This is a genomic window from Emcibacter nanhaiensis (assembly GCF_006385175.1).
In the GTDB taxonomy this organism is placed as follows: Bacteria; Pseudomonadota; Alphaproteobacteria; order Sphingomonadales; family Emcibacteraceae; genus Emcibacter; species Emcibacter nanhaiensis.
This window is the reverse complement of sequence record NZ_VFIY01000014.1, coordinates 115,343-229,885: the sequence shown is the minus strand read 5'-3', so window position 1 is coordinate 229,885 and position 114,543 is coordinate 115,343. Positions and strand designations below refer to the sequence as shown.

The 114,543-nt window shown below is 55.5% G+C and carries 108 protein-coding genes and 1 tRNA gene (2 of these 109 only partly in view); 52 read left to right on the top strand and 57 right to left on the bottom strand.

Annotation, left to right across the window (positions count from 1 at the left end; all coding sequences use genetic code 11):
• Nucleotides 1-362 carry the 5' end (the start) of an oxygen-dependent coproporphyrinogen oxidase gene (gene hemF, locus FIV46_RS11670; RefSeq protein WP_139941106.1) on the bottom strand. 511 nt of this gene lie to the left of the window's left edge, so the window shows 362 of its 873 coding nt (coding positions 1-362); it begins with the start codon at nt 360-362; its stop codon lies off the left edge, out of view.
• 4 nt (nt 363-366) lie between these two features.
• A complete protein-coding gene (locus tag FIV46_RS11665) occupies nt 367-837 on the bottom strand; it encodes a tRNA (cytidine(34)-2'-O)-methyltransferase (protein ID WP_139941105.1) in 471 nt (156 codons plus the stop codon).
• A 324-nt stretch (nt 838-1,161) separates the two neighbouring features.
• Between FIV46_RS11665 and petA the strand changes: the two genes are divergently transcribed.
• The 5 genes from petA to FIV46_RS11640 all read left to right on the top strand — a co-directional run bounded on the left by petA (nt 1,162) and on the right by FIV46_RS11640 (nt 5,338).
• The gene (gene petA, locus FIV46_RS11660; protein WP_139941104.1) at nt 1,162-1,695 is read left to right on the top strand and encodes a ubiquinol-cytochrome c reductase iron-sulfur subunit; all 534 of its coding nucleotides are present in this window, start codon (nt 1,162-1,164) and stop codon (nt 1,693-1,695) included.
• A gap of 10 nt (nt 1,696-1,705) precedes the next feature.
• Nucleotides 1,706-2,977, top strand: a complete 1,272-nt coding sequence (locus FIV46_RS11655; RefSeq protein WP_139941103.1) for a cytochrome b — start codon at nt 1,706-1,708, stop codon at nt 2,975-2,977.
• Between the two features lie 5 nt (nt 2,978-2,982).
• Complete coding sequence (locus FIV46_RS11650; protein WP_139941102.1) at nt 2,983-3,816, top strand: cytochrome c1; 834 nt, start codon at nt 2,983-2,985, stop codon at nt 3,814-3,816.
• A 104-nt stretch (nt 3,817-3,920) separates the two neighbouring features.
• The gene (locus tag FIV46_RS11645; protein WP_139941101.1) at nt 3,921-4,811 is read left to right on the top strand and encodes an S-methyl-5'-thioadenosine phosphorylase; all 891 of its coding nucleotides are present in this window, start codon (nt 3,921-3,923) and stop codon (nt 4,809-4,811) included.
• On the top strand, nt 4,808-5,338 hold the full coding sequence (locus FIV46_RS11640) for an adenine phosphoribosyltransferase (protein ID WP_139941100.1): 531 nt from the start codon (nt 4,808-4,810) through the stop codon (nt 5,336-5,338). Before FIV46_RS11645 ends, FIV46_RS11640 begins: the two co-directional genes overlap by 4 nt.
• Nucleotides 5,339-5,404: 66 nt before the next feature.
• Here FIV46_RS11640 and FIV46_RS11635 read toward each other — a convergent pair whose 3' ends face one another.
• Nucleotides 5,405-6,556, bottom strand: a complete 1,152-nt coding sequence (locus FIV46_RS11635) for a choice-of-anchor F family protein (RefSeq protein WP_139941099.1) — start codon at nt 6,554-6,556, stop codon at nt 5,405-5,407.
• 359 nt (nt 6,557-6,915) lie between these two features.
• Here FIV46_RS11635 and FIV46_RS11630 point away from each other — a divergent pair, with 359 nt between their 5' ends.
• Nucleotides 6,916-7,668, top strand: a complete 753-nt coding sequence (locus tag FIV46_RS11630; protein ID WP_139941098.1) for a class I SAM-dependent methyltransferase — start codon at nt 6,916-6,918, stop codon at nt 7,666-7,668.
• On the opposite strand, the gene FIV46_RS11625 is transcribed toward FIV46_RS11630, so the two are convergent.
• Nucleotides 7,669-8,160 carry a MaoC family dehydratase gene (locus FIV46_RS11625; RefSeq protein WP_219846099.1) on the bottom strand — a complete coding sequence of 164 codons (492 nt, stop codon included), beginning with the start codon at nt 8,158-8,160 and terminating at the stop codon, nt 7,669-7,671.
• A 194-nt stretch (nt 8,161-8,354) separates the two neighbouring features.
• Between FIV46_RS11625 and FIV46_RS11620 the strand changes: the two genes are divergently transcribed.
• Complete coding sequence (locus tag FIV46_RS11620) at nt 8,355-9,572, top strand: multidrug effflux MFS transporter (RefSeq protein ID WP_139941097.1); 1,218 nt, start codon at nt 8,355-8,357, stop codon at nt 9,570-9,572.
• A gap of 23 nt (nt 9,573-9,595) precedes the next feature.
• Here the strand turns inward: FIV46_RS11620 and ychF are convergent, their stop codons facing one another.
• The 7 genes from ychF to lgt all read right to left on the bottom strand — a co-directional run bounded on the left by ychF (nt 9,596) and on the right by lgt (nt 16,010).
• Complete coding sequence (gene ychF / locus FIV46_RS11615) at nt 9,596-10,699, bottom strand: redox-regulated ATPase YchF (protein WP_139941096.1); 1,104 nt, start codon at nt 10,697-10,699, stop codon at nt 9,596-9,598.
• Between the two features lie 12 nt (nt 10,700-10,711).
• Nucleotides 10,712-11,329, bottom strand: coding sequence for an aminoacyl-tRNA hydrolase (pth, locus tag FIV46_RS11610; RefSeq protein ID WP_139941095.1), 618 nt, complete (start codon nt 11,327-11,329; stop codon nt 10,712-10,714).
• A 27-nt stretch (nt 11,330-11,356) separates the two neighbouring features.
• Nucleotides 11,357-12,004, bottom strand: coding sequence for a 50S ribosomal protein L25/general stress protein Ctc (locus FIV46_RS11605; protein ID WP_139941094.1), 648 nt, complete (start codon nt 12,002-12,004; stop codon nt 11,357-11,359).
• A 185-nt stretch (nt 12,005-12,189) separates the two neighbouring features.
• Nucleotides 12,190-13,122, bottom strand: coding sequence for a ribose-phosphate pyrophosphokinase (locus FIV46_RS11600; RefSeq protein ID WP_139941093.1), 933 nt, complete (start codon nt 13,120-13,122; stop codon nt 12,190-12,192).
• A gap of 177 nt (nt 13,123-13,299) precedes the next feature.
• Entirely contained in the window at nt 13,300-14,076 is a 777-nt protein-coding gene (gene pgeF / locus FIV46_RS11595; protein WP_139941092.1) for a peptidoglycan editing factor PgeF, read from the bottom strand.
• A gap of 1 nt (nt 14,077) precedes the next feature.
• Nucleotides 14,078-15,172: a class I SAM-dependent methyltransferase gene (locus FIV46_RS11590; protein WP_139941091.1), complete on the bottom strand. Its 1,095-nt coding sequence runs from the start codon at nt 15,170-15,172 to the stop codon at nt 14,078-14,080.
• A 16-nt stretch (nt 15,173-15,188) separates the two neighbouring features.
• A complete protein-coding gene (gene lgt, locus FIV46_RS11585; protein WP_219846098.1) occupies nt 15,189-16,010 on the bottom strand; it encodes a prolipoprotein diacylglyceryl transferase in 822 nt (273 codons plus the stop codon).
• 134 nt (nt 16,011-16,144) lie between these two features.
• Here lgt and FIV46_RS11580 point away from each other — a divergent pair, with 134 nt between their 5' ends.
• From FIV46_RS11580 to proC, 3 genes are read left to right on the top strand one after another with little or no spacing between them, the layout of a single operon-like run.
• A complete protein-coding gene (locus FIV46_RS11580) occupies nt 16,145-16,432 on the top strand; it encodes an accessory factor UbiK family protein (RefSeq protein ID WP_139941090.1) in 288 nt (95 codons plus the stop codon).
• Nucleotides 16,429-16,935 (top strand): type III secretion system chaperone family protein, encoded by a 507-nt coding sequence (locus tag FIV46_RS11575; protein ID WP_139941089.1) that lies wholly within the window; start codon nt 16,429-16,431, stop codon nt 16,933-16,935. The genes FIV46_RS11580 and FIV46_RS11575 overlap by 4 nt, the downstream gene beginning before the upstream one ends.
• Nucleotides 16,936-16,955: 20 nt before the next feature.
• Nucleotides 16,956-17,798, top strand: a complete 843-nt coding sequence (gene proC, locus FIV46_RS11570) for a pyrroline-5-carboxylate reductase (RefSeq protein ID WP_139941088.1) — start codon at nt 16,956-16,958, stop codon at nt 17,796-17,798.
• Here proC and FIV46_RS11565 read toward each other — a convergent pair.
• Both FIV46_RS11565 and FIV46_RS11560 read right to left on the bottom strand, forming a co-directional pair.
• Nucleotides 17,795-19,060, bottom strand: a complete 1,266-nt coding sequence (locus FIV46_RS11565; RefSeq protein WP_139941087.1) for an O-antigen ligase family protein — start codon at nt 19,058-19,060, stop codon at nt 17,795-17,797. The two genes, proC and FIV46_RS11565, sit on opposite strands and share 4 nt — an antisense overlap.
• Before the next feature lie 47 nt (nt 19,061-19,107).
• Nucleotides 19,108-19,626 (bottom strand): MarR family winged helix-turn-helix transcriptional regulator, encoded by a 519-nt coding sequence (locus tag FIV46_RS11560; RefSeq protein ID WP_181163215.1) that lies wholly within the window; start codon nt 19,624-19,626, stop codon nt 19,108-19,110.
• A gap of 139 nt (nt 19,627-19,765) precedes the next feature.
• Here FIV46_RS11560 and FIV46_RS11555 point away from each other — a divergent pair, with 139 nt between their 5' ends.
• Together FIV46_RS11555 and FIV46_RS11550 are read left to right on the top strand one after the other, a co-directional pair.
• Complete coding sequence (locus FIV46_RS11555) at nt 19,766-20,644, top strand: branched-chain amino acid aminotransferase (RefSeq protein ID WP_139941086.1); 879 nt, start codon at nt 19,766-19,768, stop codon at nt 20,642-20,644.
• A gap of 133 nt (nt 20,645-20,777) precedes the next feature.
• On the top strand, nt 20,778-21,125 hold the full coding sequence (locus FIV46_RS11550; protein ID WP_139941085.1) for a hypothetical protein: 348 nt from the start codon (nt 20,778-20,780) through the stop codon (nt 21,123-21,125).
• Nucleotides 21,126-21,202: 77 nt separating this feature from the next.
• On the opposite strand, the gene FIV46_RS11545 is transcribed toward FIV46_RS11550, so the two are convergent.
• The 11 genes from FIV46_RS11545 to FIV46_RS11495 form a co-directional block, all read right to left on the bottom strand.
• Nucleotides 21,203-21,682: a DUF6491 family protein gene (locus tag FIV46_RS11545; RefSeq protein WP_139941084.1), complete on the bottom strand. Its 480-nt coding sequence runs from the start codon at nt 21,680-21,682 to the stop codon at nt 21,203-21,205.
• A gap of 107 nt (nt 21,683-21,789) precedes the next feature.
• Complete coding sequence (locus tag FIV46_RS11540) at nt 21,790-23,466, bottom strand: dipeptidyl-peptidase 3 family protein (RefSeq protein WP_139941083.1); 1,677 nt, start codon at nt 23,464-23,466, stop codon at nt 21,790-21,792.
• Between the two features lie 297 nt (nt 23,467-23,763).
• The gene (locus FIV46_RS11535) at nt 23,764-24,213 is read right to left on the bottom strand and encodes a molybdenum cofactor biosynthesis protein MoaE (RefSeq protein WP_139941082.1); all 450 of its coding nucleotides are present in this window, start codon (nt 24,211-24,213) and stop codon (nt 23,764-23,766) included.
• A gap of 3 nt (nt 24,214-24,216) precedes the next feature.
• Entirely contained in the window at nt 24,217-24,468 is a 252-nt protein-coding gene (gene moaD, locus FIV46_RS11530) for a molybdopterin converting factor subunit 1 (RefSeq protein WP_139941081.1), read from the bottom strand.
• Nucleotides 24,469-24,471: 3 nt separating this feature from the next.
• Nucleotides 24,472-25,020, bottom strand: coding sequence for a CDP-diacylglycerol--glycerol-3-phosphate 3-phosphatidyltransferase (gene pgsA, locus FIV46_RS11525; RefSeq protein ID WP_139941080.1), 549 nt, complete (start codon nt 25,018-25,020; stop codon nt 24,472-24,474).
• An 84-nt stretch (nt 25,021-25,104) separates the two neighbouring features.
• Nucleotides 25,105-26,949 (bottom strand): excinuclease ABC subunit UvrC, encoded by a 1,845-nt coding sequence (gene uvrC / locus FIV46_RS11520; RefSeq protein ID WP_139941079.1) that lies wholly within the window; start codon nt 26,947-26,949, stop codon nt 25,105-25,107.
• 450 nt (nt 26,950-27,399) lie between these two features.
• Nucleotides 27,400-27,807 carry a dihydroneopterin aldolase gene (gene folB / locus FIV46_RS11515; protein WP_139941078.1) on the bottom strand — a complete coding sequence of 136 codons (408 nt, stop codon included), beginning with the start codon at nt 27,805-27,807 and terminating at the stop codon, nt 27,400-27,402.
• Between the two features lie 97 nt (nt 27,808-27,904).
• Nucleotides 27,905-28,861, bottom strand: coding sequence for a calcium/sodium antiporter (locus FIV46_RS11510; protein WP_139941077.1), 957 nt, complete (start codon nt 28,859-28,861; stop codon nt 27,905-27,907).
• Between the two features lie 89 nt (nt 28,862-28,950).
• Complete coding sequence (locus FIV46_RS11505) at nt 28,951-30,117, bottom strand: glycosyltransferase (protein WP_139941076.1); 1,167 nt, start codon at nt 30,115-30,117, stop codon at nt 28,951-28,953.
• A 42-nt stretch (nt 30,118-30,159) separates the two neighbouring features.
• Nucleotides 30,160-32,043, bottom strand: coding sequence for an XrtA/PEP-CTERM system amidotransferase (locus FIV46_RS11500; protein WP_139941075.1), 1,884 nt, complete (start codon nt 32,041-32,043; stop codon nt 30,160-30,162).
• Nucleotides 32,044-32,146: 103 nt separating this feature from the next.
• The gene (locus tag FIV46_RS11495) at nt 32,147-33,061 is read right to left on the bottom strand and encodes a diacylglycerol/lipid kinase family protein (RefSeq protein WP_139941074.1); all 915 of its coding nucleotides are present in this window, start codon (nt 33,059-33,061) and stop codon (nt 32,147-32,149) included.
• 153 nt (nt 33,062-33,214) lie between these two features.
• Here FIV46_RS11495 and FIV46_RS11490 point away from each other — a divergent pair, with 153 nt between their 5' ends.
• Nucleotides 33,215-34,186, top strand: coding sequence for a bifunctional helix-turn-helix transcriptional regulator/GNAT family N-acetyltransferase (locus FIV46_RS11490; RefSeq protein WP_139941073.1), 972 nt, complete (start codon nt 33,215-33,217; stop codon nt 34,184-34,186).
• On the top strand, nt 34,183-34,878 hold the full coding sequence (locus tag FIV46_RS11485) for an aspartate/glutamate racemase family protein (RefSeq protein WP_139941072.1): 696 nt from the start codon (nt 34,183-34,185) through the stop codon (nt 34,876-34,878). Before FIV46_RS11490 ends, FIV46_RS11485 begins: the two co-directional genes overlap by 4 nt.
• A gap of 16 nt (nt 34,879-34,894) precedes the next feature.
• On the opposite strand, the gene FIV46_RS11480 is transcribed toward FIV46_RS11485, so the two are convergent.
• Nucleotides 34,895-35,287 carry a nuclear transport factor 2 family protein gene (locus FIV46_RS11480; protein WP_139941071.1) on the bottom strand — a complete coding sequence of 131 codons (393 nt, stop codon included), beginning with the start codon at nt 35,285-35,287 and terminating at the stop codon, nt 34,895-34,897.
• A gap of 363 nt (nt 35,288-35,650) precedes the next feature.
• On the opposite strand from FIV46_RS11480, the gene FIV46_RS11475 reads away from it, so the two are divergent.
• The 7 genes from FIV46_RS11475 (at nt 35,651) to FIV46_RS11445 (ending at nt 41,551) form a co-directional block, all read left to right on the top strand.
• Complete coding sequence (locus FIV46_RS11475) at nt 35,651-35,884, top strand: hypothetical protein (RefSeq protein ID WP_139941070.1); 234 nt, start codon at nt 35,651-35,653, stop codon at nt 35,882-35,884.
• Nucleotides 35,885-36,066: 182 nt separating this feature from the next.
• Nucleotides 36,067-36,438: a YbaN family protein gene (locus FIV46_RS11470; RefSeq protein ID WP_139941069.1), complete on the top strand. Its 372-nt coding sequence runs from the start codon at nt 36,067-36,069 to the stop codon at nt 36,436-36,438.
• Nucleotides 36,439-36,579: 141 nt separating this feature from the next.
• Nucleotides 36,580-37,131 carry a response regulator gene (locus FIV46_RS11465; protein ID WP_139941068.1) on the top strand — a complete coding sequence of 184 codons (552 nt, stop codon included), beginning with the start codon at nt 36,580-36,582 and terminating at the stop codon, nt 37,129-37,131.
• Nucleotides 37,121-37,513, top strand: a complete 393-nt coding sequence (locus FIV46_RS11460; protein ID WP_139941067.1) for a hypothetical protein — start codon at nt 37,121-37,123, stop codon at nt 37,511-37,513. Before FIV46_RS11465 ends, FIV46_RS11460 begins: the two co-directional genes overlap by 11 nt.
• 427 nt (nt 37,514-37,940) lie before the next feature.
• Complete coding sequence (locus tag FIV46_RS11455) at nt 37,941-39,263, top strand: ImmA/IrrE family metallo-endopeptidase (protein ID WP_181163214.1); 1,323 nt, start codon at nt 37,941-37,943, stop codon at nt 39,261-39,263.
• A 12-nt stretch (nt 39,264-39,275) separates the two neighbouring features.
• The gene (locus tag FIV46_RS11450; RefSeq protein WP_139941065.1) at nt 39,276-40,895 is read left to right on the top strand and encodes an adenylosuccinate synthetase; all 1,620 of its coding nucleotides are present in this window, start codon (nt 39,276-39,278) and stop codon (nt 40,893-40,895) included.
• Complete coding sequence (locus FIV46_RS11445; protein WP_139941064.1) at nt 40,895-41,551, top strand: DUF7002 family protein; 657 nt, start codon at nt 40,895-40,897, stop codon at nt 41,549-41,551. Before FIV46_RS11450 ends, FIV46_RS11445 begins: the two co-directional genes overlap by 1 nt.
• A gap of 69 nt (nt 41,552-41,620) precedes the next feature.
• Here FIV46_RS11445 and uvrB read toward each other — a convergent pair whose 3' ends face one another.
• From uvrB to FIV46_RS11430, 3 genes are read right to left on the bottom strand one after another with little or no spacing between them, the layout of a single operon-like run.
• Nucleotides 41,621-43,828 carry an excinuclease ABC subunit UvrB gene (uvrB, locus tag FIV46_RS11440; protein ID WP_139941063.1) on the bottom strand — a complete coding sequence of 736 codons (2,208 nt, stop codon included), beginning with the start codon at nt 43,826-43,828 and terminating at the stop codon, nt 41,621-41,623.
• A gap of 49 nt (nt 43,829-43,877) precedes the next feature.
• On the bottom strand, nt 43,878-45,095 hold the full coding sequence (locus FIV46_RS11435) for a hypothetical protein (RefSeq protein ID WP_139941062.1): 1,218 nt from the start codon (nt 45,093-45,095) through the stop codon (nt 43,878-43,880).
• 15 nt (nt 45,096-45,110) lie between these two features.
• Nucleotides 45,111-46,691, bottom strand: coding sequence for an MBOAT family O-acyltransferase (locus FIV46_RS11430; RefSeq protein ID WP_139941061.1), 1,581 nt, complete (start codon nt 46,689-46,691; stop codon nt 45,111-45,113).
• Between the two features lie 248 nt (nt 46,692-46,939).
• Between FIV46_RS11430 and FIV46_RS11425 the strand changes: the two genes are divergently transcribed.
• A complete protein-coding gene (locus FIV46_RS11425; protein ID WP_139941060.1) occupies nt 46,940-48,142 on the top strand; it encodes a pyridoxal phosphate-dependent aminotransferase in 1,203 nt (400 codons plus the stop codon).
• A gap of 115 nt (nt 48,143-48,257) precedes the next feature.
• Here FIV46_RS11425 and FIV46_RS11420 read toward each other — a convergent pair whose 3' ends face one another.
• On the bottom strand, nt 48,258-48,530 hold the full coding sequence (locus FIV46_RS11420; RefSeq protein ID WP_139941059.1) for a hypothetical protein: 273 nt from the start codon (nt 48,528-48,530) through the stop codon (nt 48,258-48,260).
• Between the two features lie 257 nt (nt 48,531-48,787).
• On the opposite strand from FIV46_RS11420, the gene FIV46_RS18105 reads away from it, so the two are divergent.
• Entirely contained in the window at nt 48,788-48,949 is a 162-nt protein-coding gene (locus FIV46_RS18105; protein WP_181163213.1) for a hypothetical protein, read from the top strand.
• Between the two features lie 13 nt (nt 48,950-48,962).
• Here the strand turns inward: FIV46_RS18105 and FIV46_RS11415 are convergent, their stop codons facing one another.
• Complete coding sequence (locus tag FIV46_RS11415) at nt 48,963-49,844, bottom strand: LysR family transcriptional regulator (protein WP_139941058.1); 882 nt, start codon at nt 49,842-49,844, stop codon at nt 48,963-48,965.
• Nucleotides 49,845-50,108: 264 nt separating this feature from the next.
• On the opposite strand from FIV46_RS11415, the gene FIV46_RS11410 reads away from it, so the two are divergent.
• Both FIV46_RS11410 and FIV46_RS11405 read left to right on the top strand, forming a co-directional pair.
• The gene (locus FIV46_RS11410; RefSeq protein ID WP_139941057.1) at nt 50,109-50,576 is read left to right on the top strand and encodes a Dps family protein; all 468 of its coding nucleotides are present in this window, start codon (nt 50,109-50,111) and stop codon (nt 50,574-50,576) included.
• A gap of 103 nt (nt 50,577-50,679) precedes the next feature.
• The gene (locus tag FIV46_RS11405) at nt 50,680-51,324 is read left to right on the top strand and encodes an HAD family hydrolase (RefSeq protein WP_181163212.1); all 645 of its coding nucleotides are present in this window, start codon (nt 50,680-50,682) and stop codon (nt 51,322-51,324) included.
• A 748-nt stretch (nt 51,325-52,072) separates the two neighbouring features.
• On the opposite strand, the gene FIV46_RS11400 is transcribed toward FIV46_RS11405, so the two are convergent.
• Both FIV46_RS11400 and FIV46_RS11395 read right to left on the bottom strand, forming a co-directional pair.
• Nucleotides 52,073-52,957, bottom strand: a complete 885-nt coding sequence (locus FIV46_RS11400; protein ID WP_139941055.1) for a LysR family transcriptional regulator — start codon at nt 52,955-52,957, stop codon at nt 52,073-52,075.
• Between the two features lie 126 nt (nt 52,958-53,083).
• Complete coding sequence (locus tag FIV46_RS11395) at nt 53,084-53,686, bottom strand: peroxiredoxin (protein ID WP_139941054.1); 603 nt, start codon at nt 53,684-53,686, stop codon at nt 53,084-53,086.
• 269 nt (nt 53,687-53,955) lie between these two features.
• Between FIV46_RS11395 and FIV46_RS11390 the strand changes: the two genes are divergently transcribed.
• Both FIV46_RS11390 and FIV46_RS11385 read left to right on the top strand, forming a co-directional pair.
• A complete protein-coding gene (locus FIV46_RS11390; RefSeq protein WP_139941053.1) occupies nt 53,956-55,755 on the top strand; it encodes a vWA domain-containing protein in 1,800 nt (599 codons plus the stop codon).
• Between the two features lie 104 nt (nt 55,756-55,859).
• On the top strand, nt 55,860-56,807 hold the full coding sequence (locus FIV46_RS11385; protein ID WP_139941052.1) for an alpha/beta fold hydrolase: 948 nt from the start codon (nt 55,860-55,862) through the stop codon (nt 56,805-56,807).
• Here the strand turns inward: FIV46_RS11385 and hisN are convergent.
• Nucleotides 56,787-57,599, bottom strand: a complete 813-nt coding sequence (gene hisN / locus FIV46_RS11380) for a histidinol-phosphatase (RefSeq protein WP_139941051.1) — start codon at nt 57,597-57,599, stop codon at nt 56,787-56,789. The two genes, FIV46_RS11385 and hisN, sit on opposite strands and share 21 nt — an antisense overlap.
• Nucleotides 57,600-57,699: 100 nt before the next feature.
• On the opposite strand from hisN, the gene FIV46_RS11375 reads away from it, so the two are divergent.
• The gene (locus tag FIV46_RS11375; protein WP_139941050.1) at nt 57,700-58,815 is read left to right on the top strand and encodes an NAD(P)/FAD-dependent oxidoreductase; all 1,116 of its coding nucleotides are present in this window, start codon (nt 57,700-57,702) and stop codon (nt 58,813-58,815) included.
• Here FIV46_RS11375 and FIV46_RS11370 read toward each other — a convergent pair whose 3' ends face one another.
• From FIV46_RS11370 to typA, 3 genes are all read right to left on the bottom strand, one after another.
• On the bottom strand, nt 58,816-59,076 hold the full coding sequence (locus tag FIV46_RS11370; RefSeq protein WP_139941049.1) for a histidine kinase: 261 nt from the start codon (nt 59,074-59,076) through the stop codon (nt 58,816-58,818).
• 71 nt (nt 59,077-59,147) lie between these two features.
• On the bottom strand, nt 59,148-59,336 hold the full coding sequence (locus FIV46_RS11365) for a DUF1289 domain-containing protein (RefSeq protein WP_181163211.1): 189 nt from the start codon (nt 59,334-59,336) through the stop codon (nt 59,148-59,150).
• Nucleotides 59,337-59,388: 52 nt separating this feature from the next.
• Entirely contained in the window at nt 59,389-61,224 is a 1,836-nt protein-coding gene (gene typA / locus FIV46_RS11360) for a translational GTPase TypA (protein ID WP_139941047.1), read from the bottom strand.
• Between the two features lie 147 nt (nt 61,225-61,371).
• Between typA and FIV46_RS11355 the strand changes: the two genes are divergently transcribed.
• From FIV46_RS11355 to FIV46_RS11340, 4 genes are all read left to right on the top strand, one after another.
• On the top strand, nt 61,372-62,358 hold the full coding sequence (locus FIV46_RS11355) for an NADPH:quinone oxidoreductase family protein (RefSeq protein ID WP_139941046.1): 987 nt from the start codon (nt 61,372-61,374) through the stop codon (nt 62,356-62,358).
• Entirely contained in the window at nt 62,351-63,130 is a 780-nt protein-coding gene (locus tag FIV46_RS11350; RefSeq protein ID WP_139941045.1) for a hypothetical protein, read from the top strand. The genes FIV46_RS11355 and FIV46_RS11350 overlap by 8 nt, the downstream gene beginning before the upstream one ends.
• A 94-nt stretch (nt 63,131-63,224) precedes the next feature.
• On the top strand, nt 63,225-63,995 hold the full coding sequence (locus FIV46_RS11345; RefSeq protein WP_139941044.1) for a response regulator: 771 nt from the start codon (nt 63,225-63,227) through the stop codon (nt 63,993-63,995).
• Nucleotides 63,996-64,199: 204 nt separating this feature from the next.
• Nucleotides 64,200-64,553, top strand: coding sequence for a hypothetical protein (locus FIV46_RS11340; protein ID WP_139941043.1), 354 nt, complete (start codon nt 64,200-64,202; stop codon nt 64,551-64,553).
• Between the two features lie 3 nt (nt 64,554-64,556).
• Here the strand turns inward: FIV46_RS11340 and FIV46_RS11335 are convergent, their stop codons facing one another.
• Nucleotides 64,557-65,375, bottom strand: a complete 819-nt coding sequence (locus tag FIV46_RS11335; protein WP_139941042.1) for a hypothetical protein — start codon at nt 65,373-65,375, stop codon at nt 64,557-64,559.
• A gap of 140 nt (nt 65,376-65,515) precedes the next feature.
• Here FIV46_RS11335 and FIV46_RS11330 point away from each other — a divergent pair, with 140 nt between their 5' ends.
• On the top strand, nt 65,516-65,755 hold the full coding sequence (locus tag FIV46_RS11330) for a hypothetical protein (RefSeq protein WP_139941041.1): 240 nt from the start codon (nt 65,516-65,518) through the stop codon (nt 65,753-65,755).
• Between the two features lie 58 nt (nt 65,756-65,813).
• On the opposite strand, the gene FIV46_RS11325 is transcribed toward FIV46_RS11330, so the two are convergent.
• Nucleotides 65,814-66,692, bottom strand: coding sequence for an N-formylglutamate amidohydrolase (locus FIV46_RS11325; RefSeq protein WP_139941040.1), 879 nt, complete (start codon nt 66,690-66,692; stop codon nt 65,814-65,816).
• Between the two features lie 191 nt (nt 66,693-66,883).
• On the opposite strand from FIV46_RS11325, the gene cpdR reads away from it, so the two are divergent.
• From cpdR to pepN, 3 genes are all read left to right on the top strand, one after another.
• Nucleotides 66,884-67,243 carry a cell cycle two-component system response regulator CpdR gene (cpdR, locus tag FIV46_RS11320; protein ID WP_139941039.1) on the top strand — a complete coding sequence of 120 codons (360 nt, stop codon included), beginning with the start codon at nt 66,884-66,886 and terminating at the stop codon, nt 67,241-67,243.
• 88 nt (nt 67,244-67,331) lie between these two features.
• Nucleotides 67,332-68,750 carry a sigma-54-dependent transcriptional regulator gene (locus FIV46_RS11315; protein WP_139941038.1) on the top strand — a complete coding sequence of 473 codons (1,419 nt, stop codon included), beginning with the start codon at nt 67,332-67,334 and terminating at the stop codon, nt 68,748-68,750.
• A gap of 122 nt (nt 68,751-68,872) precedes the next feature.
• A complete protein-coding gene (pepN, locus tag FIV46_RS11310; RefSeq protein ID WP_139941037.1) occupies nt 68,873-71,533 on the top strand; it encodes an aminopeptidase N in 2,661 nt (886 codons plus the stop codon).
• 14 nt (nt 71,534-71,547) lie between these two features.
• Here pepN and FIV46_RS11305 read toward each other — a convergent pair whose 3' ends face one another.
• The 8 genes from FIV46_RS11305 to FIV46_RS11270 form a co-directional block, all read right to left on the bottom strand.
• The gene (locus FIV46_RS11305) at nt 71,548-73,260 is read right to left on the bottom strand and encodes an amidohydrolase (RefSeq protein WP_219846097.1); all 1,713 of its coding nucleotides are present in this window, start codon (nt 73,258-73,260) and stop codon (nt 71,548-71,550) included.
• Between the two features lie 80 nt (nt 73,261-73,340).
• Nucleotides 73,341-73,826, bottom strand: coding sequence for a DUF2059 domain-containing protein (locus FIV46_RS11300; protein WP_139941035.1), 486 nt, complete (start codon nt 73,824-73,826; stop codon nt 73,341-73,343).
• A 90-nt stretch (nt 73,827-73,916) separates the two neighbouring features.
• Nucleotides 73,917-74,402, bottom strand: a complete 486-nt coding sequence (locus tag FIV46_RS11295) for a DUF2059 domain-containing protein (RefSeq protein WP_139941034.1) — start codon at nt 74,400-74,402, stop codon at nt 73,917-73,919.
• A gap of 67 nt (nt 74,403-74,469) precedes the next feature.
• Nucleotides 74,470-75,822 (bottom strand): NfrA family protein, encoded by a 1,353-nt coding sequence (locus tag FIV46_RS11290; protein WP_139941033.1) that lies wholly within the window; start codon nt 75,820-75,822, stop codon nt 74,470-74,472.
• Entirely contained in the window at nt 75,806-77,404 is a 1,599-nt protein-coding gene (locus FIV46_RS11285) for a glycosyl transferase family protein (RefSeq protein WP_181163210.1), read from the bottom strand. The genes FIV46_RS11290 and FIV46_RS11285 overlap by 17 nt, the downstream gene beginning before the upstream one ends.
• Before the next feature lie 53 nt (nt 77,405-77,457).
• Nucleotides 77,458-79,344, bottom strand: coding sequence for a glycoside hydrolase family protein (locus FIV46_RS11280; RefSeq protein WP_139941031.1), 1,887 nt, complete (start codon nt 79,342-79,344; stop codon nt 77,458-77,460).
• A 45-nt stretch (nt 79,345-79,389) separates the two neighbouring features.
• On the bottom strand, nt 79,390-82,215 hold the full coding sequence (locus FIV46_RS18100) for a hypothetical protein (RefSeq protein WP_219846096.1): 2,826 nt from the start codon (nt 82,213-82,215) through the stop codon (nt 79,390-79,392).
• 273 nt (nt 82,216-82,488) lie between these two features.
• Nucleotides 82,489-83,919: a mannose-1-phosphate guanylyltransferase/mannose-6-phosphate isomerase gene (locus FIV46_RS11270; RefSeq protein ID WP_139941030.1), complete on the bottom strand. Its 1,431-nt coding sequence runs from the start codon at nt 83,917-83,919 to the stop codon at nt 82,489-82,491.
• Between the two features lie 149 nt (nt 83,920-84,068).
• Here FIV46_RS11270 and cobA point away from each other — a divergent pair, with 149 nt between their 5' ends.
• Nucleotides 84,069-84,911 (top strand): uroporphyrinogen-III C-methyltransferase, encoded by an 843-nt coding sequence (cobA, locus tag FIV46_RS11265; protein ID WP_139941179.1) that lies wholly within the window; start codon nt 84,069-84,071, stop codon nt 84,909-84,911.
• An 18-nt stretch (nt 84,912-84,929) separates the two neighbouring features.
• Here cobA and FIV46_RS11260 read toward each other — a convergent pair whose 3' ends face one another.
• Nucleotides 84,930-85,568, bottom strand: coding sequence for a hypothetical protein (locus FIV46_RS11260; RefSeq protein WP_139941029.1), 639 nt, complete (start codon nt 85,566-85,568; stop codon nt 84,930-84,932).
• 231 nt (nt 85,569-85,799) lie between these two features.
• Here FIV46_RS11260 and FIV46_RS11255 point away from each other — a divergent pair, with 231 nt between their 5' ends.
• From FIV46_RS11255 to FIV46_RS11215, 9 genes are all read left to right on the top strand, one after another.
• Nucleotides 85,800-86,582, top strand: coding sequence for a PEP-CTERM/exosortase system-associated acyltransferase (locus FIV46_RS11255; RefSeq protein WP_181163208.1), 783 nt, complete (start codon nt 85,800-85,802; stop codon nt 86,580-86,582).
• Between the two features lie 141 nt (nt 86,583-86,723).
• Complete coding sequence (gene prsT, locus FIV46_RS11250; protein ID WP_181163207.1) at nt 86,724-89,555, top strand: XrtA/PEP-CTERM system TPR-repeat protein PrsT; 2,832 nt, start codon at nt 86,724-86,726, stop codon at nt 89,553-89,555.
• A gap of 26 nt (nt 89,556-89,581) precedes the next feature.
• Nucleotides 89,582-91,585: a ThiF family adenylyltransferase gene (locus FIV46_RS11245; RefSeq protein WP_139941026.1), complete on the top strand. Its 2,004-nt coding sequence runs from the start codon at nt 89,582-89,584 to the stop codon at nt 91,583-91,585.
• Nucleotides 91,586-91,821: 236 nt separating this feature from the next.
• The gene (locus FIV46_RS11240; protein ID WP_139941025.1) at nt 91,822-93,210 is read left to right on the top strand and encodes a TIGR03013 family XrtA/PEP-CTERM system glycosyltransferase; all 1,389 of its coding nucleotides are present in this window, start codon (nt 91,822-91,824) and stop codon (nt 93,208-93,210) included.
• 49 nt (nt 93,211-93,259) lie between these two features.
• The gene (prsK, locus tag FIV46_RS11235) at nt 93,260-95,338 is read left to right on the top strand and encodes an XrtA/PEP-CTERM system histidine kinase PrsK (RefSeq protein ID WP_181163206.1); all 2,079 of its coding nucleotides are present in this window, start codon (nt 93,260-93,262) and stop codon (nt 95,336-95,338) included.
• A gap of 11 nt (nt 95,339-95,349) precedes the next feature.
• The gene (gene prsR / locus FIV46_RS11230; RefSeq protein WP_139941023.1) at nt 95,350-96,708 is read left to right on the top strand and encodes a PEP-CTERM-box response regulator transcription factor; all 1,359 of its coding nucleotides are present in this window, start codon (nt 95,350-95,352) and stop codon (nt 96,706-96,708) included.
• A gap of 61 nt (nt 96,709-96,769) precedes the next feature.
• The gene (prsT, locus tag FIV46_RS11225; RefSeq protein ID WP_139941022.1) at nt 96,770-99,550 is read left to right on the top strand and encodes an XrtA/PEP-CTERM system TPR-repeat protein PrsT; all 2,781 of its coding nucleotides are present in this window, start codon (nt 96,770-96,772) and stop codon (nt 99,548-99,550) included.
• 73 nt (nt 99,551-99,623) lie between these two features.
• Complete coding sequence (locus FIV46_RS11220; RefSeq protein WP_139941021.1) at nt 99,624-100,832, top strand: TIGR03087 family PEP-CTERM/XrtA system glycosyltransferase; 1,209 nt, start codon at nt 99,624-99,626, stop codon at nt 100,830-100,832.
• Nucleotides 100,833-100,845: 13 nt separating this feature from the next.
• On the top strand, nt 100,846-102,060 hold the full coding sequence (locus FIV46_RS11215) for a TIGR04063 family PEP-CTERM/XrtA system glycosyltransferase (RefSeq protein WP_139941020.1): 1,215 nt from the start codon (nt 100,846-100,848) through the stop codon (nt 102,058-102,060).
• 6 nt (nt 102,061-102,066) lie between these two features.
• Here FIV46_RS11215 and FIV46_RS11210 read toward each other — a convergent pair whose 3' ends face one another.
• Complete coding sequence (locus tag FIV46_RS11210; protein ID WP_139941019.1) at nt 102,067-103,203, bottom strand: glycosyltransferase; 1,137 nt, start codon at nt 103,201-103,203, stop codon at nt 102,067-102,069.
• A gap of 176 nt (nt 103,204-103,379) precedes the next feature.
• Between FIV46_RS11210 and FIV46_RS11205 the strand changes: the two genes are divergently transcribed.
• Complete coding sequence (locus FIV46_RS11205; protein ID WP_139941018.1) at nt 103,380-104,957, top strand: hypothetical protein; 1,578 nt, start codon at nt 103,380-103,382, stop codon at nt 104,955-104,957.
• Nucleotides 104,958-104,963: 6 nt separating this feature from the next.
• On the opposite strand, the gene FIV46_RS11200 is transcribed toward FIV46_RS11205, so the two are convergent.
• From FIV46_RS11200 to gluQRS, 3 genes are all read right to left on the bottom strand, one after another.
• A complete protein-coding gene (locus FIV46_RS11200) occupies nt 104,964-105,518 on the bottom strand; it encodes a C-type lectin domain-containing protein (RefSeq protein WP_219846094.1) in 555 nt (184 codons plus the stop codon).
• A gap of 186 nt (nt 105,519-105,704) precedes the next feature.
• Complete coding sequence (locus tag FIV46_RS11195) at nt 105,705-106,247, bottom strand: hypothetical protein (protein ID WP_139941016.1); 543 nt, start codon at nt 106,245-106,247, stop codon at nt 105,705-105,707.
• A 209-nt stretch (nt 106,248-106,456) separates the two neighbouring features.
• Nucleotides 106,457-107,335 carry a tRNA glutamyl-Q(34) synthetase GluQRS gene (gluQRS, locus tag FIV46_RS11190; RefSeq protein WP_139941015.1) on the bottom strand — a complete coding sequence of 293 codons (879 nt, stop codon included), beginning with the start codon at nt 107,333-107,335 and terminating at the stop codon, nt 106,457-106,459.
• 58 nt (nt 107,336-107,393) lie between these two features.
• On the opposite strand from gluQRS, the gene FIV46_RS11185 reads away from it, so the two are divergent.
• Entirely contained in the window at nt 107,394-108,053 is a 660-nt protein-coding gene (locus FIV46_RS11185; RefSeq protein ID WP_139941014.1) for an alpha/beta hydrolase, read from the top strand.
• Between the two features lie 150 nt (nt 108,054-108,203).
• Entirely contained in the window at nt 108,204-108,791 is a 588-nt protein-coding gene (locus tag FIV46_RS11180) for an HNH endonuclease (protein ID WP_139941013.1), read from the top strand.
• A 7-nt stretch (nt 108,792-108,798) separates the two neighbouring features.
• Here FIV46_RS11180 and FIV46_RS11175 read toward each other — a convergent pair whose 3' ends face one another.
• Entirely contained in the window at nt 108,799-109,371 is a 573-nt protein-coding gene (locus tag FIV46_RS11175) for a demethoxyubiquinone hydroxylase family protein (RefSeq protein WP_139941012.1), read from the bottom strand.
• A complete protein-coding gene (locus tag FIV46_RS11170; RefSeq protein WP_139941011.1) occupies nt 109,364-109,882 on the bottom strand; it encodes a disulfide bond formation protein B in 519 nt (172 codons plus the stop codon). The genes FIV46_RS11175 and FIV46_RS11170 overlap by 8 nt, the downstream gene beginning before the upstream one ends.
• An 86-nt stretch (nt 109,883-109,968) precedes the next feature.
• Between FIV46_RS11170 and FIV46_RS11165 the strand changes: the two genes are divergently transcribed.
• The gene (locus tag FIV46_RS11165; RefSeq protein WP_181163205.1) at nt 109,969-110,700 is read left to right on the top strand and encodes a 2OG-Fe(II) oxygenase; all 732 of its coding nucleotides are present in this window, start codon (nt 109,969-109,971) and stop codon (nt 110,698-110,700) included.
• On the opposite strand, the gene FIV46_RS11160 is transcribed toward FIV46_RS11165, so the two are convergent.
• A complete protein-coding gene (locus FIV46_RS11160) occupies nt 110,697-111,275 on the bottom strand; it encodes a YqaA family protein (RefSeq protein ID WP_139941009.1) in 579 nt (192 codons plus the stop codon). The two genes, FIV46_RS11165 and FIV46_RS11160, sit on opposite strands and share 4 nt — an antisense overlap.
• A 151-nt stretch (nt 111,276-111,426) precedes the next feature.
• Here FIV46_RS11160 and FIV46_RS11155 point away from each other — a divergent pair.
• Nucleotides 111,427-111,513: transfer RNA gene (locus FIV46_RS11155), tRNA-Leu, on the top strand.
• Between the two features lie 62 nt (nt 111,514-111,575).
• The gene (locus FIV46_RS11150; protein ID WP_139941008.1) at nt 111,576-112,643 is read left to right on the top strand and encodes a tyrosine-type recombinase/integrase; all 1,068 of its coding nucleotides are present in this window, start codon (nt 111,576-111,578) and stop codon (nt 112,641-112,643) included.
• On the opposite strand, the gene FIV46_RS11145 is transcribed toward FIV46_RS11150, so the two are convergent.
• The 3 genes from FIV46_RS11145 to FIV46_RS11135 all read right to left on the bottom strand — a co-directional run.
• Nucleotides 112,635-112,904, bottom strand: coding sequence for a helix-turn-helix transcriptional regulator (locus FIV46_RS11145; protein ID WP_219846092.1), 270 nt, complete (start codon nt 112,902-112,904; stop codon nt 112,635-112,637). The two genes, FIV46_RS11150 and FIV46_RS11145, sit on opposite strands and share 9 nt — an antisense overlap.
• 263 nt (nt 112,905-113,167) lie before the next feature.
• On the bottom strand, nt 113,168-114,091 hold the full coding sequence (locus FIV46_RS11140) for a helix-turn-helix transcriptional regulator (RefSeq protein ID WP_139941007.1): 924 nt from the start codon (nt 114,089-114,091) through the stop codon (nt 113,168-113,170).
• A 350-nt stretch (nt 114,092-114,441) separates the two neighbouring features.
• A protein-coding gene (locus tag FIV46_RS11135; protein ID WP_139941006.1) for a helix-turn-helix domain-containing protein crosses the window boundary here: on the bottom strand, nt 114,442-114,543 show its final stretch. It continues 126 nt past the right edge of the window; 102 of the gene's 228 nt are visible here — the last part of the coding sequence; its start codon lies off the right edge, out of view — the gene reads right to left on this strand; it ends in the stop codon at nt 114,442-114,444.

Sequence of the window (114,543 nt, the reverse complement as noted above, 5' to 3'; positions counted from 1 at the left end):
GGATTCTGCATATGCGCGACCAGGGAGATGCCGCTGGCCCAGAAGCGCGGATCCTCCTCGGCGCCGGGCATGGATTTGGCGAACTCCGGGGCGAATTCCCCGTGCACGGTGGAAACATTGACCCCGACCTTCTCGAATACCCGTCCCTTCATTACCGACATCACGCCGGTGCCTTTTTCCGGATCTCCTTCCCGGTGCCAGGTGGTGCGCTCGAACCGTCCCGGTTCCCGGTCGCTGTAGGTGCCGGTCAGCTCGTCTTCCAGCTTTTCAAAGGCGGCGCAAATGCGGTCGCGCAGGCTTTCAAACCAGTCCTTGGCTTTTTGTTGCCTCTCATGGGTCAGGGCTTCGTCAAGAAGGGCCATTTTTTTATCCTGTGGGAATTTTCGGAAATTGATTTGTCTGGCGCAGGGCCTCCCCCAGCACCATAGCGGCAGAGACCGCCACATTCAACGATCTTGTGTCCGGGGTCATGGGGATCAGCAGGCGCTGATCAGCCAGGGTATGGATATCTTCGGGCACGCCGGCGCTTTCGCGGCCGAGAAGCAGGATATCGTCTGTCTCAAAGCTGCAATCGGTATAAGGAGTGGCGCCCGCAGTTGTCAGCAGCAAAAGACGGCTGCTGTCTGGCTTCGCCTCAAGGAAATCCTCCCAGCTCCGGTGGCGGACGACCAGGCTCTGGTCCAGGTAATCCATACCGGCCCGGCGGAATGATTTTTCGCCGAAGGGAAAGCCGCAGGGCTCTATAATATGGACGGTGACACCGAGGCAGGCCGCCATGCGGATAATGGTGCCCGTATTCGGCGGTATGTCGGGCTGATAAAGGGCGAGCTGAATCATTGTAATATTACGAGGTTGAAGTTTCGCTGCCAGATATATTCCATTAATGTCCGGTCCGCAACCGCCTGAGAGCCTTCCGAAAAGCAACCCCGAGTGGGTAATTCCCAGAGCAATCGGTTTTTTAGCAGGAAATAACTTGTCCTAATCTTGTGAAAAGTCGTTGCATCTTGTGTTTAATCTGAGTAAACCTGTGCTCGCAGAGTTTGTTTTGGATGGGTTCGGCATTTGGTTGTTAGTAGGGTGGATTAAGTTCCCATATCCCGTCTGAGAAATATTGATTTTACTGAGTTTTAATCTGCGTATTCGCATTCGAGGGGTTTTTTAATGGCCACTATAGACCACAATGAACAGGAAGGTGAAGTTACCCGTCGTAACTTCCTTTATGTCGCAAGTGGAGCGGTCAGTGTTACAGGTGCCGCCCTGGCAGCCTGGCCGCTGATCGATCAGATGAATCCGGCAGCCGATGTGCTGGCACTTGCATCCACAGAAGTAGATCTGTCCGCAATTCCCGTAGGACAGACCGTCAAGGTTCTCTGGCGCGGTAAGCCGGTATTTATCCGGCATCGCAGTGCAGAGGAAATCGCCAAGGCGGAAGCCGACGATAATGCAGACCTGAAGGATCCTGCGACAGACGAATCCCGGGTTCAGAAACCGGAATGGCTGATCATGGTCGGTGTGTGTACCCATCTTGGATGTGTGCCGCTGGATGTCCATGGAACCGGTCCGGACGGATGGTTCTGCCCCTGTCACGGCTCTCACTATGACCTTTCCGGTCGTATCCGCAAGGGTCCGGCTCCGCTGAACTTGCCGATTCCGGAATATGTATTCCTCAACGACACAACCGTGAAAATCGGATAGGGAGGGGTAAATGGCCTATAAAGAAGATTACAACCCCACGAATCCGGGGGTGAAGTGGTTCAATGATCGTCTGCCGATCCTGAACACTGTTTATCGCTATGTTGGCGCCGGCTGCTACGAGCCGCGCAACCTGAACTACTGGTGGAACTTCGGTTCCCTGGCCGGCTTCATGCTGGTGGTCCAGATCCTGACCGGGATCGTACTGGTCATGCATTATACGCCGCATGTGGATTACGCTTTCCGCAGTGTCGAGCACATCATGCGTGATGTAAACTACGGCTGGCTGCTGCGCTATATCCATGCCAACGGCGCCTCGATGTTCTTCGTCGTGGTCTATGTGCATATCCTGCGCGGCATGTATTACGGCTCCTACAAGTCGCCGCGTGAGGTACTGTGGTTCCTCGGCATCATCATTTATCTGCTGATGATGGCGACCGGTTTCATGGGTTACGTGCTGCCCTGGGGTCAGATGAGCTTCTGGGGGGCGACGGTTATTACCAACCTGTTCAGCGCCTTTGACTTTATCCCGGTAATCGGCGATGACATCGTGAACTTCCTGTGGGGTGGTTTCTCCGTCGATAACCCGACGCTCAACCGCTTCTTCAGTCTTCACTATCTGCTGCCGTTCGTGATTGCCGGTGTTGTTATCCTGCATATCTGGGCGCTGCATATCCCGGGGTCCAACAACCCGCTGGGCATCGAAGTAAAAGGCCCGGCTGACCGTATTCCGTTCTATCCCTACTATGTGGTGAAAGACGGACTGGGGCTGGCTGTGTTCATCATGTTCTTCGCCCTGTTTGTCTTTTATATGCCGAATATCCTCGGTCACCCTGATAACTATATCGAGGCTGACCCGATGGTGACCCCGGCTCACATCGTGCCCGAATGGTACTACCTGCCGTTCTATGCGATCCTGCGCGCCATTCCGGACAAGCTGCTGGGTGTTGTGGCCATGTTTGCCTCCATCCTGATCCTGTTTGCCCTGCCGTGGCTCGATGGCTCCAAAGTACGGTCCGCCACCTTCCGCCCCGTGACCAAGTTCCTGTTCTGGCTGTTTGTAGTCAACGGTATCTTCCTCGGCTACCTGGGAGGCAAGTCACCCGACGATATCATTCTGCATGTCGGTGATGGTGGAATCTCTGCTTTGATTTTTGCCCAGGTTTCCACTGTTTACTACTTCGGTTACTTCCTGGTGCTGCTGCCGTTTGTCAGCCGCACGGAAACGACCAAACCCCTGCCGACCAGTATTGCGCAGGCTGTACTCGACAAAAAGAAAGGCTAAGGGATATGTTGAAATCACTTAAAAATATCAGCCTTGCTGTTGTTGCAGTCTCTGTCGTGACACTTGGCGCGGGTATGGCGCATGCTTCCGGTGGTGGCGAAGAAGTGCATATTGAAAAGCACGAATGGCCTCATGCCGGACCGTTCGGGACATATGACAAGGCTGCCTTGCAGCGTGGTTTCCAGGTTTACAAGGAAGTTTGTTCCGCCTGTCACTCCCTGAAAATGGTGGCTTTCCGTGAACTGGAAGCCTTTGGTTACAACGAAGACGAACTGAAGGCTATTGCCAAGGACTATGAAGTTGTAGACGGTCCCAACGACGATGGTGAAATGTTCACTCGTCCGGGTCGTCCGTCCGACTATTTCCCGTCTCCGTTTGCCAATGAGCAAGAAGCCCGTGCGGCCAACGGCGGTGCTTATCCGCCGGACTTCTCTGTGCTGGCCAAAAGCCGTGAGCACCTGTCCCTGTTCACACCGTGGAACAGCATTTACGGTGAAGACTATATCATGGGCATCCTGACCGGTTATGAAGAAGCACCGGAAGGTTTCCATGTGATGGATGGCCTGCACTATAACCGCGTCTTTGCCGGACACCAGATTGCCATGGCAGCGCCGCTCGGTGACGACCAGGTGGAATATGCTGACGGTACGCCGGCAACGGTTGAGCAGATGGCCCACGACGTTGCGACCTTCATGTACTGGGCGTCCGAGCCCAAGCTGGAGGCCCGTAAGTCCCTCGGCCTGCGGGTGATGGGCTTCATGATCGTGCTCACCATCCTGCTCTATTTTGCCAACAAGTCTGTCTGGGCGAAACTGGACGAGGAAGACGACCAGAAATAAGACGGCAGAAATTAGCCGCTCAAATAAAGATTTCAAAGAAAAGGGCTGCCCCCGGGCAGCCCTTTTTGTATGCTGCTGCTAGTGGATTATCCTGAGGCGATAAAATGACAAAGACAAAACTCGGTATTATCGGCGGCAGCGGTCTGTATGATCTGGAGGGGCTGGAGAATATGCAGCGGCTCCGGCTTGAGAGCCCGTTCGGGGAGCCTTCTGACGAACTTGTTTTCGGCACCCTGGACGGCCAGGAGCTTGTTTTTCTGCCGCGGCATGGCAAGGGACACAGATACAGTCCCACGGACATTAATTACCGGGCCAATATCGACGCCCTGAAGCGGGCGGGGGTGACCGACATATTGTCCATCAGCGCCGTGGGCTCCTTTCGCGAAGATTTGAAACCCGGTGATTTTGTCATCGTCGACCAGTATGTCGATCGCACCTTCGCCCGGGACAAGAGCTTTTTTGGCCCCGGCCTGGTCGCCCATGTCTCCTTTGCCCATCCCACCTGCGACAGCCTGTCTGACGTGGTCGAGCGGGCGCTGAAACAGGAGGGGATCCCCTGCCACCGCGGCGGGACCTACCTGGCCATGGAAGGGCCGCAATTTTCCACCATTGCGGAATCCAGAATGTATCGCGCCTGGGGCTGTGATGTGATCGGCATGAGCAACATGCCGGAGGCCAAGCTGGCCCGGGAAGCGGAAATCTGTTATTGCCCGGTGGTGATGGTCACCGACTATGACAGCTGGCATCCGGATCACGGCACGGTGGATGTGCAGGAAATTCTGAAAACACTGTCGGCGAACGTAGACAAGGGTAAGCGCCTGGTCAGGACGGTGGCGCCGTTGCTGGCGCAGGCCGGTGATCGTCACCCCTGTGTGAAGGGCTGTGACCATGCCCTGGATACGGCGATGATGACGGCGCCGGCGGCGCGGGATCCGCAGATGCTGGCCCGCCTGTCGGCCATTACGGCCCGGGTCCTGGGGGGAGAAGAGAAATGAGCTGGATCAGGGACCATATTCGCACCATCCCCGACTATCCTATTCCCGGCATCCAGTTCCGGGATGTCACGACCCTGTTCCAGAACGGCAGGGCCCTGCAGCGGTTGATCCTTGAGATGGCGGATCATTGTTCAGACATGAAGATTACCCGGATCGCCGGCATCGAGGCGCGGGGCTTCATTCTCGGCGGGGCGCTGGCCCATCACCTGGGGGTGGGGTTTGTCCCGGTCCGCAAGGCCGGAAAATTGCCTTGGAAGACAATCAGCCGGGAATATAACCTGGAATATGGCACCGATACCCTGGAAATCCACACCGACGCGGTGGAGCCCGGTGACCGGGTACTGATCGTTGATGACCTGATTGCCACCGGCGGCACGGCGGTGGCCGCCCTGGAGCTTCTGCGCGACGTGAAGGCGGAAGTGATCGGCAGCCTGTTTGTTATCGATCTGCCGGACTTGGGCGGAGCCGATAAATTGCGGGCCCACGGATGTCCGGTCCATTGTCTTGTGTCTTACGAAGGGGAATAGGTCTTCTGCATAAAAAAAACGCCCCGGCTGGGCCGGGGCGGTCTAAAGCTGTTCTACCTAATCAGGTTAGGCTGATTTGCGACGGCGCCAGCCGAACAGGCCGAGACCCAGACCCATCAGGCCGAGGGCGGCAGGGGCCGGAACTTCTCTCGCTACCAGGCGCAAAGTGAAGCTGGCTTCGCCGATCTGCGCAAGCGGTGAAACGTCATAGGTCAGCCAGCTTGAGATATCACCGACAGAGATATAGAAGTCGGTGTTGACGTTGGCCAGATCCTCGATCACACCGAGTTCATAGCCGGCATCGATCAGGTCCTGTTCTGTTACGATGGTCGGGGCAGTCGGAACGGCTTCACTACCATCTTCGGCGCGACGCATTTCCCACTCGCCGTCGGCGTTCAGCCAGGCCATCAGGATTGCGTCGGTTTCCGGATCGCCGTCATGATCCCAGAAATAGCCTTCCGGTACCATTGACAGGGCAAGCCAGTCACCGAACATTTCTTCATAAACACCGAACAGGCCAGTGGAGCTCAGTTCGTCTTCCGTCAGGCTGGTCAGGAAACCGGCCCGGGCATCATTGTCGAAGAAACCGTCCAGATCGTGATGCTGGTTGGTGTCGGCATCGCCGAACAGGCCGAACGGGAAATTGGCCTGGGACCCTTCGGCCAGGTCAAAGCCGAGGCCGTCGCCCGCTGTGGACTGCACGAACTCGTCACCAATGTTAAAGCCGAGCTGGATGTCGAAACCTTCCAGGCGGCCGCCGGTGGCGTTGATGATCTTCTGGAAGACGCGGTAGCTGTTTACTTCAGCGTCTTCGCTGACGTTGAAGACCAGGTCAATAGCGCCGGTATCGGTAATCTGCAGCTTGTAACGTTTGCCGCTCTGGAACGGATCCTGGCATGCGGCACCGCCGGAGGCGATGATACAATCCGGAATGGCGTTGCCCTCACCGGGATAGGGCTCATTGTTGATAACGGTGATACCCGGACCGGAGGCTTCCGGCGGGGTGAAGGCAATTCTGCCGTTGGTGGTGGCACCGGCGGTACCGCCAGTGACATCCTGATCATAAATTGTGCTGTAATATGTAACATCATCAATATAGGGACCGGCAGGTACATCAACATTATCCGTGTTCCAGTCCGTAATTGTGCCGGCAAACGCGCTGGCACCCGACAGGGTGGTTAACGCGGTAGCGGCGATGACCAAAAATTTGGCTTTCATAGATTAATCTCCTCTTACACGACCGAAATTGATCGGGAGTATCAGCAGCAAGAAATATGCCAATTGGGATTTTGTTGAGAATCAAGGGGTTGGACAGTTATCAAAAAACATAACTGTAAAGAAATCCTTACACATGAAACTCTTATTTTTACACTGCAATAGTATGACAATTATTATCATCTTGATTAACAAATATAGTTAATATAATTCAAACACTTGTTAACCATATATGATTTTCAATATATGCAAAAAGGGGTAGTGAACGCCGGTGCAAATTTGTGTTTCGGAGGGCCGTGTACTAGACTGTAATGGCTCAGCGGCAACACGCTTATCCATGGATAATTTAGCGAAAGAAGCATATGTCCAACGGCATATTTAAAGATCATTTTTCGACCCAGTCCACGTCCTATGGCCGGTTCCGTCCGGAATATCCGGAGGAGCTATTCGGTTATCTTGCCGGCCTTGGCGGGCGGGAGCTGGTCTGGGACTGTGCCTGTGGCAGCGGCCAGGCGAGCCGGGGACTGGCGCGCTATTTCAGTAAAGTTGTCGCCACTGACGGCAGTGCAGAGCAAATTGCCAATGCGCATGGTCCGGACAACGTCACATTTGCGGTCGCCCTGGCCGACAAGTGTCCCCTGGAAGATCGAATCGCTGATCTTGTAACCGTGGCCCAGGCGTTGCACTGGTTTGACCTTGAGGCCTTTTACCGGGAGGTCAGGCGGGTGGTCAGACCGGGCGGCTATATCGCTGTCTGGAGTTATGCCGTAACTTCCGTGACCCCGGAAATTGATGACGCGATTGAAGAGCTCTACAACGGCATTATTGGCCCCTACTGGCCGCCTGAGAGGATCCATGTGGAGGAAGGCTACAAGAGGCTGGCTTTTCCTTTCAGGACGGTGGCGGCGCCGGACATCGCCATGACTGTGCTGTGGGACTTCGAACAGCTGATGGGTTATTTCGGGTCCTGGTCGGCGGTCGCCAGATACAAGCAGGACAAGGGGCATGATCCACTGCCGCTGGTGCGGGATCGCCTGTTGTCGGCCTGGGGAGACCCGGCCAAGGTTCGCGAGGTCTCCTGGCCGCTGATGCTGCGGGTGGGGCAGGTGGGCTGATCAACCGTGCAGCCGCGCGAGCCCTTCTGTCTGTGCCTTTTCCGCCGCTTCCCGCTTCAGGAACATGGCGATGGTAATGAGGCTGAGGACGATCTCGTCCTTCTGGTTTATGACTTCGACTTTGGTTTTGACCGTGCCGAGATAGGGCCGGCTTTTTGAGGGAATAACGTCCAGCACTTCCGTTTTACAATGCAGGCGGTCACCGGCATAAACCGGTTTTTTCCAGCGCAGTTCGTCCACGCCCGGAGCGCCGGCGCCGGCGGAATTGTTGAGGAAATGATCACAGAACATCCGCATCATGACGGAACAGGTCATCCAGCCACTGGCAATCAGGTCACCGAAATGGAATTTTTTGGCATATTCTTCATCGGTATGGAAAAGCTGGGGATCATATTTCCTGGCGAATTCGATGATTTCTTCCTTGGTGATCAGATAGTCACCAAACTCGTCTGTCTGGCCGACTTTGAAATCCTCTAACGTAAACAAGTCCATTGTCGCTTATCCTTCCCTCGGGCTGTGGCTTGGGGAAACTAGCAGGTGTGTTGTCAGGAATCAATATGGACAGGGCATATAATTAACTTGTATATTGTAAGTAAGGCAAACGAATATTGTGCAAATAATTAACTTGTAAATCTTTTTCGGTCCCATAAAGTATCGGCATAATCAATCCAAAGTCAGGGCATTTGATGACAGAGCAGAAAAGTGGCAAAAAACTGGCGCTTCTGGTGGGCATGCTGGTCGCCTTGTCGCCGATGGCGACGGACGCCTATCTTCCTGCCGTGCCCACCATGGCGGAGTTTTTCGGCGTCAAGGTCAGCTATATGCAAACTTCCATCGCCGTGTATTTCCTCGGGTTGGGGTTTGGCCTTATGTTTGGCGGACCGCTGTCAGACCATTTCGGTCGCCGGCGTCTCAGTCGCATTGGCCTCTTCGTCTTCCTCACCTGCTGCCTGGGCATTATTTTTGCCCCGTCCGCCGATATTATTATCGGCCTGAGGCTGTTCCAGGCGGTTGGTGGCGGGTTTGTCACAGTGGTTGGTCCGGCGATTGTCAGGGATCGTTTTGATGGCAAGGAAGCCGCCCGCATCTTTGCCCTGATCGGCCTGATCATGGGTATTGCGCCGCTGGTGGCGCCGGGGCTGGGGTCTTTTATCCTCCTGTTTCTGGGCTGGCACTGGATTTTCTTTGTGATCGCCCTTTATGCCCTGGTCCTGTTGCTGGTGATTATGCCACGCATGCCCGAACGGCAGCACAAGCCGGAAGGCAGTTTTTCCGTTGCCCAAGTGATGCGGGACTATCTGGAAATTTTCCGGAATAAAAGGGCGGTCGGATATATTATCAGCCAGTCCTTCTGTATGACGCTGGTCTATATATTCCTGACTGGCTCCTCCTTCCTCTATATCAGCTATTTCGGCGTCTCCGAGGAAATGTTCCCGTTCCTGTTCGGCTCCAATATGGTCATGGCCATGGTGCTGAACCGTACCAACCCCATTTTGCTGAATTTCTTCTCCCCGCATCAGATCCTCGGCATGGGGCTGACGCTGCAGTGCGCGGCCATGGCTGGATTCGTGCTGCTGAATCTCACCGGTTATGCCCGGCTGGAGTTCGTCTTCCCGCTGATGATCCTTGGTGTCGGCTGCATGGGGCTGACAGCCTCCAACGGCATGACTTGCTTCATGTCCTATTTTCCGGAGAAAAGCGGCACTGCCAGCGGCGTGTTCGGGACTGCCCAATATTTTGTCGGCGGGATCATCGGTTCATTGACCGGGGTGGTGAATGACGGGACCCTGACCCCCATGTCCATAGTCATGTTGTCCACTACAGTGGCGGCGCTTATGGGCTATTTCTTTTTGGCCGGTGGGGCGAGCTTCAAGCTACCAATCCTGCGCCGGGGCGGGGACTGATCCCGCCCTTCCGGCATTTCTGATCAGGTCGCGAAGCGGAAGTGCATCACATCGCCGTCCTGGACGATATATTCCTTGCCTTCCAGGCGCATTTTGCCGGCTTCTTTGGCGCCGGACTCGCCGTTGCAGGCAATATAGTCGTCATAAGCGATGGTTTCCGCCCGAATAAAGCCATGTTCAAAGTCGGTGTGAATAACGCCGGCGGCCTGGGGCGCCTTGGTGTTGCGGGTTACGGTCCAGGCGCGGGCTTCCTTGGGTCCGACCGTGAAATAGGTGATCAGGTTCAGCAGGTCGTATCCGGCGCGGATCACACGGCCGAGACCGGTTTCGCCCAGCCCCAGGTCGGCGAGGAAGGCTTTCTGTTCCTCTTCGTCGTCAAGCTGGGCAATTTCCTCTTCCAGGGCGGCACAGATATTTACCGTGACGGCGCCTTCCGCGGCGGCCATTTCCTCAACCCGGCGGGTGAGCTCGTTGCCCTCTGCCGCATCATCTTCATTGACGTTGCAGACATAAAGCACCGGTTTGGTGGTCAGTAGCTGCAGCTCGTGCAGGATTTTGGCTTCGTCTTCGTCGTTCACTTCGGTGGTGCGGGCAGGCTTGCCGTCCTGAAGCACCGCAAGAGCTTTCTCGACCACGGCCATCATGGCCTTGGCGTCCTTGTCCTGGCCGCGGATCTTGCGCACCAGGTTGTCTTTACGTTTCTCCAGGCTTTCCATGTCCGCCAGCATCAGCTCGGTTTCAATGGTCTCCTTGTCGGCGATGGGATCCACCTTGCCTTCCACATGGGTAATATCCTCATCCTCGAAACAGCGTAGCACATGGATAATGGCGTCCACTTCGCGGATATTGGCCAGAAACTGATTGCCCAGGCCTTCGCCCTTGGAGGCGCCGCGCACCAGGCCCGCAATGTCTACAAAGCCGAGCTGGGTGGGCAGGGTTTCCTTGGAGCCGGCAATTGCCGCCAGCTTGGCGAGGCGCGGATCGGGAACCGGGACCTGGCCCACATTGGGTTCAATGGTGCAGAAGGGATAGTTGGCTGCTGCCGCCGCTGCCGTATTGGTCAGCGCATTGAACAAAGTCGACTTGCCCACATTGGGAAGGCCTACAATACCGCATTTGAAACCCATGGTTTGATCCTGTTACTGGTTTGAATTCTGTGTGTTGTCGTTTTCGGGCTTTTTCTTCGGGGCAGGGGGCTTGAGGATCAATCCCACTGCATTGAGAAAGGCGGCCCCGCTTTCGGCAAGTTTCGGTGCTGCGTCGGCCACGGCGTCGAGAAGCGGATCGAGCCACTCCTGGTCTTGCTTCGAAAAATCACCAAGCACATGGCCGGTGACCCGGCTTTTATCCCCCGGATGGCCAATGCCCATACGGATCCGGTGAAACTCCTTGCCAATATGCTGCTCGATGCTCCGCAGGCCGTTATGGCCGGCATGCCCGCCGCCGGTTTTAAATTTGAGCTTTCCCGCCGGAATATCCAGCTCATCATGGAACACTATCACATCGTCGGGGGTCAGCTTGAAATAGCGCACAGCTTCCCCGACCGCCTGACCGGACAGATTCATATAGGTCTGCGGCTTCAGGATCAGGCATTTTTCGCTGCCCAGTCGTCCTTCATAAACCTGGGCCTGGAAACGATCCCTGGGGGCGGAAAAATTATGGCGGCGGGCAATAATGTCCGCCGCCATGAACCCGATGTTATGCCGGTTGTTGTCGTATTTGCTGCCCGGATTACCGAGCCCGACCAATAACAACATGGCTGGTTCCTGTCTGGAGCAGGAGGATTATTCCTCGCCTGCCTCTTCTTCAGCTGCCTCAGCGGCTTCGCCTTCACCTTCCTCGGCCTCTTCGGCTTCGGCGCTCTTCAGGCCGCTCGGGGCAGCGATGGTGGCGATCGTGAAGTCACGGTCTTCAATAACCGGGGTCACGCCTTCAGGCAGCTTCACAGAGCTGATGTGGACACTCTCGCCCAGCTCCAGTGCGGAAATGTCGATCTCGATCGCTTCCGGGATGGCGTTCGCGGGACAGCTGAATTCCACTTCGTGACGCACCACGTTCAAAACACCGCCGGCTTTCAGGCCCGGGCAGGTTTCTTCGTTTACAAAGTGAACCGGAATGTTGATGTTAACAGTGGCATCCTGAGCCAGGCGCAGGAAATCAACATGCAGCGGCCAGTCGGTTACCGGGTGGAACTGCACATCACGGGGCAGAACCATTTCTTTTTTACCACCGACTTCGATGTCGTAGGTGGTGTTCAGGAAACCGCCGGTGTTCAGCTGCTTGACCAGCTCGATGCGATCGATGGTCACTGTTACCGGATCTTTTTTGTTGCCGTACACGACGGCGGGAATTTTGCCTTCTCTCCGCAGAGCGCGAGAGGACCCCTTACCCGCTTTTTCGCGCAACTCAGCTTTTAAAACTGGGTTAGCCATTTTGAATTCTCCTTAAAAATTAAAACGCGGCCGGTGGCCTCCAGGGGTGCCACAGTCCGTAAGTCGCCGCTTTTAACCCGTAAAAGGTCAAAAGACAATCACTATTTGGCATAAATTGGCGGAAAATATTATAAAATGCGGGATGGTGGGCCGGTCAGGTCCGGCCCGGTCAAATATTTTCCCGATCAGTCAAAAAGAACAGAGACGGAAAGCTCTTCATGAATCCGCTTGATGGCCTCGGCAAACAGCGGGGCAATGGTGATCTGGCGGATATTGTGGGCGTTTTTGACTTCATCCGTCGCCATGATGCTGTCGGTGGTGACCAGTTCATCCATTTCGCTGCCGGTGACGCGCTCGACGGCCTTGCCGGACAGAACCCCGTGGGACACATAGGCGCTGACGGCGGTAGCGCCGTGGGCTTTCAGGGCGCCGGCGGCGTTGCACAGGGTGCCGGCAGAATCAACAATGTCGTCCACCAGGATACATTTATAGCCTTTGACATCACCGATCACATTCATCACTTCGGAAACACCGGCCCGTTCGCGACGCTTGTCGATGATGGCCAGCGGGGCGCCAAGCCGGTTGGCGTAGGCCCGGGCGCGAACCACGCCGCCGACGTCGGGAGAAACAATCATCAGGTTGTCGGTGTCATATTTTTCGCGAATGTCCTGAATCAGGACCGGTGAGGCGAACAGGTTGTCGGTAGGAATATCAAAGAAACCCTGAATCTGGCCGGCATGCAGGTCCATGGTCAGAACCCGGTTGGCGCCGGCGGTGGTGACCAGGTTGGCCACCAGCTTGGCGGAAATCGGTGTGCGCGGCCCGGGTTTGCGGTCCTGGCGGGCATATCCGAAATAGGGGATGACTGCAGTGATGCGTCGTGCAGAGGCCCGGCGCAGGGCATCGATGCAGATCAGCAGTTCCATCAGGTTGTCGTTGGCCGGGAAGTTTGTCGGCTGAATCAGGAAGACGTCCTCACCGCGCACATTTTCCTGGATTTCGACCCAGACTTCCTCGTCAGAAAATCTTTTGATATCGGCCTTGACCAGATCCATGTCGAGACAGGCTGCAATGGCTTCGGAAAGGGGGAGGTTGCTGTTTCCTGACAAGAGCTTCATTTTCGAACTTACCTCATTCTGGAATATGACACATGACTACTGTTTGCAAACGATTGACCAGTGAGTCTCTTATAACGGCAACTGGTCCAAAAAGCGACTCCGGTCTTTGAAATCGGGCGGACGCTAACAGGGAGTCACAAATGTGTAAAGAACAGATGGGTTTTTTTGGCAAATTTCTCAGGTCAGCTGGATCATGGAAATCTGCCGCCCGTAATCCTCTTCCTTGCGGTGGGTAGTGCGGCGGTAACTGAAAAACAGCTCTTCCTCGCGATAGGTGTCCCGGTCCAGGGTAGCAACCTGTCCTGCGCCGGCCCCGGTCAGCCGGTCCTTGACATAGCCCTGCAGGTCAAACAGGAAATGTTCTGCCTTGCCGGAGGGCAGGAACCAGCGCCCGTTGCTTTCTTCCCGTTCGAGAAAACGGTCCCGGAATTCCGGGCCCACTTCATAGGAAGCCTGGGCAATACAGGGGCCGACAACCGCGCAGATGCGGCGTCGGTCGGCACCAAGCGCTTCCATTTCCGACAAGGTGTTTTCCAGGATGCCGCCAAGCGCCCCCTGCCAGCCCGCATGGGCGGCGCCGATCACCGCGGCCCCCGGATCGGCAAACAGGACCGGGGCGCAGTCCGCGGTCAGGATCGAGATCGCCACATTTCTCTGCCGGGTCACGATGGCATCGGCCTTGAGCTCCGGGATAAGGCCCCAGGGGGCATCCAGCCGGGCCACCTCGGCACTATGGATCTGATAGACGCCGCAGAGGTCGGCCGTGCTGCTGCCCAGTGCGTCGAGGCAGGCCTGCCGGTTGGCCAGCACGTCTTCGCGCCGGTCGCGGGAGCCGATGCCGCAATTAAGGCTTTCATAAATGCCTGTGGAACATCCCCCGCGCCGGGTGAAAAAAACGTGACGGACGCCGGGGATCTCTTCGAGCTGCGGGCTGGTCAGGAACTTCGCTGTCATGTCAGAATCCTGCCGGCTCGGGCAGGCCGGGATCGATGATCGCCATGACCTTGAACAGGGTTCCCATCTCGTCCGGCGACACCAGCCGTTTCAGCGCCGACATGATATCGGTCTTCTGCTGTTCAGTCGCCGTGACCAGCAACGAGGAGGCCCGCTGTTCAATGCCGACTGCGGTAAGGAAGTCGCCCTGGGGTACCGGTCCCAGGACACGGCCGCCGGCAGCTTCCGCACATTCCTTCAGGCGCTGGAAATTGACGTGGGCCGTCAGGTCCGCATTCCCCGGGTTTTTGAAGACATCGACATATTCATGCTGTTCCAGGGCCTGGAAGGTGTCGCCGGTGCCGTGGCGATCATGGCCGTAGTCGATGAACAGGGCTGCCCCGCCGTAATCCTTGAGATGCCCGGCCACATCCCTCGCAAGATTTTCTGCGGCGCTGCAGACCTCGGCGATGGCGCCTTCTTCGGCCCGGATCAGGGCGTCGGGAATAAGGTCCGGTGTGATCACTGGTTCCGGGCTCAGGACAAACTGCAATTGTTCCCGGTTTGCATCCAGGCCCACCAGCCGCTCGTGCCAGCCCTTCGGCCCCTTCTGGAACTGGCGGATCGGCAGGGCATCGAAAAACTCGTTGCCGATCAGGAACAGCGGCGCGTCGGTTGCCTCCTGCAGCACGTCGCCAAGCCGGTCATGCCAGGTTGGGGACAGGTAAGGCGAGATTTTCTCCCCCTGGATCTTGCGCAGCGCGGGTGACATTTCCACCAGGTGCAGGCTGAGGCTGTCGAGAAGACCGGGCACGATTTTCATTGCCCGCAGCATATCGACCATCAGGGTACCGCGACCCGGGCCCACTTCGACCAGATGTATTTTCGGTGGCGAGCCCATATTCAGCCAGTTGTTGGCAAACCACAGGCCGACAACTTCGCCGAACATCTGGCTGATTTCCGGGGCGGTGGTAAAGTCCCCTTTCATGCCGAACGGGTCCTGCTTCATGTAATAGCCATGTTCCGGGTTGCCCAGCGCCTCCGCCATATAGAGGGACAGCGGGATCGGCCCCTGCAGGTCGATCAGGTTGATCAGATGTTGTTTCAGTTCATTCATGGACAAAGGTCTGAAATTACAGCAGCTTGTTTTTCCCGGGCCTGAAAATCAGATAGAGCCCGACCAGAACCATCGGCACTGACAGCAATTGCCCCATGGTCAGGAAATCCGTTCCCCACAGGAAATTCAGCTGGCTGTCCGGCTGGCGGAAATTTTCCACAATGGTCCGGCTGACAGAATAGCCGATCAGGAAGGTTCCGGCAATCAGCCCCGGTTTTTGCCGGGCTGAGGTGAAATAATAGAGGAACGACAACAACAGAAACAGGCCGATGCCTTCCAGGCTCGCTTCATAGAGCTGGCTCGGGTGGCGCGGCAGCGGGCCGCCATCCGGGAACACCATGCCAAGCGGAGAGTCAGTCAACCGGCCAAAGAGTTCACCGTTGATGAAATTGGCGATGCGGCCCAGGAACAGGCCGATGGGAGCGACGCAGGCGACGACATCGGCAAAGCGCAGGAACGGCACCTTCGAGCGGTTGCAGAAGTACCAGGTGCCCAGCGCCACACCGAGGAAACCGCCATGGAACGACATGCCGCCGTCCCACAGGGCGAAAATCTTGCCCGGATGCTCCAGATAGAAGGAAAAATTATAAAACAGGACATAGCCGAGCCGGCCGCCGAGAATGGTGCCGAGCATGGCCCAGAAGGCGAAATCCGCCACCTGGTCCTTGGTGCAGGGGGCGCCTTTTGCCTTGATCAGCTTCAGCATATAGGCCCAGCCGAGAAACCAGCCGGCCAGATAGGCGAGGCTGTACCAGCGAATCGCTACGGGGCCGATTTCCACCAGAATAGGGTCAATCTCGGGATAGGTCAGGGCGGAGGACAAGAGAAATTCGATCATGGGAAATTGCCGGACATCGCTGTTTTACAGTCATTTGCCCGTTATCATGACGGCCTTTATCGGGAAGTCAAGCAATGGCGTCTGGAATCTTCTTGGCAAGTCACCGGCGATTGTTCATATTGAGATGAGTGAATATGAACAAACAGGAAACTGATCCGGTGCAGACTGACAATAAATTTTTCGACGACCTGGCGAGACTGGGGCAAAGTGCCGCCGGCACCCTGCATGGCATGAAACAGGAAGTGGAAAACCTGGTCAGGCAGCGACTGGAAACCATCCTGATTGATATGGACCTGGTCACCCGCGAGGAATTCGAGGTGGTCAGGGAACTGGCGACCGAAGCCCGCCGCCAGAACGAGGAGCTTGCCGGCAAAGTGGAAGCTCTGGAAGCAAAAATCGCCAAGCTAGAGAAAAAGAAATGACATCACTGGTATTTGACGGTCTGGAGGAAAGCGGCGGCAATCCGCTGGACATCCTTGAGATGATCATCAATCAGAATGAATGGCCCTATGAGCGCGCCGGCGACGAGGAAATCACCGTGGCCGTAACCGGGGAATGGTGCGACTTCCACATCCGCTTTTTCTGGCTGATGGAAGAAAATATGCTGCAGTCGGCCGGCATGCTGGACATGCGGGTGCCCGACAGCAAGCGGGCCAATATGCTGGAAGTCATGAACCTGGTGAATGAACGGCTGGTTCTGGGGCATTTCAGTATCTGGACCGAAGACAACACGGTGATGTTCCGCAGCACCCAGATGCTGACCGGCAGCCTGCAGGACACGGTCCATGTCTGTGAACAGGTCACCCAGGTGATCCTTGGTGAGTGCAACCGTTATTATCCGGTGTTCCAGTTCGTGCTGTGGGCTGGAAAGTCCCCGCGCGAAGCGCTGGAAGCCGCTCTTCTCGAGACCGTCGGCCACGCCTGAGCCGGCTGAAGAGGTTTGTCATGTCAGATCTATCCCGCATAACATCGCAACATCCGCTGCTTTTGATCGGCTGCGGGAAAATGGGCGGCGCCATGCTGCAGGGCTGGCTGGGGCAGGGGCTTTCCAGCGACGCGGTATGGGTCGTCGACCCCCATCTTGAACCGGCCCGGAATATGGTGCCGGAGCTTGATCCCTGTGCTTTTGTTGAAAATGCCGCCGACCTGCCGGACGGGACAACGCCCTCTTTCGTGGTGCTGGCGGTCAAGCCGCAGATGATGGATGACGCTGTGGGACAGCTTGGTGAACTGGAGTTGTCGGAAAGCCTGCTCCTGTCCATCGCGGCGGGCAAGACCCTGTCCTGGTTTGAAAGCCGGCTGGGCGCGGACAAGGCCATTGTACGCGCCATGCCCAATACCCCGGCGGCGATCGGCATGGGCATTACCGTCGGCTGTGCCAATTCCCTGGTCAGTGAAAGCCAGAAGGAGACCTGCACCGCACTGCTCTCCGCCGTCGGCGAGGTGGACTGGGTGGAGAAAGAAGGTCTGATCGACGCTGTGACGGCCGTGTCCGGCAGTGGCCCGGCCTATGTGTTCCATCTGGTGGAGGCAATGGCGTCGGCCGGGGAGCGGGTCGGACTGGAACCGGACCTGGCCATGAAACTGGCGCTGCGCACGGTGATCGGCGCCGGCGCCCTGCTGGACCAGTCCAGCGAGAGCGCCAGCCAGCTGCGCATCAATGTCACCAGCCCCAACGGCACCACCCAGGCCGCGCTGGATGTGTTGATGGGGGAAGAGGGGCTCGGCAAACTGATGGCCCGGGCCATTCGCGCCGCCTATGACCGGTCCCGCGAACTGGCGGACTAGGCTCTTTTCGGGGACGGCGTCAGCGCCAGTCCCATGCCAATCAGGAACAGGAAGGTCGGCACCGGATGATAGAGGGTGCCGTCAATCATGGCGTTGGCGGCAATGGTCAGCATGATGGCGAGGCCGGCGACTGCCGCCGGATTGTCTGCCATGCGCTGGTTCACATGCCGGAAACCTGACCACAGGCTGCCGCCCAGCGCTGCCAGGAAAGGCAGGCCGCCGACAATGCCCCAGGCCAGCAGCGCCTGGATCACCACATTATGGGGTTGTACGAAAATCCCGCTCGTTTCCTGGGCGATGAATTTAAGCTGGCCGGCGCCGACCCCGAACCACGGCGCCGCCCACCAGTGTTCCAGGGCTTCCAGCCAGATCGCCACCCGGTTCGAACTCAGGCTGTTGAGGCCTCCCTCGGTGGTGATGGTGGTGGCAAAGCGGATCAGGCCGTAATTGTTGTCCGGTCGCGGCAGCGCCAGGGACATCAGGGCGCCCAGGATCATCGAGCCGAAAAAAACAATCGCCACCTGTCTTGTTATGCGGTCTTTCCGCATCAGGAAAAGGCAGATGGCGACAGCGCCGAGAGCTGCCAGGATGGAGCCCCGGCCGCCGGTCCAGCACAACAGCAGCCACAGCAAAGTGAGGGTCACAAAGAAGATTGTTTTCCAGCGGCCGAACATGATATTTCTGGCGGCATAGGGCAGCATGGCGGTGGCGCTCAGCATCACGGCCAGGATATAGTCCAGGTGCCGCACGTTGCTGAATCCCGGCAGGTGGCCGGTCCAGTTAAATCCCGGCTGTTGCGACAGAAAGGCGGTCAGGCCCGTGAACACAAACAGCATCAGGTACAGCGACAGCAGCAGCGCAATATAGAGGCTGAGGGCTTCGCCTTTTTCTTTTCTCATATAGTTGAGCAGCGCCACGGCAAACAGGAAATGAACCAGATACTGGATATATTTGTGGGCCGCCTGTCCGGCATTGGCCGCCGTGTTCAGGGTCAGGAGGGAGGCAACCAGCCACAGCAGGAAACAGCCCCAGATGATCGGCGGGGAGAGGCGGAACTGATAGCGCCGCAGCAGCAGGAAGACAAAGAAGGCGACAATGAAAATAAATTCCACAATCGTGGGAAAAGCGATTTCTTTGGGGCTACTGGGCAGCAGGGTGTTGGGATGCAGGAACAGCACCGCCTGGGGCAGGATCACCAGCAGAACGCACAGCAGTTTCCCAAGGGGCGAAAGTTGATTAAAGCTTTGAAATCCCACATACATGAAGGCGAGTATCCGGGCAAATATCACGCCGGTCAAGCAGAAGATCGTTATTGATCAGTGAACTGCGGCCGGTTGACATGTTCGAGGACTTCGGTGCGGTTTTCCTCGTTGATGAGCTCGGTCAGCACCGACCAGAAGCCTGCCACAGCCTCGGGGCCGGCGGTGCGGCAGGCCTTGAGCAGATGCTCCTTCTGGTGCTCGGCGATCTCGGTCAGCAGCTTTTCGCCCTTGTCGGTGAGATACAGCAGCCGCTGGCGCCGGTCGCTGGGGCCGATTTCCTGACGGATATAGCCATGTTCCACCAGCATGCCGAGCACCCGGGACAGGGACTGTTTGGTGATATTGAGCAGTTTCAGCAGGTCGGCCACCATCAGCCCCGGATTACGGCTGACGAAATGCAGGATGCGGTGGTGCGCCCGGCCCATGCCATACTGCTGCAGCACATCGTCCGGCCAGGAAATAAAGTCCCGGTAGGCGAAGTAGAGCAGTTCCATGCCCTTGAGGAAAATATCGTCCTCCTGCATCATTGCGGGGGAATTTTTTTCAATGTTGAATACGTCAGCCATGTTGACATATTTTAAGTATAATGTTACTGATATCAACAACTTTGTGAAATAATCATTCAAAGATGCCGGTTTTTTCGCCCGTATTCAAGGACGAGTGGCCGGTTAACTTGTTGAAGATCCAATTCTTTTGAGGTGACATATGTCTGCACAGCCGTTTGACGATCGCGATGGTTTTATCTGGTACAACGGGAAACTGATTCCCTGGCGCGAGGCCCAGTTTCATGTCCTGACCCATGGCCTGCATTATGCCAGCAGTGTGTTCGAGGGCCAGCGCGCCTACAGCGGCAAGGTGTTCAAATCGCGGGAGCACAGCGAGAGGCTGATCAACTCCGGCCGTATTCTCGGTTTCGAAATTCCTTACAGCGCCGAGCAGATCGACGCCGCCATTGAAGAGACCGTCAAAGCCAATGGCCTTACTGACGCCTATATCCGTCCCGTTGCCTGGCGCGGTGCGGAAACCATGGGCGTGGCCACCAAGGGCTCCAAGGTTCACCTGGCCATCGCCACCTGGGTGTGGCCGTCCTATTTCAGCCCGGAAGCCCGCGAGAAGGGCCTGCGCCTGCATCTGGCCGAGTGGCGCCGTCCGGCCCCGCATACCGCGCCGGTCCGGGCCAAGGCGGCGGGCCTCTATATGATTGCCTCCATGAACAAGGATGCGGCCAGCGCCGAGGGTTTTGATGACGCGCTGATGATGGATTACAAGGGCCGGGTCGCCGAAGCCACCGGCGCCAATATCTTCTTCATCAAGGACGGCAAGCTGCATACCCCGACTGTGGAATGCGTGCTTGACGGCATCACCCGCCAGACCGCCATCGAACTGGCGGAACGGCGCGGCATCGAAGTCATTGTCCGCGACATCTGGCCCGAGGAAATGGCCGACTTTGATGGCGCCTTCCTGACCGGCACTGCCGCCGAGATCGCCCCGCTTGGCGAAATCGGCCCCTATAAATATGCGGTCCAGGAGCTGTGCAAGGACCTGATGGACGACTATACAAACCTGGTCAACGGCCGCCTCTGAGCCGGATCGGACAAACGAGAATAACGAAAAGGCCGGAGAGGAAACTCTCCGGTTTTTTATTACTCAGGAATCTATTGTTTTAATGTAGCTTCCTAAGTAACGTTTTTCTGACGAAAATATCCGGGGGTTACTGATGCTAAATGAACACGACTTGCTTTCTCTGAGAGAGAAAGTTTTGATGGCCATGGATACAACATTGCCTCTTCACGAATTTCTCGAACATAGCTTTGGGATCTGGTCGACCTTGATGAGGCTGGGTTTAGATAAGGATGAGGACTTGAACTATTTGCAAGAGCTGGATTCAGATCTAGATAGTTTTCCTATCGGTCCAATAAGAAAGTTTTGGAATGCGGATGCCTTGGCCAAGGAAGATCAGAAAATAGAAAATCTATATAGTGATGTAAAGGATGAGCTTCCCAAGATTTACAACATAATATTGGGGAAAATCGATCGAGAACTAGAAAGATTTAATCAGCTATAATTGTCTCTCGTTGCGGAATAAAAAAGGCCGGAGAGTTTCCTCTCCGGCCTTCTTCGTCAATAATCTCCGGTAAAAGATTATTTGTTCTTTTTCGCCCTCTTGTAGGCCTTCAGCTGCTGGGCTTCTTCCTTGGTGATCTTGGCGATGCCGCGGATGAACAGATGCTCGTCTTTCAGCAGCAGGCCGCTGCGGCCGTAAGGGCAGAGGTTCTCGCCGGTCTTGCTGTAGATCGCCAGCTGTTCCTCGAACATCAGGTTGTAGGTGGTTGGTGCGACTTCCAGCAGATAGGGATGGTTGCGGGTCGGCGCATAAAGGAGCAGGTGGGTGCGGTCGAGCGCGGTCCAGCTGTCGATGGTGCGGATGAAAATACAGTCGTTTTCCCTGCTCAGCCGCTTGGTCATCTCCTTATACTGCTCATCGGTCAGCGGCGCCGGTTCGGCCGTGGCGGCTTCCTCGACGGGCACTTTTCCGCCACTGTCCGCGGCCCAGGCGCCAAGACTGGTAAAAGGGGTGGCAAACAGGGTCAGGGCGGCAAACATCAACATCAGCTTTTTCATTTTCTGTCTCCAGTCGCGATTTGTGACACTATTATATTCATAATATCTGAACCTGACTTGAACGGCCGGTTCAGGCATTGATCAGGATCATGCCGCCCGAAACTCCGTTATTTCAGGCCCAGCACCTCTTCGCCCTGGATGAAATAGACATCCACCGGGATGTTGGCCCTGGCGAGCCGGTCCAGGTCGGCGGCGAGCGCCTCATGGACCACGCCCTGTTCAGCCAGAAGCTTCTTCGCCCCGTCATAATCGCCGTCCCCCTGCAGGGTCAGGATCAGGCGGCTGAGCCCGGCGACGGCTTCCTCAAAGGCGTCGAAGTTAATATGGTAATGGCCGCTGTCGTCGCGGCTGAAGGCGCCGGCCTCCTGGAAATAATTAAAGCGCACCATATTGGCCTGGCCGTGCGCCTCGGTGGCGCCGAAGCGGACCGAGCGGAAAATACCGGCGAGGAAAGTGGTGTAATAATCCATCAGCTCGCCTTCGGGCAGTTCACCCTTCTCATGCAGCTTGGCGACCATATAGAGACCGAGGATGTCGGCCTTGCCTTCTTCCAGGGCGCTGGCGGTTTCCTTGAGCGCGGCCCGCACCGTGCCGGTACCGTCGAGGGTGTTTTTGATGCCGAGCCCATGCGCCACTTCATGGAACATGGTGTTGGCGAAAAAGGCGTTGAAGGTGATATGCTGGCGCTGGTCCGGCGCGATCAGCACCTCGCTCAGCGGCAGCATGATCTGGTCGAACTTGGCCTTCATGGCGTTTTTCAGCTGCAGGCGGCGGGTGCCCTTGGCCAGCTGCACCTGTTCGTCATTGGGCAGGTTGATGGCGATGGTCTTGGAACCGGCGTTATTGTGGCCCGCATAATAGATCACGTCATAGGCATTGAGGTCAGAGTCCGTCCCTGGCACTTCGGCTTTATATTCTTCCGGCACCGGCAGGCCCCGCTGCAGTTCCGGCAGGAAAGCGGCATATTTGCTCAATCGTTCGCTCCAGGCCATGTCCTTGAGCAGGACATAGGATTCATAGGCGGCGCGATAGCCGAACAGCCGGTCCTCATAGGTTTCGATCGGGCCGATCACCAGCTCGACCGGATTGCTTTTCATGTCCATCCAGGCCATGTCGCTGGCCTGGAAGTCGTCGCTGAGAATGGCATCGGCCCGCATGCGCAGATAGTTGGCAAATTCTGCATTCTGCGCCAGCCGGCTGGCAGCGCGAAGCTCTTCCGCCACTTTTTCCAGCTTGATGGCATAGGCTTTATGATAGGGGACAAGGGTCAGGTTGCCGGCATCGTCCCGGTGCACCAGGCTGTAGAGCCCGTCCTTGTCGGGATTGTCCCAGGCCTCGAATTCCGTTTTGCTCATGTCGGCCGGATAGAACCGGGCGCCCAGCGGCTTTTCGCCGACACCGGTCAGGAACGGTTTGTCGCTGTCGAGCCGGTCCCAGGGACCGTAATTGTGGCGGACGAATTCTTTGGCGTCCTCCGGCAGGTCGGCATCGAGCAGTTTGTTTTTATCGCCATAGGCCTGCAGCCAGTAGAGCTCGTCCATGGTTTCTGACGCGCTGATCAGGATTTTCAGCATTTCCTTCTGGTTGTCGCTGTAGGCGGACAGGTCGGCCGTCAGCGTATAGGGCGCATAAATGTCGGCCCGCTTGCGGGCTTCCTCGGACACCCAGGTCATTTTGGTGGTTTCTGCGGTTTTGGCTTCGGGGGCCTTTTCCTCCGGTCCGCAGGCGGAGAGGGTAACAAGGCAGGTGGCGGAAGCCAGCAGGAGTGAGATTTTTGATTTCATGATATCCCCATGTATTGGATTTTTGTTATGGGGCCAGTTTTACAGATTGGCGGGCAGAGATAAAGCCATAAAAAAACCACTTCCGTGATACTCAGCAGAAAATTTCTGACAAAGCGGAAGTGGCGACCCGTGCCCTGGAGCACAGGAGAATATGCCCTCATTGATAGCAAGAAGCATACCAGTCAGGAAAAACCACAAAAAATCAACGGGATATATATTTCATTAAAATGAGGGTTTTCTAATACTGTAAAAAATGCCGACAAGTATGGTGAAGGGAGTCCCGATTCTGGAAAATCGTCAGCTCTTCCAGCGGTCCCGGGCCGCATCGTCTTCGGCTTTGGCGTCCACCCATGATTCCCCGTCGGTCGTGGCTTCCTTCTTCCAGAAGGGCGCGTCGGTCTTGAGCCAGTCCATCAGGAACGCGGCGGCCTCAAAGGCAGCCTGGCGGTGGGGGGAGGCGGTCAGCACCAGGACGATCTGCTCGCCTGGTTGGAGGGTGCCGTAGCGGTGGATCACGGTCAGGTCCTGCAACGGCCAGCGCCGCTCGGCTTCTTTGGCAATATTCGTGAGCTGCTTTTCCGCCATGCCCGGGAAATGCTCGAGCGTCATGCTTGTCAGCGATCCCGGCGGCATATCGCGCACCAGGCCGGTAAAGCTGACCATGGCGCCGATGTCGGTACGGCTGCCGCGCAGGGCGGCACTTTCCTGCTCCAGCGAGAAATCCTCTGTCTGGACGGAAATTTTCATGGTTCAGCCTCCGGTCATGGGCGGGAAGACCGCCACTTCGTCGCTGTCGCAAACCGGATGGTCCAGATCCACATAGACTTCGTTGACTGCGATGCGGATGCGATTCATGTCTTCCAGGGCGCGGGTATAATTGTCTCCCCGGCCGCGCAGGTGCGCCAGCAGATCGCCTGCAGTTTTGATTTCAGCCGGTAGAGAGAGATCCTCTTCCGAGGTGCCGACATCTTCCCGTACCCTGGCGAAATAAAGCAGCTTCATGGTTCAGTCCATATGCTTGAGGCCGGCGCGGAGATAGTCATAGCCGGTATAGAGGGTCAGGAGTGCGGCGATCCACAGGCAGGCATCGCCGATCTCGATGGACGGGATCGCCTTGGGCGAGGCCTCGCCCACCAGCAGGAAGCCGAGGGCAAAAATCTGGATGGTGGTTTTCCACTTGGCCAGTTTGGTGACCGGCACGCTGACTTTCAGCTCGGCCAGGAATTCCCGGAGGCCGGAGACCAGAAACTCGCGGCACAGGATCACCACGGCGGCCAGCACCGACAGGCCGGAGATGCGTTCGACCGCCACCATCATCATCAGGGCGGCGGCAATCAGCAGCTTGTCGGCGATCGGGTCCATGAAGGCGCCCAGCTTGGAAGACTGTTTCAGTCGGCGGGCGAGATAACCATCAAAAAAGTCGGTGATTCCGGCCAGGGCGAAAATGGCGAAGCCGATCCAGTTGCCCACATGTCCCTCGATATAGAAGGACCCCACCAGCAGCGGGATCATCAGGATACGGGACAATGTCAGAATGTTGGGCAGATTAAACATGGGACTCTGGCTTCTTATCGGGTCTACCGCCTTATATAAGCCAAGCGCGGGCAACTGCCAATAGACTCTTGCGAAAAGTTAAGGTCAGTCGTTGTCGTGGAAATAGTCATAGATCGACTGGGCCAGCGTTTTGCTGATCCCTTCGACCCGGCCCAGGTCCTCCAGCGCGGCCCCGGCCACCGCCTTGGCGGAGCCGAAATGCATCAGTAGCGCTTTTTTGCGTCGCGGCCCCACGCCGGGCAGGCCGTCGAGCAGCGATTTCTGCATCGTCTTGCCGCGTTGCTGGCGGTGGCTGCCGATGGCGAAGCGATGGGACTCATCGCGCAGCCGCTGCAGGAAATAGAGTACCGGATCATTGGGGGCAAGTTTGAACGGTTCTTTGCCGGGCAGATAGAAATCCTCCCGTCCGGCATTACGATCCGGTCCCTTGGCGATGGAGACGATGGCGATATCCTCCAGACCCAGGTCGGCGAGGATTTCCATCACCGCGCTGAGCTGCCCCTTGCCGCCGTCGATCACTAGCAGGTCAGGCCAACTGGCGTCGTCCCGGTCCGGGTTTTCCCGGAGCTGGCGGCTGAAGCGGCGGGTCATCACTTCCCGCATCATGGCGAAGTCGTCACCTGGGGTCAGCTTGTCCGACTTGATGTTGAACTTGCGGTAGGCATTTTTCTCGAACCCTTCCGGGCCGGCCACGATCATGGCGCCGAGCGCATTGGTGCCGGAGATATGGCTGTTGTCATAAACCTCGATACGGTTCGGCGGGTTTTCCAGGTCGAAGACCCGGGCCACACCCTCCAGCAGCTTTTTCTGGCTGGCGCTCTCGGTAAGTTTGCGGCCCAGGGCTTCGCGGGCGTTTTTCTCCACCAGCGCCACCATATTGAACTTCTCGCCCCGTTGCGGGAAGGTGATCTTGACGGCCCGGCCGGCTTTCATGCTGAGTGCTTCCTGCAGCAGTTTTTTCTGGGCCATATGGGCGTTGACCAGGATCAGCCTCGGCGGTTCCTTGTTGTCGTAAAACTGCGACATGAAGGCCGGCAGCACTTCGTCAATGGCCTGGTCCTTGTCATGGCGCGGGAAATAGGCCTTGTTGCCCCAGTTCTGCCCGGCGCGGTAAAAGAAGACCTGGATACAGGTTTGTCCGCCCTCCTGGAAGGCGGCGATGATATCCGCATCCTCCAGATGTCCCTGGTTGATGTCCTGGCGCGACTGGACCGCCGCCAGCGCCTTGAGCCGGTCGCGGTAGACGGCCGCCAGTTCGAATTCCATCCGGTCGCTGGCCTCGATCATTTTGTCGGTCATGACCTTTTTGATTTCCTGGCTTTTGCCGCTCAGGAAGTCGCGGGCCGACTGCACCAGGGCGTCATATTCCTCGTGTGTGATCTTGTCCACACAGGGCGCTGCACAGCGCTTGATTTGATACAGCAGGCAGGGCCGGGTGCGGTGGCTGAAGACATTGTCCGAACAGGTCCGCAACAGAAAGGCCTTCTGCAGAATGTGGAGGCTGTAATTGACCGCGCTGACCGAGGCAAAGGGGCCGAAATAGATGCTGCCGTCCTTGCGCGCACCGCGATGTTTCATGACCCGGGGAGAGGGGTGTGACATGTCGATGCGGATATAGGGGAACGACTTGTCGTCGCGCAGCAGTACATTATAGGGTGGTTTGAAGCGCTTGATCAGGCTGGCTTCCAGAAGCAGGGCCTCCACCTCGGTATTGGTGGTGACAAATTCCATACTACGGGTCAGGGTCACCATGCGGCCAATGCGGTAGCCGAGGCCGCGCAGGTTGGCATAGTTGGAAACCCGGTTCTTCAGGCTCTTGGCCTTGCCCACGTAGAGGACCTTCTCATGTTCATCCAGCATCCGATATACCCCCGGTTTGCCCGGCAGGGTTTTGAGATAGGATTTTATGACCTCGACGCCTTCATTCATGACTAGAGTCTATACCTGAAAATTTGCAGTGACTGAACTGCCGATTTTGGTCTGATTGCGTTACAATCAATATTAGAAAAAGCAAAACAATAGATTAACAAATCGTAAAAAGCCTTGTGAATCAAGCAGTAACAAAAATGTCAAAGAGTCGCCATCAAATCTATCCACGTAACCTGTGGATAACTCGGTGCATAACTTTTTGACAGAATGTTGAAGACGGCAGTAACTCTGGGGTTTTATCAAATTGCATAAAAAATGTGCATTGAAAGCAAGTTATTGAAAATAAACAATAAAAACAAAGTCAAGGGGGCTTTTGAAATTGTTTTTCCAGCGAGTACTACACATTTGTTACGCTAAATAACTGTCTGTCTATTGCTGTGCACAACTTATGAGGATTCGGCCGGTTATCTGCTTGATTTTCAAGCCCTTAAACTGAACCGTAGCGACTTTTCAGAGTTTGCGGCTGCGTTCGATTTCGACACCGACGCTGGCGGTGTTGGAAAAGGCCTCCAGTTTCTCCACGCGGACCCTGACGGTGGCAACGCGGGCATCCTGGAGATTCATCTGGGCAATGTTTTCCGCCAGGGTTTCCACCAGATGGATATGACCGGAATGGACCATGGTTTCAATATTGTTCACGATCGCCTCGTAGCACAGGACGTTGTTGATGTCGTCCTGCAGGGGGTGTTCGCTTTCTTCAACCGCGAGATCGACGCTGATCTTGATTTTCTGGGCCTTTTCCTTTTCGTGGTCATAGATGCCGATGTGCCCGTCGATGATCAGGTCATTGACAAAGACATGACGCAGGGACTTGGCGGCATTGGCCAACTTCAGAGGTGTCAGGTTACTTTTCTGCATAACTATCCGGCCCAAGATTATTAGTTAGTATGGGTAACAAAAAACACTGTTTAATCGCAAATTCGAAAAAGCGCAATTTCTTTTGTGTTTTTTTGCCTCAGCCGGCCAGGTGGCGGCTGAGATAGAGAAGATATCCCATATAACCGAGAGTGAGCAGGGCGCCCCAGGAACGGGTCAATTCCTTGTTTCGCAGGGCAAAGGGGAACACCATCAGGGAGGCGCCAAGCATGACCCAGAGATCGAGGGTCAGGAAATCCCTTGGCACCGGTACCGGAGTGGTCAGGGCGGTGGCGCCCATGATCGCGAACAGGTTGAAGATATTGCTGCCGATCACGTTGCCAAAGGCCACATCGCCATGTCTATGCTTGGCGGCCATGATGACGGTCATCAGTTCCGGCAGGGAGGTGCCGATGGCAACGATGGTCAGGCCGATGACGGCTTTCGGGACCCCGAAATCTGAGGCAATGATCACGGCGCCGTCCACCAGGATGTGGGCGCCGTACACCAGACCCGCCAGTCCGCCGGCCAGATAGACGATGGATTTCCACAGGGCCAGCGGCTTTTCCGGCACCCCTTCCACATCTTCCAGGGCTTCCCGGGCCAGTCTGCGGGTTTTGCGGGTTTCCCGGTAGGAGTGAAACAGGTAACCGAACAACAGCAGCAAAAGCAGGCTGCCGTGCCACCAGCGCAGCGGGGCGGTAAAGCACAGCAGGATAAAAAGAACGCTGCTGACCAGCATGATGAAATAGTTGTTGCGGACTTCAAGGTTGTAGCAGGTGAAGGGAATGATCAGCGCCGGCAGGCCCATGACCAGCAGAATGTTGGCCGTGTTGCTCCCCACCACATTGCCGAGCGCCAGGGTCGGTGCGCCGGACAGGGCGGCATCCACGCCGACCACGAGCTCAGGCGCGGACGTCCCGAAGGCGACAACAGTTAAACCGATAACCACTTTGCTGATGCCCAGCCGGTAGGCCATGGATACGGCGCCGCCAACCAGCATGTCCCCTGCAATGACAAGAAGAACCAGACCACCAACAACCTGAATATATTCCATAACTCTCTGTACCGGTAATGAATGTGCTTGGCATCTTATATAGGTCCCGGAGATCGATGCCTAGGGGGCGGGGCGAAAAAAAGACGATTTCAGATTTTTGCCCAGCGTCCGGCCAGGACCTTTTTATAGAGATCATGCTGTCTTTCAGCCACTGATACCCAGTCCAGTGATTTCATGGAGGCGGCGATCGCATCGTGGTCCCAGTTTTTGCTGTAAAAATCTGCCAGCGCCTGGGCCAGGGCTTCCGGACTGCGTTCCTTGAGCAAAATCCCTTTGCTGTCGTCGACGATTTCCGGGATGCCGCCCACACTGGTGGCAATGACCGGCGTGCCGCAGGCCAGGCTTTCCAGGATAACATTCGGCATGCCTTCCATGCTGGACATCAGCAGAACGGCGTCGGCATGGACATAGTAACGGGCCAGGTCCCGCTGGGGCACATGGCCGAGGAAAATCACCCGGTCGAAGATGGCCAGATCCCGCGCCAGCTGCTTGAGGGCTTTTTCCTCCGGCCCCTGGCCGATGATGATCAGTTTTTTATCGGGCAGGCTCGACAACGCCCTGAGGGCAATATCATGTCCCTTGAGCGGCACCAGGTTGCCAACAGACAGGAGATAGTCCTGATGGGTGGTCGGTTTGTGCTCCCGGTGGAACACGGTTTCGTCCACGCCGTTGGGCAGGACAACCAGTTTTTCTTCGGCCACGCCATACTCCATCAGGGACTTCTTCAGGGCCTGGCTGACGCAGATGACCGCATCGGCATAGTCGATGGCGTCGAGGATTTTCGTTCGGGCGTCTTCCCGTGTCATCCAGTAATTCACATCACTGCCGCGGGCGGTCAGCACCAGCGGCTTGTCTAGTTTGCAGGCGACATAGGCGGCAGCGACACCATCGGGATAGAGATACTGGCCGTCGATCAGGTCGAATTGTTCGGCATGGTTGAAAACTTCCGCGATAACGCTGCCGGCGGCCTTCTCCATGGCCCGGCCGACATCGACCAGGCCGGTCCCGGGGATGGTCGTATAACGGGGGTGATAAACTTCTATGCCGTTCTGGTTTTCCCGCTCCGGGACGCCGGCATAAAGTCTGAAGCGGTGACCGGGGAGCCAGGACAGCACCGGCGCCCAGGCGACCGGGGCGATGACTGTGCGGCTGAACCCGGGGATTTTATCCAGATATTCGAACCGGGTTTTGACAAAAATGCCATGCCGGGGCTGCAGGCAGTTCGGATAGAGTGATGTGATTGTCAGGATATGCATATCCAGTGTCCCGGCCCCTGATGCTCTGATTTCCCAACCAGATTAACAGCGGGCAAGGAACTGGTCAAACATCATCAGTGTCCACAGCGGCGCACTGAAGTCCCGGACGCCGGATTGGTGCTGGTCGACCAGCTGTTGCAGGTAGTCGGCATCGAAATAGCCGCTGTCCTTCATGCGTTCGCTGAGCACGGATTCGCGGATCTTGTCCTTGAGTTCCTCCCGGAACCAGCGGCCGAGCGGCACGGCGAAGCCCATTTTCTTGCGATACAGGATGTCGTCGGACAGCCGGCCCTCGAGCGATTTCTTGAAGATATATTTGCCCTCGCTGCCCTTCAGTTTCATGTCGGAGGGCAGGGTGGCGATCCATTCCACCAGATGATGGTCGAGCAGCGGCACACGCACTTCCAGCGAATGGGCCATGGAGGCCCGGTCGACCTTGGTCAGGATGTCGCCGACCAGATAGGTCTTGAGGTCCAGGTACTGGATCAGGGACAGCGGATCGTCGGTGTCGGCCTCTTTGGCATGGCGTTCGAACACCTGCAGCGCTTCATAATCCTGCAGGTCGTTTTTGAAACCGGTGCTGAACAGTTTCTGCTTCATGTCCTTCTTGAAGATGGACACGCCGTAGAAATAAGCCTCCACCGAATTGCGGGCCAGTCCCTGGAAGGTGGTTTTGGCGCGCAGGAACCGGGGTGCCCAATCCAGTTTCGGGTAAAGCTCGCCCAGTGGGCCGAACACTGCCTTGCGCAATCCGTACGGCAACATCTGGCGCGGCCGTTCTTCCAGCATATGCAGCCAGTAGCGACGGTAGCCGGCGAGGTTTTCATCGCCGCCGTCGCCGGACAGCGCCACAGTGACCCGCTCCCGGGCCAGCTCGCACACCCGGTAGGTGGGCAGTGCGGAACTGTCCGCATAGGGTTCGTCATAGACGTCCATCAGCTGGTCCACCAGGGAATAGTCATTGGGGTCCACTTCCCGGGTCCAGTGATTGGTTTTATATTGTTTGGCCACTTCGTTGGCGTAATCGATCTCGTTGAACTTGGGATCGGAAAAGGCGATGGAGCAGGTATTGACCGGCTTGTCGTCAATGGTGGCCATATCGGCGACCACGGCGCTGGAATCCACGCCGCCGGACAGGAACGCGCCGAGCGGCACATCGGCGACCATGCGGATTTTGACCGCCTCGCGGATACGGGCGGACAGTTCGTCTTTGGCGTCGTCGAACTTGCCGCGGTAGCTGGGATCAAACTGCACGTTCCAGTATTGGGTGATTTTTTTGTTGCCGGTGGCCATGTCCACGGTCAGGGTATGGCCCGGCTCCAGCCGGTAGACATCTTCATAGATGGTGTGCGGTTCCGCCACATAGCCGAGGGAGAAATAATCCTCCACGCTCTGCGGGCGCATTTTCCTGTTGAGGCCCGGATAGACGGTCAGCGCCTTGTGCTCGGAGCCGAAAATCAGGGTGTCGTCGCCCACATTGGCGTAAAACAGCGGCTTGATGCCCAGCCGGTCCCGGGCCAGGAACACCTTGCCCGCGCGCTTGTCATGGATGGCATAGGCGAACATGCCGCGGATCCGCCTGACGCTTTCCTCGCCCCAGGCATGATAGGCGTTCATGATCACTTCCGTATCGCAGTGGGTGCGGAAGCTGTAGCCCAGCGCCTCCAGTTCTTTCCTGATTTCCGGGAAGTTATAGATTTCACCGTTGTAGACAATGCAGACCTGTTTGTCTTCGGTATACATGGGCTGCTGGCCGCTGCTCAGGTCGATGATTGACAGCCGGCGGTGGCCGAGGGCGACGCCGGCATCAAGGAACTGGCCTTCTTCGTCCGGGCCGCGGTGATAGATGGCGTCCATCATTTTTTTAAGAAGGACCTGGTCCGGGCGCCTGTCCGGTCGGGTGACGATGCCAACAATGCCGCACATTTTCTTTTTCTTCCCCTTGCTGGAGTCCGGACTTTACCTGAATGTATGCCCGTCATTTATGATCATAATATGATAAACATGCCGCGCAATTTTTAAAATGTGGTTAAGTCGGTGTTTTTTCTGGAATAATACATGAAACGGGCTGCTCTGCCAGCCGGATCTCCGCCGGCAGGCGCCCGGCCGGATCACCGTCCATCTGGTAAGGGTGATCCTGCTCGGAGCTGATCGATACCTGCCGGGCTTCCACGGTCGTGACATCGCTTCTCAGCCACAGGCGGCGGTTGAGAAAGGACCAGCCATAGGACAGTAAGGCCCGGAGCCCCTTTTTATGCAGCATCACCACCTGGAGGCTGGGCGTATAAAGATCCGCATGCGGCACCAGCACCATGCTGCCGCCATAGAGCTTGCCACGGCTGACAATTACCGACGATGTCCGATAGTCGCGGCCGTCTGCGGTGACAGTCATTTGCAGGTCAGGATAGCTGAACATATATTGCAGGAACCTGATCCCGTAGGCGGCGCCGCCGATCAGCCGTTTGAGCTTCAGGTTGACCCGGTGCACCACATGGCTGTCGAGGCCGCAGCTGACCATCAGCAGGAAATAGCGGCCGTTGCAGCAGCCGGGCACGATCTGTCGCCGCCTGCCGTGGAGGATGTTGTCGGTGATCCTGTCAACCGACCTGCCGAGGCCGATTTCCCGGGCGAACACATTGACGGTGCCCATGGGCAGAAAGGCGAGGGGGATGGTGCTGCCATACAGTCCGTTCAGTACTTCGTTGAGGGTGCCGTCGCCGCCGGCGGCGACCACCACATCGGGGGCGTCCGGGATCGCCTGTCGGGCAAGTTCGGCGGCGTGGCCGGAATGGCAGGTTTCCCTGAGGACAAGCTGGCAGCCCGCCCGGCGCAGGCGATCCATAACACGATGGAATTTGCGAAGGTTTCTCCGCCCGGCCCCCGGATTGTAAATCACTGTGATGCGGCGACGCGAGTCGGACTGTTCGGCAGCGGCGGCGGACATATTTTCCCCTCAAGAGACGCAACGGTGACACTGTAGTAACCCTGTGCGGCCATTACCACAATAAAATGGGGCATTTTTTGGCTTGATCTTGTTAACCATATATGTATTAGAATTTATATAAATGGTAATGTATTTGTATTGAAGGTGATCATAATGTTTCTGGATCTTGGCTTGGGGACACGACTGAAAAGGCTATATGAACGACTGGCCACGGACATGGAGAAGATCTATGCGGAAAGCGGCATCGATTTCCGGGTGCGTTATTTCCCGGTGATTTACCCCCTGGCCCAGGAAGAAGAGGGGCAGACCATTGCCGAACTGGCCCAGCTTTGCGGCCTCAGCCACTCGGCCATCAGCCAGATTGTCAAACAGCTGCATGGCCGGAAGCTGCTGGACATGGAAACCGGCGAGGATGCCCGCAGCCGGGTGGTGCGCCTGAGCGGGGAAGGGCGCAAGCTGGTCGAGCAGCTGGAACCGCTGTGGGGCGCTGCCGAACGGGCGATCATTGGCGTGCGCCAGGAGTGCGAGGTCGATATCCTGCAGGCGCTGGCCGAAGTGGAGCTGGCCCTGGACCGGCGTTCCCTGTACCAGCGGGTCATGGAGGAAGCCGGCCGCAAGCAGCCTGCCGAGGTTGAGATCGTGCCCTTTCACGTCAACTATGCCGACGCCTGGTTTGACATCAACCGCCAATGGCTCGAGGCCTATTTCGAGATGGAGGAGGAGGACCTGAAGAACCTGCGGGACCCGGAAGGCCAGGTGCTGGCCAGGGGCGGGGAGATCTACATCGCCCTGCTGGACGGGGAGCCGGTCGGGGTGGTGGCGCTCAAACACCAGGGCGACGGCGCGTTCGAGGTCAGCAAAATGGGGGTTCTGGAGCAGGCCCGCGGCCATGGCATCGGCGAAAAACTGCTGGCCCATGTGATCGACCGCTTCGAGGCCCGGGGCGGCAGCCATCTCTATCTGGAAACCAGCACCAGACTGACCCCGGCCATCTCCCTTTATGAGAAATACGGCTTCCGCGAGGCGCCGCTCAGGGAAGACAGCCCCTTCGCCCGGGCCGACCATCACATGATCTGGCAGGGCCGGGATGCAGGGCGGAAGCCAGAGGAAAGGAAAGCGTCATGAAATGTATCGGCCTGATCGGCGGCATCAGCTGGGAAAGCACGGCTTCCTACTATAAACTAATGAACCGCATGGTGGCGGACCGGCTCGGCGGCCATCATTCCGCCCGGCTGCTGCTGTGGTCGTTTGATTTTGCCGAGATCGAGGAACTGCAGGTGACCGGCGACTGGGACCGGCTGCATGACATGATGATCCGGGCCGGGCGCACCCTGCAGGATGGCGGCGCCGATGCGCTGGTGATCTGCGCCAACACCATGCACAAGAGCGCCGACCTGATGGCGGACAGCCTCTATGCGCCGATCCTGCACGTCTGTGACGTGACCGCGCGCGAGATCAGGAAGCAGGGCTGCAGCAGACCGATCCTGCTCGGCACCCGCTACACCATGGAGCAGGACTTCTACCGCGACCGGCTGGTGCGCAACGGCGTCGAGGCGATCGTGCCGGATAAGGCAGACCGCGACCGGGTGCATTGCGTGATCTTTGACGACCTGGTCAGGGGCAGGACCCCGCCGGCGTCGAAACAGGCCTATCTGGAGATCATCAACCGGCTGGTGGCGGAGCAGGGGGCGGACAGCGTCATCCTCGGCTGCACCGAAATCGGCCTGCTGATCAGCCAGGAGGATCTGGCCATTCCGGTGTTCGACACCACCATCCTCCATGCCGAGGCGGCGGTCGACTTCGCTCTTCAGGATTAGGGGAGAAGAGTAGGGTCTACATCAGGCCCTTTTCGGCGAGCCGCTGCTGCATGGTCTGGGCCAGGGTCATCAGGCCGTTGCCGGGCCGGACCATGACCTCGAAATTTGTGATCTGGCCGTCGTCGTTCCAGCGGATCAGGTCGATGCCCTTGAGGCTGACCTTGCCGATATTGGCGGAAAACTCCAGCGCCATCTCGTTGCCGTCGACCCATTCCCGGTGATATGTGAAATTCTCGAACACATCGACCACGGTGGAAAGAATGCCGAGCGCCTTGTCGCGGCCCTGGTAGGGGGTCCAGACAAACGGCGAGTTGAACTCGACCTCGGGATGCAGCAGTTGGCTCAGCAGCGCCAGGTCCTTGTCAAACACCGCCTTGTGCCACTCTGTCAATCTCGTATCCGTGCTCATGATATATCTCCCAGCGATAAAGTGTGAGGATACCAGTCCCGGCAAAGGGCGGCAAGCAACAGAGCTGAATAGGGGTGTGTTACCCGGTGTATGACTCAGGGGTGAATCAGCCCCCTAAAACAGCAGAATCACCCGAATCCGGGCCAGATAACACACCTGTAACACACCCCTGATACACCTCCAGGCCATATTTTTTATCCCGTAACCCATTGAAAAATAAGGAAAGGATAAAATTCTTTCCGATTGTTGTTGACCTTTTCCGTTTAGGTGTTATACATAACTACAACAGCAACGCGATATAACACTATATCAGCTACGGAGATACCAAGGCATTGTGCCGAAGGAAATTAAAGGAGAATAGAAATGACCATCTTTACTGACAGCATCGACCGCAACAGCTTCATCGGTCTTGTCACCAACGGTGTAAAAGTCGCCAAACCGCGCCGCTTCAAAAAAGTGGAAGGCGCTTCCATGCTGGCAAGCTTCGCCATTCTGTCTGCCCTGGTGATCGGCACCATCGCCGCCGGGACCGTGACCCAGCAGAAAGTTGAAACCGCCCGTTATGCCGCGGCTGTCGCACAGCAGCACAACGTATGATCCTGGGCATAATGATGGGGATAGCCAGAGCCGGGGCCGGGCGCACATGAAGGCAGGATCTTCCTCCCTCCCTGTAAAGCCCGCCTGAATAAGGCATGGACGGTTAGCAAAAAGTAGAATATGATAATCGTTCTTAACAGCCCTGCCGGACGTGTCCGGTCCCGACATCTGGAAGTACCGCGGTGATTGCACGAACCAAACGCTGGATCTATAACCTGCTCGGCATCCTGTTCTTCATCACCGGATTTATCGGCCTGTTCCTGCCGGTCCTGCCCACCACCATTTTCATGATCCTCGCCCTCTGGGCCTTTTCCAACGGCTCGGAACGCTTCCACAACTGGCTCTACCACCATCCGCGCTTCGGCCCGCCGCTGCAACAGTGGCAGGACAGGGGCGTGATCCCCAGGAAAGGTAAAATCACCGCCGTCGTGGTGATGAGCGGCAGCGCCGTCTACCTGCTGTTCTTTTCCGACGCCCCGGTGATCGCGGTCTGCTCGGCCATCCTGTGCATGAATTTTGTCGCCCTCTATATCCTGACCCGGCCCTCGCAATGAGGCTCTCTTGCTGCCCGGTCGGCACGGGCAAAAAATATTTTCAAAAAGCCGCAAAATGCCGCTCCGGATTAATCTTTACTTTACCAGACTCTAATACGCTCAGCACAGTAACTGAGTAAACCAATTGAAGGTTGCCGGCCCATGTTCCCGAGGGATCCCGATTTCGACGACAAAAAAGTACGGCGTGTTGATGACGCCTATCCCGGTTATGTCATCAAAGAGGTCCTCGATATTCTCGATGTGGGGGCCGTGACCTATGTGCGCTCGGTCGAGGCCGGGATCAAGCTGTTCAACGAAAAACCCTGGGATTGCGTGTTTGTCGACTGCCTGAAACAGGGCGGCGAGGGCTTCCGGCTGCTCGAGGCGGTGCGCCGCAACCCCGACGAGGATAAAATCCGCACCCCGGTCATCCTCTGCACCGCCTTCACCGAACGGCTCAATGTGTGCCGGGCGCGGGACCTGGGCGCCAACGAAATCCTCGCCAAGCCGGTCTCGCCCGACCAGATCCTGGTCAAGCTCGCCTGCGCCCTGTTCAAGCAGCGCGAATTCATCCAGGCGCCGGGCTATGTCGGCCCGTGCCGGCGGCGGCGGCAGACGGACTGGAGCGGCAAGGAGGAACGGCGCGCCGCGGGCGCGGCGACTACGGAAGAGATAACGGAGGCGGAAGTCAAGGAGGTCGCCCATGGGCGTTAGCAAATTTTCACCGGCCGTGCAGGCCAGACTGGCCCGGGCCAACGCGATGATCGCCGAAGAGGCGGACACCTACGCCCATATGATGCAGGCGGAGCTGGTCGAGCTCGCCATGGCCATGTCGGAACGGGACTACACCAGGATGCATGATATCGCCTATGACATCGAAAGCCGGGCCGGGACCTTTGACTGGCCGCTGGTGACCCAGGCGGCGGGCATGATGCGGGAGCTGATCAACGAGGGCCACGGCTTATGCCCGGCCATGGAAGCGATCCGCGACAGCATCGCCCTGATGATGCGCAATGATCTGAAAGGCATGACGGCGGAGGGCCGCGTGCTGCTGGAGACCCTGAGGGCCGCGGTCAAGCGCGAGCTCGGCACTTAATTCGGGTCTTGGATTGAGGTTTTAAAATCGCGGGAAATATACTCTGGAATTCCTGCGCCAAGTCGTCGTTCCCGTTCCGGGCAGTCCTTCGGCCCGGGTGGTTTCCCCCGCCGCCCGGTCCTTGCCCGGGCGGGAACGATGTCCTTTCTCTGAGATTTCCGAGAAAGCAGTATGTTTATATTGTCACACATCTAAAAACTAATTTGGATCAGCGCAGAACTTAAAATGAACTCAAGTCGCTGATGCTAAAGATGCTCTGCAATTTTTAGTTAACTGTGATGAGGTTTCAAAATATCGTCGGCTCAAAAGATTAATTTATATGCTTGGTCCAGATTGTGCTTATTTCTATTATTAGAGATGTAGTGAATGATTCTTGGTTAAAAGCTGCTTGTTCGAGTTCTCTTTATAATTTAATATGGGATTTATTATGAAACGCGAAGTTGTGTGGGAAAATCAATCTGTTTTGAAATTTGCACAAGACATAGATCCCGTAGAAAAAATGGAAGAGACGGCGCAGTCATTAGTTTTAGACGCTGTTGATATGGGATGGCAGGGGCCACCATTTGATCCTCTGGAACTTGCAGCGTTGCGAGGTATTGTCGTCCGCCCTAACGCATCAGTTCCCGATGCTCGTATTTTTCAAGAAACTTCCAATTACATCATTGAATACAACCCGAATAAGTCATTGGGGCGTGTAAACTTTTCTATAGCTCATGAGATTGCCCATACCTTCTTTGACGATTGGGCAGAAAAGACAAGGTATAGGACAAAACAAAGTATTGATGAGAAAAATTGGCAACTCGAAATGCTTTGTAACATTGGAGCTGCCGAAATCCTCATGCCTATTGGCTCTATTTCGGACAACTTTGACACTCCAAAGCCAATCGAGGAAGTTATGAAACTACGGCAGAGGTTTCAAGTTTCCACAGAGGCGATGCTTATTCGAATGGCAAAAGTCGCAAAATTTCCAGCCATTAGTTTTGCGGTTTCGAAAGTAAAAACCGATAAGGGTAGTGAATATAGATTGGATTATGCTATTCCGTCATCTTCTTGGCCACATGGTAAGGTGGAAGGTCTTAAAATCAAGGATTCCAGATGCTTTGATGAATGCGTGGCAATTGGGACAACATCGAATGCTATCGAGATTTGGTCTGATGATTTGCCCGAACTGAAAGTTGAGGCGGTAGGTCTCCCCCCTTATCCTGGAACAAGTGAAATAAGGATTGCGGGCTTCGCGTATCCTAATAATGATGGAAAAACTCTCTCCTCAAAAATTGAATATCGTCATGGCGACGCATCAGAATTTTCCTCTTCTTCAGATTCCGCAATTGTACATTTGGTAAATAATAAAGCGAGAAGTTGGGGAGGTTTTGGGTTTGCACGGGCTTTGGCCCGAAAATATCCGTCGGCGAATGCAGATTATCGTAGATGGGTAACGAATTTTAAGGAAAAATTCCGACTTGGTAACTTTCATTCGTTTTCGATTGAGGAAAATCGGTATATTGCAAGCTTGATAGCCCAATCTGGCTACGGAGAATCATCCAAACCGCGTATTCGTTATTCAGCCCTATATGCTGCGTTCGAAAAATTGGCCGAATACTTAATCGAGAAAAATATATTAGATGTTCAAATGCCGCGTATAGGGGCGGGGCAAGCTGGTGGAAATTGGAATGTGATCGAGGGGATTATTTTAGAAACCTTGGTACTAAGAAATATTAACGTTAAAATTTATGATCTACCCCCAAAATGATTTGACGAGATAATGATAACGACGTTGAAGCTAATTATTATTAGTGGTGAAATAGCGTGCGGAAAGTCACAGTTAGCTAAAGATCTGAGAGATGCTACTGGATTTCCAGTTGTTAAAACTTCTGATTTAATTCTTCAACAAAAACCGAGAACCAAAAAAGAAAGAACCGCACTTCAGAGGGCTGGGAACAAGCTCGATAATGAAACAGGCTTTGCTTGGATAGCTGACGCAGTTGGCCGACTAAGACGCAAACCAGAATACGATCTTCCAATAATTCTTGACGGTGTGCGGAAACAGGGTCAGATAGAAGCCCTTCAAAAGTCGTTTGGTCATCGTCATCTAAAACATGTTCATTTGCGAGCTGATTTTCAAGTACGTAAAGAGCGTTTTGTTTCACGTGAGCGAGATACAGATAGAGGAGTAGATTTTGACCGTATTTCAAGGAATACTTCTGAGAAAGGTGTTTCAAAGCTTGAGCATGTAGCTGATATCGTTGTCGATACAGATAGATTCACAGGAAATGGTGTCTTTAGTCATGTTTATTCACGTTTGAATCTTGTTTCTAGATCATCAGATCAGCTAGTTGATGTTCTGATCGGGGGGCAGTTAGGGAGCGAGGGTAAGGGGAATATTGCCGACTATTTATCGCCAGAATATGGCATCTTGATGAGGGTTGGAGGTCCAAACGCGGGTCACAAAATATATGAGGATCCTCCCTACACACACAGATCATTACCCTGTGGCTGTCGCAGAAACGAGAAAGCGAAAATACTTATAGGTCCAGGTGCAGTAGTTAATCCACAAGGGTTACTCAAAGAAATAAGAGAATGTGAAATCAGCCCGGATAGGCTTACGATTGATGAAAATGTTGCGATTATTTCCCAAGAAGATATCGATTGGGAAGAGCAATTTTTAAAGAAAGGGATTGGGTCAACAGCGCAAGGTGTAGGAGCTGCTGCGTCGAGACGAATAAGAAATAGATTTCGAGACGAAAAAGTATGCAAGCTGGCTAAAAATTTGGGAGAAATATGCCCGGACTTGCTTCCTTATGTAGGTCCTACATATAAACATCTGGAGAAAGCTTATGCGGAAGGTCATAAAATTCTCTTGGAGGGCACCCAAGGCACAGGGTTAAGTTTATACCATGGCGAATATCCTTCCGTTACTTCTAGGGATACAACGGTATCCGGTTGTTTGGCTGAAGCAGGAATAGGGCCAAGGCGCGTAAGGAAAATTGTGCTGGTTTGCAGGACTTATCCTATACGTGTGGGGGGGAACTCAGGGGGTATGGATAAGGAGACAACGTGGGAGGTGATTGCTGAAAGGTCAGGGAATGATTTACAGCAATTGAGATCTTCGGAGGTCGGGTCAGTTTCTGGCAATCCCCGCAGAGTGTGCGAATTCGACTGGAGTTTATTGAGAAAGGCGTGTCATTTAAATTCACCAACTGATATCGCTTTGACCTTTGTAGATCATATTGATATTAAAAATGCAAATGCAGCTCGTTTTGAACAATTAACAAAAGAAACTATAAATTTCATCGAGGCCGTGGAATCTGTTTCTGGTGTACCATGTTCACTTATCGCGAATAAATTTGACTTTAAATGTGTTATTGATCGGCGGCGTTGGTGATGGAATTAGAAGAATTATATACTCATTATCCAGTACTCTATCATATGGCTTGGAATAAAAGTTGGCCGACAATAAAAAAGCACGGCCTTCTTTCAACAAATTCACTGCTGGAACTTTACGAGATTGATGATAGTACAAAATCTATTGTAGCTACTCAGCATCGACCAGAATGTGTCACGATTCAAAGTAAACACTTGCCAGATGCTGTTATTCGTGACCAAATTCCAATGACTGACAAAGGCGTAATCAGGGCACTCAATGGAACAATGATGCCTTCAGAATGGTATTATCTGTTGAACTCCATGGTATTTTTCTGGCCTACGAAAAGTCGATTGAAAACTATGATCTCGGCAAAAGCCTATCGGGACCTTAATCATGACGTTCTTATTGTGAGAACGGAGCCGCTTGTCAAAGAATATGTAAAAAGACTGAGAATTTCGCCTATAAACAGCGGTTGTACAAAACCATTTGCACATCCGCGCTCCAAGAATCTTTTTAAGGATATTACGAGCTATCCATTCTCAGAACGAAAGTCTAAATATGGAACGGAAAAGGCCATTGCAGAGGTTTGTTTTTTAGATGCAATACCGAATATTGAGAACTTTGTCGAAGACGTATTGGTCCTAAATGCAGATAATCTTGATGCGAACATTTGATTTGAGACCCTAATCAAATGTACAAAAGTAGAAATATAACCAATACGCGTTCCCCCCTAAAACTGCTCCCTAAAACTTCCGCGGCGTCGGCTGGTTGCTCTTCTTGCGGTACTGCCGTGTGCCCGGCCGGCCCGCCGTGGACCGTCCCGAGCCCCTGGGGCCCGTCGCTTTGCGGGTGGGCACAATGCCGAGTTCCGCATCCTCGAGCCGTTTGATCTCGTCGCGCAACCTTGCCGCTTCCTCGAACTCCAGGTTGCCGGCGGCCTCGCGCATCTGTTTTTCCAGCCCGTCGATATAGGCGCGCAGGTTATGGCCGACCAGGTTATTGTCCTCGGTGCCGGTATCGACCAGCACATGGTCGCCCTCGGCGACGCCGTCGAGGATATCGCCGATATGCTTCTTGATGCTTTCCGGGGTGATGCCGTGTTCCTCGTTATAGGCGAGCTGCTTCTGGCGGCGCCGGTCGGTCTCGTCAAGCGCCGCCTTCATGCTGCGCGTCACCTTGTCGGCATAGAGGATCACCCGGCCGTCCACATTGCGGGCGGCGCGGCCGATGGTCTGGATCAGGGAGGTCTCACTGCGCAGGAAGCCTTCCTTGTCGGCGTCGAGGATCGCCACCAGCCCGCATTCGGGAATGTCGAGGCCTTCGCGCAACAGGTTGATGCCGACCAGGATGTCAAAGGCGCCGATGCGCAAATCGCGAATGATTTCAATGCGTTCCAGGGTGTCGATGTCCGAGTGCAGGTAGCGCACCTTGAGGCCGTTTTCATCGAGATATTCGGTCAGATCCTCGGCCATGCGTTTGGTCAGCGTGGTGACCAAGACGCGGTAGCCCTTGTCGATGCTGACCCGGGCCTCATGCAGCAGATCGTCGACCTGGGTCTCGACCGGGCGGATGTCGCAGGGCGGATCGATCAGGCCGGTGGGCCGGATCACCTGCTCGACAAATTCGCCGCCGGTCTGCTCGAGCTCCCAGTTGCCCGGGGTGGCGGAGACATAGACCGACTGCGGCCGCATGCGGTCCCATTCGTCGAATTTCAAGGGCCGGTTGTCGACACAGCTCGGCAGCCGGAAGCCGAAATCGGCCAGGGTCTTCTTGCGGTTAAAGTCGCCCCGGCTCATGCCGCCGATCTGCGGCACGCTGACATGGCTCTCGTCCACAAACAGCAGCATATTGTCGGGCAGATATTCGAACAGGGTCGGCGGCGGCTCGCCCGGGTTGCGGCCGGTGAGGTGGCGGCTGTAGTTCTCGATCCCGGCGCAGGTGCCGGTCGCCGCCATCATCTCGAGATCCAGCAGCACCCGCTCGCGAAGCCGCGCTTCCTCGAGGATTTTGCCCTGGGCCTGCAGTTCCCGGAGGCGGTCGTCGAGCTCGACCTTGATGGTTTTCATGGCCTGTTCCAGGCTCGGTCCCGGGGTGACATAATGGCTGTTGGCGTACAGCTTGACCTGCTCCAGGTCGGCCATCTTCTCGCCGGTCAAGGGATCGAACAGGGTGATTTTCTCGAGCTCGTCGCCGAAGAAGTCGAGCCGCCAGGCCCGGTCCTCATAATGGCTCGGGAATACCTCGATCACGTCGCCTCTGACCCGGAAGGTGCCGCGCTGGAACGCCTGGTCGTTGCGCCGGTACTGCAGCTTGACCAGCTCACGCAGCAGCTCGCGCTGTTCGAACAGCATGCCCACTTCGAACGGGATGGTCATCTCCAGATAGGTTTCCGGCGAGCCCATGCCGTAGATGCAGCTCACGCTGGCGACAATGATCACGTCATCGCGCTCGAACACCGCCCGGGTCGCGGCGTGGCGCATGCGGTCGATCTGCTCGTTGATGCTGGCGTCCTTCTCGATATAGGTGTCGGAGCGGGGCACATAGGCCTCGGGCTGGTAATAGTCGTAATAGGAGACGAAATATTCCACCGCATTGTCGGGGAAGAAGCTCTTCATCTCGCCGTAAAGCTGGGCCGCCAGGGTCTTGTTATGGGCCATGATGATGGCCGGGCGCTGGGTGCGCTGGATGATCTGGGCCATGGTATAGGTCTTGCCCGAGCCGGTGACGCCCAAGAGGACCTGGTCGGAGAGTCCGTCATTCAGTCCCTCGGTCAGCGCCTCGATCGCCGCCGGCTGGTCGCCGGACGGCTGAAACTCGCTCTCCAGCCTAAAGGCAATGCCGCCTTCGGTCTTTTCCGGGCGCACCAGGGCCTCCCTGTGCGCTTCCGGGCGCGGGCCGTCAAAACCCGTCTGCGGGTGTTCTGATAAGGTGTTGCTCTGGTCCGAAGTCATGTCCCCATAATGGGGTGACTCGCGCCGATTTTCCAGTGCCGTTTGTTATTTATTTCGCGAAGAAGCCGTTGACGAAACCGACCTCGTCCGGGTTGGCCTGCTGCCAGGCGTCCAGCACCCGGCGGTCGGCCTCGAGATTCTCCCTGAGGCTGTCCGCGCTCAGGGTCTGGCCGAAGGCGACGGTGCAGTCGCCAAGCAGGCGCCGGATCATCAGGTCGCCCAGTTCGCGGCGGTAGTGGGCCGGTTCCCAGAACCACTTGAGCGGGGTCCTGCCGGCACTCAGCACCGGTTCGGTGTGAAACGGGGTGATGCGGCTGAAATCAACGACCTGCACGCCGTCGCCGTAATCCTCAAAGGTGGTCAGGGCCATTTTCCATTTTTCGAACTCCATCCACAGCCCGGCGCGGTCGATCACCTGCAGATAGTGGATGTGGTAGGGATTGACGAAAATATGCACCTCGATGTCGCGGGCGCGCAGTTCCCGGACGAAGCGGTCGAGCAATGCCAGTTCGTTGGACCAGTGGCCGGCGCCGTAAAAGGCGCGCCAGTCCTTGCGGGTGAAGCTTTGCACCAGCTGCGGGGTTTTCTGCCGGAACAGGGCCAGCACCCCTTCCTTTTTCGTGTTCCAGGCCATGTCCCGGCCCGGGTTGAAGCCGTCCGCGGTCAGGCTGCTGCTGTTCGGTTTCTGGCCGCTCAGCGTGCTGATGCTGTCGAGTACGCCGCTGAGGGAGATCAGCGGCAGCGCCAGGTCGCGCAGCTTCTGCAGGCGATAGTCCGGGTTGGCATGGCCGTCCCAGTCGTATTTCCTGCGTTTGTCATAGTCCCGTGGGGCCGGCGGCCAGTTCTCGGGTGTGCTGTCGGCGGTGGTGACGAAATCGAGGAAATCGACGCCGATCAGCACCATCTTGATGTCCTTGTCCCGCACCACATCGAGGGCATAGCCATACTGCATGCCGATCGGGCTGCCGGGCAGGCCGAGGTTGAACACCCTGTCGCCGCGGGATTTGAACAGCGCATTGTCGGGATCGAGGCCCATTTCCACCCGGCTGTTGCCGACGATCAGCACATCCATGTCGGCGCGGTGGGCCGCATGCAGCCGGGCCTGGCGGGAGTGGGTGCCGGCCTCGGGCTTGATGGCGTTAATCCCCGCGATCGGCGCCTGGCCGTACATCAGATAGGGGTCGGTAAACCAGGTCAGGCCCGCCGCCGCGGCGAAGAACAGGACAACGAAAGCCAGCCAGGCGAAGAAGAATTTTTTCATGCTCATATTGCCGTCTCCCGCCTAGAACTGGAAATAGAGGAATTCGGAGATCTGGCTCAGGGCCAGCAGTCCGGTGACGGTCATCAGGGCGCAGATCGCGGCCCAGCCGAGGGAAGGGCGGAAGCGGATGCGGCGCATCAGCAGGCTGTCGCTGGCCAGGGTATAGGCGACCTGGTCGGTGACCCGGTTATAGGCCGGGCCGAACCGGTCCATGATCTGCTGGGTATTGGGCAGCAGCAGGGCCGCCGGCAGCAGGACAATGATCCAGGTCCAGGTCCAGACAAAGCTGCTGCCGCCGCCGAGGGTGAAGTCGATGCCGAGGCCACTGAGCAGCTGCTGCAGCGGGCCCAGATGCACGGCGATGCCGTTGGGGATGCTGATGCCGTTTGCGCCGCTCATGCCCGCCAGCATGGTTGTGGCGGTATCGAAATCCTCGGCCCGGAAGAACACCCAGCCCAGCACCACGGCGAGGAAGGTGAGGGCCCAGGCGAGACCGCGCCAGAGAAATGATTTGTTGAGCCCTTCCAGGCCCAGTTTCGATTGCACGAAATGCCAGCCGTGGTTGATCACCAGATAAAGCCCGTGCAGCGCCCCCCAGATGACGAAAGTCCAGCCGGCGCCGTGCCACAGGCCGCCGAGCAGCATGGTGGCGCTGAGGTTGACATAGCGCCGGGCCTTGCCCTTGCGGTTGCCGCCGAGCGGGATATAGACATAGTCGCGCAGGAAGCGGGACAGGGTCATGTGCCAGCGGCGCCAGAATTCAACGATGCTGAGCGCCTTGTAGGGCGAATGGAAATTAAGCGGCAGCCTGATGCCGAACAGCCGGGCGGCGCCGATGGCCATGTCCGAATAGCCGGAGAAGTCGAAATAGAGCTGCAGGGTATAGGCCAGCGCCCCGCCCCAGGCTTCGAAAAAGCCGAGCTCGGCGCCCGAGCCGGCCGCCTTGAACACCGGGGTGGCATAGACCGCGACACCGTCGGCCAGCACCGCTTTCTTGAACAGGCCGATGGAGAAAATCATCAGGCCGATGGTGATATTGTCGAGCCGGAGGCGCATCTTCTCGTCCTGCATGAACTGGGGCAGCATCTCCTTGTGGTGGACGATGGGGCCGGCGATCAGCTGCGGGAAAAAGGTCACGAACAGGGCGTAATGCAGGAATTTATATTCCTTGGTGATGCCTTCATAGGCGTCGACCAGATAGGCGATCTGCTGGAAGGTGAAGAAGGAAATGGCCAGCGGCAGCACGATGGTGCCGATCTGCCAGTCAAGGCCGGTGAGCGCCGCCACATTCGAGACGAAGAAGCCGGCATATTTGTAGTACCCGAGCAGCCCGAGGTTGAAGACGATGCCGAGGGTGAGGATGGTCTTGCGGCTGAGGCCTTCCTTGTCACCGTTGCCGAGCAGGCGGCCGACGCCATAGTTGATCCCCATCGACAGGATGATCAGGAACAGATATTTCGGGTTCCACCAGCCGTAAAAGAACAGCGAGGCCAGCACCAGCACGCCGATGGCTTTTTCATGATCGAAGCGCGAAATCAGGAAAAACAGCGCCACCGTGACCGGCAGAAAGGCAAAAATAAATTCATAGGAATTGAAAAGCACGTTATCCGCCCCTTTTTTATTTTCCCCTGTTTCTTAGCGCGGGAATATAAATATATGATAAACAAAGAAGAATTTTTCTCAAACCAGTTAACTCTCAACATATGGGATTTCTTTGCTGATTTTGTGAAACTTCGCTTGCAGAAAGCCGAGAGTTTTCGTAGGTTCGCGCACGAATTCACCGGCAATTTTGCTTCCGGGAATTCAACTGTCACCACAACAACAGAAGACCACCACAGAAAGGGAAAGAAATGGCCTTTATTGCAGACTCCTTAAGCCGTGTTAAGCCTTCCCCAACCATTGCTGTGACGACCAAGGCAGCCGAACTGAAAGCTGCCGGCCGCGACGTGATTGGCCTGGGCGCAGGGGAACCTGACTTTGACACCCCCGATAACATCAAGGAAGCCGCCATCAAGGCCATTAACGAGGGCCAGACCAAATATACCGCCCCCGACGGCACCCCCGAGCTGAAAAAGGCGGTGGCCGCCAAGTTCAAGCGGGAAAACGGCCTCGACTATGAACCCAGCCAGGTGACCATCAACAACGGCGGCAAGCACACCCTGTTCAACGCCCTGATGGCGACCATCAACCCGGGCGACGAAGTGATCATCCCGGCTCCTTACTGGGTGTCCTATCCGGACATGACCCTGCTGGTCGGCGGCACCCCGGTGATCGTGGAATGTACCCAGGAAAATAACTTCAAGCTGCAGCCGGCCGACCTGGACGCGGCGATCACCCCCAAAACCAAATGGGTGATCCTCAACAGCCCGTCCAACCCGACCGGCGCCGCCTACAGCCGCGACGAACTCAAGGCGCTGACCGATGTGCTGCTCAAGCATCCCCACGTCTGGGTGATGAGCGATGACATGTATGAGCATCTGGTCTATGACGATTTCGAGTTTTATACCCCGGCCCAGGTCGAGCCCAGGCTCTATGACCGCACCCTGACCGTCAACGGCGTGTCCAAGGCCTATGCCATGACCGGCTGGCGTATCGGTTATGCGGCCGGCCCGGTGGAGCTGATCAAGGCGATCGGCAAGATCCAGTCCCAGACCACCTCCAACCCCAGCAGCATCTCCATGGCCGCCGCGGTCGAGGCCCTGAACGGTCCGCAGGATTTCCTGAAAACCCGCGGCGAAGCCTTCAGGAAACGCCGCGACCTGGTGGTGCGCATGCTCAATGACGCCGACGGCATCACCTGCGCCACCCCGGAAGGCGCCTTCTATGTCTATCCGAGCTGCGCCGGCATGATCGGCAAAACCACGCCGGACGGCACAGTGCTGGAGAATGACGAAGCTGTGGTCACCTACCTGCTGGAAAGTGAAGGGGTTGCCGCCGTGCATGGCGAGGCCTTCGGCCTGAGCCCGCACTTCCGCGTCAGCTACGCCACGTCCGAAGAGGCCCTGACCGAGGCCTGCACCCGGATCCAGCGGGCCTGTGCTGCGCTGAAATAAGCGGAACTGAAGATCTCAAAGTAAAACCCCCTGCAGGCATAGGGCCGCAGGGGGTTCTTTTTTGGTTGCAGGGGATGCAACCCGGGGGAAGGCGTATGGCTTGCGCTGTTCGGCCTTATTCCGCCGACAGCTGGCCGTCGGTAATGGTGACATGTTCCTCTTCGCCGATGGTCAGGGCGCTGCCGGTGTCGACAATTTCCACATAGCAGTCATGGCACAGGTCGCCCAGGGTCTCGTTGGCGCCGATGGTGACGGTCTGTTCCAGTTCTGAGGTTTCCACATAGACTTCGTAGGCGACATCGTCATTGTTTTTCAGGTCGGCGGCAAGGGCCGGCGCAGCAGCCGCGAGGGCCAGGACCGGCAGGAGGGCGTAGGCGGTTTTCTTCATCTGGAGTATTCCGTAGTTCAGTGAATGATAAGGCGAATTAATGCGCCGTCCCGGGGGGAAATAAAGAGAATTTATTCAATAGATATTATGCGGAAAGCCGATACCAGGACCGACTTCCGCCAGGGAAGGTGCCGCGCGCCGGTCTATCTATTTGGAAATTAAATAATATCATTAAAATAAATTCGCTTTTCGAATAGTCCGCGATACGGAATAGTAAAAATGGAAAAATATGTTTTTTTCGCACAGGAACGCATGCAATGAAGCAACACCGCGCAAACGGCAAACACGGAACCGCCAAAAATCATCACGACTATGGAGTCGATTACGAAGATGAAGAGGACTATCGGGATTTCCGCAAGAAAAAGGTCGACCTGTCACGCCGGCAATCCCGACGGGACAAATACCGCGACCAGGCCTGACCTCTCTCGTCCGTCAGACTTTCCCGCTATCTGACACGCCTGTCAGCTCCGGCAGGGCGTTTCTGATGTCGTCGAGGCCCGCCAGGATCAGGCTGACGAGCGTTTCATCGAGCGCCTCGCCATAGACCATATAGGCGGGATAGGTGAAATGGGGCGCGCCTTCCACAATCCGCAGCCGGCCGTTCCTGACCAGCGGTGCGGCGGTCCGTTTGGGGAAATAGCCGCTGGCGGGCGTGTTCAGCAGGTAACCGATGCCCAGGGTGCCCACATCGAGGGAAACGCGCGGCACCTCCATGTCCGGGAAATTGAGAGCGTGGTCGCTCTGGAATTCAGGACCCCAGTTGACATAGACATAGTCCTGGGCGAATGCATCCTGCCCGGGTTCTGTGGAGGACACCAGGATGAGCTCCTCGTCGAGAATCTGGCGGACTTTGAATCCGGGGCGTTGCTCCGGCCGGTACATAACGGCGATATCCAGTGAATTATCTGCCAGGTTGCGGATCAGGTCAGGGGCGTTGCCGGTTTCGGTCCGGACCGCCACCTCCGGCGCATGGGCCCGCATCCAGGGCAGCAGGTTCAGCAGGAAGCCATCCCACAGGCTGACCTGGGCGCCGAGCCGCACCATGGTTTCCTGCTCCTCTCCGATGCCCACCTCCAGCCGGGCCTGGTCCCAGATACGCGACAAGGCAACGGCATGTTTCAGGAACTGGCGTCCGGCCGCGGTCGGGGTGGCGCCCTGTTTATTGCGCTCGAACAGGGGGCTGCCGATCTGGTTTTCCAGGTTTTTGATGCGGATGCTGACCGTCGACTGGGTCACATTGACCCGCTCCGCGGCGGCCAGGAAGCTGCCGGTTTCATAGACGGCGATGAAGGTCCTGATCTGGGCGATATCCATAGTTGCCGGGCCTGTATTTAATATTCAAATATAATACGGGGTTCAGATGTCTATTATTTATAATAAATTCCGGAGGCCGTCTCGATAAAAACACTGACGAAATGAAAATATGCTAAGGATTGATCAGGATCAGGTGGCAAGGTGCATAATATTGTTATTGTCCCGGATATATCTATAATATTGTTGTTAATTTCGGCGCCCGCCTTGTTTTGTAATAATTCTAAACTATATATTAAGCACTGGACTTAAAAAGAGGAGTATAACATGCAGATCAATATTGGTATGGACAATGACACACGGCAGCAGATTGCCGAAGGCCTCAGCCGTCTGATGGCCGATACCTATACGCTGTACCTGAAGACCCACAATTATCACTGGAATGTGACGGGTCCGATGTTTCAGACCCTGCATGAACAGTTCGAGGTCCATTATACGGAGCTGTGGGCGGCCATCGACGTGATTGCCGAGCGGATTCGCTCCCTCGGCGAATATGCCCCCGGCACCTACAAGGAATTCGCCGCGCTGACCAGTATTCCGGAAGATGACGGTATTCCAAGTGCGGAACAGATGATCCGCAACCTGGTGGAGGCCAATGAGGCCGTGACCCGTACCGCACGCTCAATCGTGCCCCTGGCGGCGGACGCCGGTGACGAACCGACGGTCGGTATCCTGGGCGACCGGATGGAAGTTTCCGAGAAAAATGCCTGGATGCTGCGGTCCCTGCTCAACTAATGCAGCGGTAGTGATCGGTCTGTTGGCCGGTCTGGCAAAATCAGATTAAACCGTGTAAAGGTAGCTTCAATTTTGTGAAGCTGCCTTTTTGTTTGGAATGGTCATGACCTATGAGCTTGTGATTTTTGATTGTGACGGGGTGCTGGTGGACAGTGAGCCGATTGCCAACCGGGTGCTGCGCGACGCTCTGGCGCGGGAAGGCCTGAAGATGACCCTTGCCGAGGTGGTGTCCGAGTTTGTCGGGCTTAGCATGACCTCTGTCGTGAAACGGGCCGAAGAGCTTCTGGGTCGGCCGCTGCCGGCCGATTTCCTCGATCGGGTGCAGGCGGAAACCTTCGAGGTGTTTCATCGCGAGCTCACGGCAGTGGAGGGAATCCACGATGTGGTGGCCCATCTCAAGGAACAGGGAATCAAAAGCTGCGTCGCCTCGAGCGGCGATTTTGCCAAAATGGAAGTGACCCTGGGCCTGACCGGCCTGAAGGATGATTTCGACGGGCGAATCTTCAGCTCGTCCCAGGTGAGTCGCGGCAAACCCTGGCCGGACCTTTATCTGTTTGCGGCGAATCAAATGGGAGTCGATCCGGCCCTGTGCCTGGTGGTGGAAGACAGCCTGCCGGGGGTGCGCGGCGCCGTTACCGCCGGCATGGATGTGCTGGCCTACAGTGTGCGCGGCGAGTGTGACGACCTGCTGAAGGCAGGGGGCGTGGTCATCCACCGGATGACAGATGTCCTGGATCACCTTGACTAGACATGCACAATATTTAATCGAACTCCATTTATGTCTGTTATTTGTGCAGTTTATGCTTCAAACAACCGTTTGGTAAGGTATTGACTTATATAAGGAATTTTCATCGTTTGAGGAAGAGCTTTGCAAAAAATGCAGACCTCGTGCCTCTATTTTGAGCGCTGCGCCGGGATGGCTGCCGGGATTTTGAACAGGCCGGTGAGCAAAAAAAATGCCGGGACGAACCCGGCATAGTCAAAAATATAGGGAGGCTTCATGTCTGGGAGACAATGAAACAGCTGCAACTTACATATGGGAGGCATATAAGCCACAGCCAGAAGCAACATGGCGTTGCTTCAAAGATATTGCGATGCAACATCTTTATGTAACATAGGGATGTTTCGACTCTTTGTAAAGGGGTAAAATGTGAAAAAAATATTATAAAACCAAACAAAACAAGTTTTTGTATAAATTTTAAAGAAATAGTGCAAAGCACAATATGTAGCCAGTTTGAAGGATATTTAAAGGCAAAAAAAATGCCGGGACGAACCCGGCATAGTCAAAAATATAGGGAGGCTTCATGTCTGGGAGACAATGAAACAAGCTATAATCTTCATCTGGGAGGACATCCGATCATAGCGCCTGAAATTACTTGGGAGGTTCTTTCAGGAGACGATGCAACGCATCATCTGAGTTGAATATAGCCACAGGGGGCCCGGGTGACCACCCTTTCAATTCACAACACAGCTATGCGTCTAGTGCATGGCTTGTATCAGAAGCGGGTACCCTTGAATTGCTGGATAATATAGTCACGGAAGGCGGCAATTCGCTTTGACGTCCTGAGTTCCTGTGGATAAGTGATATAGGCGTCGAACTCGGGACCCTCCGTATCTTCCAGGACACGCACCACATTCATGGATCCCTGGACAAGATAGTCGGGCAGGGCGGCAATGCCGATACCGGCCTTTACTGCCTGCAGCACACCATAGATGCTGTTCACCCGCAGAGATGGTTTGCGCGGTTCCAGGGTGCCTTCTGTCAGCGCCCAGTCCATACTTTGTATTGGCGCGGAGGGCACATGGCCGTAGGCGATCAGGCTGTGGTTGTCGAGGTCATCCACGGTCTTGGGGCGGCCCTTGCGACTTAGATACTCGGGCGAGGCATAAAGATGGTGGTGGAAGGTGCCGAGCCGTTTCTGGATCATCTCCAGATGTTCGGACGGGCGGAAGCGAATGGCCACGTCGGCTTCCCTTGTGGTCAGGTCCAGATCCAGGTCCGAGACAATCAACTGCACGTCCACTTCGGGATATTTTTCAATGAAGCCGCGGATATGGTGCATCATCCAGGTCGATCCGAAGCTGAGCGTGGTGGTGACCTTGAGTTCCCCCATGGGGACGTCACTGCCTTCCAGAAGCTGCTGTTCTGTGAAGTGGATCTTGGAGACCACATCTTCCGCGGTCTTGAACAGGGTTTCCCCTTCGTCAGTCAGGCTGAGACCGCGCGCATGGCGGTTGAACAGGGACACATTCAGGCTTTCTTCAAGCGACCTGATCTGCCGGCTGACGGCCGACTGGCTCAGGCTCAGCTTTTCCCCGGCATGGGTAAAGCTGCCGGAAGAGGCGACCGTATGAAAAATTCTAAGTTTATCCCAATCCATTTGACTAACTGCTCATCTAAATGCTGCCTGGAACTATGCTGTTTACATAATAATGGTCAATTTTGCGCTGCATCAATAAAAAAAGGCGGGAAAAATCCCGCCTTTCTCAGAAAACTGGTGGAACTCTTAGAGTTCTTCAGCATGTGAAGCGAGGTAGCTGGCCACACCTTCTGCGGTGTCTTTCATGCCTTCCTGGCCTTTCTGCCAACCGGCCGGACAGACTTCGCCGTGTTCTTCATGGAACTGCAGGGCTTCAACCATGCGGATGCTTTCGTCCACGTTGCGGCCCAGCGGCAGGTCGTTGATCACATAGTGCCGGATGTTGCCTTCCTTGTCGATCAGGAAGGAACCGCGCAGGGCGACGCCGGCGTCTTCGATCAGCACGCCATAGTCTTTGGCAATCTGTTTGGTCAGGTCGGCAACCAGCGGGAATTTGATCGGGCCGAGACCGCCTTTGTTTGGCGGGGTGTTGCGCCAGGCATAGTGTGAATACTGGGAGTCGACGCTGACGCCGACGACTTTGGTGTTCAGTTCGGCAAATTTGTCCATGCGGTTGCTGAAAGCAATGATTTCAGACGGGCAGACAAAGGTGAAGTCCAGCGGGTAGAAGAAAATCAGACCATAGCTGCCTTTCAGGTAGTCAGACAGGGTCAGTTCTGTCAGTTCGTCATTTTCCATGACAGCCTGGGCTGTAAAATCAGGGGCTTTCTGGCCGATAAGATGTGACATTTTGCTTCTCCATTTGTGGATTTATTGAGGTTCTGATTTAATTTAGAATTGTTCTAATAGATAGAAGAATTGATCCCCGAGTCAAGATGTATTTTGTTCATCTGCGCCCGAATAGGAGAGAAATAAATGCGTATATTTCAGAGACATATTTCGCGTAGACCAATTTTACCAAAATATTAATACAACTCTTTGGTTTCATAAATATTTCTTAATGCTTTTAGCAGAAAATATAGGCTGTGAACGTGAACTATCAAGGGGTCACAGATAAAATGAAAATGATGCCGGAAAAAATTAAAAAGTCTTTGATGGCTTTTACCGCCGGACGGAAAAAACTGCAACAGTCGACCGGGCTGGCGGATTTTGGTCGCAAGCTGGTGCGGGACACCCGGGGAATGTCCGGTGCGATTATGGTGGCATCTGTTATTCCGATCATTGCCATTGTCGGCCTGGCCACGGATGTCAGCCGCGCCTATATCGTCAAGCAGCGCCTGGGGACGGCGCTTGACGCGGCGGCACTGGCCGGTGGCCGTGTGCTGAACGACACCGCCGCAGTGCGCAGGGCCGAAATCCAGCAGTATTTTGATGCCAACCTGCCCAACGGCTTCATGGGGGCTACCGTTGAGGGGCCGTATGAAGTGGATGAAGACGGCAACGTCCTGGCGGAAGATTATGTTTACGGAAATGATGAAGATGTCCTTCGCCTGAAAGCAAATGCCGACGTGAATACCGTGTTTCTGCAGCTGTTCGGCGTCGACTCCCTGGATGTAAACACCGACGCCGAGGTGACCAAGGAGATTTCCCTGCTCGATGTGGTGGTCGCCATTGACTTGTCCGGGTCCATGCAGACATCGGATGTGGGCGGCGGGTCGCGAATATATGCGGCCAAGCAGGCGGCTAAAACCATGATCAATATCCTGTTCGGCAATAATGCGGAAAATCCGTTGCTGAAAATCGGAGTGGTGCCCTGGTCTGGAGCAGTGAATATCACCAACAACGGGTCAAAATATGGTTTTGAGGCAGACGGGGTGACTCCTTTGGCCGCGGCTGACCTTTATACGACTGTGGCGGTGTCGCCTTCTGTCGCCAATCCCTATGAGATTCAATATTATTCCTTTGACAAATTATGTGAGGGAAGCAAGTGGAGTCCGGATTGTTCTTCCGCCATTCCCGGCAACGGTTATGAAGTTCTGAAAAACTACCAGGCAACCATCAACAATATCTATTACGCCCATAATGCGCCGTCTGTTCCTCTCCTGGCGGAACCGCCGACCGGCTGGACCGGGTGCGTCTATGCCCGTTATGCCCGGGAGGAAGCCTGGCAGTATAAGCAAACTCCCTCTTCAGACAACTCCACTTCCCTGGATGAAGCTGCTGATATCTATGACGGTCCGGTCGAGATTGTCGGCGGCAAGTCGTGGATCGGCTGGTATCCGATCGGGGATGAGAATGAATATAGCAACTATGTGGCATATGATTTCAATGGCGATGGCTCGATCGGTTCCAGTGAAAAATATTATGACGGCTATCGTTGCGACATGGGGCGCCTGGCCAATGAAACGTCTTCCTGTACGCCCTGTCCGGACTATGGCATCACCAAGCTGCAGAGCGTGAAGCAGGTGGTGTGGGATGCCATCGATGACCTGGATGCGACCAGCGGCGGCTATACCAATATCCCCCAGGGACTGGTTTGGGCCTGGCGGGTGCTGTCACCGGGACTGCCCTTTAACGAAGCCTCCGTGATTTCCGCCAACAGCAACACCATCAACCGGGCAATCATTCTGCTGACTGACGGTGAAAATACGCGCCGCTCCGGCGATACCTATAACAGGATGTTGTCGGATCGGAACAATCGTCTGCTTGAAGTGGCCGACGCCATCAAGAATGACCCGGACAATAATATCCAGATCTATACCATCCAGTTCGCGGAAAGCAGCGGTTCGCTGGCCACCCTGCTGACCAATGTGGCGACGGATGAAGATCACTATTATTTTGCGCCGGATGCGGCAACACTGAATACAATCTTCGAGGAAATCGCCAACGAATTGTCGAGCCTGAGGCTGTCCAAATAATCCGTTGGAGAGATATCTTCCTTATTTCATAAAAAAAGGCGCTCATGGGGCGCCTTTTTTGTTATCGTGACGGAAATATTCCGTGAGTATTGGGGCAGGGAACAGTGACGTCCAACGATTTTTTTCCCGAAAACAGCAAGATTGCCTGGCTGGAAAGGCCGGACGGCATAAGGTTGCGCATTGTCTCGATCGAGCCCGACGGCCCGGTCCGCGGGCAAATCGTGATCGTCAACGGCCACCGGGAATATATGGAGAAATATCAGGAGTTTTTTCAGGACTTTCTCGACCGCGGGCTGCGGGTTTACAGTATGGATCACCGCGGGCAGGGCCTGTCCAGCCGCTTGCTCAAGGATCGTCACAAAAGCTATATCAAGAATTTTGATCTGTATCTTTCCGATCTCGCCGAGATGATGTCCCACTATGATTTGCTGGAGCAGGAGCCGCGGAAGTTGCCGCTTTATCTGCTTGGCCATTCGATGGGCGGCCATATTGCCTTTCGTTTCCTGCATGACCATCCCGGTGTTTTCGACAGGGCGGTGCTCATGGCGCCGATGTTGGGGATTAACCTCGGGTCGCCAATCAAGGCGCTGTTTACGCCATCCTACATTCAATGGGCCTGCCTGTTCGGCTGGGACAAGGAATATGCGCCGGGGCAGGAGCCGAAAAATGCGGATGATATGGAGCTCATGGTCAGCGATCTGCTGACCCATGACCTGTCCCGCCATGAGGCGGAAAACCAAATCATGAAGGCCAATCCGGACCTGTATGCGGGAGGCGCCACCTATGGCTGGCTGAAGGCGGCCCTGGACAGCATCGATATTTTGAAGCAACGGGGATATGCAGAAGCCATAACCCTGCCGGTCCTGGCACTCCTGGCGGAAGAGGAAAGGCTCGTTGTCAATGAAGACGCCTGCGAAATCCTCGGTCGTCTGCCCAACAGCCGGATTGAGGTCATCAAGGGGGCCTTTCACGAAATCTATCGGGAAGCCGATGACATCCGTCAGGAGATGTGGCGGTTGCTGGACGGGTTCCTAGCTGTTGAGGATGTCTAGCACCTGGGCGTGCAGCGCCCGGTCGCCGCTGGCGACAATCTGCCCGCCCTGGTTCGGGGAGCCGCCATCCCAGCAGGTGACAATGCCGCCGGCATTTTCGATGATCGGGATCAGCGGCTGGATGTCATAGCTTTCCAGGCCGCTTTCAATCACCACATCCATATGTCCCGACGCGACCATCATATAGGCGTAGCAGTCATAACCGTTGCGCACCATATTGGCCATTGCCGCCACTTTCTCGAAGGCGCGGCGGTCATCCATGGTGGCGAACAGCTGCACCGGGTCTGTCGTCGACAGGGTGGCCTGGGAAATATCGGGGCAGGGGCGGCAGTGAATGGGCGAGCCGTTCAGGCTGCTGCCCAGCGGCGAACCGATATATCTTTCCTTCAGGTAAGGCTGGTCCATCATGCCGATCACCGGCCCCTTGCCGTCATTCACAGCAATCAGGGTGCCCCACAGGGGAATGCCGGCAATGAAGGCGCGAGTGCCGTCGATGGGATCAATGATCCAGTTCATGCCGTCCTGATTGTCAGGATTGATTGCCTGCCCGTGTTCCTCGCCGATCAGGTTGTGAGCGGGGTATTTATCGAGGATCAGGCGGCGAATGGCGGCCTCGGCATCCCGGTCGGCCCGGGTGACCGGATCAAAGTCGCTTTGCAGCTTTCGGCCCTTGTTGACAACATCCAGCGGCGCGCGGAAGGATTTCAGGGTAATTTCCGCCGCGGCATCCCCGAGAATATGAAGAAAATCGACATATTCCTTGATTTCATCAGGATTTAAGGTATCTGACATGGGTATAAATCATTCCAAAGCTGGGCACTGCGGGGCCGGTTGAATTCATTCTGTGTCAGGGATTTTCACAGGATTGTCAAGGATTCAAGTCTGAAAGAGTATGACCGAGACATTTGACTTTATCATCATTGGCGGCGGTATCGCCGGGGCGTCGGCAGCCTGGTTCCTCAGTCCTCATGGACGTACATTGATCCTGGAGCGGGAAGAGTATCCCGGCTATCACACCACAGGCCGCTCGGCAGCCTTTTTTGCTGAAACCTATGGCAATGCGGTGGTTCAGCAGCTGACCCGGGCTTCGCGGTCGTTCCTGTTGTCGCCGCCGGACGGTTTCTCCGAAACACCGCTGGTTCACAAGCGCGGCGCCGTCTATATGGCGACGGCGGAACAGGTAGAGTTCCTGGAACAGTCCTACAGGACCAAGAAAGCCGTCAGTCCGGAAATCAAGCAGCTCACTGCTACCGAGATCCTTGAGAAAGCTCCATGCCTGCGCAAGGGCTATGCGGTTGCCGGGTATGAGGATCCGGGGTGCCGGGACATCGATGTGCATGCTCTTCATCAGGGCTATCTGCGCGGCATGAAAAAGAATGGCGGGAAAATGCTGTGTAACCAGTCGGTCGAGGATATTTCGAGGTCGGCAGAAGGTTGGCAGGTAGAACTGGCGGAAGGCAGGGTCGAAGGACGGGTTCTGGTCAATGCCGCCGGTGCCTGGGGGGATGAACTGGCGGCGGTTGCCGGTGTGGCGCCTATCGGCCTGGATCCCCGCAGAAGGACGGTCATCTGTGTTGATGCCGATGGCGCCGAACTTTCGCCCGAGATGCCGCTGGTGCTGGATGCGGAAGATGAGTTTTATTTCAAGCCGGAGGGAGGCGGCATTCTGCTTACCCCCTGTGACGAAACACCAATGCCGCCCTGTGATGTTCAACCGGAAGAACTGGATATTGCCCGGGCGATCGACCGGCTGGAACAGGCGTCGGAATTCAGGGTGACCCACGTCCGGCGCAAATGGTCGGGTCTTCGCACCTTTGTCCCGGACCGCTCCCCGGTGGTCGGGTTTGATCCGGATATTGCTGGTTTTTTCTGGTGCGTCGGGCAGGGGGGATTTGGAATCCAGACCTCGCCGGCCATTGGCCGGCTGGTGGCGGAATTAATTGTGAATGGTGAAACCGGCAGTGTGCTGCCGGTTGCGGAAATTTCACCGCAGCGGTTCAGGAACTAGTTATTTACCGATGCGGGGTTTGTCGCCGCTGGAAGGGCCGAATGCCTTTTCCAGGGTCATGGTGCTGTCCTTGGCCAGCTCGATGGCCTCGGTCAGAAGTCCCAGAATTTCCACATTATTGGCGAGGACATGCTGGGCTTCCGGGCGATCATCGTCCATGATCCGGGTTGCCCGCTGGATAATGTCCTTGCGGATGATGTTCAGGATATCTTCCAGTCTGAACCCGTCGGGGTTTTCATCGGTCACCAGAAAATGTGTCATAAGCGCACCCTTTTTGTCAGTTATTCCCGCAAAGCCTACTGGAAAGCCATTAAGTTTGGGTAAACGCAGGGTTATTTGCGACCGGAAGACAAAAGCCTCTGGCGGGCTCTGGAAATGATTTCAGCGCGTTCCTGCGGGGATTTTTCCGGCCAGTTGAACAGTTCGGTCCGCAACCGGCCGCAGCCGATGCACCATGTTTCGGTTGCGTCCAGCTGGCAGATGCTGATGCAGGGGGTGTCTGTCCGGTCTGTCGGTTCCATGGTCATTCCTATAGCATAAAAAAAGCCGGGCGAACCCGGCTTTTTGATCATTTTAGCTGGCTTGGGCGGCGCGAAGGGCCCTCTTGCGATCATGGGGATCGAGGTAGCGCTTGCGCAGCCGGATATTTTCCGGGGTAACCTCTACCAGTTCATCGTCATTGATATAGGCGATGGCTTCTTCCAGGCCCAGTTTGCGCGGCGGGGTCAGCTTGATGGCGTCATCCTTGCCGGCGGCGCGGATGTTGGTCAGCTGCTTGCCCTTGAGCGGGTTCACGTCCAGGTCGTTGTCCCGGCTGTGTTCGCCGATGATCATGCCTTCATAGACTTCGTCCTGCGGGTCGACCATGATGATGCCGCGTTCCTCAAGGTTGAACAGGGCGTAGGCCACAGCCTTGCCGTTACCGTTGGAGATCAGCACACCTTGGCGACGCCCGGCGATCGGGCCCTTATAGGGGCCATAGCTGTGGAACACCCGGTTCATGATGCCGGTACCGCGGGTATCGGTCAGGAACTCGCCGTGATAACCGATCAGGCCGCGGGACGGGGCCAGGAAGGTGATACGGGTCTTGCCGGCGCCGCTGGAGCGCATGTCGGTCATTTCCGCCTTGCGCAGGCCCATTTTCTCGACCACGCCGCCGGAAAATTCTTCGTCCACATCGACGACAACTTCTTCATAGGGCTCCAGTCGTTCGCCGGTGTCAGGATCTTTCTTGAACAGCACCTGCGGGCGGGAGATGGAGAGCTCGAAGCCTTCGCGGCGCATGGTTTCGATCAGGACGCCGAGCTGCAGTTCGCCGCGTCCGGCCACTTCAAAGCTGTCCTTGTCTTCGCTTTCGGTGATTTTGATGGCCACATTGCCTTCGGATTCACGTTCCAGGCGATCACGGATCAGGCGGCTGGTGACTTTCTTGCCTTCACGTCCGGCCAGCGGGCTGTCGTTGACGGAGAATTTCATGCTCAGGGTTGGCGGGTCAATCGGCTGGGCCTGCAGCGGTTCGGTCACTTCCGGGGCGCAGAAGGTATCGGCCACGGTACCGACACTTAGTCCGGCAATGGCAATAATGTCTCCGGCTTGGGCCTGCTCTACCGGCACACGCTCCAGTCCGTGGAAGGAGAGGAGCTTGCTGGCGCGGCCCTGTTCCACCACTTCACCCTTGGCGTTCAGCACCTTGATCGGATCGTTGACCTTGATCCTGCCGCTCTGCACCCGCCCGGTCAGCACGCGGCCCATGAAATTATCGCGATCCAGCAGGGTCGCCAGCATGGTAAAGGGCTTGGCGATATTTTCCTCGGTCGCCACTTCCGGCGCCTTGAAATGGCTGATGATGGTTTCAAACAGCGGCGCCAGGTTTTCCCGCGGACCGTCCAGTTCCAGATCCGCCCAGCCGTCACGGCCGGAGGCAAACAGGGTCGGGAAGTCAAGCTGCTCCTCGTTGGCGTCGAGCGCCACGAACAGGTCAAAAACCTCGTCATGGACGGCATCGGGGCGCCGGTCCGGCTTGTCCACCTTGTTGATCACCACGATCGGTTTCAGGCCCAGCGCCAGCGCCTTGGACAGCACGAATTTGGTCTGCGGCATCGGGCCCTCGGCGGCATCCACCAGAAGGATCACGCCGTCGACCATGCTGAGGATACGCTCCACTTCGCCACCGAAGTCGGCGTGGCCCGGGGTGTCGACAATATTAATGCGGGTGCCGTGCCATTCCACGGCCGTACATTTGGCGAGGATGGTAATGCCGCGCTCTTTTTCCAGGTCGTTGCTGTCCATGGCCCGCTCTTCAACGCGCTGGTTTTCACGGAACAGGCCGCTCTGGCGGAACATGCTGTCCACCAGGGTTGTTTTGCCATGGTCCACGTGGGCGATGATGGCAATATTACGTAACGTCATGTAATTAAACTCGTATCAATTAAAACTGTTGATCTGCCGTTAACAAGCGCCTATCACTGTGCAGTGCAAAAAACGGCCAAAAATTCGGCGCAGTATAGCCATCCTGCGGCCTTTGTCCATGTGAATTTATCGTGACGGGAGGAAATGATGAAAGCGATGATCGTCCGGGAAAATGGTCCCTTGTCCAATTTGCAGCTTGAGGAAGTGGATGATCCGGTGGCAGGACCGGGCCAGGTCGTGATCGATATCAAAGCCTGTAGCGTCAATTTTGCCGACAGCCTGATGGTTGAAGGCACTTACCAGGTCAAGCCGCCGAAACCTTTCAGCCCCGGACTGGAAGTGTCCGGCTATGTGGCCGAACTGGGTGACGGCGTCGCAGGATTCAAGGTGGGGGACAAGGTTCAGGCTCTGACCAACTGGGGCGGTTTTGCCGAAAAGATCGCTGTGCCGGTTGACGCCCTGCTGAAGGTGCCGGAAGAGATGCCGCATGCGGATGTAGCCAGCTTCGTGGTTGCCTATGGCACCAGTCATGTGGCGCTTGATTATCGCGCCCGGCTCAAGCCCGGGGAGTGGCTGGTGGTGACCGGTGCCGGCGGCGGGGTCGGCCTGACGGCGGTGGAAATCGGCCACCTGATGGGCGCGCGGGTTATTGCGCTGGCCGGGGACGATGACAAGCTGGAAGTGGCGCGCAGCAAGGGGGCGGAATTCACGGTCAATTATAAGGACGAGGATGTCCGGGAGCGGCTCAGGGAAATTACTGACGGCCAGGGTGTCAATGTGGTTTACGACGCCGTTGGCGGCGACATCTTCCAGGCCTGTTTCCGCGCCATGGCGCCGGAGGGGCGGATCCTGGTGATCGGTTTTGCCAGCGGCAATATTCCCCAGGTTCCGGCCAACCATCTGCTGGTCAAGAACATCGAGCTGATCGGTTTCTACTGGGGCGCCTACAAGGAATTCAAGAACCAGATTCTGGTGGACAGCGCGAAGCAGCTGCTGGGCTGGTATCAGGAAGGCAAGATCAAACCCCACATCAGCAAGACCTTCCCGCTGGAGCAGACGGTGGACGCCATCCGCGCCCTTCGGGACCGCAAATCCTCGGGCAAGGTGGTGGTGCTGATCGGGGACGATGCTTAGGGAATTTTTCGAGTATCTTCTGACGCCCGCAGAGCCGGCCGTGAAGGCATTGGGCTATCTGCGGGAATCCATCTCCATTGAGAGCCGCCACCGGCGCTGCCGGGAAGCGTGGCGGGAGCATCTTGAAAACAGCCGCAGGCAAATTTTATCTGCAGCAGAGACTTTGAAACCAGGCAGTCATATTGTGATTATGGGCTCAGGCGCGCTCCATGATGTGCCGGTCGAAGGTCTGCGGGAGAGGGGGCTTCGGCTCAGTCTTGTGGATATTGTCCACCTGCCGGCGGTCAGAAAGCGCTATGGTCGGGATGACCATATTCATTTTGTGACGGTGGATGTCACCGGGAAAGCGGCAAATATCTTCGCGCCGAAGAGCGCGGGCAACGGAAGCCCCCCGGCGCTGGACCTCGCGGCGCCGCCGGACCTGGTGGTCTCGCTCAATATTCTCTCGCAACTGGCACTGCTGCCGCTGAAATATCTGGAAAAGATGGGGGAAAAGGTTCCGCCAGACTTTGCGGAAGAGATCATGCTGGCGCACCTGGACTGGCTGGCCGGTTTCGGCTGTCCGGTTGCTTTGGTTTCTGACTTCGAGCGTCTCTATGCGGAAAAAGATGATGTCCTGGAGCATGAGGAGGCCTTGCCGGACAAAGTTGCCCGGAAGCTGGGGCGGCCTGAACAGGACTGGGTCTGGAGAATAGCGCCAGCCGGCGAGCTCGACCGGAAAATAGAGGTCCGCCATCGTGTTGGCTTCTGGCGACCTGATGCCGGAAGATGAAAAGTCCCTGTTTCCCGCTTTGTTAGCCAACTATTAATTTCTGCCCCCTATAGTTTCAGAAACTTTGAAAATATCATTTGAGTATAGGGCCGCAATGAGCATTCTTTCCGAAGCAGAACTTGAAAATCTCTATGAATCCGAAGCACTTGACGAAGCCCGCGATGTCGCCGGCAGTCTCGAAGTCCGCCTGCAGCAGGTGCTGAGCGGTGAAATCAAAGGGGAGAAGGCGAAGGCCATGCTGGCGCAGGATGCCTCCAACCTGCGGCTCAAAGTCAAGGCTGTGAAGCTGCCCGGCCTGTCGGCCATTTGCCAGCGCCTTGACGACTACTTGTGGCATATGGATGAGGTCAAAGAGGAAAACATCAGGGACCTGCAGCAGTTCAGCGATAAAATCCTGGGGCTTCTGGACGGATCCTCCACTCCGATCAAGGATGTTGCTGCCGATATTCAGGCGCTGCCCCATCATTCCACTTTTGAAGTCAGCGATGTGAAGAAGACTGACAAGGACGTTACACTGGTTCTGCCACAGAAGGCGGCAGCGCGCGTGGTTGAACGCGAACTGGTGGAGTGCGGCTATCGCGTGTCCACGGTTCTGGACTCTCTGGATGCCTTTGAAATCATCCTCGAAACGCGCCCGGATCTGGTCATTACCACGGCGGTGATGCCGCGCTTGTCAGGGATTGATCTGGCCTGCGCGCTCAAATCCATGCCGACCACAAAAAATGTTGCTGTCGCAATTTTAACGAGTATGGAACTGGATCATCCGGATCTTAAAGCCCTGCCCATGAGTGTCGGGATTATCCGGCGCGGCGAACATTTCGGTAATGACCTGGCGGAAGTGTTGCAACGTTTCGGAATTACCTGATCATTTTGCATTTCCCGAATTCTTAATTCTGCGCTCATGCAGAGACCTCATGGTTTACTATTATGATTCACCGTTGTTTTTCAGGGGGGAAGAGTTAACAATGGGATTGTCATCGGCTTAATATTGCCTTATTTCTTTGTATATTGGAGATCAACGGAAGTTTCCGTATTGGGGCAAATCTTAAAAAAAAGATTGGGGCGGGATATGAAAAGCAAATCTTTCACATTGTTATTGTTGTTGGTTTTTTCCCTTTTTTCTGCGGGGCAGGTCCAGGGGAGCGAGAAATATACTGAAAATGTCCAGGCGGCGGACCGACAACTATTACTGGAAAATTATGGCGAGGCGGCGGATCTCTATAATCAGGCAAAGTCCTACGCCACAAACGTAAATGAAAAAAGTTACATCCACTACCGGCTCGGCAGCATCTATATGCGTCTCAACGACAAGATAAAAGCACAGCAGGAATGGCGGGACGGCCTCGATCTCCTCGAACGTGAAGGAGTTCATTCAGGCATCGAATTCCATCTTAAGCAGGCGCTTCTTAACAACGGCCTGTAATGTCTAAAGATAAGCTGCTGCCAGCGACAGGGTGAACAAGCCCGCCATGGTGGCAAGCCTCTTCCCTTGTGGTGACAGCTGCAGGGGCAGCAAGCCGCCTATGCCGTCCGCAAGGAATATGAGCGAAAGCAGGAAGATGGCCGGCGACAGCCCCGGTTGTTTCATGATGATGTTGAGGAGGCTGCTGAGAATTATCAGGAACGACGGAAACAGCCCCGCCGCCCCCAGCGGAAATCGTTTCTTGGGCAAATTCAGGATCATATAACCGGCCAGCGCCGAGACAAATGCCAGCAGAATATGTGTCGCGACCGGATCCGCCGTTGTCATCCAGGCGATAATCATGCCCCCGACAGCAATCAGCAGAAGCGACCAGGTAATATCAATCCCGTCCTGCCAGTCCTGCTCCAGCTTCAGAAAGTGGCCGAGCGCCAGCACGGTGATCAGTGCCAGTCCCCGGTATTCCGCCTCGCTGAACGTGAAAGGGCCGGACGGGGCGAAAGTCCAGAACACACCGGCGACCGGCACAACTGACTTGAAAAAGGTGCTGGTCTTGTCAAGGGACGGGAACCGGTCCAGCAAAACGCCATAAAGCAGCGCAAAAAGACACAGGTAAAATAATTTTGCCTGCTGATCGGTCGCGGGGATGTCAGGCCAGCCGAAATGGATCAGCATCACCAGCAGGAAGGAAACAACCAGGGAGGCGCTGGCAAGGGTGTTCCCCAGTCCTTCCCCGATATAGACCCTGGTCAGCGCCATGGAAACGATCGTCAGCACAAGGGGAAGCAGGCCAAGCATCACAAACGGGTCGTTAAAGTTTATCATGCCGCTATTCAGTCTCTTTCCCTGAAAATCTGATCATCCGCCGGGCCGGAATTTGATGCCCCAAACAATGTCGCAAAACGAATCACCCTGCAAGAAAAATATAAAATTGTCCGGATTGTTTCGCAGGAGGAGAAAACACCGTGACATTTCTGCAGAGAGGGATTGTGGTATTTTGGTCTGCGGATATCGCGGTAAAGATTTATCCTGTTGAAAATCAAGGGTTTTCCAAAATTTTGCGAGTGTTGCAAAAAAAACACAGTGTGGCATTTATGTTTTGGTTAAGTTATTGGAAAACAATAACTTTTTTCCCCTTGATTTTAGAGGGAGAGTTACTAAATATAGTTATGAGCGTTGTTCTTGGTGTAGGAATACACGCTTGAGCCCTACGTGGGCGTTTCCTCCCTAAACTTGGGCCATCTGAAAAACGGTGGCCCTTTTTTATTTTTCACTGTTAGCAGTATAGATGCCGAGCAGGGACTGGATTTCCCTGTTCAGTTTATCCGCCAGTTTGGTGATGGAATCCCGAAGGTTTTCGAAGTTTCCATTCAGCGACAGGTCTTCCTCGTTGAGGTAAAGGTTTCTGTTAAGTTCGATTTGGATGGCATGCCGTTTCCGGTCAGGGACACCGTAATGCACGGTATTATAGCCACCGGCATAGGGCGCGTTGAAGCGGACTGACAGGCCGTCCTCTTCAAAATGCTGCGCCACATAGCGGGAAATCTTCCTGGAACAGCTTTTATCATAATTATTGCCAATGACCACATCCGCCTGTCTGTTGGACGGCAGGCGGGAATTCATAAAACGGTAGGACGGCATGGAATGACAATCCACCAGAAGATAATAGCCAAACCTGTCCCGGGCCTGTTCAAGCAGTGCGGCAAGAGCTTCGTGAACCGGGTAATAAACCTCCTCAAGCCTTGCCCGGGCGGCGTCATGGGTCAGGCCCGGTTCCGGATAAATATCCTTGCCGTCGAAGGTTTTCATAGGAATAACGCCAAAGCCGCGCATGACTTTTTCACTTCGGATGAATTGCAGGCCGCGGGGCGAGTCCTTCAGGCACGCAGGGTCGATTTCCCGGACGTCGCGGTTGGTATCCACATAAATCCTGCCATAGTGATTTTTAAACAGACAGGAGCCTGCGCTGGTAATGCCGCCGATCACATCATCCATCCGGCTGTCGCCGGACTGGTGCAGCCTGATCGGCTGTCCCTCATATTGGTTGAGAAACTCCACAGGCAGGTAACGACCGCTGTGCGGGCTGTTGTAAACGATGCCGTTGGAGGGAGTGTCCGGTGAGATGATCGAATATGTTTCCATCGGGGTAAACAGGTTCCGCCCTGAAAATATCTTTCGCAAGATGATCAAAGATAAACAAAAGCGAATGAATGGTCCAAATAATTTGTGGAAAAATTAAGATTTCAAAGATAATTTATGACTATATTTATTTCCATGGTTATTCCGGGCCTCATGATTGGGCGCCGGACAGGTAGAGATTAAGGGTATACTCAGTGACGCGAATTCTTTTGGCTGAAGATGATGAAACCATGCGCACTTTCCTGGCGCGCTCGTTGGAAAAGGCCGGCTATAAAGTCATTTCCGTGGCTCAGGGGACCGATGCCCTGCCGCTTTTGGCTGGTGGAGGGTTTGATCTGCTGCTGACCGATATTGTGATGCCGGGCATGGACGGCATTGAACTTGCCCGCCGGGCCACCAAGATGCAGCCTGAGCTGCAGGTCATGTTCATCACCGGCTTTGCCGCTGTTGCGATGGATAAAACACGCGATCGTCCGACGAATTCCAAGGTTCTGCAGAAGCCATTCCACCTGAAGGACCTGGTGGATGAAGTCGACCGCCTATTTGTCGCTTGATCTCTATTCGGCGGATTAGTATTTTAAAGTAATATTCAAATACTAAAATGTCCCGCACGACGGGCATTGCAGCATAACAGGGTGCGCCTTGGCTAATCCAACCATATTGCTTGTTGAAGATACGCTTCCGCTGGCCTCGATCTACAAAGAATACCTGAGCGATGAAAAGCTTGAGCTGGTCCATGTGGCGACTGGCGGGGAGGCCTTTGACTATCTGGAGGAGGGACGTCCCGAAGTCATTCTGCTTGATATGCAGCTGCCGGACATGGACGGGATGCAGATCCTCGAGCATATCTCCGATAAAAAAATTGAAACCAGTGTTGTTGTGATTACTGCCCACGGCTCCATCTCGCGGGCGGTGGATGCCATGCGCCTGGGCGCCTTTGAATTCCTGCTCAAGCCGTTCGACAAGAGCCGCCTGGTCTTTACCGTGCGCAATGCCCTGGAACGGGTCCGGCTGAAAAAGGTCGTCTACAGCTATCAGAGCCAGTTTGAGGACCGCAAGGAATTCTGTAACATGCTGGGCAGTTCCCTGGCCATGCAGTCGGTCTACAGAACCATTGAGAATGTGGCGTCCAGCAAGGCCACAGTCTTTATTACCGGGGAAAGCGGTACCGGCAAGGAACTTGCCGCCCACGCGATCCACGAACTGAGCCCGCGCCGGAATCAGGAATTTGTGGTGCTGAACTGTGGAGCCATCCCCAAGGATCTGATGGAAAGCGAGATCTTCGGCCATGTCAAGGGCGCCTTTACCGGTGCCATCGATAATCGGGAGGGGGCGGCGCACAAGGCGGATGGCGGGACTTTGTTCCTGGATGAGATTGGCGAGATGGATATGGACCTGCAGGCCAAGCTGTTGCGCTTTATCCAGTCCGGCACCTTCCAGAAGGTCGGCAGCACCACGACCCATAAAGTCGATATTCGTTTTGTCTGCGCCACCAACCGCGACCCGCTCAAAATGGTCGAAACGGGATTGTTCAGGGAGGATCTGTACTACCGCCTGAACGTGGTGCCGATCCATATGCCGCCGCTTAGGGAACGGGGCCGGGACAAGCTGGAAATCGCCTATGCCCTGCTGGATAACTTCACCCGCGAGGAAGGAAAGCATTTCGTGCGGTTCTCGCCGGAGGTGGAAAAAGTCTTTTTGCACCACCCCTGGCCGGGGAATGTGCGCCAGATGCAGAATATCATCCGCAACGTGGTGGTCCTGCATAATGGCGAGGAAGTCAGCCTGGAAATGCTGCCCGCACCTTTCAACAGCTACGACGTGACAACGCCTTCCGCCACTGTGGTGGAAAAAGTGGCCCAGACCGGCGACAATGTGGTGGTTCTGCCGAAAATGTCGCCCAAGGCCATCCGGCCGCTGGAGGAGCAGGAGCGGGAGATTATTGAAGAAGCCATCCGTCTCTGTGATGGAAATATCACCAAGGCCGCCGGCTATCTGGAGATCAACCCTTCCACAATCTATCGCAAGATGAAAAGCTGGAGAGGGCCCTTGCTGAGCTGACGAGGCAGCCGGTCACGCTTTTCAAGGCAATCGTTTACAAATCGGTCTGGAAAGCTGTAATAATGATGCTTGTCAGTTCGCCCGGCACCTGTTCCGGATTTCATTCAAGATAAGGACATATTATGGCAGACGCTTCCCAGGCTGTGGCCCGCCCGCAAACCAAATATCTCAAGGACTATCGGGCGCCCGATTATACCATTGACCGGGTGGACCTTTTGTTTCAGCTGGAAGAAGGGGTGACCCATGTCACCTCGCGCCTGCAGATGCGGCGGCAATCGGGCGGGGTGGATACACCCCTGGTGCTGGACGGCAGCCACATGAAGCTTTTGTCCGTGGAACTGGACGGCGGACAATTGTCTGCGGATGATTATGAAGTGGGCGAGGAAACCCTGACCATTACCGGCCTGCCGGAAGAATTCGAGCTCACCATCCGCAACGACATTGACCCGTCGGCCAACACAGCGCTGGAAGGGCTGTATATTTCCAAAGGCATGTATTGCACCCAGTGCGAGGCAGAGGGGTTCCGGCGCATCACCTATTTCCTCGACCGCTCCGATGTGATGGCCACTTACCGGGTACGGATCGAGGCGGACCGGGAGAAATATCCGGTGCTGCTGTCCAACGGCAATGAAGTGGATCACGGCCTGCTTGGTGAAGGCCGGCATTTCGTCGTCTGGGACGATCCGTTCCCCAAACCCTGTTATCTGTTTGCCCTGGTGGCCGGTGACCTGGCATATCTGGAAGACCATTACACCACAAAATCGGGCGAGAAAGTCACCCTGCGTCTGTTTGTCGCGCCCCAGGATCTGGATAAATGCCGCCATGCCATGGACAGCCTGAAAAAATCCATGAAGTGGGATGAGGATGTTTACGGCCTCGAATATGACCTGGATATCTTCAATATCGTGGCAGTCAGTCATTTCAATATGGGGGCGATGGAAAACAAAAGCCTCAATATCTTCAATACCAAATGCGTGCTGGCCAATCCGCAGACCGCAACCGATGCGGACTTCGCGGCGGTGGAGGCCGTGGTCGCCCATGAATATTTCCATAACTGGACCGGCAACCGGGTGACTTGCCGCGACTGGTTTCAGCTTAGCCTCAAGGAAGGCCTGACCGTGTTTCGGGACCAGGAATTTTCCGCTGATATGGGCTCTCGCGCGGTCAAGAGGATCGAGGATGTGCGCATGCTGCGGCAATATCAGTTTGCCGAGGACAGCGGCCCCATGGCCCATCCGGTGCGCCCCGATAATTATATTGAAATCAATAACTTCTATACGGTGACGGTCTACGAGAAGGGCGCGGAAGTAATCCGCATGTATCATACCCTGCTGGGGCCGGAAAACTACCGCAAGGGCATTGACCTCTATTTCGAGCGCCATGACGGCCAGGCGGTGACCTGTGACGACTTTTTGTCGGCGATGCAGGATGCGTCCGGCGTCGACCTCGGCCAGTTCAGCCTGTGGTACAGCCAGGCCGGCACCCCGGAGGTTACGGTGGAAAGCCGCTATGATGCGGAAAACGAGCTGTTCGAACTGACCCTGAGCCAGACAGTGCCGGATACGCCGGGCCAGACCGGCAAAAAGCCGATGCATATCCCCGTGGCGGTGGGGCTGGTGGGTCCGGACGGCGCCGACCTGCCGTTGCAGCTGGAAGGGGAGAATGCGCCCCACGATGTGGACGGCACCCGGGTGCTGGACCTCAAAGAGGCAAGCCAGACCTTCCGCTTCGTTAATGTCGCCGAACAGCCGGTCCCCTCCGTGCTGCGCGGTTTTTCCGCCCCGGTGAAGCTGAGCACCGGGCTGAACGAGGATCAGTTCCTGTTTCTGCTGGCCCATGACAGCGACAGCTTCAACCGCTGGGAAGCGGCCCAGACCCTGTCGGCCAATATCATCCTCGGACTGGTGGATGATCTGGCGGCGCAACGGGCCATGGAGCTGGATCCCAAGTTCATCAATGCCATCGGCAAGGTGCTGGACGATGACACACTGGACAATGCCTTCAAGGCGGAGATCCTGTCGCTGCCGTCGGAAGCGGTGCTTGGCCAGATGCGCACGCCGGTGGATGTGGACGGCATTCATGCCGCCCGGGAATTTGTCCGCGGCCAGTTGGCCCATGCCCTGGAAAATGACTTCCGCGCCCTCTATAGCCTGTGTGAGGACAGGGGGGCTTACGAATTCACCCCCGAAGCGGTCGGCAATCGCCGCCTGCGCAACATGGCGCTCGGCTATCTGATGGAACTCGGCGACGACGAGGTCTGCAAGCTGGCCATCAAGCAGTTCATGAATGCGGACAATATGACCAATGAAATCGCCGCCCTGTCCACTCTGGTGAACAGCGACTGTGCCGCCCGGGACGGCGCCCTGCAAACCTTCTACGACAAATGGCGGCACGAGCCGCTGGTGCTGGATAAATGGTTCTCGGTCCAGGCCACGAGCCGGCGCGCCGATACCCTTGATGTGGTCAGGCACCTGCGCCGCCATCCGGATTTCGACATCCGCACCCCGAACCGGGTGCGCTCCCTGGTCAGCGCCTTCTGCGCCCTGAACCCGGTCAATTTCCATGACAAATCCGGCAGCGGATATAATTTCCTTGGCGATATCCTGGAGGAGCTGGACCCCATCAACCCGCAGATTTCAGCCGGGCTGGTGCGGCCGCTGACACGCTGGAAAATGTATGATGCGGACCGGCAGCAATTGATGAAAAAGGTCCTGATGCGGATCCTCTCCTTCAAGGACCTGTCCCCGGATGTTTATGAGATTGTATCCAAGAGCCTGCAGTAGCTTTAGCCGCTAAGTCATTGCTCATTCTTTGGGGTTGTGACCATAACAATGACCGGATCTGCGACGATGTGTCCGCCAACGACCGTCATGGCAGTAACCGCACTCATGATAAAATCTTCGGGAACTGTCATGATGTCTTTGGTTAGCACTGTCAGATCGGACAGCTTGCCCACTTCAATGCTCCCCCTGACATCCTCCTGAAAAGCAGCGATGGCGGGCCAGAGGGTCAGCATTTTCAGCGCCTCCTCGCGGCTCAGGGCCTGCTCGGGATGCCAGCCTTCCGCCTGGAAACCGTTCAGGTCTTTCCGGGTAACGGCGGCATAAAACTCAATCCGCGGATCGCCGATCTCCACCGGTGCATCCGATCCGCCGGGAATGACGGCGCCTTTTTTGATCATATCCTTCCAAGGGTAGGCATATTTGAGCCGTTCCAGGCCAAGGCGATCGCGGGCGAAATGCAGGTCACCGATAGCGTGGCTTGCCTGCATGGAGGGAATGACGCCCAGATCGATAAAACGCTGCTGGTCGTCAGGATGGATATTCTGGGCGTGTTCGATGCGCCAGCGCGGCGCTTTGACTTTCCGCTGTTCCGGCGGCACGGTGTTAAAGGCTTCCTGATACCAGTCCAGCACCAGCCGGTTGGCCCGGTCCCCGATGGCGTGGGTTTCAATTTGGATGCCTTTTGTCAGGGCCTCGATGAGGATGGGCATGATTTTGTCATGATCGGTAAGCAGCAAGCCCTTACCGTGATGGTCGGCATAGTCTGCAAGCAGGGCCGCCCCGCGGGAGCCCAGGGCTCCGTCCGTATAAAGCTTGATGGCCCGGGCAACAATCATATGATCCGGGTCCGTGATTGGCCCCTCGGCCAGCAGCCGTTTTGCGGGCGCGCCGTCAGAGAGGGCGTAATAAACCCGGGTTTTCAGCCTGCCTTCCTGCCGGAGTTCCTCAAGCAGTTCCAGGTCCCGCCAGGTGCCGCCCGCATTCTGGATCTGGGTCCAGCCCAGGGCGGCATTCCGTTCTGTGGCCAGAAGGAAGGCTTCCTTGTCGTCCGCCCGGCTGGGCTCAGGGATCAGACGTGTGACCAGTTCCATGGCGTTATCCACCAGCATGCCGGTGGGTTCCCCGCTGGCATCCTTCAGGATTTCCCCGCCGTTGGGGTCCGGGGCGGCGGCGTTGATACCGGCCATCTTCAGGGCCAGGCTGTTGGCGATCCCCGCATGGCCGTCGGCGCGGACCAGAAAAGCGGGCCGGTCCGGAACAATCTCATCAATTTCCTGCCGGGTGGGAAAACGTTTTTCCGGCCAGGTCTTTTCGATCCAGCCTCGCCCGGTGAGCCAGCCGCCTTCCGCGACCGGATGGGCCTGCAGATAAGCGGACACCTGTTGCAGCATCTTCGCCAGGCTCTCTGCGCCCTGCAGGTTCAGTTCCTTTTCCCGGTACCCAACGCCTTTGAGGTGATAATGGGAATCAGTAAAGCCCGGATAGACCGCCATGCCCTTCAGGTCGCGGATGTCATTGCCGCCGCACAGATAGGGCTTTACCCCGTCCTCGTTGCCGACATAAATGAATTTTCCGTCCCGGATGGCGAGAGCCTCCGCGCGGGGGGCCTTGTCATTGACTGTATAGATGGTGGCGTTATGCAGGACCAGATCGGCCTGTTCACAGGCGACTGCAGGCTGAAAGCCGCCGGACGTCAGGAGCCCGCCAAGAAGTGCAAGATATTTCATTTCCATCCCCTTTTTTTTTCCATATTACAGGAAAAGCGGGGGAAAGGCATATGGATTTCGCAGGCAGGAACCAAGCCTGTTTAACTGGGATTGCTTTCCTGCTGTTGTTCCAGGCGCTGTTTGAATTTCTGCTGCAGGTTTTGCAGCATGCCGGGCAGTTTGTTCTGGATGAATTGCTGGTTTTCCACCATCAGCTGGGGCATAAGGTCAATGGATTTTTTGCCGGCATCAGTCCGGTAGAAAACCAGAATCGACTGCATCTCCTCCAGGGTAAAGTTGCGGACCCAGAAATCGGCCGAAAAGGCCATGACATCGTCGGTCAGGCCGATCATTTCCTGTTCAAAGATTTCCGAGAAAATACCGATCTGTTCAGCCGTCAGATTCTTGGCATTTCTGAGCAGGTTTTGCTTCAGGACAGTGGAAAGCTGCTTAAAACTCTTGTTGATGGTCTGGTCCATATGCGTTTCTTCAAAGATCTGGACGATCAGCTTCTGCTTTTCCGTATTGTCATCGGCAAAAGCGGGCGAAGCAAAGCAGCAAAGCAGGATAAGAGCGATAAAGCGCATGGAATAATCTCCCCCATGAATAAAATGCTGCTGTCGGTTTGCCTGGGGTTGTCCGGGCAAGACAGCTGGATAGAAGTTGATAGTTAAGTTTCAGCTCGGGTTTTCGGCATCCGCTTCATCAAACCGGGTCTGGATTTTCTGCTGAATATTGGCAAAGGCGTCCGGCAGGATGGTTTGCATGAACTTCTGGGTCTGCATCATCATCTGCGGCATCAGGGCCATGCTTTTCTTGCCGGTTGGCGATTTGTAGAATTCCAGCATCACCTGCAGGTCCTCGATGGTGTAGTTCTGCACCATGAAGCCGGCGCCAAAGGCGGCGGTCCGGTTGGAGACCTTGGTCATTTCCTCCTCAAAAACTTCCTGGAAGATAGCGGCTTTTTCATCGGACAGTTTGCCCCGCATCTTCTGCAGGTTGGCCTTGAGCTGGTCGCCCACGGCAATCAGGCTTTTGTTCATGGTTTCCGTCATCCGGGATTCCTTCATGATCTCGACGACCAGTTTCTGTTTTTCTGTGTTTTCGTCGGCAAAGGCCGGAAAAGCGGCAAGGATGACAAACAGGATAGTGAGAAAGCGCATGGGAAGCCCCCGGGGTTTCGGAACGGAAAAAATGTCATGCTCCCTATTGTAACGAAGTTCCCGCTATTTAAAAGTGAAATAGCAGGATGGCCACCGGCCCGCTTCCCCCCAGGCTGTTGCCGGCAATCCGGAACCGGTAGTCGACGGCAAGCTCGATGTGACTGCGCCAGGCTTCATAGCGGCTTTCATTAAAGTAAATTCTGAATTTGACACCGGGGCCGCCCTCGACCAAATGTGCCGTGCGGTATCGGTCCTGTTGCCAGTTGACCAGAACCAGACCGCCGGGCTGGACTGTCATTTGTTCTGTCAGGCGAAAGGCAGGGCCGCCCTGCGCCTGGAAGGTCAGGTAGATGTCCGGGTCCCGGGGACGGATCATCGCAGCGTCAACATAGAGACTCCAGCTCCACCAGCGGCGCGCGGGCTGCCAGTCGGTGCCGTGGTCCAGGGAATAGCCGGCCCGCAGCATCCAGTCGTTGCGGGCGAAGCTGCCGACCTCCAGCAGCCGTTCCACCGACAGCACCAGATTGTGGCGGGAGAGCGGCTTGTAGCGCAGGCCGACCCCGCCCTGATAGCTGCGGTCGCTGAAGCTGAGGCTTTCCTCTTCCAGCGCCCACAGCAGGCGACCATAGAGCGCCAGTTTGCGACCGTTGTTATAACCGATCCCGGGTGGTTGCCAGGAAAGCTCCAGACCGGCCTGGGACTGAACCAGGTTGGGGCCGGTGAGCGGCCCGAAGTCATCCTGCTGGTCCCGATAAATCAGGTAACCGTCCGCCGACCAGCGGTTTTCCAGCTCCTCAATCTGCCGCCGCAAGGCAAATGAAGGGGCTGGTTCCCGGTCGCGGACCACAGCGGAAAACCACCGGACCGCCTGCCTGTTCCGGTGCAGCTTCAGGGCGCTGTAGGCCAGTTGCAGTTTGAGTTCCGTTCGGTCGGGGTTGAGTTCGAGCGCCTGTTCAAAGGCATCGATGGCGCCGGCATGATCACCTGCGGCAAGCAGGTGGTAGCCTTTGTCGGCATGGCTGTACCAATCGTTCTTTTCCGCAGTGTGCACCTGGTCGATGTTTTCGTCAAATTCCAGTCTCACCTCGAGGCGCGGATTTTCTTTGGCCTGTTCGGGGGGCTTGTCTGGCGGCGCGACAGGGGCCGGCTTTGGAACCGGTTCTTCAGGACCTGCAGAGACTGTTATTTCGGCATTGACTGACATCGCCAAGGCAATGGGTGGTACCGGGGAAGGTATCGGTATGGAGATCGCGGGTGCGGCAGGGGTGGTCGGCGGCTCTCCCCTGTCCTGCTTGGGAAAGCGGTGGTACCAGGCCCGCTCCTGGCGGAAAACATCCGAGGTCCATCCCAGATGGAAGAGGAGCGAGAGGAAGCCCGAAACCGAGACAAGAAGCAGGGTGAACTTAAGCCTTGTCCGCATGGGACTGCTCCCGCCTGCGTGTTTGGTCAGTCAGCAGCCGGTCCAGCATGGCCTGGTCTATCAGTTGTTGAGCAAGCAGGATCCTGCCGAGCGGCAGGGGAGACGTCCGTTGCAGCAGCAGGGCTTTGTCAAGGTCGTCCCATGTGATCAGTTGCTGTTGCAGCATCATATCGCCCAGTCGTAGCGGTGCCAGCTCTTCAGCGTCAGGGAATTGATGGGCGGTCTTGTCCCATGACAGCGGGCGCCCGGTGAGCAGGTGCAGGCTGTAGAGCCGGAATGCCCGGAACCCGGCCAGAAAATTAAGGACATTGCCCCAGACCTGTCGGGGCAGGGACAGGGCCGCGCAGGCCGGCCCGTAGGTATGGTAACAGAAGGCCACGCTGTGCAGGGCCCGGTTCAGCAGCAGGACGAGGTTGATCCACAGCAGATATTCCAGCGGCTCGCCACGTCGCATCAGCGGCGGCATGCTCATGTTGGCAAAGACTGTGACAGAGAGTGACCAATAGAGCAGGACGCCCAGAAGCAGCAGATAGGCGGCCATATTCAGCCAGGCGGTGAAGAAGCCCTTGCGGTCCCTGAACAATATGTATCGAAAGGCCAGCGAGCCCGGCCATTTCCGTCGCCGCCAGGCCTGGAAGACGATGCCGATCAGCCAGCGGGATTTTTGCCGTACCACGCCGCGGACCGTGTCGGGAAAATATTCACGGGTGGCAATCAGGCTGCTTCTACCGTCGCGGGCCTTCTGGGGAAAGCGCACGAATATCTCGCTGCAGCCGAGAGCGCCCAGCCGGAGCGCCAGGTCATAATCTTCGGTCAGGCTGCCGGAGCGGAACACGTCGCCCCGGCTTTGCAGCTTCCTGAAGGCGCGCCGGCTGAAGGCGCAGCCTACCCCGGCGCTGGGAACAAGGCCGGTCAGGGCTTCCCGCACCACCAGTTCCTTACAGTGATTTTCCGCAAATTCATCCAGATAGTGACCGCCGGTCAGGTTCCCGAGCGGTCGTTCCAGGGGGATGACCGGCAATTGAATCATATCCTTGCGATCAATCAGGTGGTTGAACAGTTTCAGTTCCAGGGGGTGGATGATATCTTCGGCGTCATGCAGGACGAAGCCCGTGAACTCCAGGTCGTTTTCCCGTTCAAATTCCCATACCCGCTGCAGGGTGGCATTCAGGCAGTCGGCCTTGTCGGTCGGGCCGTCACGGGGAACAGGGCAGGCGTGAACCCGGCTATATTGCCGGGCGACATGTTCGACTTCCGCCGCACTGTCCGGATCATTGGGGTAAATGCCGACGAAAAGATGATAGTTGTGATATTCGTAAGTCCTGAGCGTGTTTTCCAGCATATTCCGGATCACGTCTGCTTCCTGCCAGCAGGGGATGAGGACGGCAAATGGCTGTTCCCCTTTTCCCCGCAGGTCCGGGTGCTGCATGGCCGGATGGCGTTGGTAGGTATAGAGCCGGCGCCAGATAGTCCTGATATGGTAACAAAGATCGATAAAAAGGTCGTCCAGGCTGCTGACCAGGATCAGGCCGGCAACCGGATAGAACAACAGCTTGAGCACAAGCAGAAAATCGATGGCCATATGCATGAAATCCCCCAAGGTTGTGTGGAGGATATAATACAACTATAAGTTGTTTATTTCAACTCGGGATACAATCTGGCGAAAAAGCAGGCCGTATGCTGGACGGAATCGACCCGCACCCATTGCCGGGTCAGCTTGAAGCGGAACGATCCCACCAGCTGGTCCGGATTGGGGGCGAAATAGCTGGATTCCGGACTGTTGTAGGTCTGCATCAGGGCCCGGGCGGCCTTGTGGTTATAATGCAGGAAGTAGTTGGCGTCTTCCCTGCGGCCCTGCAGTTTGGCCAGGAAATAGGCTGACAGCATGCCTTCGGCCCGGGCGCCGTCCGGATAGGCGTGGTCGCCGTGCCGGTAGAAGAAATGACCGATATAGTCCTTGTAGGGCGCATTATTCTCCAGATACATGTGATCGATCATTTTGCGGGCGTCGGCATAGACATGGTCCGCATAATCCTGGTTTTGCATATCCGGCCGGGCCCACCATTCCTCAATCGCCTGCATCAGCCAGCCGTCTGCCGGCAGCGGCAGGAACTGGTCGGGATATTTCTTCGGCCGCTCGTAAATCAGGAAATCCAGCGCCTTGCGGGACATCTGGCGGATTTCAGCGCGCCATTGGTCCGAGAGCGGCGCATGTTTCTCATACAGCGCCAGGCCCATCAGGGCTTCACCCGGATAATAAAAGGAAAACAGTTCCTTGCGGTCCTCGTCCGGGATGGTCAGCAGGGGCGCACCGTTGTTGAACCTGAGATGGATGAAATAGGTCATGAATTCCCCGGACGGCTCAATCCGCGACAGCAGGTGCCGCGCCATCTGGTGAGCTTCCTCGAGGAAACGGCCGTCGCCACTGAGCTCATAATAGCGCATCAGGGCCGCAAGGCCGATGCCTTCACCGCCCAGCTTGCTTTTTTTGTTGAAAAAGACATAGCGTCCGGTTTCTCCATCAATGTCGCGGGTGCGGGTCTGTTGCAGGAAAAACCCGATCGAGCGGCGGGCCGCGTCGAGGTATTTCCGCTCACCGGTTCGCTTGTAGGCCCAGAGCAGGGTGATGGTGCCGCCGCTGTGCCGCAGGATATTGTAATAATCCGGGTTACGCGGGTGCTGGTAATCGTCATAGCTGTCGCTATAGCCGTCGTAAAAATACAGGAACTGGCCGTTTGGTTTCATATTGTCCAGCATCCAGTCCACGCCGGACAGGAAGGCGCGCCGGATGTCCTCCTTATCCTGCGAATAAGGATCCGGATAGCCGCGATAGAGCGCCAGCACCTTGTCCTGATAGCTGATGTAGGCCCGGCTTTCGATCAGCTCCACGTCGGAAATACTGTCCTTGACGCGTGCGATCCTCTTGCGCCGGGAGCGGTCTTCAAAGCCGAGGCGCCGGCTCAGGTAATCGAACGTCTGGTTGAGGCTCATATGGCTTTTGGAATAGGCCTCGGTGGGCAGGTAGTAGTAATCCTGGCCGCTATAGCTGAAATGCAGGCCGGTAATGCCCGGCTCGAACCGATATTGATCTTTCCGTTGCGTGCCCAGCAGGCTGATATCGTCCATCGGCATGCGGTTGACAAGATATTCCAGCTTGATGCGGGTCCTGGCCGGATCTGCCACATCAAAGTCGGTGAACCGCGGGTGGTGGCGGATTTTGCTTATGACGCGCTGCAGGCTCTCCGTCAAACTGTCCCGCCTGGTGCCCCAGCGCAGCGGTTTCGCGCCCGGCTGAAACAGGGTGACATAGAGGTGGGAAATGGCAGGGTCAAACCGCTCCAGTTCGGGAGGGTCCTGGAATAACGCCTCCTCGTTCCCGTGGATCAGGGCCATCCTGATCTCGGCAAACAGATCTGTTGCTCCCGGGAATGGCTCTGCCGCTGCTGACTTTTTTTCCGGCAGCAGGAAGAATGTGATAATTCCGGCGACAAGTATCGCGGCGGCCAGGACGGCTCTGATCATGACTCCCCAGTGCAATGGTTTGCCCCTGTTTATTCGATATGGTGTTTATTTGGACCGGTTTTTACGACGGATAATCAGTAATGCGCCAATGATAGTCAGTGACAGCACCGGTGGCACAGAAATCCCGATAATACGCAGGATCATTTCATCCGTGTCGGTCAGTGCATCATCATAGATAATCTCAAGAACGATTTCATAGATCCCTGTACCCAGGAACAGGTCGGGGTTGTTCTCGATCACATTGGTCAGCAGCAGCGGATTGGTACTGTCACCGATATTGAGTGTTTCACCGCCCAGGATCCAGCGGATATCGAACAAGTCCGGTTCGCTGAGCAGCAGTTCGGCCAGCAGTTCGTCCTGATCGGCAAACAGATCGCAGAGTGAATTCTCGTTGAAGGTTGAGCCGCAACCGTTCAGATCGAAATCTTCACCCAGGAGGATGGTCTGGTCCGGGCCGGCATCTGCGTCCAGGTCATCATCGGTATCGGTATCGTTATCGGTATCTGTGTCCGTGTCGTTGTCCGTATCGGTATCGGTATCAGTATCAGTGTCCGTATCGGTATCGGTATCAGTGTCCGTATCGGTATCGGTGTCGTTGTCCGTATCGGTATCAGTGTCCGTATCGGTATCGGTATCCGTGTCTGTGTCTGTGTCTGTGTCGGTATCGGTATCGGTATCAGTATCAGTGTCCGTATCGGTATCGTTGTCGTTGTCCGTATCGGTATCGGTATCCGTATCCGTGTCGGTGTCGGTATCGGTATCTGTGTCCGTATCGGTATCCGTGTCGTTGTCCGTATCGGTATCGGTATCAGTGTCCGTATCGGTATCAGTGTCCGTATCGGTATCGGTGTCGTTGTCCGTATCGGTATCAGTGTCTGTGTCTGTGTCTGTGTCTGTGTCTGTGTCTGTGTCTGTGTCTGTGTCGGTGTCCGTATCGGTGTCCGTATCCGTGTCGGTATCCGTATCCGTATCCGTGTCTGTGTCTGTGTCTGTGTCTGTGTCGGTGTCCGTATCGGTATCAGTGTCCGTATCGGTATCGGTATCGGTATCGGTGTCGGTATCCGTATCCGTATCCGTATCCGTATCCGTGTCTGTGTCGGTGTCCGTATCGGTGTCCGTATCCGTGTCGGTATCGGTATCCGTATCCGTGTCTGTGTCTGTGTCTGTGTCCGTATCGGTGTCCGTATCGGTGTCCGTATCCGTGTCGGTGTCGGTATCCGTATCCGTATCCGTATCCGTGTCTGTGTCGGTATCGGTATCGGTATCGGTATCAGTATCAGTGTCCGTATCGGTATCGTTGTCGTTGTCCGTATCGGTATCGGTATCGGTATCGGTATCGGTATCGGTATCGGTATCGGTATCCGTATCCGTGTCGGTGTCCGTATCCGTGTCGGTATCGGTATCAGTGTCCGTATCGGTATCAGTGTCGTTGTCCGTATCGGTATCCGTGTCCGTATCCGTATCCGTGTCGGTATCCGTATCAGTGTCCGTATCACTGTCAGAGTCAGTATCAGCAATGATGATACCGCCGCCACCTCCACCGCCGCCGTCACCGCCGCCAAAGGCGTCAACCGGGCTGGCATTGGGGCCCAGGCCGGAACGGGTATTGGGGTTGGTGAAGAACTGGGCGATGGTGCTGGCGGTAAAGTCATTTCCGAACGGCCCGGTATAGCCCGGTCCGCCGGCTGCCGGTGCAATATCATTGAGGAAGGCCAGAAGCTGCTCATTGAGCTTTTCTTCGAAATCCTCGAGGCTGGTCGGGCTGATGACGATGCCCACAATATAGGTTTCCTCGTTGCCCAGCTTTTCGAAGGCGAGGCGCACCGGCTCGCCGCCGGTCCGCATCAGGGAGGTCATCAGCCAGCCTTCAGGTTCCCCTTCTTCTTTGGAAGTTATAGGAACAAGCGGGGTTTCATCATCCTGATCGCCGGGGAGGCTCTCGAGTGCAATGCCGCCGGAAGTGAGTTTTGCCTGGCGTTTGCCACTACCGGCGCCGGCGTCCACAACACGGAGTTCATTCCCGTTGAAGCCGAATTTGCGGCCGAACGGATAGGCCAGCCGCCCGCCGGAGGGCAGGGTGGTGGTGACCACAAACAGGCGGTAGGTGCCGGCTTCCACATCGGTAGTGCCGAATTTGTCCACATTCAGCACGCCGTCCTTGATGAAATCATTCTCCGGGCTGGCTTCCAGCGCCACGAACCCCTTGCCGCCAATCAGGTCGCTTTTCGGGCCGACGCGCATAAAGCCGCGATGCGGCGTTTTACCGTCAGGGCCCAGGTCCCATCCATAATCCCCGGCCGCCAGGCCGAATTCGGACAGGGAGGTAAAGGGCATGGCATAGGCTGAAGAGGCGGAGCGGGCTGCGGCGTCGATAATTCTGCGGGCAGCTTGTTCAAGGACGTCATTCTCCAGCGGCATTTTGCCGAGGGCGCTCAGCAGGTCCGAGGTGCGTTCACTGATTTCTTCGGGAATGCCGGCGGTTTCGTCAAAATAGTCCTGCAGGATCTTGAGCGACTCTTCCGAGCCGTCGATGGCGGCGGCCAGGGCATCTTCCAGGGTAATGGCTTTAACAGTTTCCCCGGCGTCCGGGAATACGGGAGAGGGAGTCTCCTTATCGTAGATCGGTCCCTGCGGCGTGAGGGCTGATTTGCGGATCGGGGCAACCGTGCCATCCTTGCCAACCGGGGCGATGGGGTCGGCGTCTTTTTCTTCCGGTTTCTTCAGGAGGTTGTCGACGGTTTTCTCAAAGGTGCCGTCTTCGACGATGACAAACGGTTCCGCCTGCTTCTTCAAGGCGTCGCGGGTAGAATCGGTGTCAACAAAATCGGAATAAATCCAGGTGCCAAGTGCAACTGTTCCGATTGCTGCCAAGATTTTTAATTTTGCTTCCATCCGCGTCTATCCAACAGTACTCAATACAATTAAAATCTGATTTTCATAAAATTACTGTATTTTGTACGACATACATCGTTAACACCCCGATAAAAAACAGGGTAAATAAACGCTTAACGCAGTTTTTTCCAGTAAAACAAGTATTGTCTGGTTGAGTAGACTGACTGTTGTCCGCTCGGTCAAAGGAGGTATTTTTCGCGGTGCAACATGATTCCTTTTGGAATCAACCTCTTAAAGGTGTCTCCAGGAAAATCAGCTTCTGCCGTAGGTGTCCTCGAACCTGACAATATCATCTTCTCCCAGATAGGAGCCGGACTGCACTTCCACAATATGCAGCGGGATTTTACCCGGATTCGCCAGGCGGTGGACGGAGCCAATGGGGATGTAGCAGGACTCGTTTTCGTTCAGCATTTTCACGTTTTCGTCGATGGTGACCTCGGCCCGGCCCTGGACAACAATCCAGTGTTCGGCCCGGTGATGATGTTTCTGCAGGGACAGGGTCTGCCCCGGATTGACAGTCAGCCGTTTGACCTGGAAACGGTCACCGATATCGGAGGTCTGGTAAGAGCCCCAGGGACGGTAGACGACAGTGTGGGAAATATGTTCATCCCGGCCTTCGCGGGCCAGGTGGCTGACCACTTCCTTCACATCCTGGGTGCGGTCCTTATGGCTGATCAGGACTGCGTCATCGGTGGCGACGGCGACAATATCTTCCAGCCCGATGGCGGCAATGGCCGGTCCCTCTGATTTCAGCAGGCAATTACGGCTGCTGTGAGCGATGATATCGCCCTGGCAGACGTTGCCGTCGCTGTCTTTGTCCTGAACTTCCCACAGCGCGGACCAGGAGCCGATATCATTCCAGCCCATATCCACCGGAATGACGGTGGCATTGTCGGTGCGCTCCATCACGGCATAGTCAATGGAATTGGAGGGACTGGCCAGGAAACTTTCCTTGCCCGGGCGCAGGAAACAAAGGTCTTTTTCCACATCGGCCATGGCGTTCCTGCAAGCGTCCAGCATCTCCGGTTCGAATTTGCTCAGGATATCGAGGAAGGTTCTGGCCGGGAACAGGAATATCCCGCTGTTCCACAGGTAGTCTCCGCTTTTCACATAGGAGCGTGCCGTGGTCAGGTCCGGTTTCTCGCGGAATTCGGCAACCTGGTGGCAACCGGTGCAGCCTTCCAGTTCAGCGCCCTTTTTAATGTAACCGTATCCGGTTTCCGGCGTTGTCGGGATAATCCCGAAGGTCGCCAGGGCCTGGTTTTCGGCCACTGCCGGAAGGGCATTGTTGATGGCGGCAATAAAGGCCTCCTGATCAGTAATGATATGATCTGACGGCATGATCAGCATCAGTGCGTTGGGGTTGGTGTTCTCCAGATGCAGGGCGGCGAGAGCGGCAGCCGGCGCAGTGTTGCGCCCCTCCGGTTCGAGAATGATTTCCGGGTCATCCAGGCCGAGCTGGCGCAACTGTTCGGCAATAATGAAACGGTGTTCCTCGTTGGCAATAATCAGCGGCTGCGTAAACAGGTCCTGATCGGAAACCCGCTTGACGGTCTCCTGGATCATGGTGTTTTCCCCCACCAGCGGCAGAAGCTGTTTCGGATAAAGCGCCCTGGACAGCGGCCAGAGTCTTGTTCCCGATCCGCCGGACAGGATAACAGGGCTGATTTTGCGAGACGACACAACGTCCTCCGTTTTGTTGTTTTTTACCTCAATCGATTGATTTTCCACTATATACTAGGAAACCAGTGAAAATATAATGAACAAATCCGCACTTTTCTTTTTTCGCCACACTTTGTATGACGGTGCTGTTGACAGCGAAAGTTTCTGAAATGGATTTTGACAGGATTTTTGGGGAATTGCCCGATATGGTTGCCGGGCAGGTCTGGCTTGCCGGCGCCGGTCCGGGGGATCCGGGCCTGCTGTCGCTGCTGACCCTGAAAGGCATGCAGCAGGCGGATGTCATTGTTTATGACGCCCTGGTCAGTGAGGAAATCCTGGCGATGGCGGCGGAAGGCGTGCGCCTGGATTTTGCCGGCAAGCGGGGCGGCATGCCGTCCCGCAAACAGCAGGATATATCCGAGCATCTTGTCCGTCTCGCGCGTGAGGGAAAGAAAATCCTCCGGCTTAAGGGCGGTGACCCCCTGGTTTTCGGACGGGGCGGGGAGGAAGCCCGTCATCTGGTCGAGAATGATGTCTCCTTCCGGATTATTCCCGGTATCACCGCCGGCGTCGGCGGGCTGGCTTATGCCGGTATCCCGCTGACTGACCGGCATACGAACTCCGCCGTTACCTTCCTCACGGGGCATGGGGAAGATGGCGGCCTGGCCAAGGATATCGACTGGGAAGCGCTGGCGAAATCCTCGCCTGTCGTGGTGGTCTATATGGCGTTGAGCCGGATTGAGCTGATTGCGGAAAAATTTCTGTCTTCCGGACGTTCACCGGAGGAGCCGGTCGCGATCATCAGCAAGGCGACGACCAAAGACCAGAAAGTGGTGGTGACGACGCTGGGGCGGTGTGGTCGGGATATCGAGCGGGAAAATATAAAAGCGCCGGCCATGATTGTGATCGGGGAAGTAGTCAAACTGCGCAGGGGCCTGGACTGGCTCGGCGCACTGGCCGGCCGTAAACTGTCGGCCGATGTCTCCGGAATCAGGCCGCAGGGAAATCTCTAGAGTGAGCGCCGGGAGTGCTCACATATATTTGTTGAGCACATACCTGAAGGACAAATAGATCAGGGCGAAAAACAGAATGATGATTGCCGCGAGGGATTGCAGGCTTTCGACAATCTGGTCAACCAGGGATCGGCCACCTATATAACCCCGCGACGTCGAAGATGACGCCGTTATCCCCAGGGCGTCGGAATTATCCATGAACAGGCGTTTGTCCAGCGGCATCTCATCGCCCACAAGTTCACCGAACTCATTGACAAATTTGCTCTGGAAATTAAACTTCAACTGTTGCGAGTTAAAGTAAATGGTTTTCAGTGTCGGCGAATCATTCAGGTTTTCCAGGAATGAGCCGATATTTTGTTCGAAAAGGCTGCTGTCGGAAAGCGACATCTCCCTCTGCGCCGGGTCATTCTGCGGTTCAGAGCCTGAACTGACGTTTTCAGCCAGATCAAATTGTTGAGTAGTTCTGACGGCTTGGTTCGCGTCATAGGAAAGCTGGAAGAAATGGCCATTTTCGACATTTTCGGCGGGGGGCGCGTAGTCGCCACTGATGAGCGACTCACCAAGAGAAATGTTCGATTGTCTGGTCGTTTCATTCAGAACGACGGCAAAAAGGCTCCCGTGCCACAGACTCACCAGGATGAGTGCGGCTAATGCCATTGTTCTGGATGCGACTGACCAACTGTTCATGAATTCATTTTAACGCGAAATTATGTTTGTTTGATAGAAATTACGCATTTCCTGTTGAATTTAATAAAACCATTTCATTAAAATTTTCGTAAAATTGTAGGAAAAAATAGATCTTTAATACCCTCTAAACCATTTAGGGTCAGAATGATTCGGGAGAGAGGGTGCTCTTATTCAAAATGCTACGACAGGTTGATTGACATCATGCAGTCACAAAAAATAGTTGCCGCCGCCGTGCCGTCCGAGGTTCACAAAGACGATGCACATCTTGTGAAGGTCTACAGGGAACTCTTTGATGTGGTGCCGGCGGATAGCCCGGAACTGCGGGAGGAGGCTTACCGTCTCCGCTACCAGGTTTATTGTCTGGAGACCGGGTTCGAAAATAAAGATGAATTCGAGAATGAAATGGAAATGGATATCTATGACGACCAGTCTGTTTCCAGCCTGTTGATCCATAAAAACTCCGGCGTCGTTGCCGGTACTGTCCGGATAATTTTGCCGCAGGAACAAAGTGGCGGTCATGAAATTCCTGCTTTGACCATTTCCGAGGAATTGGGCGAACTCGGTGAAGATGTTCTGCCCCGCGGGCGTACTGCGGAAATCTCACGCTTTTCTGTATCCAAGAAATTCCGCCAGCGTCATTATGATACTCACATTCCGGGTATCGAGGAAAATGCCGGCAGCCCTGAATCCCAGCGTGTTATTCCACATATCACCCTGGGGCTTATGACGGCGATTGTGCGTATGAGTGTGGAGCACAACATTACCCACTGGGCCGTCGTGATGGAGCCGGCTTTGCAGCGCCTTTTGCGCAAGCTGGGCATACGCTTTACCGCGATTGGACCGATCATCGAGTATCATGGCCGTCGCCGGACCCATTACAGTGATGTAGACAGTCTGCTGAACGGTATTTACGAAGAACGACGGGAAATCTGGAACGTCATCACAGAGTGCGGCACTCTCTACCCCTACACCGGAGATAAATAATTTTTATCCGGAGGGGGAACAAATTAACGCCTTTGCAATAGCTCTCAGGCATATTACACTTCAAACAGACCAATCACAAAAGAAGAACCCATCGCTCCTGCGATGAGTTTGGGGAACATTATGCGATCAGGAGGCGGGAAAATGTCCAGTCCACTCCCAGTTAAATTCAAAAACAGGATCAAGTTAAAAGCCAGTGCCGGCAAGCTTGCGCTGGCTGCAGTTCTTTCTGCCGGCCTATTGCTATCCGCTTGCGACTCCGGTGACAAGCTCACACTTGAACAAAGAATGCAGCGCGCCGTCGAGCAGCAATATAACGGAAATATGAATGCAGCGGTGATTGAGCTGAAGAATGCCTTGCAGGATCACCCGGACAGTGCCGACGCCAGGTTCCTCTTGGGCCAGATATTGCTGGAGATGGAAAATGGGGCCGCGGCAGAGATCGAACTGAAGAAAGCGGCCATGGCCGGAAAACCCGACAGGCTGGTTTTGCCGCAATTGGCGCGCGCATGGCTGCTGCAGCGGAATTTTGACGAGGTGCTCCAGAAAATAACGCTTGAGCCGGAAGACACGCTTCTCGAAGAAATTACGAAACGGAACCTGCGTGGTCAGGCCTTGTTTGGTAAATATCGCCTGACAGAGGCGGCTGAGCAATATGACAAGGTGCTGGAACTTGCACCGGAGAATGTTCTGGCGCTGGTGAAGAGGGCCGAAATCTATTCCATTCTGCGCAACTATGACAAGGTTGAGGAATATATCGCCAAAGCCGAAGCTGTCGTCCCTAACGACCGGCTGTTGTTGCAGCTCAAGGCAAATCACCTCTGGGTGACCAACCGGGTGGAAGAAGCAGAAAAAATCTATCAGAAACTGTCTGATGAATATCCCTATATTGTGGTCAACCAGTTCTACCTGGCCTGGGCTCAGGTCCTGCTCGGGAAGATGGAGGAAGCGGAGAAGCATCTGAGCGAATTCCGCCAGAAATATCCAAACCATCCTTTGGTCAACTATGTGTCGGCGCTTGCAGCCATGCGGGCCGAGAATTATGAGGCGGCGCGCACTTATGCGGGTAAAATCCTGGAGATTAATCCCCGGGAGCCGCGCGCACTGTATATTGCTGCCTTGGCAAGCTATGCCCTGAAGGACTACGAGCAAACCTATAACAATATCGTAAAATATACAGACCGGGTGTCGAACGACCTTCAGGCAAGGAAGCTGCTCGCCCAGGTCCTGATCAAGCTGAACAAGACCGAGGAAGCCAGCGAGGCCCTGAAAGAGGTGTTGACAGAGGATGTTGACGACACCCAGCTACTCAACATGCTGGCCAATATCGAACTCAAGCGCGGCCGCATCGAAGAAGCACGCCTTTACCTTGAAAAATCCCTGGAAAAGAACAAGGAGCAGCCGAAAAGCCAGGCTCAGTTGGGCATGCTGAAGGTTCTTTCCGGCGACGTGGAAAGCGGTATTGAGGATATGCAGTCGTCATTGCAGGGAGTATCCGATGCCTATATCGCCCAGATGCGGCTTGCCAGGGATTTGCTGTCTCTCAAGAAATATGACGAGGCCCTGGAAATCTGCGAAAAACTGCACGAGCAGAAGCCGGAGGACGTCAATGCTGCAACCTGTATCGGCTATGTGAAGTTAAATACGGGCAAAGTTGAGGAATCCTACGATATTTTCGGCAAGATCCTGGAAAAGAATCCCGGTCATACGGCGTCGGCGATTGTAATGGCCAACAAGTATTTTGCCGACGGGGATACGAAGAAAGCCAAGGACATTCTTGAGGCCTTTGTCGAACTTAATCCCGGCAATGAATATGGCCTGATCTCCCTCTATGATCTGGAACGGCAAACGGGCGACATGACCAAAGCCGAAGATTATTTGTTCCGGGCCTATGAGAATAATCCCAACTCGGTGAAAGTCGCGGTTGAAATGGCGCGCTACCACTTGTTGCGCAACGAACCGGGCGAGGCGCTGGAAATCACCAAGAAACTTATTTCCCTCTATCCCGACGATGTCTTCCTGCTGGAAGTCAAGGGCTTGTCAGAGCTTGCCCTGAACCAGACCGTCGCGGCGATCATGACCTTTGAACGCCTCAAGGAAGAAGTACCGAACAATCTGGCGCCGCTCGCTTTCCTGGCAGATGCCTACAACCAGGCCCAGAACTGGGAGGAGCTGGACAACGTCGCGGACGAGATGCTCAAGCTCTTGCCGAACAACCGCAAGGCATTGATTTATAAGGCAAAAGTTAAGGCGTCAACGGATGACTGGGTCGGCGCTGACGCCATCCTCGCCGAGTTCGTTGACGAAAACTCCCGCGATTATGAAATCCTGGAACTGCGCGGGCGGATCAACATGGCCCGGGGCGACTATGACAAGGCCGCGCTCTATTTTGAAGCAGCTTATGACCAGAAACCCAGTTCCAACCTGGTGCGTGACCTGGCCCACGCCTATATGTCCAACCGCCAGTACGACAAGGCCATCGACCTGATGTCTGGCTGGCTTGAGGAAAACAATAACGACACACTGGCAGAGTGGCTGTTGGCAGATGTTTACCTGCTGGCTGAAAATTACGAACAATCAGCCGAGCACTACGGCAGGCTGTTGGAAACAAATGGAGACAATATCGCGCTTCTGAACAACCTGTCATGGTCGCAGATGAAACTGGGACAGGTCGACGCGGCGCGCCAGACCATCAGCCGGGCGCGGCAACTCGCTCCGCTGGATCCCAACATCCTGGATACCGAGGGTCAGATATTGCTTAAAGCAAATGAGTTCGACGAGGCGATCCGAGCGCTGCAGAAAGCTGCTGACTTTGCCCCGCAGAGCCTCGAGATAAAATTTCACCTTGCGAAGGCGTACCATGAAACCGGCGATCGCGACCGGGCGGTTTCGCTGCTGAGGGAAATCCGGGAAGACGGACGGATCTTTGACGGTCACATCCAGGCAATGGAACTGCTGGAAAATATTGAAAACTGACCTGACACAGGAGCGCGAAACCGAAAATGCAGCCGACCTTTAATCATCAGGAAGCATTCTCCCGCAACCTTGGCTGGATCACGGACCGGGAAATGGAGATCCTGCGGCACAAGAAAGTCGCGATTGCCGGCATGGGGGGCGTCGGCGGAGCCCATGCCCTGCTTCTGGCCCGGTTCGGCGTAAGACGGTTTCATATATCCGACATGGATGTCTTTGAGTTGGCGAATTTCAATCGTCAGGTCGGCGCCATGATGTCAACCATCGGCAAATCCAAGGTTGATGTCATGGCCGATATGATCAGGGATATCAACCCGGAAGCGGAGATTACCGTTTTCGACGAGGGCATCCATGAAGAACGGGACGGCAAGCCGGGCAATATCGATGCCTTCCTGGATGGGGTGGATCTGTTCGTCGACGGATTTGATTTTTTTGTGCTCGATACCCGCATGGCGGTCTTTAAACGGTGCCATGAACTTTCCATTCCGGCGATCACGGCGGCGCCGGTTGGCATGGGGGTGGCGATGCTGACCTTTATGCCGGGCGGCATGAGCGCCGAAGACTATTTCCGCCTCGAGGAAGAACCTGTGCGCGAGGACCGCTATGTCAAGTTCCTGATCGGCCTGACCCCGCGCCCCCTGCATCCCGGTTATCTTGTCGATCCGTCACGGGTTAACATGAAGGAACAGAAGGTCCCCTCGACCCCGACCGGGGTACAGTTGTCGGCCGGCTTCCTGGTGACCGAAGCGGTCAAGGTCATGCTCGGCCGCGGTGAAGTGAGGGCCGCACCGCGATATCAGCTGTTTGACGCCTATCGCTGCAAATTCATCAAAGGCTATATGCCGATGGGGAACGCCAACCCGATTCAAAAGCTCAAGTTTGCCATTGGCCGGCGCATGTATGCGAAAATGGCGGCCAGCTCCCCCGTGGCCCAGGCGGCGGAAGACGAGCAACCCAAGGAATTCATGGACAGGATTCTCGACCAGGCCCGCTGGGCGCCGAGTGGTGACAATACCCAGCCTTGGCGGTTTGAGGTGGCCAGTGCGAAGAAACTGGTTATCCATGTGCCGGCCATCGAAAGCAGCAATCCCTATGAATATAATCACGGTCAGCCGACCTATCTGTCCGTCGGCATGTTGCTGGAAACCATCCGGATTGCGGCTGACCGCGAGAAACATTCCGTCAGCTGGACGCTGGAGGAGGGGGAGCAATGGGATGGTTCCGCTGTTCAGATCTCAGTGATTTTTCGCAGCAAGGGCACGTCCAGTGACGACCTCGCACCCTTTATTCCGCTGCGGTCAGTTGACCGGCGGCGATACCTCAACCGGCGGCTGACGCCGCACCAGAAAGCTGATCTGGAACGCGAACTTGGCGGGATGTTTCACTTCCAGTGGCTGGAACGGGACCAAGACCGCTGGCGGTTTGCAAAACTGAATGCCATTGCGACGGATATTCGCCTGCGCATGAAGGACTGTTTCCACGTGCATGAGAAGATCATCGACTGGCATGACGGCGACAGTAAAACCGGAATACCGGCATCGGCCCTGGGAATCGACAAAATGTCGCTGACCATGATGAAACAGGCGATGGCCGACTGGGGCCGCATGGACTTCATGAATAAATACCTGGGCGGAACCATGCTGGCCCGTGTGCAGATGGACCTGGTCCCGGGCTGGTTCTGCAGCGCCCATTTCGTGCTCAGCTGGGCCGAGGAGAAAGACCGGGCCATCGAGGATTTCCTGAAAGCAGGCGAAAAGTTGCAGCGCTTCTGGTTGCGGGCGACGGAGCTCGGACTGGTTATGCAGCCTTCGCTCGCCCCGCTTTGCTTTGCCAGCCGGCTTCTTGAGGGCAAAGAGCTGGCCGCCGGGCAGAAACCTTTCGCGGAAAAAACAGGAAAACTGGTTGAGGCACTCCGGGATATTGCCGGAGACAAAACCCCCCAGGTCGTATTCGCCGGTCGTGTGGGCTATTCCACGCAGTCTGCCAGAAACAACCGGTCTGTTCGCAAGGATCTGTCGGATCTGAAAATATAGATGTCCATATATGTCTGTATCGCGATTAGGGGCAAATTTTCCTAAAGGAAAAATGCAGAAAAATCAGTTAATTCCTTCATCCGTAAAGGTTTAGATAAGGATTTGGCAATCTTTTTTTCATATATCCCTATTATGGTTTGAGAAATTTATACTGCTGACGGACAAAAGAAAAACCGGCCAGGGTCAGAAAAATTAACCGGATAAAAAGTCAGGCTGGAAAGAAAAAGTAAAAGCGAATGATAAGGATTTTCAGGCACTATATTCCTAAGCCGCTGTTGTATTTAGGGATAATCGAATGTTTACTGCTGCTGGCGGCGGTGTGGGCCGGCATGACCATTCGGTTTACCCAGATCGGGATGTATGATTTTAAGATCACGGACTATGTTGCCGAGATCAGCGCCTTCGTGGTAACGGTTTATGTGGTGATGCTGGCGACCGGCATGTACCAGCTGGAAGCCTGCCGGGATTTCCGGGTTTCCCTGCTCAGGCTGGTGGTCAGTATGTTCATCGCGTTGCTGACCATTTCCGTCATTCTTTACATGGTTCCCGACATCGCCCTGTGGCGTAGTGTGGTTCTCTACGCCCTGTCCTTTTCCGGACTGGGGCTTCTGGTGATCCGCTATATTTTCCTGCATGTGGTGGATATGCAGCAGTTCAAGAAGAATGTTCTTGTGCTGGGGGCCGGAGAACGGGCCAGCCGCGTGCGCAACAGCGGTCTTGGCCACGGATCCCATGTCCGGTTTGCCAATTTCCTGAAAATGGCTGATCAGGAAACGGATGTGGCGGAGGCGGCCCGCTATGAGACCGTCGGAAGTCTGAAGGACTATGTGACGGAAAATCATGTCCAGGAAATCGTGGTTGCCATTCAGGAACGGCGCGGAACGCTGCCACTTGATGATCTTCTGGATTGTCGCATGGCGGGCTGCGCCGTGACGGATTCCACATCATTTATCGAACAGCAATCCGGCACGGTGAATCTGGACAGCGTGAATCCCAGCTGGATGATTTTTTCCGACGGCTTTGGCGGTGGCAATAGCGCAGACCTGTTTATCAAGCGTCTGTTTGATGTTTCCGCCAGCCTGCTGCTGCTCATTCTGACACTTCCTGTTTTGATCCTGACGGCCTTGCTGGTGAAGGCCACAAGCCATGGACCGGTATTTTACCGCCAGGAACGGGTTGGCCTTGGCGGCAAAACCTTCGCGGTGATGAAATTCCGCAGCATGACGGTGGATGCTGAAGCAGACGGCGTGCCGCAGTGGGCCAAAAAGAATGATGCCCGGGTGACGACGGTGGGGCGGGTGATCCGGACCACCCGGATCGACGAGATCCCGCAGATCTTCAATGTGCTCAAAGGCGACATGAGTTTTGTCGGTCCCCGTCCTGAACGGCCGTTTTTTGTCGAGCAGCTGGGTGAGAAGATCCCTTATTACCATGAGCGTCACAGGGTAAAACCCGGCATCACCGGATGGGCTCAACTGAATTATCCCTATGGGGCGTCGGAAGAGGATTCCCGCAAGAAGCTGGAATATGACCTCTATTACATCAAGAATTATTCCGTGTTTCTCGATTTCCTTATTCTGATTCAGACCGTACGTGTAGTATTGTGGCCGGATGGGGTAAGGTGATTTACCAATGGAAGGCGTCTTCAGCGATATAGGAATCTATACATATGCCATGGCAACAGGGGCATACCTGGTGCTGGCCGCCATTCTGCTGATCACCAGCCGCAACAGGCTCTCCTCGACCCAGAAATGGCTAGCCTTTGTCCTGATGATCAATGTTGTCTGGGGACTGGTTCATACATTCAGTTATCTGCCGGGGAACCAGGCCTTCCTTTTTCTGACACTGGTGGAATTTCTGCGCAACAGCGCCTGGATTTTCATGCTGGTCCATTTGATGTTCAATATCTGGTGCGCCCAGGGGAACGAGAAACTGGCCCGCAAGATCGGCCGCATCTATGGCATCGGTTTCGGCATATTGCTCACGGTGGAACTCCTTACCGTTGGCGGCAATGCCGGCTGGAGCGATATCATCATCCCGGCCAAGGTCAACATGTATGAGAGCCTGTTTATCTCGATCCTGGTGCTGCTGCTGGTGGAAAATGTCTATCGCAGCACCGCCGAGGAAAACCGCTGGGGTATCCGCTATCTCTGCCTGGCGCTGGGAACGCTCTATGTGTTCGATTTCCTGCTCTATGCCGACAATATCCTGTTTACCGCGATCGGTCCCAAGCTGTATGAGGCCCGGGGCCTGATCAATTTCCTGGTCGTGCCGATGATCGGCATATCTGCTTCACGCAACCCCGACTGGTCGCTGAAGGTGCAGATTTCCCGCAAGGCGGCTTTTCACACCATTACCCTGATCGGCAGCGGCGCCTACCTGATCGGCATGTCTGCCGCCGGTTATTACCTGCAGAACCATGGCGGTAAATGGGGCAACCTGCTGCAGGCAACCTTTGTGGTTGTTGCCGTGCTGGCGCTGGTGGCGGCACTGTCCTCGGGGCATTTCCGCTCCCAGGTAAAAGTGCTGATCGGCAAACATCTGTTCCGCTACAAATACGACTACCGGGAAGAGTGGTTGAGGTTTATCGGCACGATTTCCGATACCAAGCATCACTACGGGCTGCGGGAACGTTCTATTCAGGCGGTGGCCGATATCATGGACAGTCCGGGCGGCGGCCTGTGGCTCAGGGAAAAACCCGATGCCTATGTCATGGCCGCCAAATGGAATTACCATCCCAGGATGGAAGGTGAACTGGATATCAATGACCCCTTTATCCGCTATATCGAGCAGCAGGAATGGGTGGTGAACCTGGATGAGGTGGAAGACGGCAAGATCAAGGGATCGGACTACCGGATCCCCAACTGGCTGCTGGAAACCCCGGAATTGTGGCTGGTGGTTCCGTTGCTCCACCATGACCGGACCGTTGGTTTTATCCTGTTAATGCGGCCGAGGGGAGCCAAGGACCTGAACTGGGAAAGTCTGGATCTGCTGAAAATTGTCGGCCGTCAGGTAGGCAGTTACCTGGCTGAACAGATTGCCGAGCATGCGCTGGCCGAAGCGCGGGAATTTGAAGCCTTCAATCGCAAATTTGCCTTTGTCGTCCATGATATCAAGAATCTGGCCAGTCAGTTGTCGCTGATTGTGCGCAATGCGGAGAAGCATGCGGGCAATCCGGAATTCCAGCAGGACATGCTGCTGACGGTAAAGGATTCGGCGGAAAAAATGAATAACCTCCTGTCCCGCATCACCGTGGTGCAGGAACCTTCCCGGGAAAAGGAAGAGGAAACCAGCGACCTGGTGGACTTTCTGGAAAAAGTTATATCCCGCCATGCCAAGAGCGGCACCAGTGTCGGCTTCAGCAAGAGAGAGGATTCTCTCCCCGTGAATGCCGATCTGGAAAGTCTGGATACGGTGTTCATGCATCTGGTGCAGAATGCCATAGACGCCTGCACCCCTGAAGATGTTCGTGTTGACCTCCGGTTGTCTTCGGAAGATGGCTATGCCATTGTAAAACTGTCGGACAATGGGTGCGGGATGAGTGAGGAGTTTATTCGCAATGAACTTTTCCGGCCGTTCCGGTCCACCAAGGAAAACGGCTACGGCATCGGCGCCTATGAAAGCCGGGAGATTATAAAACGCATGGGTGGCCGCCTGAGCGTCAGGAGCGCGCCGGGCGAAGGTACGACGATGACGGTGTATCTGAAACTGGCCAGCGAGAATGAAAAACAATTGAATGAAGTAGTACAGTAAAGGCAACGTATATGTCAGATACAATAAAAAGAAAGCTGTTGGTTGTAGAAGATGACCCGGGCCTGCAAAGGCAATATAAATGGAACTTCGAAGACTATGACATCGAAATTGCCGGTACCCGTGAAGAGGCGCTTGATATCGTTCGTCGTGATAAGCCGGCTGTCGTGACCCTGGATCTCGGGCTGCCGCCGGACGAGGATGGGATATCCGAGGGATTGGCCTGTCTCGAGCAGATTCTGGCCGAGGCCCCGCACACGAAAGTCATTATCGCCTCCGGCCACGGCGCCCGTGAAAGCGCCCTGCAGAGTATCTCGCTCGGGGCCTATGACTTTTACCAGAAACCCGTGGATCCGGACGAACTGGGACTGATCGTCGAGCGCGCCTATCGCCTCAGCGATCTGGAAGAGGAAAACCGTCGGCTCGCCGCCGGGCAGCAGTCCTCGCGCCTTAATAATGTCATCACCGCCAGCGAAAGCATGAACAAGGTCTGCAACATTGTCGAGCGGGTCGCGCCCACCAACGTCACCGTTATGCTGCTGGGGGCCAGCGGGACCGGTAAGGAATTGCTTGCCCGGGCTCTGCATGACCTGAGCGACCGCAAGGAAAAGCCCTTTGTCGCCATCAACTGTGCGGCGATCCCGGAAAACCTGCTGGAAAGCGAGCTGTTTGGCTACGAGAAAGGGGCCTTTACCGGTGCTGTGAAACAGACGCTCGGCAAGATCGAAGTCGCCCATGGCGGCACATTGTTCCTTGATGAGATCGGCGACCTGCCGTTCCCGCTGCAGGTCAAGCTGCTCCGCTTCCTGCAGGAAAGGGTGATTGAACGAATTGGCGGCCGCAAGGAAATACCGGTTGATGTCCGCGTTGTCTGCGCCACCCATCAGGATCTGGAAAGCCATATCGCGGAAAACCTGTTCCGGGAGGACCTGTTCTATCGGCTCAGCGAGATCGTGATCAATATTCCGCCGCTGGTGGAGCGTGAGGGGGATGCGGCGCTTCTGGCCCATAATTTCCTCAACAAGTTCAACAAGGAACTGAAGCGCAACGTCAAGAGCTTCACCAAGGAAGCCATTTCCGTGATTTCCGGCTACAATTGGCCGGGTAACGTCAGGGAACTGGAAAACCGCATCAAGCGTGCCGTGATCATGTGCGAAGGAAACAAGATCGAGGCTTCGGACCTGGAACTGGCGGTCGACGAGATGGAAGAAGAGCTGCTGAACCTGAAACAGATCAGGGAAATGGCCGATATGAAGGCCATCAGGAAGGCGCTGGCCAATGCCAACGGCAACGTCAGCCATGCGGCGAAACTGCTCGGTGTCAGCCGACCGACTTTTTATGGTCTTATAAAACAATATAATATCAATCTTTAGAGCGGCGCTGGCGCAGGTTGCTCCCGCACAAATGAATTAAACGATCCAAGGGGATAAAACTATGAGAAGCTTTTTGATACCATGCCTGGCCCTGTCTATCGGGATGGCCATGCCGGCACTGGCGGCTGTCGACAACAGCGAGAGCGCCGAATATGTGCAGGAAGCCGAGGCGTATCTCAAAAAAGGCAATCTCGAAGCTGCCATCATCCAGTATAAAAATGCGGCGCGGGTGGACCCGAAAAATGCGGATATCAGGTTCGAACTCGGCAAGGCTTACCTGAAAAAGGCAGACGGCCTGTCTGCGGAGAAGGAGCTGCTGCGGGCGATCGAACTTGGCAAGCCGGCTGGGGAAGTTGCGCTTGATTTGAGCCAGGCCTATCTGATTTTGAGGAAATTCGGGGAAGTTCTGGAAATCGTGGATGAGGATGCCTTTGAAGGAGAAGACAAGGCGCAGGCCTATCTCATCCTCGGCATGGCGCATCAGGGACTTCAGGACCAGGACAAGGCGCTTGAATATCTGCAAAAGGGCGCCGAGTTGAAAAAGAATGACGACAATATCATCGTCGGTATCGCCCAGATCTATAATTTCAAGGATGATTACGAGAAATCCGAGGAAATGGTGGACAAGGCCCTGGCGCTCAATCCGAAAAACGCCCGGGCGTTGATGCTCAAGGGGGAACTGGTGCACCGTCGCGAAGGGCCGAAAAAATCGCTGGATTATTTTTCCAACGCTCTGCAGTATGAGCCGAAAAACATCAATGCGATGATCAAGAAGGCCGGGGTGCTGTTCGATTTAAAGAGGGACGATGAGTCCCTTGAAGTACTTGACGGGGTTTTCAAGCTTATTCCGCGTCATCCAACGGCCAACTATCTTGCCGCCGTCATTTATGCCCGCAAGAATGAAACCGACAAGGCAACCGAATATCTGGACCGTGGCGGCGTTCCGCTGGATAAATTTGAACCGGCGCTGATGCTGCGCGGGGTGCTGAATTACGCCCAGAAAAACTATGCACAGTCCATATATTATCTGAGCCGCCTGATTGACCTTAATCCTGACCATGTGGTTGGTCGTCGCCTCCTTGGCGCTTCCCTGATCCGTCAGGGGGATCCGGAACAGGCCATCAAGGTTCTGACGCCGCTGGCGGAGTCCGGTAAGGGAGGCTCTGTGGTGTACGCCCTGCTGGGCAGCGCCCATCTGAAACTGGGTAATTACGAAAAGGGAACAGCATTTTTTGAAAAGGCTGTCGAGGCCCGTCCGGAGGAAAGCCGGTTGCGCACTCAGCTGGCCCTCAGTCGTCTCGCTGCCGGGGATTCAAGGTCTGCGGAAGAACAGTTGACCGAGATTCTGGAAAATGATCCGGAAGCTTCGCAGGCGGCGGTTTTCCTGACGCTGATCTCCCTGCGCCAGGGGGAGTATGCCAAAGGCCTGATCGACGCCGAACGGACCATCAAGCAAATGCCGGATAATCCGGTTGGGTACAACCTGAAGGGGACGGCGCTTGTCGGGTTGAACAGGATTGACGAGGCCCGGGAATTTTTCAACAAGGCCCTGGAAATCAATCCCGACTATAATACGGCGAGGATAAACCTGGCCAAGCTTGATGTAAATGAGGGTAAAACCGACGAGGCGGAAAAAATCTACCGGGATATTCTTGCCAAGGATAAGAACTATCTGGCAGCCTGGCTTGGCCTGAGCGACATCGCCGCCCGCCAGAATGACAGCCAGAAACAGGAGGAATATCTGCAGCAGGCTGTGTCCGCCGCGCCGGAAAATATCTCTGTCCGTGTCCAGTTGTCAGAGCTGTACCTCAAAGAGCGCCGCCTGGACAAGGCCAAGGCGGTTGCCAATGAGATGATCCAGGATTTCCCCGAAAACGGGGCCGGCTATGAAGCGGCCGGTAAACTGGACCGGCTGATGGGCAACAAGGTTTCAGCAGTGGCCAACTTCCAGAAGCTCCTGACCATTATCGGCAAGAACGAGAAGGGGTATCTGCTGCTGGGCCTGGCCCAGATGGAAAATGAAGATTACTCCGGCGCCCGCAACACTTACAAGGAGGCCCTGGAATTTGCCGGGGATAAAAAAGCCGTCCTCACCGAACTCGTCCGCCTGGAAATGATCCAGAAGAATTATTCTTCCGCCCATAGTCATGTCCAGGCGATCCGGGATATGGACCCGGACGGCTTTTCAGCCAGCGTCCTTGACGGACGTGTCTACCTGGCTGAAGGCAAACCGGAACAGGCCCTGAAATATTATCTCGAAGGACAAGAAAAGGGCGCTAAAGGCGGTGGCATCATCATCAGTATCGCCCAGGCCTATGAAGATATGGGCGACTTTGCAAGCTCCCACGCCACCATGGCTGATTATTTGAGCACACATCCTGATGATGTGGTGGTCCGGCGCAACCTGGCCAACAGCTACCTGACGGCGGCTGACAATGACAACGCGATCAAGCAATATGAGGCGTTATTGGCCCGGAACGACAAAAATGTGGTCAACCTGAACAACCTGGCCTGGCTTTATTCCCAGAAAGGGGAGATGGACAAGGCCAGCGATCTTGGCAAGCAGGCCTATGAAGCGGCGCCGGAAAATGCCTCCATCATTGATACCTACGCCTGGATTCTGGTCTCTTCCGGCCAGCATGATGAAGGGCTGGAACTGCTGCAGAAGGCCATAAGCAAAACGCCGAACAATATGGAAATACGCTATCACCTGGCTGTTGCCCTGCATAAGTCCGGCCGTGACGGCGCCGCCCGCCAGGAACTGGAACAGGTGGTGACATCAGGTGTTTCCTTTGCTGGTCTTGAGGAGGCCAAGGTGCTCCTGCAGCAGTTGAGGAAATAATCACACAGGGCCGGGCGTCCAGTCCGGCCCCGGTTTTTGGCACGGAATAAAACGGTTAAGTAAGAGAAACTGAGTGAATATATTATTTGTCAGTCACAGATTCCCCTATCCGCCCACGAGGGGGGACAAGATCCGATCCTTCAATATGGTGCGCCATCTTCATGAAAGCGGCCACAAGGTGACCGTGGCCTCACTGGTCAGGTCGGATGAAGAAGAGCAGGAAATCCAGGGGATCAAGGATCATTGCCACGAGTTTCTCTATAGCCGGGTCAACGAGACCTGGCAGAAACTCCGGATGGTCGGTTGTCTTCTGACCACTACACCGTCCTCCATGGGCTATTTTTATTCGCCGGAGCTGAAGGCGAAAATCAAACAGAAGCTGGCCGAGGAAAAATTCGACCTCATCGTTGTCTTCAGCTCCTCGGCTGCACAATATGTGGAGCATGTGACGGATATCCCGAAAATCCTCGATTATTGTGACATGGACAGCCAGAAGTGGCTGGCTTACGCCGGCTTCAAGAAATGGCCGTTCAGCTGGGGCTACTGGCTGGAAGGCAGCAAGCTGGAGGCGGAGGAAAAAAGGCTGGCCCGCAAGTTTGACGTCGGGGTCTGCGCCACCGATTTCGAGGTGGAGACCCTGGACAGCTTCAACACCGGGATCCAGTCCGCCTTTTTCCCCAACGGGGTGGACAGCGAATTTTTCAAGCCCACGGACGGGACGTTCAAAAAGCACAACATCGGCTTTGTCGGACGCATGGATTATTATCCCAACGAAGCCTGCGTGATTTCCTTCTGTCAGAAGGTGCTGCCGCTGCTGCGGGAGAAATACCCGGACGTCACCTTTACAGTGGTAGGGGCGGAACCGCCGGCTTCGGTCCGCGCCATGGGCGAGCTGCCCGGGGTCACGGTAACCGGGACGGTGGATGATGTACGCACCTATGTGCGCGGCAGTGAAGTGGTGGTGGCGCCGCTGGAGATTGCCCGCGGCACCCAGAACAAGATCCTCGAAGGCATGGCGCTTGGCGTGCCGGTGATCTCGAGCCAACTCGCTGCCCGCGGCGTCGATGCAGTGGTGGGTGAACATTTGCTGGCGGCCTCCACACCGGAGGAATATGCCGCCTGTGTCTCGCGCATTTTCGACAGCGCCGGGGAGCGGGAGAAATTCTCCAAAGCGGGACGGGAAAGGGTGCTCAGCCACCATAACTGGACGCGGGCTATGAAGCTGTTTGACGAAATTATCGATGGATGCCTGAAACGGCATGCTGCCGACAAGGCAGCCTAGGGGAAGTATAAGCATGCGTATCTTACATGTACTGGATCATTCTATTCCGCTGCACAGCGGCTATACCTTCCGCAGCTACCAGTTGATCAGGGGACAGCAGGCGCTGGGGCATGAGACTTTGCATGTGACCGGGATCAAACAGGGCGAGACCGGGGCTGAGTATGAGGAAGTGGACGGCCTCGGGTTTTACCGTACCACCAAATACAATAGATTCCTCGCCGGTCTGCCGATCCTGGGCCAGTATGAAGTAGTGCGCAGCCTGAAGAAGCGGATGTTTGAAATCCTGAAGGACAATCCGGTCGATATCATCCACGCCCATTCCCCGGCTCTGAACGGCCTGGCGGCGGTCGATGTGGGCGAGAAGCTCGGCATTCCGGTGCTCTATGAGATCCGCGCTTTCTGGGAGGATGCCGCGGTCAGCCACGGCACCTGCAAGGAAGGCGACCTGCGCTATAAGCTGACCAGGAAGCTGGAAAGCCATGTGGTGCGCCGGGCGGATGCGGTAACCACCATCTGTAACGGCCTGAAACAGGACCTGATTTCCCGCGGCGTGGCCGAGGACAAGATCACCATCATCCCCAATGCGGTGGACATTACCAAATTTTCCGGCCCCAATGATCCGGACCCGGTCCTGCAGGAAAAGCTGGGCCTCAAGGACAAGATTACCTTGGGCTTTATCGGCTCTTTCTATGATTATGAAGGGTTGGATATCCTGGTGGACAGTTTCCCGAAAATCCTGGCGGAAAAACCGCAAGCCCGGCTGTTGCTGGTCGGCGGCGGGCAGGAGGCGGATAATCTGAAGCGGCAGGTGGCGCGCCTCGGTCTGGAAGACAGTGTGATCTTTACCGGCCGGGTGCCCCATGACCAGGTGCAGAATTACTATAACCTGGTGGATATTTTCGTCTATCCGCGCAAGAAAATGCGCCTCACCGACCTGGTGACCCCGCTCAAGCCCCTGGAAGCCATGGCCCAGCACAAGCTGGTGGCCGCCTCCGACATCGGCGGTCACAATGAACTGATTGAAGACGGGGTTACCGGCACTCTGTTCCGGCCCGATGATCCGGAAGACCTCGCCCGCACCATCCTGTCCATGCTGGAAAACCGTGAAAACTGGCCGGAGATGATCGCGGCCGGACGGCGCTATGTGGAAGACGTGCGCAACTGGAAAAATTCCGTCGCCAACTATCCCGCGGTGTTCGAGCGCCTGGCCAAACTCAGGAAAAAATAGGCCTGCTTACTCGGCCACGCCCCAGATTTTGGCATATTCCCGATACATGATCGCCTTGTCGTAGGTGTTTTTGACGTGGCTTTTGTTGATCGCGCCGATCTGTTGCATCAGGTCCGGGTTGCGCACCAGCGCCTCCATGGCGTTGGCAAAACCCTGCTCGTCGCCGGCCGGGGCGATAAAATCCCGGTTCTCGGCCGAAACCATCGGCAAGACATCGCCGACAGCCAGCCCCACCACCGGCAGGCCGGCGGCCATGGCCTGGTTCACCGAGTTGGGCATCTGTTCGGTATCCGATGAAATAGCGTAAAGATCGAGCCAGCCCAGGGCATAGGCCGGTTCCTCGATGTGGCCGGCCAGCAGCACTTTGCCGCCAAGCCTGAGGGCCTCGATCATATTTTCCAGACTGCCCCGTTCATTGCCTTCGCCCATGATGACCAGCCGCAGGGCGATCCCGGGATTAGCCGTTGTCACATGGTGGAAGGCCCGGATCAGCCGGGGCAGGTTCTTTTCCGGGCGGAGCGGCGTCATGGTACCGATGACGATTTCACCTTCCTGTTTGTCAAAGCCGGGCAGGATGCCGGGACGGGGAGCAGCGCTGTATTTTTCGCAATCCACGCCGTTGGGGATATGGAGGATTTTATGTTCCGGCAGTTTCCAGTTGCTGCGGCAGATCTCTACCAGGGTATGGGACGGGACCACGATGGACTCGATATTGCGGAGCGCGAGCCTGCGGTACAGGTCCCGCTTGAACAGGGTTTTTTCCGCTTCTTCGGGCCCGAAGCCGCTTTCCAGGTGGATATGCCGGCAGACCGGGGCAAAGCTGTTGGCCAGCGCCCAGTCCATTGATCCCCAGTTGTAGGTCAGCAACAGGTCCGGCTGTAGGTCCTTCAAGACCTTGCGATAACTGAAGATTTTCCCGATCAATCCCTTTACCGGCGGAACCTCGGGAATGGAAAAGTCGATATCCGGGTCCAGGCGGGACCGGCAGTCATATTCGCCGTTGGTCGCGATCAGGCTGTGTCGTGCCTTTGCGCCAAAATGATTGATCAGGTAGGAGATGCGGATCGGTACCCCGCCATGCGCAAAGCTGGGGATCACGTGGAAAAGATGCGGGATTTTGTCGCCGTTGGGTGCCTCAGCCATGAGCAAATCAGTCAATAATCCAGTTTCAATTAGTAATTTAAGTTTTTGCAAAAATAGGGTAAAAATACTGACTTGTTAATGATTATAATGGCTTGCGTTAAAAATTTGCACAGGAAAGTTTCCGGTCCGATAAGGCCCGGAAGATGATCGGGTTGCAAGAGGGGATTGGATTTACCGTGTCTAGAATTTTGTTTTTCCTGCTTACGCTGCTGGTTTCAGCCGTTGTGGCTTATTTTTCCTCGACGATTGTTGCCAGTCTGACCGTACTCCTGTCCACGGACCGGTTGCCGAGGGATTTCCTGCGCCTGGTGATGGACAGTAACCTGGTGGTTACCGCCAGCTATATGTGCGTGTTTTTCCTGTCTATGGTGATCTTTGCACACCTGTTGCCGTCCCTGCATATCTGGTTTCATTTGACGCGGGCCAAGAAACGTCTGGGGGAACTGCCGCTTGCGTGCGATAAACTGCGCCAGACCACCGTGAAAAAATTCCTCGCCAGCCTTGATGGGCTCGACTTTATTCACGAGTTTGCCGTGATTTACAGCGAACGCCTGCATCAGCAGCCGCCGCAGGAGGTACCGGAGGAATTGCTGAAAAAGGCCAAGCTGAACCGGGCGATAGCCAAAAAGGACAAGGATGGAAAGCTGACCATAGAACCCGTGCGCGCGTCGGCGCCGGCTGCCTCGGTATTCAGTTCCGAACAATTGGTTGACCAGCGCCTGTACCTCTGGTTCGTAGAGGCGCTGCCGAAAATACTGCTGGCCGCCGGCGGGCTCATTCTGTCTGTGAATTTGCTTTCACTCACTGTGTTCGATCCGGCGCTCAACGTCAATATGACAACGCTTGGTGATTTTGTCGCCCAGTTGCAACCCGGCCTGGTGGCACTCGTCTTTTCAGCTTTTACGGCTCTGGTCATCTATGTACTTGTGAAGTTCAGCGTCGGGATTTTGCGCCAGAATGCGGCCGACCTGGCGGCGCTGGTTGATCACCTGTTCCATCATGACGGATGGCATGCCGAATTGCGGGATATGGTGGACATGATGCGGGACAGTTCCCTGTCCAAGGATGTGGAGAAGGCCATCCAGCGCCCGCTCAATGCCATCGGTAAGGCCACGAAAGCCCTGGCTGATGACCAGGGCGCCAAGCTGGAGGAGTTTCTGTCCCGGGCAATCGCCGCCTTCGAGGCGGAAATGGAAAAGAATGCCGGCAAGCAACTGGCCGCGCTGACCGGCTCCCTCGAGAAGGCCCAGAAAACTGCCGAAAAAATGGAAAAGAGCTTTTCCTCGACGGCGGAAGGGTTCGCCAGCCAGCTGACGCAAATGAAAGAGGCTGTGGAGAGGGAAGAAAATAATTCCGAACAGCGGCTGACGGCGCAGACTGAAAAAGTGCTCGAAAGCCTGAAAGAGGAAATCGACCAGAACTATAAGAAATATGGCGAGTTTATCGGTGAACATATGTCGCGTATTGAAGAAACCCAGGAGGTTCTCAACGGCGCGCTGGCCGACAAGGACTCGCTGGTCCAGGGGCTGAAGAAGACCAGCCAGGACCTCGGCACCATTTCCGAGGCCTCCGGCAAGCTGGTTGACCGCTTTGCCAAACTGTCGAAGGAGCTGGACAGCCTGATCAAGGATGCGAAAAACAAGACTTCGGGTTCAGGCCCGATCAGCAGTGCGCAGAAAGACGAATTGCTCGAGGCGCTGGACAAACTCAAAAAACAACGCGCCAGCCAGATTGAAGACCTGCCGTCGCTCTAGGAGAGCTTATTCCTTGCCGGTCGGGTATTCGACCAGGAAAAAGTCATATTCCTTTTCCGGACCAGACGCCTGCCACATGGGAGGTTGACCGATATAGGACACGCCCATGTGGGATTTCATGTGCAGTTCGGGGGTGTAATGCGGGTTCATGAAGCCGCAACGGATATCATCGCGCCGGGCCCACCGATAAGACCAGGCTGAGAAATCGCCTTTTTTCAGTGTGCTGTCGTCAGCCCAGTTAAGACGCTGTTCGTCACAATAATACTGCAGGCCGATCCAGGTGGCTGCGGAAATGTTGAAATGAGTCTGGATGAAAGTATGGGTTTGCAGGTCCTTGACCAGGGCGAGGCGGCCATGGGTGTCCTTAAATACAAGCGACTGGGCTTCCAGATAGGCCTGACGCCATTTGCGTCCCTTCTTCCACCATCTCAGTTCGAAGTAGCTCTTGGTGTGGGGGTCATAGAAGGGGCCCTTTACGGAGCCGGTGATCTTATAGTTGTCTTTATAGGAGGGGTGCTTTTTCTCGATGCCCACCTGCGCATGGGCTGCAAGTGGCAGCATGATTGCCAGCAGAAAAAGAACAACGAGGCGAGTTTTCCGGACCATTTTCCAACCTTCTAACAGTTTTATGTTTCTATTTTAGTAAGGAACACGAATATGGTCAAAATATGTAGCTGATTAAGATGAAGAAATCTTAAAGGACCTGAAAAAAGTCCTTTCATTTCAGTCCCTGTCAGGAGGAGGGAGTTACCACTTTACTTTCTTGATGGAGGAATTTACGGCAGTTTCCAGCCTGAACAGGATCTTGCGGCCCAGAAGTCCCCCGTGATCCTGGATGTTTTTGTCCCGAATGACCCGCATGGCCTTGATATGGGCATCAATGATTTCAGCGGACTTCTTGTCATATCTGCCGACTTCACTGACGAAATAGCGCAGGGAATCCGCGGCCACAGCCATGAGGGGATAATGAAACCCGGCGCCGAGAAGTCCGATTTCCGAGGCTTTTTGCGACATGATCGTCAAATAGGTGCCTGAATGTTCGGGGTCTTTGCGGGCCAGGGTGCTGAGATATTCCAGCGCTTCGATGTTTTTCTCAACCCACTTCAGGTATTCCTCGGAAACGGACTTGACCTTTTCATTCAGGTCTTCGAGGTGAAGGGGAACTTCCAGCGGCTCCTTGAGCTTCTCGAGCCTGGCTGAAACGCTCTCCTCCGGAGGTGAATTCTGTGTATCCAGGACTTCTGAACGTTCATCCTGCGAATTCGGGTCGACCTGGGAAGCTTCACTCATCGAATTGCCTCTTTAGCTGGAGTGACTACAACAAATGAGAGTGTCATGATAACCGGGCGGGGTAAGGTATTTCTGAAAATTAGCTAAAATTTTTAGAAAAAATTCGATAAAAAGATACGGAAAAAGTATTTCAAATCAATCGATTACGAATATAGGAAAAATTTTATAGTCAATTAAGACCAGAAAGAGCCGTATTTTCGTTAATGAAGTTAACGGTTGATGCTCCCGGATATAAGATCCAGCACCCGCGAAGGTGGCGCGCCTTCTTCGCGAAAATGTTTCAGGGTGACGCTCTGGTTTCTTTTGGAAAAGCGTTTACCGTTTTCATCCACTATCAGGGGATGATGAAGATAGTCCGGGACCGGGAGGTTCAGGAGATGTTGCAGAAGCCGGTGCAGGTGAGTGGCGTAAAAAAGATCTTCCCCCCGTATGACATGGGAGACGCCCTGGTCGGCGTCGTCGACCACCACCGAAAGGTGATAGCTGGCCGGGGTGTCCTTACGGGCCAGCACCACATCGCCAAGGATTTCCGGTGTCGCGACCTGCTTGCCCTTGATAAGGTCGTGCCAGGACAGCGGGGCGGCCAGCCGCGAGAGCGCCTGCTGCATGTCGAGACGCAGGGCGAAACTGTCGCCGGCGGCGATTTTCTGTCCCCGTTCCTCCGCTGAAAGTTCCCTGCAGGTGCCGGGATAGTGAAACCCTTCCGGGCCGTGCGGGGCATGGGCGCTACGGGCAATTTCCTCCTGGATCTCTTTGCGGCTGCAGAAGCAGGGATACAGCAGGCCTTCCCTCTCCAGATGGTCGAGGGCCCTGCGATAGTCGTCAAAATGTTCCGACTGGCGGCGGACTTGACCGTCCCAGGTGAGGCCGAGCCAGCGCAGGTCGTCCATGATCTGGTCGACATATTCGGGTTTGCAGCGGGTCTGGTCGATATCCTCCATGCGCAGCAGAAACCGGCCACCGCGTTCCCGGGCGAAGTCATGGGACAGTTTGGCCGAATAGGCGTGGCCCAGATGCAGCAGCCCGGTCGGGCTCGGCGCAAATCGGGTGACAATCTCTTTTTTCTGCTGATCGGATGATTGATCCATAAATCACTTTGATTATATTTAGGTTGTTATTCAGCAAATCATAGGTAATGGAGTATCCATGTCAACGATCACAAACCTGTCCGGTCCCCGGGTTGAGCCGCCGGCCGGCACAAAAATTGAAAAGCTGGTTATTCTGTCGCATGGATATGGCTCCAACGGCTATGACCTGATCGGTCTGGTGCCGCATCTGCAGCGGGCCATGCCCAATGCGGTGTTTATTTCCCCCAATGCGCCGGAGGCCTGTCCGGGCGCCCCCCTGGGCTACCAATGGTTCGGCCTGACCAGCCTGAGCCGGGAAGAGCGGCTCGAAGGTACTTTGCGGGCGGCGCCGGTGCTCGACAATTTCATCAACCAGGAACTGGACCGCTATGGCCTGGAGGACAAGGACCTGGTACTCAGCGGTTTTTCCCAGGGCACCATGATGTCCCTGCACGTGGGCCTGCGGCGTAAAAATACACCGGCCGGCATCCTCGGCTTTTCCGGCGCCATGACCCTGCCGGACGATTGGCAGCAGGACGTGACCGCCAAGCCGCCGGTGATGCTGATTCATGGCGACATGGATGATGTGCTGCCGATCCAGATGATGTATGACGCCAAGGAAGCGCTCAAGTCCGTGGGCATTAATGTGGAAACCCATATTTCCCGCGGCATTACCCACAGCATTGGTCCGGACGGCCTGCAGAAAGCGCTCGAATTCCTGCAAAAAGTGGACCGCTAAATCGCTGCAGTGCAATCTTTTCTTGGGTCCCGGGTGGAAAAGCGCTATTATGGTTAACATGTCATAGGGCTGTCACAATGAGGCAGTTATTATGGCGGTGCGGCAAGGTTGGCCGCGTAACCGGAGCTAGGCTCAAAAAGGAGATTGACTGTGCCCGTAACAGGCCATGGCCCATCGCCCATCAAGCCGGAACATTGTCCGGCACTTGTTCTTAATGCTGACTTCCAGCCGTTGAGTTATTTTCCCCTTTCCATCTGGCCGTGGCAGACTGCCATCAAGGCTGTGTTCCTGGACCGCGTGCAGGTGATTGAGGAGTATGACCGGGTCATACACAGCCCCTCATGCCAGGTCAGGCTTCCCAGTGTGATCAGCCTCAAGGAATATGTTAACCCGGGCCAGCATCCGGCCTTCACCCGGTTTAACGTCTTCCTGCGCGACCGTTTTACCTGCCAGTATTGCGGGCATCGGGCGCCAAACGGCAAGGAACTGACTTTTGACCATGTGATTCCGCGACGGGCAGGCGGAAAGACCACGTGGGAAAACATCATCACCGCCTGTCCGCCCTGCAACATGCGAAAGGGTGGGCGAACGCCGGAAGAAGCCCATATGCGGCTGCTGACCAAACCCCTGAGGCCAACGGTCCATAAGCTGCAGAATCACGGACGATCCTTCCCGCCAAATTACCTCCATGAGAGCTGGCGGGATTTTTTATATTGGGATACGGAACTGGAAAGCTGAGCGGGGTTCAGAGCCGTTCCGCGATCTTGATCGCGGTGCGGCAACCCAGCTTGATGGCATTGGACAGCAGGTTGTAGCCTGGGGTTTCCCGGGCGCCGTGTTCGACGGCAATATCGTGATGTTCGACTTCTTCCTGGCGGAATTTCTCCAGCTCTGCCGCCAGTTCCTTTTCGTCCGCGCCCAGTTGTTCGATCTGGGCGGCATAATGCTGGTCGATGACTTCTTCCACGGCTTCGGTGCAGGCCATGGCGGCTTTTTCCCCCAGCAGGGCAGTGCCGGCGCCAAGGGCGAAGCCGGCCATATGCCACAGCGGCATGAGGGCGGTGGGACGCACATCCCGTTCGTCCAGCAGTTTGGTGAACCGGTCCAGGTGCACGTCCTCCTGGTCTTTCATGTGCCTGATCATGGCGCTTTTGGGATGCTTGTCGCCAAGCACCGCGAGCTGGCCCTGGTAAATCCTCACCGCGCCATATTCCCCGGCATGGTCGACGCGCAGGAAACGGTCGAGCAGTTGCGCCTTGTCCGGATCGCCGGGCAGGCGATTGTCAGCGGTTTGTTTGGCTGTTTTCTTTTTAACCATTTTCCTTCCTTGTCAGGGCCGCCAATATTAACAGGCCCATGCCCAGGGTGAAAAGGAAATTATAGCCGGCCATGGAGATGCCGAACAGTTCCCACACCACTTCGTCACAGCTGACAATGGGGGCGCTTTGCAGCGCCTGCAGGAACTGGTCGGGATCGAAATTGCCGCCGATGGTCTGGGCGGTGCAGTCTGTCGGCCCCTGCCACCATTTATATTCCACCCCGGCATGGTAGGCGCCGACACCGGCGGCGGCCCACAGGGCCGGGACCATCAGATAGTCCAGGAACCTGGCCGGCAGAGAGGTCATCTGGTGCAGAATGATGATAAAAACACCAAGCCCGATGACACCCATATGGGCGTAGCGCTGGGTCCAGCACAGGTCGCAGGGCACGTAACCGCCGAACATTTCAAAGCTCCAGGCCCCGGCCAGCATGGCGGCGGAAAATAAAATGGCCGCCCGGGCCGGACAGGTGCGGATAAAGTCAAAAATCATGCAAGTAAGTTTTTTCATTGCCCGTAATTAAGATAACCTGTTACATCCAAAGGCATCAGAATAGTGCGCCTCTCGGAATGTGCAATAATAATCGGGATATGAATATGACTGATATTGTCGAAAACTGGATGAGTGATGATCTGGATGCCGACGCCATCGGGCAGGCATTGCAGCAGAAGACCCGGATGGTCATTCCCAATTTCCTCAGATCTGACGTTGCCGACCAGCTGTATGACTGCCTCGACAGGGAAGTGCCCTGGGAGGCGGCTTACCGCCAGGGGGAGACCGACAAGTCGGTGCCGCTGGCCGAACTGGGCAGACTTTCACCCCGGGAACAGCAGCAGCTGGTCAACGGGATTGTCGCCCAGGCGCAAGGTGAATATCAGTTTTTTTACAATCGCTATCCCATCGTGGAAGCCTATATCGCGGGAAAAAATCCGCATTTGATCCTCAACCGTTTCATCGAATTCTGGAACAGCGCCTATATCCTGGACTTTATCCGGAAGATCACCGGAGATACTTCAATCAGAAAAGGAGAGGGGCAGGCGACAGCCTATCTGCCTGGTCATTTCCTGATGTATCATTCCGATCAGGGCAAAGATACCCGGACTGACGACCGGCGCTACGCCTTCGTGCTCAATCTGACAAAGGACTGGCAGTCCCACTGGGGCGGGCTGCTGCAGTTTGTAGAGGCGGGCCGGGTCACGGAAACTTTTGTGCCCGGCTATAACAACCTGTCGATTTTCAAGGTGCCGCAGGGCCATCAGGTGTCCTATGTGACACCCTTTGCGACCAGGCCGCGTTACGGTATTACCGGCTGGTTCCGGGCAGACTAAAGATATTTGAGCGCCAGGAAGCCGCCGAACAGGAATATGAAGAACAGGGTGGTCAGCAGGCCGAGCCGCTTTTCGATGAAAGTCTTGATCGGGGCGCCGAATTTCCACAGCAGGGCGGCCACCAGGTAAAAGCGCACAGCCCGGGAAACCAGGCTGGCCAAAATAAACGTGGGCAGGCTGAGGTGGGTGACCCCGCTGGCGATGGTGATCACCTTGTACGGGAAGGGCGTGAGGCCGAAGAAGGCGACAATCCAGGCGCCCCATTCATTATACTGGTCGGTAAAGCGGGCGAAATTTTCTTCGTGGCCGTAAAATTCCAGCAGCGGCTGCCCTATGACATCGAACAGGGCATAGCCGATATAATAGCCGAACAGGCCGCCCAGTACCGAGCTGATGGTGCAGACAAAGGCAATCTTCCAGGCCCGGCTCGGCGCGGCCAGCACCATGGGGATCAGCAGGATATCCGGTGGAATGGGGAAAAAGGAGCTTTCGATAAAGGAAATGATGGCCAGCATGCTCAGGGCATGGGGTTTTTCCGCCAGTTCCAGCGTTTTATTATAGAGTTTATTGAACATCCGCGATCCGCCTGTTTTCGAGCCGGAATATTGTTACCGCAAATAGTGGCAACAATCAGTAATTTTTTTGGATCAATGAGATTTCCATGTTGACCCGGCCCGGGGCATCGGTAATATTCAGGCCACATTGCGCGTCGCGCTTCTGCCCGGAGCCCCTGTGGTGGAATTGGTAGACACGCTGGATTCAAAATCCAGTGGCTTCACGGCCGTGTCGGTTCGAGTCCGACTGGGGGCACCAACATAGATTTCCCAAAACTTCCCAAATCTTCCTAACCCGCAGAAAACTGCAGTTTTCTGTGATTGAAGCTCTTCCATTTTTCCCTCATTTTCGATCTTATCAGAAAAAAGTGCGCAAAAAGTGCGCAAAAAGTGCGCAAAGACAGAGGTGAAAAAATGGCTTCAATTAGGAAACATGGAAAGAAATGGCAGGCGGATATCAGACTCAAAGGTTTGCGCCGAACGAAACTTTTTAAAACGAAAATGGAAGCTCAGCAATGGGCTATTAAACAAGAGGAATTTGTTCATCCTGGACTGCATGGTGTAAATTGGACGTTCCGGGATGCTATGCAGCGATATGCGAAAGAAGAGAGTGTCAAGAAACGTGGCGCCCGATGGGAGACAATTCGTCTAAATAAGCTATGTCGCCACCCTATAGCTGATCTCACTCTACTAGATCTAACACCAGAGGATTTTAAAAAGTGGATCAAGGATCAAACGGATTTGGCGCCTGGCTCCATACTTCGGGAGCTTCAGGTTATGTCTGGTGTGTTGGAGTGTGCCATTAACGATTGGAACTGGGCGGTCGACAATCCGATCAAAAGAGTTAGAAAGCCAAGCAAACCTCAACCGAGAGACAGGCGTATTTCGGATGCTGAGATTGCGAGTATCCTGAAAATATTGGAATTTGAGAATGAAGGTCCGGCCAAGAGTCTTAGACAAGAGATTGCAGTTGCTTTTTTACTGGCCATTGAAACAGCAATGAGGCAAGGGGAACTTTGGGGGCTCGAATGGGAGCGGGTTGATTTGCAGAAGCAATACCTGCGTCTTCCTATGACCAAGAATGGGTTTCGAAGAGATGTTCCTCTTTCAAAAAGAGCCGTGGAACTATTCGGATATCTCGGACCGAGAAAAAGTGGGAAAGTTTTTTCGGTCAAGCAAAAATCAGCCGGCACTATTTTTCGTCGTTCGGTCAAGTTGGCTGAGATTGAAAATTTGACTTTTCACGATACACGGCATGAAGCAATTTCCAGGCTGGCCAGGAAACTTGATGTATTGGACCTGGCTCGTATGGTGGGGCACCGTGATCCCAGATCACTCATGATCTATTATAATGCTTCTGCATCAGAGATTGCCGGCCGTCTAGGATGATCGGATTTTTTCTGCCCACTTCCTGATCTCGCGTTCCGACCAGCGCAGTGTCCCTCGCTTGCTGCCCGTTCTCAATACAAAGGGTTTGGGAAAGTCGGGCCAGGACTTGTATCTGTTTTGGATGGTTTTGGCTTTCATTCCCAGCAGTGAGGCCACTTCATGGACATTGAGATAACCAAAATGAAGGTCCCGGGTGATGTAACTGACATCACGGGCAATTCTCTTTAACAGGTTTTGTTCTTCATGGTTCAGGTTCTGCATATCGCTTGCTCATATGGATTGAGAGTAGCGTCTGTTTAAAATTAGAACCGGCTTATTACTGGTGTCAAGAACAGGCGAGGGGTCATGCTGGAAGGTAAAGACATGTAAAGGAACGTAGAGACCATAAAAGCTATATTATGGACTTTAGGGAAATACAGTGACGTCTGAAAATATTCCGAATAATATAGGGAAAAATGGCGGTTTTTACCGGAGAGCCTTAATTCAAGGCGTGTCTTGGAGGGTGAGGAACAATGAAGCTAACCTCACCCTCTCGAGTCTTTGACTTCCCGCTGGCCCGTGCATTCCTGGCAAGGGCAGGGGATTAATCCTTCTCGAATTGCTTGGTAAACCGCTCCATGATTGGTTTTAACTTTGAGGGCCTTGCGAACACTCGCAAGGTGCTGATTGATTGTGTGCACGCTTCTGTCCTGGGAGTGTGCAAACTGCTGAATGGTCAAATCCTTTTCAGTCATTGTATGAATGACGGCCAAGGGCTGTCTATGCAGCTTGATCTTTCCTTCTCGCTCATGAGGTCGGAAAAGCTTCGGAAACTTCCGTTGCCCAAAGCTTACGGATATCTCGGCCACCAGCTGGATGGCTTCAGGGTGCTTGCTGAGCTTCTTTAGAAAGTCCGGCGCGATATCTTGTGAGGTGAGGCTGAACAGAAAGCGTTCCCTACCGGTCACAACAGGGATTAAGTAGAATTCATAGAAGCCATGGCTTTTGTAGAGGATGGAGAGGTCTTGGTTCCGAACCATCTCCCCGGTCTGCACAGGAGCGACGGACATATAGTCCTCGATCCTGGACCTCAGGATGGGGTGCCGTGCGCTATTGGCATAAGATACGGCATAATCCACCTGATCGTAGTTTCCCTGCTCATAGGCGCTGCATGTGGCATCAGGGAGGTTGTGAAATAACACTCTGGGATGTGGATTCAGTGCCGTTAAAGAGAAATAGGGAAATCCCAGCTTCTCCAGAATACTGGCTAGCCGATCGCGGAACTGTTCGGGTGAGGTGGTGGGATAAAGGCTCTTGTAACAAGCCGCTTCGAAGCTCTTGAACTCCCTGGTGGAATAGGAGGGCGGGTTTTTTGGTGCACGAGGGAGAATGGATCGAGAAGAGGGATCACCGGTCAACTCACGAAGAGCAGACATGGTGTCAATTCCAAAAGAGTCTGAATCCAGCATGGTCTTAGCCTCCTGATCTCAGGCACCAAAGACAATCCCTGGCGCCGGGGGCTGAAACCACGCGCAAGTCGTGTGGGCTGTATTCCTCCGGAGAGTATTCTATTCCAGCACCACCCCCGACATGAGAGGAAGACTCATATCCGGACAGGATACACCATAGGGGGGTCTATAGCGACATCCCCGGATGAATTCCACTCAAAATCGGGAGTGGGCCGACTTACGAGGCGGTTTCAACGCCACTGCAAAATTGCAGTGCAACTATTGTGACATGTCGGGTGGTTTTATTCAACGAAAAAGACGAATATCGTCTATGGAGATTTCATAGAATATGAGGAAGAGGGAAGGCCTTTTTACTCGTCTAGGCCAAGCAGAAAATCGGTGCTGACGTTGAACGTTTTTGCGAAGGCTAGTAACTCAAAATCTTTAACGCCTCTTACCCTTCTCTCTATTTC

Bases quoted from the DNA above. Each gene is read 5' to 3' on its own strand.
- FIV46_RS11665 (WP_139941105.1), bottom strand. From the start codon at position 837: ATGATTCAGCTCGCCCTTTATCAGCCCGACATACCGCCGAATACGGGC.
- petA (WP_139941104.1), top strand. From the start codon at position 1,162: ATGGCCACTATAGACCACAATGAACAGGAAGGTGAAGTTACCCGTCGT.
- FIV46_RS11655 (WP_139941103.1), top strand. From the start codon at position 1,706: ATGGCCTATAAAGAAGATTACAACCCCACGAATCCGGGGGTGAAGTGG.
- FIV46_RS11650 (WP_139941102.1), top strand. From the start codon at position 2,983: ATGTTGAAATCACTTAAAAATATCAGCCTTGCTGTTGTTGCAGTCTCT.
- FIV46_RS11645 (WP_139941101.1), top strand. From the start codon at position 3,921: ATGACAAAGACAAAACTCGGTATTATCGGCGGCAGCGGTCTGTATGAT.
- FIV46_RS11640 (WP_139941100.1), top strand. From the start codon at position 4,808: ATGAGCTGGATCAGGGACCATATTCGCACCATCCCCGACTATCCTATT.
- FIV46_RS11635 (WP_139941099.1), bottom strand. From the start codon at position 6,556: ATGAAAGCCAAATTTTTGGTCATCGCCGCTACCGCGTTAACCACCCTG.
- FIV46_RS11630 (WP_139941098.1), top strand. From the start codon at position 6,916: ATGTCCAACGGCATATTTAAAGATCATTTTTCGACCCAGTCCACGTCC.
- FIV46_RS11625 (WP_219846099.1), bottom strand. From the start codon at position 8,160: ATGGACTTGTTTACGTTAGAGGATTTCAAAGTCGGCCAGACAGACGAG.
- FIV46_RS11620 (WP_139941097.1), top strand. From the start codon at position 8,355: ATGACAGAGCAGAAAAGTGGCAAAAAACTGGCGCTTCTGGTGGGCATG.
- ychF (WP_139941096.1), bottom strand. From the start codon at position 10,699: ATGGGTTTCAAATGCGGTATTGTAGGCCTTCCCAATGTGGGCAAGTCG.
- pth (WP_139941095.1), bottom strand. From the start codon at position 11,329: ATGTTGTTATTGGTCGGGCTCGGTAATCCGGGCAGCAAATACGACAAC.
- FIV46_RS11605 (WP_139941094.1), bottom strand. From the start codon at position 12,004: ATGGCTAACCCAGTTTTAAAAGCTGAGTTGCGCGAAAAAGCGGGTAAG.
- FIV46_RS11600 (WP_139941093.1), bottom strand. From the start codon at position 13,122: ATGAAGCTCTTGTCAGGAAACAGCAACCTCCCCCTTTCCGAAGCCATT.
- pgeF (WP_139941092.1), bottom strand. From the start codon at position 14,076: ATGACAGCGAAGTTCCTGACCAGCCCGCAGCTCGAAGAGATCCCCGGC.
- FIV46_RS11590 (WP_139941091.1), bottom strand. From the start codon at position 15,172: ATGAATGAACTGAAACAACATCTGATCAACCTGATCGACCTGCAGGGG.
- lgt (WP_219846098.1), bottom strand. From the start codon at position 16,010: ATGATCGAATTTCTCTTGTCCTCCGCCCTGACCTATCCCGAGATTGAC.
- FIV46_RS11580 (WP_139941090.1), top strand. From the start codon at position 16,145: ATGAACAAACAGGAAACTGATCCGGTGCAGACTGACAATAAATTTTTC.
- FIV46_RS11575 (WP_139941089.1), top strand. From the start codon at position 16,429: ATGACATCACTGGTATTTGACGGTCTGGAGGAAAGCGGCGGCAATCCG.
- proC (WP_139941088.1), top strand. From the start codon at position 16,956: ATGTCAGATCTATCCCGCATAACATCGCAACATCCGCTGCTTTTGATC.
- FIV46_RS11565 (WP_139941087.1), bottom strand. From the start codon at position 19,060: ATGTATGTGGGATTTCAAAGCTTTAATCAACTTTCGCCCCTTGGGAAA.
- FIV46_RS11560 (WP_181163215.1), bottom strand. From the start codon at position 19,626: ATGGCTGACGTATTCAACATTGAAAAAAATTCCCCCGCAATGATGCAG.
- FIV46_RS11555 (WP_139941086.1), top strand. From the start codon at position 19,766: ATGTCTGCACAGCCGTTTGACGATCGCGATGGTTTTATCTGGTACAAC.
- FIV46_RS11550 (WP_139941085.1), top strand. From the start codon at position 20,778: ATGCTAAATGAACACGACTTGCTTTCTCTGAGAGAGAAAGTTTTGATG.
- FIV46_RS11545 (WP_139941084.1), bottom strand. From the start codon at position 21,682: ATGAAAAAGCTGATGTTGATGTTTGCCGCCCTGACCCTGTTTGCCACC.
- FIV46_RS11540 (WP_139941083.1), bottom strand. From the start codon at position 23,466: ATGAAATCAAAAATCTCACTCCTGCTGGCTTCCGCCACCTGCCTTGTT.
- FIV46_RS11535 (WP_139941082.1), bottom strand. From the start codon at position 24,213: ATGAAAATTTCCGTCCAGACAGAGGATTTCTCGCTGGAGCAGGAAAGT.
- moaD (WP_139941081.1), bottom strand. From the start codon at position 24,468: ATGAAGCTGCTTTATTTCGCCAGGGTACGGGAAGATGTCGGCACCTCG.
- pgsA (WP_139941080.1), bottom strand. From the start codon at position 25,020: ATGTTTAATCTGCCCAACATTCTGACATTGTCCCGTATCCTGATGATC.
- uvrC (WP_139941079.1), bottom strand. From the start codon at position 26,949: ATGAATGAAGGCGTCGAGGTCATAAAATCCTATCTCAAAACCCTGCCG.
- folB (WP_139941078.1), bottom strand. From the start codon at position 27,807: ATGCAGAAAAGTAACCTGACACCTCTGAAGTTGGCCAATGCCGCCAAG.
- FIV46_RS11510 (WP_139941077.1), bottom strand. From the start codon at position 28,861: ATGGAATATATTCAGGTTGTTGGTGGTCTGGTTCTTCTTGTCATTGCA.
- FIV46_RS11505 (WP_139941076.1), bottom strand. From the start codon at position 30,117: ATGCATATCCTGACAATCACATCACTCTATCCGAACTGCCTGCAGCCC.
- FIV46_RS11500 (WP_139941075.1), bottom strand. From the start codon at position 32,043: ATGTGCGGCATTGTTGGCATCGTCACCCGACCGGACAGGCGCCCGGAC.
- FIV46_RS11495 (WP_139941074.1), bottom strand. From the start codon at position 33,061: ATGTCCGCCGCCGCTGCCGAACAGTCCGACTCGCGTCGCCGCATCACA.
- FIV46_RS11490 (WP_139941073.1), top strand. From the start codon at position 33,215: ATGTTTCTGGATCTTGGCTTGGGGACACGACTGAAAAGGCTATATGAA.
- FIV46_RS11485 (WP_139941072.1), top strand. From the start codon at position 34,183: ATGAAATGTATCGGCCTGATCGGCGGCATCAGCTGGGAAAGCACGGCT.
- FIV46_RS11480 (WP_139941071.1), bottom strand. From the start codon at position 35,287: ATGAGCACGGATACGAGATTGACAGAGTGGCACAAGGCGGTGTTTGAC.
- FIV46_RS11475 (WP_139941070.1), top strand. From the start codon at position 35,651: ATGACCATCTTTACTGACAGCATCGACCGCAACAGCTTCATCGGTCTT.
- FIV46_RS11465 (WP_139941068.1), top strand. From the start codon at position 36,580: ATGTTCCCGAGGGATCCCGATTTCGACGACAAAAAAGTACGGCGTGTT.
- FIV46_RS11460 (WP_139941067.1), top strand. From the start codon at position 37,121: ATGGGCGTTAGCAAATTTTCACCGGCCGTGCAGGCCAGACTGGCCCGG.
- FIV46_RS11455 (WP_181163214.1), top strand. From the start codon at position 37,941: ATGAAACGCGAAGTTGTGTGGGAAAATCAATCTGTTTTGAAATTTGCA.
- FIV46_RS11450 (WP_139941065.1), top strand. From the start codon at position 39,276: ATGATAACGACGTTGAAGCTAATTATTATTAGTGGTGAAATAGCGTGC.
- FIV46_RS11445 (WP_139941064.1), top strand. From the start codon at position 40,895: ATGGAATTAGAAGAATTATATACTCATTATCCAGTACTCTATCATATG.
- uvrB (WP_139941063.1), bottom strand. From the start codon at position 43,828: ATGACTTCGGACCAGAGCAACACCTTATCAGAACACCCGCAGACGGGT.
- FIV46_RS11435 (WP_139941062.1), bottom strand. From the start codon at position 45,095: ATGAGCATGAAAAAATTCTTCTTCGCCTGGCTGGCTTTCGTTGTCCTG.
- FIV46_RS11425 (WP_139941060.1), top strand. From the start codon at position 46,940: ATGGCCTTTATTGCAGACTCCTTAAGCCGTGTTAAGCCTTCCCCAACC.
- FIV46_RS11420 (WP_139941059.1), bottom strand. From the start codon at position 48,530: ATGAAGAAAACCGCCTACGCCCTCCTGCCGGTCCTGGCCCTCGCGGCT.
- FIV46_RS18105 (WP_181163213.1), top strand. From the start codon at position 48,788: ATGAAGCAACACCGCGCAAACGGCAAACACGGAACCGCCAAAAATCAT.
- FIV46_RS11415 (WP_139941058.1), bottom strand. From the start codon at position 49,844: ATGGATATCGCCCAGATCAGGACCTTCATCGCCGTCTATGAAACCGGC.
- FIV46_RS11410 (WP_139941057.1), top strand. From the start codon at position 50,109: ATGCAGATCAATATTGGTATGGACAATGACACACGGCAGCAGATTGCC.
- FIV46_RS11405 (WP_181163212.1), top strand. From the start codon at position 50,680: ATGACCTATGAGCTTGTGATTTTTGATTGTGACGGGGTGCTGGTGGAC.
- FIV46_RS11400 (WP_139941055.1), bottom strand. From the start codon at position 52,957: ATGGATTGGGATAAACTTAGAATTTTTCATACGGTCGCCTCTTCCGGC.
- FIV46_RS11395 (WP_139941054.1), bottom strand. From the start codon at position 53,686: ATGTCACATCTTATCGGCCAGAAAGCCCCTGATTTTACAGCCCAGGCT.
- FIV46_RS11390 (WP_139941053.1), top strand. From the start codon at position 53,956: ATGAAAATGATGCCGGAAAAAATTAAAAAGTCTTTGATGGCTTTTACC.
- hisN (WP_139941051.1), bottom strand. From the start codon at position 57,599: ATGTCAGATACCTTAAATCCTGATGAAATCAAGGAATATGTCGATTTT.
- FIV46_RS11375 (WP_139941050.1), top strand. From the start codon at position 57,700: ATGACCGAGACATTTGACTTTATCATCATTGGCGGCGGTATCGCCGGG.
- FIV46_RS11370 (WP_139941049.1), bottom strand. From the start codon at position 59,076: ATGACACATTTTCTGGTGACCGATGAAAACCCCGACGGGTTCAGACTG.
- FIV46_RS11365 (WP_181163211.1), bottom strand. From the start codon at position 59,336: ATGGAACCGACAGACCGGACAGACACCCCCTGCATCAGCATCTGCCAG.
- typA (WP_139941047.1), bottom strand. From the start codon at position 61,224: ATGACGTTACGTAATATTGCCATCATCGCCCACGTGGACCATGGCAAA.
- FIV46_RS11355 (WP_139941046.1), top strand. From the start codon at position 61,372: ATGAAAGCGATGATCGTCCGGGAAAATGGTCCCTTGTCCAATTTGCAG.
- FIV46_RS11350 (WP_139941045.1), top strand. From the start codon at position 62,351: ATGCTTAGGGAATTTTTCGAGTATCTTCTGACGCCCGCAGAGCCGGCC.
- FIV46_RS11345 (WP_139941044.1), top strand. From the start codon at position 63,225: ATGAGCATTCTTTCCGAAGCAGAACTTGAAAATCTCTATGAATCCGAA.
- FIV46_RS11340 (WP_139941043.1), top strand. From the start codon at position 64,200: ATGAAAAGCAAATCTTTCACATTGTTATTGTTGTTGGTTTTTTCCCTT.
- FIV46_RS11335 (WP_139941042.1), bottom strand. From the start codon at position 65,375: ATGATAAACTTTAACGACCCGTTTGTGATGCTTGGCCTGCTTCCCCTT.
- FIV46_RS11325 (WP_139941040.1), bottom strand. From the start codon at position 66,692: ATGGAAACATATTCGATCATCTCACCGGACACTCCCTCCAACGGCATC.
- pepN (WP_139941037.1), top strand. From the start codon at position 68,873: ATGGCAGACGCTTCCCAGGCTGTGGCCCGCCCGCAAACCAAATATCTC.
- FIV46_RS11305 (WP_219846097.1), bottom strand. From the start codon at position 73,260: ATGAAATATCTTGCACTTCTTGGCGGGCTCCTGACGTCCGGCGGCTTT.
- FIV46_RS11300 (WP_139941035.1), bottom strand. From the start codon at position 73,826: ATGCGCTTTATCGCTCTTATCCTGCTTTGCTGCTTTGCTTCGCCCGCT.
- FIV46_RS11295 (WP_139941034.1), bottom strand. From the start codon at position 74,402: ATGCGCTTTCTCACTATCCTGTTTGTCATCCTTGCCGCTTTTCCGGCC.
- FIV46_RS11290 (WP_139941033.1), bottom strand. From the start codon at position 75,822: ATGCGGACAAGGCTTAAGTTCACCCTGCTTCTTGTCTCGGTTTCGGGC.
- FIV46_RS11285 (WP_181163210.1), bottom strand. From the start codon at position 77,404: ATGGCCATCGATTTTCTGCTTGTGCTCAAGCTGTTGTTCTATCCGGTT.
- FIV46_RS11280 (WP_139941031.1), bottom strand. From the start codon at position 79,344: ATGATCAGAGCCGTCCTGGCCGCCGCGATACTTGTCGCCGGAATTATC.
- cobA (WP_139941179.1), top strand. From the start codon at position 84,069: ATGGATTTTGACAGGATTTTTGGGGAATTGCCCGATATGGTTGCCGGG.
- FIV46_RS11260 (WP_139941029.1), bottom strand. From the start codon at position 85,568: ATGGCATTAGCCGCACTCATCCTGGTGAGTCTGTGGCACGGGAGCCTT.
- FIV46_RS11255 (WP_181163208.1), top strand. From the start codon at position 85,800: ATGCAGTCACAAAAAATAGTTGCCGCCGCCGTGCCGTCCGAGGTTCAC.
- prsT (WP_181163207.1), top strand. From the start codon at position 86,724: ATGTCCAGTCCACTCCCAGTTAAATTCAAAAACAGGATCAAGTTAAAA.
- FIV46_RS11245 (WP_139941026.1), top strand. From the start codon at position 89,582: ATGCAGCCGACCTTTAATCATCAGGAAGCATTCTCCCGCAACCTTGGC.
- FIV46_RS11240 (WP_139941025.1), top strand. From the start codon at position 91,822: ATGATAAGGATTTTCAGGCACTATATTCCTAAGCCGCTGTTGTATTTA.
- prsK (WP_181163206.1), top strand. From the start codon at position 93,260: ATGGCAACAGGGGCATACCTGGTGCTGGCCGCCATTCTGCTGATCACC.
- prsR (WP_139941023.1), top strand. From the start codon at position 95,350: ATGTCAGATACAATAAAAAGAAAGCTGTTGGTTGTAGAAGATGACCCG.
- prsT (WP_139941022.1), top strand. From the start codon at position 96,770: ATGAGAAGCTTTTTGATACCATGCCTGGCCCTGTCTATCGGGATGGCC.
- FIV46_RS11215 (WP_139941020.1), top strand. From the start codon at position 100,846: ATGCGTATCTTACATGTACTGGATCATTCTATTCCGCTGCACAGCGGC.
- FIV46_RS11210 (WP_139941019.1), bottom strand. From the start codon at position 103,203: ATGGCTGAGGCACCCAACGGCGACAAAATCCCGCATCTTTTCCACGTG.
- FIV46_RS11200 (WP_219846094.1), bottom strand. From the start codon at position 105,518: ATGCTGCCACTTGCAGCCCATGCGCAGGTGGGCATCGAGAAAAAGCAC.
- FIV46_RS11195 (WP_139941016.1), bottom strand. From the start codon at position 106,247: ATGAGTGAAGCTTCCCAGGTCGACCCGAATTCGCAGGATGAACGTTCA.
- gluQRS (WP_139941015.1), bottom strand. From the start codon at position 107,335: ATGGATCAATCATCCGATCAGCAGAAAAAAGAGATTGTCACCCGATTT.
- FIV46_RS11185 (WP_139941014.1), top strand. From the start codon at position 107,394: ATGTCAACGATCACAAACCTGTCCGGTCCCCGGGTTGAGCCGCCGGCC.
- FIV46_RS11175 (WP_139941012.1), bottom strand. From the start codon at position 109,371: ATGGTTAAAAAGAAAACAGCCAAACAAACCGCTGACAATCGCCTGCCC.
- FIV46_RS11170 (WP_139941011.1), bottom strand. From the start codon at position 109,882: ATGAAAAAACTTACTTGCATGATTTTTGACTTTATCCGCACCTGTCCG.
- FIV46_RS11165 (WP_181163205.1), top strand. From the start codon at position 109,969: ATGACTGATATTGTCGAAAACTGGATGAGTGATGATCTGGATGCCGAC.
- FIV46_RS11160 (WP_139941009.1), bottom strand. From the start codon at position 111,275: ATGTTCAATAAACTCTATAATAAAACGCTGGAACTGGCGGAAAAACCC.
- FIV46_RS11145 (WP_219846092.1), bottom strand. From the start codon at position 112,904: ATGCAGAACCTGAACCATGAAGAACAAAACCTGTTAAAGAGAATTGCC.
- FIV46_RS11140 (WP_139941007.1), bottom strand. From the start codon at position 114,091: ATGCTGGATTCAGACTCTTTTGGAATTGACACCATGTCTGCTCTTCGT.